General features: G+C 67.3%; 80 protein-coding genes. 10 read left to right on the top strand and 70 right to left on the bottom strand.

The genetic code is table 11. The features are described from left to right. Positions 1-32: 32 nt before the first annotated feature. The 53 genes from KF709_14795 to KF709_14535 form a co-directional block, all read right to left on the bottom strand. Positions 33-848, bottom strand: coding sequence for a diaminopimelate epimerase (locus KF709_14795; protein ID MBX3175673.1), 816 nt, complete (start codon positions 846-848; stop codon positions 33-35). A 42-nt stretch (positions 849-890) separates the two neighbouring features. Beyond that, on the bottom strand, positions 891-1,634 hold the full coding sequence (locus KF709_14790) for a polyprenol monophosphomannose synthase (GenBank protein MBX3175672.1): 744 nt from the start codon (positions 1,632-1,634) through the stop codon (positions 891-893). A gap of 13 nt (positions 1,635-1,647) precedes the next feature. After that, positions 1,648-4,095 carry a hypothetical protein gene (locus tag KF709_14785; GenBank protein MBX3175671.1) on the bottom strand — a complete coding sequence of 816 codons (2,448 nt, stop codon included), beginning with the start codon at positions 4,093-4,095 and terminating at the stop codon, positions 1,648-1,650. Then, the gene (locus KF709_14780) at positions 4,092-5,042 is read right to left on the bottom strand and encodes a flippase-like domain-containing protein (protein MBX3175670.1); all 951 of its coding nucleotides are present in this window, start codon (positions 5,040-5,042) and stop codon (positions 4,092-4,094) included. Before KF709_14780 ends, KF709_14785 begins: the two co-directional genes overlap by 4 nt. Next, positions 5,043-6,209 carry a glycosyltransferase gene (locus tag KF709_14775; protein MBX3175669.1) on the bottom strand — a complete coding sequence of 389 codons (1,167 nt, stop codon included), beginning with the start codon at positions 6,207-6,209 and terminating at the stop codon, positions 5,043-5,045. Beyond that, positions 6,206-7,183 (bottom strand): glycosyltransferase, encoded by a 978-nt coding sequence (locus KF709_14770; protein ID MBX3175668.1) that lies wholly within the window; start codon positions 7,181-7,183, stop codon positions 6,206-6,208. The genes KF709_14775 and KF709_14770 overlap by 4 nt, the downstream gene beginning before the upstream one ends. Before the next feature lie 17 nt (positions 7,184-7,200). Continuing rightward, positions 7,201-8,679, bottom strand: coding sequence for an RNA polymerase factor sigma-54 (gene rpoN / locus KF709_14765; protein ID MBX3175667.1), 1,479 nt, complete (start codon positions 8,677-8,679; stop codon positions 7,201-7,203). An 8-nt stretch (positions 8,680-8,687) separates the two neighbouring features. After that, on the bottom strand, positions 8,688-9,506 hold the full coding sequence (gene lptB, locus KF709_14760; GenBank protein ID MBX3175666.1) for an LPS export ABC transporter ATP-binding protein: 819 nt from the start codon (positions 9,504-9,506) through the stop codon (positions 8,688-8,690). A 362-nt stretch (positions 9,507-9,868) separates the two neighbouring features. Then, positions 9,869-11,281 (bottom strand): hypothetical protein, encoded by a 1,413-nt coding sequence (locus KF709_14755; GenBank protein MBX3175665.1) that lies wholly within the window; start codon positions 11,279-11,281, stop codon positions 9,869-9,871. Further along, positions 11,281-11,853: an LPS export ABC transporter periplasmic protein LptC gene (lptC, locus tag KF709_14750; protein ID MBX3175664.1), complete on the bottom strand. Its 573-nt coding sequence runs from the start codon at positions 11,851-11,853 to the stop codon at positions 11,281-11,283. Before lptC ends, KF709_14755 begins: the two co-directional genes overlap by 1 nt. Next, positions 11,850-12,866, bottom strand: coding sequence for a KpsF/GutQ family sugar-phosphate isomerase (locus tag KF709_14745; GenBank protein ID MBX3175663.1), 1,017 nt, complete (start codon positions 12,864-12,866; stop codon positions 11,850-11,852). Before KF709_14745 ends, lptC begins: the two co-directional genes overlap by 4 nt. Continuing rightward, complete coding sequence (locus KF709_14740) at positions 12,815-13,399, bottom strand: HAD hydrolase family protein (GenBank protein ID MBX3175662.1); 585 nt, start codon at positions 13,397-13,399, stop codon at positions 12,815-12,817. Before KF709_14740 ends, KF709_14745 begins: the two co-directional genes overlap by 52 nt. Further along, positions 13,396-14,229 carry a 3-deoxy-8-phosphooctulonate synthase gene (kdsA, locus tag KF709_14735; GenBank protein ID MBX3175661.1) on the bottom strand — a complete coding sequence of 278 codons (834 nt, stop codon included), beginning with the start codon at positions 14,227-14,229 and terminating at the stop codon, positions 13,396-13,398. The genes KF709_14740 and kdsA overlap by 4 nt, the downstream gene beginning before the upstream one ends. Beyond that, the gene (locus tag KF709_14730; protein ID MBX3175660.1) at positions 14,229-15,899 is read right to left on the bottom strand and encodes a CTP synthase; all 1,671 of its coding nucleotides are present in this window, start codon (positions 15,897-15,899) and stop codon (positions 14,229-14,231) included. Before KF709_14730 ends, kdsA begins: the two co-directional genes overlap by 1 nt. Beyond that, positions 15,899-16,660 (bottom strand): 3-deoxy-manno-octulosonate cytidylyltransferase, encoded by a 762-nt coding sequence (gene kdsB, locus KF709_14725; protein ID MBX3175659.1) that lies wholly within the window; start codon positions 16,658-16,660, stop codon positions 15,899-15,901. The genes KF709_14730 and kdsB overlap by 1 nt, the downstream gene beginning before the upstream one ends. A gap of 156 nt (positions 16,661-16,816) precedes the next feature. Continuing rightward, positions 16,817-17,488: a hypothetical protein gene (locus KF709_14720; GenBank protein MBX3175658.1), complete on the bottom strand. Its 672-nt coding sequence runs from the start codon at positions 17,486-17,488 to the stop codon at positions 16,817-16,819. Positions 17,489-17,534: 46 nt separating this feature from the next. Then, positions 17,535-18,839, bottom strand: coding sequence for a hypothetical protein (locus KF709_14715; GenBank protein MBX3175657.1), 1,305 nt, complete (start codon positions 18,837-18,839; stop codon positions 17,535-17,537). Then, positions 18,829-19,554: a hypothetical protein gene (locus KF709_14710; protein ID MBX3175656.1), complete on the bottom strand. Its 726-nt coding sequence runs from the start codon at positions 19,552-19,554 to the stop codon at positions 18,829-18,831. Before KF709_14710 ends, KF709_14715 begins: the two co-directional genes overlap by 11 nt. A 55-nt stretch (positions 19,555-19,609) precedes the next feature. Continuing rightward, positions 19,610-20,197, bottom strand: a complete 588-nt coding sequence (locus KF709_14705; protein MBX3175655.1) for an aminodeoxychorismate/anthranilate synthase component II — start codon at positions 20,195-20,197, stop codon at positions 19,610-19,612. A gap of 75 nt (positions 20,198-20,272) precedes the next feature. After that, positions 20,273-21,202: a site-specific tyrosine recombinase XerD gene (gene xerD, locus KF709_14700; protein MBX3175654.1), complete on the bottom strand. Its 930-nt coding sequence runs from the start codon at positions 21,200-21,202 to the stop codon at positions 20,273-20,275. A gap of 1 nt (position 21,203) precedes the next feature. Continuing rightward, a complete protein-coding gene (locus KF709_14695; GenBank protein ID MBX3175653.1) occupies positions 21,204-21,923 on the bottom strand; it encodes a VTT domain-containing protein in 720 nt (239 codons plus the stop codon). Beyond that, a complete protein-coding gene (gene ispF, locus KF709_14690; protein MBX3175652.1) occupies positions 21,916-22,389 on the bottom strand; it encodes a 2-C-methyl-D-erythritol 2,4-cyclodiphosphate synthase in 474 nt (157 codons plus the stop codon). Before ispF ends, KF709_14695 begins: the two co-directional genes overlap by 8 nt. A gap of 60 nt (positions 22,390-22,449) precedes the next feature. Then, positions 22,450-23,496: a dehypoxanthine futalosine cyclase gene (mqnC, locus tag KF709_14685; GenBank protein MBX3175651.1), complete on the bottom strand. Its 1,047-nt coding sequence runs from the start codon at positions 23,494-23,496 to the stop codon at positions 22,450-22,452. Between the two features lie 64 nt (positions 23,497-23,560). Then, positions 23,561-24,424: a menaquinone biosynthesis protein gene (locus tag KF709_14680; GenBank protein MBX3175650.1), complete on the bottom strand. Its 864-nt coding sequence runs from the start codon at positions 24,422-24,424 to the stop codon at positions 23,561-23,563. Further along, positions 24,424-25,659 carry an aminofutalosine synthase MqnE gene (mqnE, locus tag KF709_14675; protein MBX3175649.1) on the bottom strand — a complete coding sequence of 412 codons (1,236 nt, stop codon included), beginning with the start codon at positions 25,657-25,659 and terminating at the stop codon, positions 24,424-24,426. Before mqnE ends, KF709_14680 begins: the two co-directional genes overlap by 1 nt. Before the next feature lie 4 nt (positions 25,660-25,663). Further along, entirely contained in the window at positions 25,664-26,905 is a 1,242-nt protein-coding gene (gene fabF, locus KF709_14670; protein MBX3175648.1) for a beta-ketoacyl-ACP synthase II, read from the bottom strand. A gap of 12 nt (positions 26,906-26,917) precedes the next feature. Then, a complete protein-coding gene (locus KF709_14665) occupies positions 26,918-27,154 on the bottom strand; it encodes an acyl carrier protein (protein MBX3175647.1) in 237 nt (78 codons plus the stop codon). Between the two features lie 87 nt (positions 27,155-27,241). Next, positions 27,242-27,982 carry a 3-oxoacyl-[acyl-carrier-protein] reductase gene (gene fabG, locus KF709_14660; protein MBX3175646.1) on the bottom strand — a complete coding sequence of 247 codons (741 nt, stop codon included), beginning with the start codon at positions 27,980-27,982 and terminating at the stop codon, positions 27,242-27,244. Positions 27,983-28,069: 87 nt separating this feature from the next. Next, positions 28,070-28,993 (bottom strand): ACP S-malonyltransferase, encoded by a 924-nt coding sequence (fabD, locus tag KF709_14655; protein MBX3175645.1) that lies wholly within the window; start codon positions 28,991-28,993, stop codon positions 28,070-28,072. Beyond that, positions 28,993-29,982, bottom strand: coding sequence for a ketoacyl-ACP synthase III (locus tag KF709_14650; protein ID MBX3175644.1), 990 nt, complete (start codon positions 29,980-29,982; stop codon positions 28,993-28,995). Before KF709_14650 ends, fabD begins: the two co-directional genes overlap by 1 nt. Next, entirely contained in the window at positions 29,979-30,986 is a 1,008-nt protein-coding gene (gene plsX, locus KF709_14645; protein MBX3175643.1) for a phosphate acyltransferase PlsX, read from the bottom strand. The genes KF709_14650 and plsX overlap by 4 nt, the downstream gene beginning before the upstream one ends. Next, a complete protein-coding gene (gene rpmF / locus KF709_14640; GenBank protein ID MBX3175642.1) occupies positions 30,986-31,168 on the bottom strand; it encodes a 50S ribosomal protein L32 in 183 nt (60 codons plus the stop codon). Before rpmF ends, plsX begins: the two co-directional genes overlap by 1 nt. Positions 31,169-31,210: 42 nt before the next feature. After that, entirely contained in the window at positions 31,211-31,690 is a 480-nt protein-coding gene (locus tag KF709_14635) for a DUF177 domain-containing protein (GenBank protein MBX3175641.1), read from the bottom strand. A gap of 65 nt (positions 31,691-31,755) precedes the next feature. After that, a complete protein-coding gene (ndk, locus tag KF709_14630) occupies positions 31,756-32,175 on the bottom strand; it encodes a nucleoside-diphosphate kinase (protein MBX3175640.1) in 420 nt (139 codons plus the stop codon). A gap of 315 nt (positions 32,176-32,490) precedes the next feature. Continuing rightward, complete coding sequence (sucD, locus tag KF709_14625; protein ID MBX3175639.1) at positions 32,491-33,363, bottom strand: succinate--CoA ligase subunit alpha; 873 nt, start codon at positions 33,361-33,363, stop codon at positions 32,491-32,493. Then, complete coding sequence (gene sucC, locus KF709_14620) at positions 33,360-34,505, bottom strand: ADP-forming succinate--CoA ligase subunit beta (GenBank protein MBX3175638.1); 1,146 nt, start codon at positions 34,503-34,505, stop codon at positions 33,360-33,362. Before sucC ends, sucD begins: the two co-directional genes overlap by 4 nt. Before the next feature lie 84 nt (positions 34,506-34,589). Further along, positions 34,590-36,242 carry an amidase gene (locus KF709_14615; GenBank protein MBX3175637.1) on the bottom strand — a complete coding sequence of 551 codons (1,653 nt, stop codon included), beginning with the start codon at positions 36,240-36,242 and terminating at the stop codon, positions 34,590-34,592. A gap of 94 nt (positions 36,243-36,336) precedes the next feature. Continuing rightward, positions 36,337-38,787, bottom strand: coding sequence for a UPF0182 family protein (locus tag KF709_14610; GenBank protein ID MBX3175636.1), 2,451 nt, complete (start codon positions 38,785-38,787; stop codon positions 36,337-36,339). A 1-nt stretch (position 38,788) separates the two neighbouring features. Further along, positions 38,789-40,171 (bottom strand): phosphomannomutase/phosphoglucomutase, encoded by a 1,383-nt coding sequence (locus KF709_14605; protein MBX3175635.1) that lies wholly within the window; start codon positions 40,169-40,171, stop codon positions 38,789-38,791. A gap of 15 nt (positions 40,172-40,186) precedes the next feature. Next, the gene (locus KF709_14600) at positions 40,187-41,719 is read right to left on the bottom strand and encodes an NADH-quinone oxidoreductase subunit N (GenBank protein MBX3175634.1); all 1,533 of its coding nucleotides are present in this window, start codon (positions 41,717-41,719) and stop codon (positions 40,187-40,189) included. Between the two features lies 1 nt (position 41,720). Beyond that, positions 41,721-43,307, bottom strand: a complete 1,587-nt coding sequence (locus tag KF709_14595) for an NADH-quinone oxidoreductase subunit M (GenBank protein ID MBX3175633.1) — start codon at positions 43,305-43,307, stop codon at positions 41,721-41,723. A gap of 7 nt (positions 43,308-43,314) precedes the next feature. Then, on the bottom strand, positions 43,315-45,525 hold the full coding sequence (gene nuoL / locus KF709_14590; GenBank protein ID MBX3175632.1) for an NADH-quinone oxidoreductase subunit L: 2,211 nt from the start codon (positions 45,523-45,525) through the stop codon (positions 43,315-43,317). Next, the gene (nuoK, locus tag KF709_14585; protein ID MBX3175631.1) at positions 45,525-45,818 is read right to left on the bottom strand and encodes an NADH-quinone oxidoreductase subunit NuoK; all 294 of its coding nucleotides are present in this window, start codon (positions 45,816-45,818) and stop codon (positions 45,525-45,527) included. Before nuoK ends, nuoL begins: the two co-directional genes overlap by 1 nt. Positions 45,819-45,826: 8 nt before the next feature. Continuing rightward, positions 45,827-46,372, bottom strand: coding sequence for an NADH-quinone oxidoreductase subunit J (locus KF709_14580; GenBank protein ID MBX3175630.1), 546 nt, complete (start codon positions 46,370-46,372; stop codon positions 45,827-45,829). A gap of 2 nt (positions 46,373-46,374) precedes the next feature. Continuing rightward, positions 46,375-46,851: an NADH-quinone oxidoreductase subunit I gene (locus KF709_14575; protein MBX3175629.1), complete on the bottom strand. Its 477-nt coding sequence runs from the start codon at positions 46,849-46,851 to the stop codon at positions 46,375-46,377. 21 nt (positions 46,852-46,872) lie between these two features. Further along, positions 46,873-48,126: an NADH-quinone oxidoreductase subunit NuoH gene (gene nuoH / locus KF709_14570; GenBank protein MBX3175628.1), complete on the bottom strand. Its 1,254-nt coding sequence runs from the start codon at positions 48,124-48,126 to the stop codon at positions 46,873-46,875. After that, entirely contained in the window at positions 48,126-49,682 is a 1,557-nt protein-coding gene (locus KF709_14565) for a (2Fe-2S)-binding protein (protein ID MBX3175627.1), read from the bottom strand. Before KF709_14565 ends, nuoH begins: the two co-directional genes overlap by 1 nt. Next, positions 49,679-50,989: an NADH-quinone oxidoreductase subunit NuoF gene (gene nuoF / locus KF709_14560; protein ID MBX3175626.1), complete on the bottom strand. Its 1,311-nt coding sequence runs from the start codon at positions 50,987-50,989 to the stop codon at positions 49,679-49,681. Before nuoF ends, KF709_14565 begins: the two co-directional genes overlap by 4 nt. Then, complete coding sequence (locus tag KF709_14555; protein ID MBX3175625.1) at positions 50,989-51,462, bottom strand: NAD(P)H-dependent oxidoreductase subunit E; 474 nt, start codon at positions 51,460-51,462, stop codon at positions 50,989-50,991. Before KF709_14555 ends, nuoF begins: the two co-directional genes overlap by 1 nt. A gap of 71 nt (positions 51,463-51,533) precedes the next feature. Next, positions 51,534-52,733, bottom strand: coding sequence for an NADH dehydrogenase (quinone) subunit D (gene nuoD, locus KF709_14550; protein MBX3175624.1), 1,200 nt, complete (start codon positions 52,731-52,733; stop codon positions 51,534-51,536). A 111-nt stretch (positions 52,734-52,844) separates the two neighbouring features. Continuing rightward, on the bottom strand, positions 52,845-53,564 hold the full coding sequence (locus tag KF709_14545) for an NADH-quinone oxidoreductase subunit C (GenBank protein MBX3175623.1): 720 nt from the start codon (positions 53,562-53,564) through the stop codon (positions 52,845-52,847). Then, positions 53,561-54,190: an NADH-quinone oxidoreductase subunit B gene (locus tag KF709_14540; protein MBX3175622.1), complete on the bottom strand. Its 630-nt coding sequence runs from the start codon at positions 54,188-54,190 to the stop codon at positions 53,561-53,563. The genes KF709_14545 and KF709_14540 overlap by 4 nt, the downstream gene beginning before the upstream one ends. Further along, on the bottom strand, positions 54,181-54,585 hold the full coding sequence (locus KF709_14535; protein ID MBX3175621.1) for an NADH-quinone oxidoreductase subunit A: 405 nt from the start codon (positions 54,583-54,585) through the stop codon (positions 54,181-54,183). Before KF709_14535 ends, KF709_14540 begins: the two co-directional genes overlap by 10 nt. A 283-nt stretch (positions 54,586-54,868) precedes the next feature. Between KF709_14535 and KF709_14530 the strand changes: the two genes are divergently transcribed. Continuing rightward, on the top strand, positions 54,869-55,540 hold the full coding sequence (locus KF709_14530) for a hypothetical protein (GenBank protein ID MBX3175620.1): 672 nt from the start codon (positions 54,869-54,871) through the stop codon (positions 55,538-55,540). Between the two features lie 23 nt (positions 55,541-55,563). On the opposite strand, the gene KF709_14525 is transcribed toward KF709_14530, so the two are convergent. Continuing rightward, positions 55,564-56,469, bottom strand: coding sequence for a hypothetical protein (locus KF709_14525; GenBank protein MBX3175619.1), 906 nt, complete (start codon positions 56,467-56,469; stop codon positions 55,564-55,566). A gap of 102 nt (positions 56,470-56,571) precedes the next feature. Here KF709_14525 and KF709_14520 point away from each other — a divergent pair, with 102 nt between their 5' ends. Both KF709_14520 and KF709_14515 read left to right on the top strand, forming a co-directional pair. Further along, positions 56,572-57,126, top strand: a complete 555-nt coding sequence (locus KF709_14520; protein ID MBX3175618.1) for a dCTP deaminase — start codon at positions 56,572-56,574, stop codon at positions 57,124-57,126. Positions 57,127-57,265: 139 nt separating this feature from the next. Then, positions 57,266-59,791 (top strand): zinc-dependent metalloprotease, encoded by a 2,526-nt coding sequence (locus KF709_14515; GenBank protein MBX3175617.1) that lies wholly within the window; start codon positions 57,266-57,268, stop codon positions 59,789-59,791. A 51-nt stretch (positions 59,792-59,842) separates the two neighbouring features. Here KF709_14515 and KF709_14510 read toward each other — a convergent pair whose 3' ends face one another. After that, complete coding sequence (locus KF709_14510) at positions 59,843-60,691, bottom strand: hypothetical protein (protein ID MBX3175616.1); 849 nt, start codon at positions 60,689-60,691, stop codon at positions 59,843-59,845. Positions 60,692-60,880: 189 nt separating this feature from the next. Between KF709_14510 and KF709_14505 the strand changes: the two genes are divergently transcribed. Genes KF709_14505 through KF709_14495 form a run of 3 tightly spaced genes read left to right on the top strand, consistent with a single transcriptional unit; the run spans position 60,881 to position 65,513 of the window. Then, a complete protein-coding gene (locus KF709_14505) occupies positions 60,881-62,665 on the top strand; it encodes an FAD-dependent oxidoreductase (protein ID MBX3175615.1) in 1,785 nt (594 codons plus the stop codon). Continuing rightward, positions 62,662-64,461, top strand: a complete 1,800-nt coding sequence (locus KF709_14500; GenBank protein MBX3175614.1) for a 2-oxoacid:acceptor oxidoreductase subunit alpha — start codon at positions 62,662-62,664, stop codon at positions 64,459-64,461. Before KF709_14505 ends, KF709_14500 begins: the two co-directional genes overlap by 4 nt. Continuing rightward, positions 64,458-65,513: a 2-oxoacid:ferredoxin oxidoreductase subunit beta gene (locus KF709_14495; GenBank protein ID MBX3175613.1), complete on the top strand. Its 1,056-nt coding sequence runs from the start codon at positions 64,458-64,460 to the stop codon at positions 65,511-65,513. The genes KF709_14500 and KF709_14495 overlap by 4 nt, the downstream gene beginning before the upstream one ends. Here KF709_14495 and KF709_14490 read toward each other — a convergent pair. After that, a complete protein-coding gene (locus KF709_14490; GenBank protein MBX3175612.1) occupies positions 65,510-66,616 on the bottom strand; it encodes a hypothetical protein in 1,107 nt (368 codons plus the stop codon). The two genes, KF709_14495 and KF709_14490, sit on opposite strands and share 4 nt — an antisense overlap. Positions 66,617-66,705: 89 nt before the next feature. Between KF709_14490 and KF709_14485 the strand changes: the two genes are divergently transcribed. Next, a complete protein-coding gene (locus KF709_14485) occupies positions 66,706-67,563 on the top strand; it encodes a helix-turn-helix domain-containing protein (protein ID MBX3175611.1) in 858 nt (285 codons plus the stop codon). Positions 67,564-67,623: 60 nt separating this feature from the next. Here the strand turns inward: KF709_14485 and KF709_14480 are convergent, their stop codons facing one another. Further along, positions 67,624-68,187, bottom strand: a complete 564-nt coding sequence (locus tag KF709_14480; protein ID MBX3175610.1) for a hypothetical protein — start codon at positions 68,185-68,187, stop codon at positions 67,624-67,626. Positions 68,188-68,212: 25 nt separating this feature from the next. Between KF709_14480 and KF709_14475 the strand changes: the two genes are divergently transcribed. Together KF709_14475 and KF709_14470 are read left to right on the top strand one after the other, a co-directional pair. Beyond that, complete coding sequence (locus KF709_14475) at positions 68,213-70,381, top strand: Ig-like domain-containing protein (protein MBX3175609.1); 2,169 nt, start codon at positions 68,213-68,215, stop codon at positions 70,379-70,381. A 73-nt stretch (positions 70,382-70,454) separates the two neighbouring features. Continuing rightward, entirely contained in the window at positions 70,455-73,568 is a 3,114-nt protein-coding gene (locus tag KF709_14470; GenBank protein MBX3175608.1) for a S9 family peptidase, read from the top strand. Between the two features lies 1 nt (position 73,569). Here the strand turns inward: KF709_14470 and KF709_14465 are convergent, their stop codons facing one another. From KF709_14465 to mdh, 6 genes are all read right to left on the bottom strand, one after another. Next, on the bottom strand, positions 73,570-73,953 hold the full coding sequence (locus KF709_14465; protein MBX3175607.1) for a PIN domain-containing protein: 384 nt from the start codon (positions 73,951-73,953) through the stop codon (positions 73,570-73,572). After that, positions 73,953-74,240 (bottom strand): type II toxin-antitoxin system Phd/YefM family antitoxin, encoded by a 288-nt coding sequence (locus KF709_14460; protein MBX3175606.1) that lies wholly within the window; start codon positions 74,238-74,240, stop codon positions 73,953-73,955. Before KF709_14460 ends, KF709_14465 begins: the two co-directional genes overlap by 1 nt. Positions 74,241-74,393: 153 nt before the next feature. Continuing rightward, complete coding sequence (locus tag KF709_14455) at positions 74,394-75,167, bottom strand: succinate dehydrogenase/fumarate reductase iron-sulfur subunit (protein MBX3175605.1); 774 nt, start codon at positions 75,165-75,167, stop codon at positions 74,394-74,396. A gap of 20 nt (positions 75,168-75,187) precedes the next feature. Further along, entirely contained in the window at positions 75,188-77,110 is a 1,923-nt protein-coding gene (locus tag KF709_14450; GenBank protein MBX3175604.1) for a fumarate reductase/succinate dehydrogenase flavoprotein subunit, read from the bottom strand. Between the two features lie 12 nt (positions 77,111-77,122). After that, on the bottom strand, positions 77,123-77,779 hold the full coding sequence (locus KF709_14445; protein ID MBX3175603.1) for a succinate dehydrogenase cytochrome b subunit: 657 nt from the start codon (positions 77,777-77,779) through the stop codon (positions 77,123-77,125). Between the two features lie 29 nt (positions 77,780-77,808). Continuing rightward, complete coding sequence (mdh, locus tag KF709_14440; protein MBX3175602.1) at positions 77,809-78,738, bottom strand: malate dehydrogenase; 930 nt, start codon at positions 78,736-78,738, stop codon at positions 77,809-77,811. 456 nt (positions 78,739-79,194) lie between these two features. Between mdh and KF709_14435 the strand changes: the two genes are divergently transcribed. Next, positions 79,195-80,397: a hypothetical protein gene (locus KF709_14435; protein MBX3175601.1), complete on the top strand. Its 1,203-nt coding sequence runs from the start codon at positions 79,195-79,197 to the stop codon at positions 80,395-80,397. A 32-nt stretch (positions 80,398-80,429) separates the two neighbouring features. Here the strand turns inward: KF709_14435 and moaA are convergent, their stop codons facing one another. The 7 genes from moaA to tpiA form a co-directional block, all read right to left on the bottom strand. Then, the gene (gene moaA, locus KF709_14430) at positions 80,430-81,428 is read right to left on the bottom strand and encodes a GTP 3',8-cyclase MoaA (GenBank protein ID MBX3175600.1); all 999 of its coding nucleotides are present in this window, start codon (positions 81,426-81,428) and stop codon (positions 80,430-80,432) included. Next, a complete protein-coding gene (locus KF709_14425; GenBank protein MBX3175599.1) occupies positions 81,425-81,907 on the bottom strand; it encodes a molybdenum cofactor biosynthesis protein MoaE in 483 nt (160 codons plus the stop codon). The genes moaA and KF709_14425 overlap by 4 nt, the downstream gene beginning before the upstream one ends. Positions 81,908-81,911: 4 nt before the next feature. Then, the gene (locus tag KF709_14420; GenBank protein ID MBX3175598.1) at positions 81,912-82,193 is read right to left on the bottom strand and encodes a MoaD/ThiS family protein; all 282 of its coding nucleotides are present in this window, start codon (positions 82,191-82,193) and stop codon (positions 81,912-81,914) included. 10 nt (positions 82,194-82,203) lie between these two features. Continuing rightward, positions 82,204-82,521 carry an integration host factor subunit beta gene (locus KF709_14415; protein MBX3175597.1) on the bottom strand — a complete coding sequence of 106 codons (318 nt, stop codon included), beginning with the start codon at positions 82,519-82,521 and terminating at the stop codon, positions 82,204-82,206. Positions 82,522-82,610: 89 nt separating this feature from the next. After that, positions 82,611-83,738 (bottom strand): glutamine-hydrolyzing carbamoyl-phosphate synthase small subunit, encoded by a 1,128-nt coding sequence (gene carA, locus KF709_14410; protein ID MBX3175596.1) that lies wholly within the window; start codon positions 83,736-83,738, stop codon positions 82,611-82,613. Further along, entirely contained in the window at positions 83,735-84,121 is a 387-nt protein-coding gene (gene secG / locus KF709_14405; GenBank protein MBX3175595.1) for a preprotein translocase subunit SecG, read from the bottom strand. Before secG ends, carA begins: the two co-directional genes overlap by 4 nt. Before the next feature lie 119 nt (positions 84,122-84,240). Beyond that, on the bottom strand, positions 84,241-84,990 hold the full coding sequence (tpiA, locus tag KF709_14400) for a triose-phosphate isomerase (protein ID MBX3175594.1): 750 nt from the start codon (positions 84,988-84,990) through the stop codon (positions 84,241-84,243). Positions 84,991-85,257: the final 267 nt, after the last annotated feature.

Here is an 85,257-nt window from a genome sequence, read left to right as displayed (position 1 = left end):
GCAATTGCGTCAGTCCGTCCCAGCAGCGGAGTTCAGAGCTCCCGCAACGAGCCCTCGAAGACAATCCGCCCCTCACCCGCCAGCGTCGGCAAGAGCTGGTCGCCGGAGCGTCGGAGCCGCACGCTGAGCATCCGGCCGGACTTGGTCACCAGGTCCGTCTCGTCGCCGGACTCCCCCCAGGCGGCCAGCACGGCCGCGCAGGCCACGGCGCCCGTACCACAGGCCAAGGTCTCGGCTTCGACCCCGCGCTCGTAGGTCCGCATCGCCCAGCGACCGTCGGCGCCTCGCGCCACCCAGTTCACGTTGGCCCCGGCCTTGAGGCTCGAGTGGAACCGCAGCTCGGGACCACGGTCGGCCAACGGAACGCTCTTGAGGTCCGGCGTGCGCACGACGAGGTGCGGAACCCCGGTGTCCGCGAAGCCCATCGCCGACTCCCCGCTCTGCCGGGAGATCCCGGCGTCGGCTCGCAGCCCTTGGACCGGCTGGAGGTCGATCTCGGGGCGGCCCTCTCGAAGGCGCCCGGAAATGACCCCGGCCAGGGTGCCGAACGTCAGCCCTCCGGGCTTGGCGTGGCCGAGCTCGACGGACAGGCGCGTCGCGCAGAGCGAGGCGTTTCCACAGAGCTCGCCGACGCTCCCATCGCGGTTGAAGTAGTCCAGCCTAAAGTCTTCCGTGTCAGAAGCTTGGAAGACCGCGACGCCGTCCGCTCCGACGCCCGTATGGGCGGCACAGACCTCCCGGACGAAACCTGGATCCGAGGCCCGCTTGGCCGCCAGTCGGTCCGCGATTCCGTCCACGAAGACGAAATCGTTTCCGGAGCCGGACATCTTCCAGAACTTGAGGCTCATACTCTCCGATGAATCCACCTAGATGAGCTAGGGTTCGGCGGCTCAGACCCGCCCCGTCAGCGCCCACCAACGCAGGCGCCAGACCATGAAGATGGCCTCGCGCACGATATGCCCGGACATCTTGCTCTCGCCTTCGGTTCGGTCCGCGAAGACGATGGGGATCTCGATCGGCTTGAACCCCTTCTTCGTGGCCCGGAAACTCATCTCGATCTGAAAGGCATAACCGTTCGAGCGCACGTCATCGAGGTTGATGCTTTCCAGCACGCGCCGGTGAAAGCACTTGAAGCCGCCGGTGGCGTCCCAGAGCCTGAGCCCCGTCACGATGCGGGCGTAGATGTTCGCGCCGTAGCTCAGCATGAGGCGGCTCATGGGCCAGTTCACCACCGTGACCTTGCCGTTGAGGTACCTCGAGCCCAGCACGAAGTCCGCCTGCTCCGCCGCCGCCAGGAACTCCGGCAGGTGGTCGGGATCGTGGCTGAAGTCGGCGTCCATCTCGAAGATCAGCTCGTAGTCGCGCGCCAGGGCCCAGCGGAATCCGTCGCGATAGGCGGTGCCGAGTCCCATCTTGCCCGGGCGCCGCAGCAGGTGGATGCGCGGGTTCTCCTTGGCGATGCCGTCGATCAGGTCGCCGGTGCCGTCGGGCGAGTTGTCGTCGACGAAGAGCATCTCGATCCGCGAGTCCTGCTCGAGGACGCGGTCGATCAGCGTGGGGACGTTGGCGCGTTCGTTGTATGTCGGCGTGATGACCAGCGCCTTGACGTTGGCGCTGGCGTGGGCCTTCGGCATTGGGGTGACGCGCCTAGGCATTGGCGGGCTCCGCCGCCGCCGCCGTTCCCTTCTTCCTGTCGACCACCGCGCCGGCGCCGAGCATTGCGAGCGCGAGCCCGAGCACGGCCAGCGTGATGCCCCGCCCCGTATGATACGGCGGCGAATCGAAGCGGAACTCCACCTTCCGCGCGCCCTCTGGCAGTGCCACCGCCATCAGCGAGAGATCCGCGCGCTCGGCCGTCGCCGGCTGGCCATCGACAACAGCGGTCCAGCCGGGATAGAAGTTTTCGCTGACAACGAGCGCGGATCCGGAGGGGGCCGGCGTTTCCAACTCGACCGTGAACGCGCCGGGCTTGTAGCCGGTGGTGCGCGTCTTGATGCCCGTGGGCTGCGGCAGCGAAGTCAGCGGAACGGCCGGCGTGCTGGACTCGTTGGGCAGCAACGCAACGCTTTGGTAGGGGAAGGTCGGCACACGCAGAGCTTCGAGGACCTGCTCATCCGTGAACTTCGCGATGACGGGGGCGACCCAAGCGAAGGGATGCTCGCCCGGCAATTCATGCAACCATACCTGAGTGCCGGCAGCCGTACGAATGGGCCCGACCGGTGTCTTCGCGCCCTCAAGTCCGAGGTCGGCGACGTTTGTATAGAGATACTTGATGTTCATGAGGCCCCAGAACGTCGGGTTGCCCATCTGCCGGTAGCCTTGGTCACTCCCCTTCAACAACTGATATCGACCCAGTTCGTTGCCGTGATAGCCAGTCACGATTCGCACGCCGTGGACCATCAGGCCGTCCAGCGCGAGGTTGGGATCGTGGTAGACCGCACCGTTGTCGAACGGCAGTGTCGCCACCCGCACCGGCTCTGACTCGGCCTTGATGTGCTCGATCGCGGGATCCGACGCATAAATCACGTTTGCCGGCGGCATGAACTTCCAGTACAGCCGCTCGATGCTCCAGAGATCCGCGACCGTGACCGCCGCAAGCAGCCACCCGGCGAGCGTCGGCGTGAGCTTCCTCGTCCCGACGCCGTAAGCAATCGCTATCGTCGCCCCAAGAAACAGCAGCGAGCGCCAGGCGCCCATCACCACCGCGCTCGTATTCGCATCCACGCTGTCCACCTGCTGCGGCAAGGCAATCGTCATCGCCATTTGCTGGAACACGCCCACCGTCGCCAGCAGCGCGATGCCCGCGCCGATGCCGGCACCAACCCCGAGCCACAACCGTGGAATCTCCGCCTTGAGCAACCGCTCCGTGCCGAACGCGGCCAGCACCGCCGCGGCAAACGTCGTCAAGAAGAAGATCGTGCTCGGCGCGCGGAAATACTTGGAGCCCGGCACAAGCGCGTACACGATGCGATAGAACGGCGTGTTCCCACCCAGCGCCCAGAGCATCGACACCACCAGCAGGCCCGTGAAGAACCACAGCAGCTTCCGACGCGAAGCATCGCTGGTGCCACGCAGGAAACTCGCGGCGGCGAGAAACAGCACGCCAGCACCGATGTACTCGGAATGGAAGTGGATGCCGTTGCGGCCCCAATAGTTGTCGAGGATGCCCGTGAACTGCGGCAGGTACGTATTGAACAGCTCCTCGATCGGCATCGAGAACGAGGTCGCATACGAGTAGTCACGCCCACCCGCGCGCGGTGACCAGTCCACGTACTCCATCACCGGCAGGTACTGCACGGCGCCCATCAGCATCCCGAGCGCGACCGCAGCGAGAGCGAAGCCAAGTCGCTTGACGGCCTCGCCGCGCGGGAGCACGGACCCGTCGGAACCGCCGCGCCCGCCTGTGCCGCCAGCGGCCGTGGCACCCACGCCGCCGAACGCCAGCATCAGCGCCCAGGCGCCACTCGCGAGCAACAGGTACTGCAGCAGCTGCGGATGCGGCGAGAGCACCCCGAGTCCGACGATGATCGCCAGCAGCCCCCAGGCGAAGCGCCTGCCATCACGGATTCCCCAGGTCAACACGAGCATCGTCACGGGCAACAGCGCCGAGACGAACAGCTTGCCGTCGTGCCCAGGCGAGACCAGCGAGGCGACCTGCCCGCTCATCATGTACGCAATGCCGCCGACCAAGGCTGCGGCAAAGGACACACCGATGGCGCGCAGGAAGGCGTAGCCCGCCACGCCAGCAAGCATCAGGTGTAGGATCATCCCCCAAGTCATCGCGACGTCGGTGGGGAGGATCATCCGGAGCAGGAACGTCGGATAGAAGATGTCGCCGTGCATCGCGGCGATGTACGGCATGCCGCCCATCAGGTAGGGATTCCACTGCGGGATCCCCTCCCCTGCCCGCAGCGAGGCCGCCGCAAACTCGCGGAACGGATAGCCGGCGATGTACTGGTCGCTGACTGGATTCACCAGGAAGGCGCCACCCAGCGCGGGGTGCGCCAAGGTGAGCGCGGCCAGCACGCAGGCGAGCGTCGCCCAGGCAAAGGCGTATGGCGGGGCGGTATCGGAAGGCGTCGAGGCGGTCGTCACGTCGTGGGCGGAACGGATTCGCGAAGCGTGGCGCGCGACCGAGGCCACGCGAGGAACATCAGGCCGGGCAGGATCTCCAACAGGGTCAACCACAGCCGCGAGGCCAGCACCAACACCGTCGCCTCGGCGGCCGTGCTCAGGCCCGTCCCGACAAGCAGGGCTCCCAGCGACACCTCCCGTACCCCGATGCCGCCAGGGGCAAAGAGGGCCAGGAAGCCCGCCAAGTAGGACAGGGTGAAAACTGCCACGTATGGGCCGGCTTCTCCAGCGCCGGCGCCTGGGATCAGACCGATCGACAGCTCCTGAAAGGCGACGCCGTAGAGGGCCCAGGCCAGTGCGCATCCAAGAAACGCGACAGCGATGGCGGAGACGGGCAGTCTTGGCTCGACGATCTGCCGCTTCGTGAGCCGGCCGAGCAGTCGCAGCGCCGGCGCCAGCGTCCACGGCAGGGAAAGCGTGCCGACAACAAGGAGCACGATGGGCCCCCAGAGCGCCGGGCCCGCAATCCCCAGTAAGCGGTACGTCTCCGCGCCCGTCAGCGCGGCGACGGAGAATCCCGCGAGGATGTTCACCACCGCAATCACCAACGAACTTCCCACGGCCGCCTCAGGCGCGACACCCACACGCTGTGCCATCACACCCATCGCGGCGATCTGCCAGACCTTGCCCGGGAGGTAGCGCCCGAGGTTGGACACGAACCAGATCCGCGCGCCGTCGAGGGCCCCGATTGGCGAGCCCCAAGCCCGCAGCATCGCCTGCCAGGTGGCGATGAGCACCGCGTAGCTCACGAGGACAATGCCGCAGGACCACGCGATGGCTCCCCAAGCCGGGGTCAGTGACGCGGACAATGCGCGCAGCTCGGCCCAGTGGCGAGCGACAAGCCGTGCCGCGAAGCCAAGCACCGCGAGCACGAACAGGGCCTGCGCGACACGCCAGGTCGCGCGCACTCAGTTCCGCTCGCTCAGGACGGCCTCGTAGAGTCCGCGATAGTTCGCGGCAACTGCCGACGGCGAGAAACGATCGACCATCGCGGCGCGTGCCGTCGTGCCATCGGCATCGGAGCGCTCCGGCCGCTCGGCGAATCGCGTCATCGCGTCGGCCATCGCCCGCGTGTCGCCAGTCGGGACCAACACACCGGCCCACTCGTGACTCACGATGTCGGTGAGTCCGCCGCTCTTGTAGGCGATCACCGGCGTCGCGCAGAGCTGCGCCTCGACGGCCACCAGGCCGAGCCCTTCCTCTCGCGAGGGCATCACAACGGCGAGTGAGCGGCGGAAGAGATCCGGAAGCGCTTGGCGTTCAGCCGCCGGATGCCAATGCACACGGTCGGCGACCCCCAGCGCATCTGCCCTCCGGCGCAGCGCGTCGCGCAGCTCGCCCTCACCGACGATGTCCACCGTGCACTGCGGCGCCCAGGACAGCGCCTCGAGCAGGTCGGCCGCACCCTTCTGATCGTTGAGGCGGCCGACAAACAGGAAGCGCCCCGGCAAGCGCGGCGTCTTCTTCGCCGTGAACAGGCCGGTGTCGGCCGGCATCGGCGCCACTTCGATGTTCGCCTTTGGCGCCATCGCACGCGCCTCACCGGCCAACCAGCCCGAGACCGCCGTGACCGCTGCCGAGCGCCGCATCACGCGGCGGAACAGCGGATGCACATACTTCACCTTGCGCGCGAGGCGTACGTCGCTGCCGTGCATCGTCGTGATGACCGGCACCTCGCGGTCGGCGCCGAGCGCCAGCAGGCCCGACGGGAACCACCAGTGTGCGTGCACGAGGTCTGGCGCGACTTCCTCGATGGCCCGCCGCACCGCCATCGTCCCCACGGTCAGCAGTCCAGCCAGTGCCGCCTTTCCGCGCAGGGTGCCCAGCACCTGTTCTGCCATCGTACCCGTGTACGCGAGCGATTCCATTCCACTCGGCGCATAGCGGAAGCGCCTGATCGAGACGCCGTCGAGCGTCTCCTCGCGTGGCAGGCCCGGCGCCGAGGGCGTCAACACGTGGATCTCGCAGCCACCCGCGCGCAATGCCAGCGCGAGGCGATGCAGGAACGATCCCGCGGCGTCCGTGGAGTGGCGGGGATAGTTGTGCGTGACGAACAGGACGCGGGGGCCGCTCATCGGCCGGCGCGATCCCTCGCCGTCGCTTCCTCCAACAACCGCCGCAACTCCCGCTGCTCCGCCCGCGTCACGGCGATCTGCTCGCCAAGCAGTCCCGTGGCGAAGAACACCGAGCCGAGGATGAGGCAGGTCTGGATCAACGTCCATACCCAGCGCAACCCGATACCCTGCGTCAGCAGCACGACCAAAGCCGCCAGCCCGGCGAGCACGCCGAGCGCGAACAACGCGGCGCCGAGCATCCCGAACGCCAGCAACGGCTTCTGCCCGAAGCGCAGCTCGAACCACACCGCCAGCATGTCGAGCACGCCGATGGGAATGCGGCTCAGCCCGAACTTCGACTTCCCCGCGTGCCGCGGATACAACGGCACCGGCACCTCGGCGACCGTGTACCCCTGCGCGTGCGCGAGCACGATCATGTAGCGGTGCCAGTCCGGACGCACCGGCTGGTCAGCCATGATCTCGCGGCGATACGCCTTCACGTTGTTGAGGTCGCGCACAGGAATGTCAAACAGGCTGCGCGAGAGTCCGTTGTAGATGCCCGACACGAAGGCCTTCTCGTACTTGCCCTGCTTGTAGCCCGTGACCATGTCCGACTGCCCATCGAGGATGGGCTGCACGAGCCGTGGGATGTCCTCGGGCCTGAATTGCAGGTCGGCGGGATAGAACACCAGGATGTCGCCGCGCGCCTTGAGGTAGCCCGTGCGCAGGGCGTCGGCGATGCCACGCTGGGCGCGATGCGTGGCGACCTGCAGCCAGGGATACTTCCGCTGCTGCTCGACCAAGACCTGCGCGGTCGCGTCGTCCGAGCCGTCATCCACGACGACGACCTCATAGGGCACGGTCGCCGCGCGCACGATCTCCTCGCACTGGCGCAGGAACTCGGGCAGGTTCTCGGCCTCGTCCTTGGCGGGGACAAGCACGGAGACGCGGGGCGCGGCAGTGGGCTGGGGCGCGGTGAGGGAGGACGCAGTCATCAGGGGGTTCGCAGCGGTCAGAGCCGTTTGCGCATTTGCGCCTTGAGGATGCCGAGGTCCTCGCGATACTTGGCCACGGTGCGGCGCGCGATCTTCACGCCTTCGCGGGCGAGGATCTCGGCCAGCGCCTGGTCGGTCAGCGGATCCTTGGGGTCCTCACCGGCCACCAGTTTGGCGATGGTGTCCTTGATGCCGCGTGCCGACACGTCCTCGCCGTCGGTGCTTTTCAAACCGGACGAGAAGAAGTACTTGAGCGGCAGCACACCGCGCGGCGTCTGCGCGAACTTCTCATTCGTCACGCGCGAGACCGTGGACTCGTGCATGCCGATGGCGTCGGCGACCTCGCGCAGCGTCAGCGGACGCAGGCCCTGCACGCCCTTCTCGAAGAAGTCGCGCTGTCGGTCCACGATGAAGTGCATCACCTTGAGCATGGTCTGGCGGCGCTGCTCGATGGCTTGGATCAGCCACTGCGCCGCACTCAGCCGGCTGGTGATGAACTCCTTGTGCTCGGCGTCGAATTTCTTCTTGTCGCGCGCGATCTCCTGGTACGACTTGCTCAACCGCAGCCGCGGAAGGTTGTGGTCGTTGGTGAAGACCATGTACTCGCCGTCGATCTTCTCGACGATGAGGTCGGGCACCACATAGTTGCCGTCGTTGCCGCTGAAGGCACGGCCAGGCTTGGGGTTCAGCCGCGCGAGCAGGTCAGCCGCGGTCTGCGCCTCTCCGGGCGTGCAGCCGGCCTTCTTGGCGATCTCTGCCCACTTGTGGGCAATGAGTTCGGAGAAGTGGTCGTGCACCATCCGCGCGGCCAGCGTGCCAGTCAGCCCTGCCGCGTCGATCTGCAGCGTGAGGCACTCCTGCAGGTCGCGCGCGGCGATGCCCGACGGATCCAGGCCCTGCATCACGCGCAGCATCCGCTCGGCGTCGGCCATCTTGAACAGCGGTACCTCGCGGGCCTCGCCCGTCGCTTCCGCGGCCTTCGTGATCACCGCATTGATGCCCGCGAGGATGTCCTCCAACGAGGCGGCGAGATAGCCTTCCTCGTTGATGTTGCCGATGAACTCCTCGGCGAGCAGGCGGTCGCGCTCGGAGAGGTCCAGCAGGGCGATCTGGTCGCGCAGGTGGTCGTCGAGGTGGCGGGCGTCCACGGTGACGCGCTCGTAGGGCTCGCGATCGTCTGCCGGCTCGTTCGTGCCGCCGTTGTCGAGGCCGCCGAGCAGGACTTCCTCCCAGCGGGAGTCGTCCTCCCGCTCCTCCTTGGGCAGCGATTCTTCCTGCTCAGGCTCCTGGTCAACCTGCGCCTCGGAGAGCTCGGCGCTGGGGCTCTCGACGATCTCCTCGTCATCCTCCTCGAGCATCTCGAGGAAGGGGTTCTGCAGCAGTTCCTGCTTGAGGTGCTGTTGGAGGTCCAGCAGGGGCATGTACAGCATGTCCATCGCCTGGTACAGGCGTGGGTTGGCCTTGAGCTCCTGACCAAGCCGGACGGACTGCTGCATGCCACCCTTCACGCGGCCTCCGAGAACCTGGCGCGCAAGCGCGCCGTGAGGGTCGGGCCGAAGTAGACCTCGGACACGGTGTCGTCGAAGACGAGGTCCCGCACCGGGCCGGACACCTTTACCGCCCCCTCGAACATAATGTAGGCGCGGTCCACGATGTCCAGCGTCTGCTCCACATTGTGGTCGGAGATGAGCACGCCGATGCCACGGTCCTTGAGCGAGGCCACGATGCCCTGGATGTCGGAGACGGCGATCGGGTCGACGCCCGCGAAGGGCTCGTCGAGCATGATGAACTTGGGCTGCGTGACCAGCGCCCGCGTGATCTCCAGCCGTCGCCGTTCGCCGCCCGAGAGCGCAAAGGCCTTGCTGCGGCGGAGATGCTTGATGCTGAGCTCGTCCAGCAGGCTCTCCAGTCGCTCCTCCCGCTCCTGCCTGGAGATGGGCAGCGTCTCGAGGATGGCGAGGATGTTCTCCTCAACCGACAGCTTGCGAAAGATCGACGGCTCCTGCGAGAGGTAGCCGATGCCGCGCCGCGCGCGTTGGTACATCGGCATGCGCGTGATGGTCTCCCCGTCGAGCAGAATGCTGCCGGCATCGGGTGGGATGAGCCCGGCGATCATATAGAACGTGGTGGTCTTGCCGGCGCCGTTGGGGCCGAGCAGGCCGACGATCTCGCCCTGTCGCAGCTCGAGGGCCACGTTGTTCACTACGTTGCGCTTCTTATAGGTCTTGATGAGGCCGGCGGCGCCGAGCACGCTGCCGCCCTCGATGGGGCCCTTCCGCGCGGGAATCGCCGGATGCTCCGCCGTACCGCGCAGCGCGCTCATCCAACCCGCTCGGTCGGCGGCGATGGCTTCACGCGCCTCGGCGACCGGCCGCAGCAGGCTGCCGTCCTCGAGCGGCTCGGGCAGGCCTTCGATGGCGCCGTTGGCCAGTAGGCGCGGCAGCAGCGTGCGCTCGAGATACTTCCGCACCTCGTCAGAGGAAAGACGACCTGCCTCGGTCTGGATGTCGCGACCTTCCTGCTTGAGCGTCTCGAGATAGTCAGTGCGATAGGCGAGCGCGACCTGGGCGAAGCTCGCGTCGCCGTCGGCGTTGGCCACCTCGGCCATCGCACGCAGGCAAATGGCCGCGGAACGGTCGCCGCCGGTCAGCCGCAGGACCAGCGCGCGGAGTTCAGGGGACTCGCTCACGGGCGCTTCTCCCGTGGTGAGGCGGTGGTGTCCGGTCGGGCCGCCGGCCGGCGCGCCCCGCGCGTGCTGTCCTGCGGCGTCGGCGCCAGCGGTTCAAGAAAGAGCCCCGACGCGTCCGCAGACACCTGCACGCGCGCCATCTCGCCGTCGGTGAAGTCCACGCTGATCTGGCGACCGCGATTGTAGCTCAGGTTGGGTTTGCCACGCACGCCGCCGCTGGGCGCCATCTGATAGAACGCGCGGGCCGAGCCCAAAGCCACCACCTGTCGCATCAAGGTGCGGGCTGCTGCAGTGAGCGAGTCCGTCACCGATTCGAAGTGCGCAATCAAGGTGTCGCCAGTGATCCAGTCACGTTCATCCGTGATGATGTTGGTCGTATCCACGTCGGAGAGGGCGAGGGCGCGGCCCACGGCGTGTAGACGCTCGAGCCGTTGCCCGGGCATCAGGATATCCATCGAGTCCGCCTCGATGTCCTGGTCGGCGCCATCGGCGAGGGCGCGACCGCCCCAGGCATAGACCCGCTCCATCTGCTGCTCCTTGAGGCGCATGTCCAGCGTGTCGGCCGTCAGCACCAGCGAGTCGCTAGTGACCTTCGCCTCGCCACCCGAAAGGACGCGCTCGATCTTGCGGTCGCGCGAGTACATATCAATCTCGACGCCGACGAGCGTGAACGAGCGCTCGCCCTTCCCCACGACCACCGGCTCTCGCAACAGCCGCGCGAACTCCCGCCCGTTGTCGAGATACGCCGAGTCCGAGGTGGCCCGGAGATCACTGCGTTCGATCACCACGCGCCCCGATGCATAGACGACGGAGTCGTTGTACGAGTAGACACGGTTGGCCGTGAGGTCTACCGAATCGGCACTGGTGCCCGGCGCGGCGCCGGTCTCCTCAGGGCTCATGCGCACGAAGGGACGGCCCGTCGCAGTCCAATATGGGTGGACCCGCATACCAGGCTTCGCGCGATAGTAGTCCATCATCGGCCCTTCAAAGCGCGTGCCGGTAGCGGTGCGTCCCTTGACGTTCCCCTCGGCGACGATGCGTTCCTCGCGCGTGTAGTAGAACATCTTGTCCGAGGTGATGGTCACGCGCGGCTCGGTGTAGCGCACGTTGTGGTACAGGATGAGTAAGCCACGCTGCGCGAAATGCTCGGCGCTGTCCGCCAGCAAGCGGTTCCCCTGCCCCTCACAGGTGGCGTCGACGATGCCGCCGACGTAGGTATCGCGACCGCCGGAGGGTGTCGTGACGGAATAGAGCCGCGTGGTGTCGGCGCCGCGGACCACACCCGTGATGACGATCTCGCAGGGCCGGTTGTCCTGTGCCTGCAGTGCGCCCGGCACCGCGCCAGCCGCCATCGCCAACGCCGCGACGCAGGCGCCCCGGGCGAGACGGAAGGCGGACGTTCGCGTCATCAGCGGTCCGAAAGGTTCACGGCGCCACCGCGCCCGCGGTCCAACCGCAGCACACGGATGACATTGAGGTTCGGGTCCGCGCGGAATCCGACGCCACGCATCTCCTTGCCATCGGGCTCGGTCAGCACGAACGCCGAGTCCGAGAGGATCTGGTTGTCGCGCGAGTTGAACACCAACATCGGCGACTTGAGGATGCGGCCGTCCACGGACGTGACGATGACATCGCCCCAGGCCTGCAGGTTCTGCGTGCGCGAGTCGTAGTTGGCGCGTTCCGCCGTGAGCGTCGCGTCCTTGGCGCCCTGGGCGTTGAAGAAGTCGCCCTTCACGACGCGCATCGACAGCCGCGCATTCTGGTCCAGGAACAACGTGGTGTCCGCAAAGACCTCGGCGCGCAGCAGGCCGGCGTCGGTGACCAGGGTGCGCGACCCGAAGGCCACCTGGTCGGCCGAGTCGAGGATGCCGCCAGAGGTGCGGTCGAGCTCGGTCTTGTTGACATCGGAACAGGCGGTGGCAGCGAGAGCCACTGCAAACACCGCCGGCGCGATCGTGGCCACGAGACGTTGCCGACTCACGCGGCCCCCGCGCGCAGCAGGTCGTGCAGGTGCACCACGCCAACCACCTTGTCGGACTCATCGAGCACTGGCAGCGCAATCACGCCCTTGGTTTCCATTAGGTGCACCGCGGCGGACCCCAGCTCATCGGCGCGCGCCGTCTTGGGTGTCTTGGTCATCACATCGACGACCTTCACGGCCATGACGTCGCCGTCACCGGACATCAGCCGGGTCAGGTCGCCGGTGGTGACGACGCCGGCGAGCTTCCCCGCCCCGTCCGTGACCATCGCCAGGCCACGCTGCTGGGCGAGCACGACAATCGCCTCGCGCATTGTGGCGGAGTCCTTGAGCAGCGGCAGGGGGTCGGCAAGCATCACGTCGCGTACCCGCAAAAGCAGCTTTCGGCCGAGGGATCCGCCAGGGTGGAACTTGGCGAAGTCCTCGCGCCGGAATCCCTTCTCCTCGAGCAGGGCCACGGCCAGTGCGTCGCCGAGGGCGAGGGCCAGCGTCGTGCTTGTCGTCGGCGCGAGGTCGTGCGGGCAGGCCTCCTCGCGTACCCAACCGTCGAGTGAGACGGTACAGGTCTTGGCGAGCGTGCTCTCCTTGTTCCCCGTGATGGCGATGCACGGCACGCCGATGCGCGTGAGCTGCTCGAGCAGCGGCAGCAGTTCCTGCGTCTCGCCGCTCTTGGACAGCAGGATGGCCACGTCGCGGTCGCTGACGATGCCCAGGTCGCCGTGCACGCTCTCCGTCGGATGGAGGAAAAACGCAGGCGTGCCCGTGCTGGTCATCGTCGCGGCGATCTTGCGCGCGATCAGCCCCGACTTGCCGATGCCAGCCACGATGACCCGACCGGTGGAGCCTTTGATCAGCCCGACGGCCTTGGCGAACTCGTCGCCGAGCCGAGCGGCGGCGAAGCCGATGGCATCGCGCTCAAGCTCCAGCACGCGCTTGCCGCGCCCGACGATGCGGGTGGAATCACTCACGCGTCCTCCGAACGGCTGGCCACATAGGCCTCGACGCGGGCGTCCCATTCCCCACGGGCGCGCAGCAGGATCTCGCAGAACTCACGCACCGCGCCGGCACCGCCATTACGGCTGAGTTGCAGCGACGCCGCCTTCCGCGCCTCTGGCGAGGCGTTGCCCACGCACACGGGCAGCCCCACCAAGCGCATCACGCCGAGGTCCGGGAGGTCGTCACCCACAAAGGCGACGTCGGACCAATCGACGCCGCGGCGCTCCAGCATCTTGCGCAGTGCAGGAACCTTCCGCGCCTGCTTGTCCTGCACGAGCTCATCGACCGCGAGCTCCCTGGCCCGCAGCGCGACCGACTCCGACTCGCGGCCCGTGATGATGGCCGTCAGGATGCCCGCCATCTGCAGCATCTTGATGCCGAGTCCGTCCTGGATGTCGTACTTCTTGAGCTCCACGCGGGCGCCGGCGTTGTCGCCGAGGATGATGCCGCCGTCGGTGAGCACGCCGTCCACGTCGAAGCAGACGAGCTTGATGCGCTGCGCCGTGGCCGCATCGAGCCCGCCGGTGGCCTGGGGTGAGGCGCCAAGGATCACGGGCGGCCCAGCTCCCAGATGGCCACGGCCTTGTGCACCAGCGCGTCGAGCTGGTCGAGCGGGATCATGTTGGGGCCGTCGCTCGGCGCACGGTCAGGTTCCGGGTGCGTCTCGAGGAACAGTCCGTCGGCACCCGCGGCCACCGCGGCCTTCACCAGCGCCGGGATGTGCTCGCGCAGTCCGCCCGAGGATCCCGCCTCGCCCTTCCCCGGCTGCTGCACGGAGTGCGTGCCATCGAAGATCACCGGACACTCACAGGCCGCACGCATGCGCGAGAAGCTGCGCATATCGACCACGAGATCACCGTAGCCAAAGAAGGTGCCGCGCTCGGTGACCGCCACGTCGCAGCTGCCCTCTCGGAACACCTGCTCGCGTGGGTACGACACGCGGATCTTGCGCACCGCGCCCGCCATGCCTTCGGGATGCATCCACTGACCGCGCTTCACGTTCACCGGCTTGCCCGTAGCACCGGCGGCCTCCAACAGGTCGGTCTGGCGGCACAGGAACGCGGGGATCTGCAGCACGTCCACGGCCTGCGCCGCGGCGGCGCACTGCTCCGGGAGATGTACATCGGTCAGCACCGGCAATCCCGTGCGCTCGCGCACGCGCTCCAGCGCGCGCAGGCCCTCTTCCATTCCCGGCCCGCGAAACGCACCGGCGTTGGAGCGATTCGCCTTGTCAAAGCTGGCCTTGAAGATGATTCCACCCGGGAGCTGTCGCGCCAGCTCGGCGAGATGATCGCCGATCCGGAACAACAGCTCGTCGGACTCGATCACGCAGGGCCCGGCAATCATGAACAGCCGGTCCGTCGGGAACGTCGCGTGCTGCATCAATTGGCCTCGGCCAACTCGGCTCGGGCGCGCTTCCGCTCCGGCGAGTGTGCCGCGTGCTGCGCGCTGGCGGCGACGAAGCCCGAGAAGAGCGGGTGCGGCCGCGTCGGCCGCGACTTCAACTCAGGGTGGAACTGACAGGCCACGAAGTGCGGGTGGTCCACCAATTCGATCATCTCGACGAGCGAACCGTCAGGCGAGAGTCCGGAGAGGCGCATTCCCGCCTGCTGGAACTGCTCGCGGTACTGGTTGCTCACCTCGTAGCGGTGGCGGTGCCGCTCGCTGATCTCCGGCTGGCCGTAGATCTCCGCCGCGCGCGAGCCAGGCTTGAGGCGGCAGGCGTAGGCACCGAGGCGCATCGTGCCGCCCATGTCCTTCACGTTCTGCTGGCTCTCGAGCAGCGAGATGACGGGGTTCGAGCACTCGGGCGCGAACTCGCTGGAGTTGGAGTCGTCGAGGTTGCACACGTTGCGCGCGAACTCGATGATGGCCACCTGCATGCCGAGGCAGATGCCGAAGAACGGCGTGTGGGACTCACGCGCCGCCTTGATGGCCTCGACCATTCCCTCCACGCCGCGCACGCCGAAGCCGCCAGGCACGAGCAGGCCGTCGAAGCCCTTCACCAGTTCCTTCGCGCGGGCAGCGTCCGTGAACAGGTCGCTGGAGGTCCAGGCAATCTCCACGCCCACGTCGTTGGCGATCCCGCCGTGGATCAGCGCCTCCTGCACGCTCTTGTACGAGTCGGCATAGTCGGTGTACTTGCCCACCACGCCGATGCGCACCTTGCGCTGCGGGGCAATCACGCGCTGCACCATCGCCGTCCACTTCGTCATGTCCGGCGCCGGCGTCTCCAGCCCGAGCTTGCGGCAGACAAGGTCATCCAGCGCCTGCTCGCGGAAGCTGAGCGGGATCTGGTAGATGGTCTTCACGTCGCGGCTCTCGACCACCGCGCCGAACTCGACGTTGCAGAACAGCGCGATCTTGCGCTTCACGTCCTCGGCCAGCGGGCGCTCCGTGCGGCAGATCAGCACGTCGGGCTGGATACCGATCTCCATCAGGTCACGGACCGAGTGTTGCGTCGGCTTCGTCTTCACCTCGCCCGCGGCGGCGATGAAGGGCACCAGCGTCAGGTGCACGAAGAGCGTGTTCTCGCGGCCCACGTCGTGGCGGAACTGGCGGATGGCCTCCAGGAACGGCAGCGACTCGATGTCACCAACCGTACCGCCGATCTCCACGAGGACCACGTCGTTCTCCGGCGCCACGCGGCGCACGGCGCTCTTGATCTCGTCCGTGATGTGCGGGATGACCTGCACCGTGGAGCCGAGGTACTCGCCGCGGCGTTCCTTGGTGATGACGTTCGAGTAGATGCGGCCGGTGGTGATGTTGTTGGCCTGCGTCAGCGAGCGGTCGAGGAAGCGCTCATAGTGCCCAAGATCCAGGTCCGTCTCGGCGCCGTCGTCGGTGACGAACACCTCGCCGTGCTGGAAGGGCGACATCGTGCCCGGGTCCACGTTGAGGTACGGGTCCAGCTTCATCATCGTGACGCGCAGCCCGCGCTCGACGAGCAGTCGGCCGAGCGAGGCGGCCGCGATGCCCTTGCCGAGCGACGAGACGACGCCGCCGGTGACGAAGATGTACTTGGTGGTGCCGTGGGGCGTGGACGGGGTCATCAGGCAATACCGGCAGTGAGGGACGCCCAATGGGCGTTGGCTCGGATGAGATCTTCTTCGGTGTTCACTTCGCCCCAGGACGGGGCGTCGACGATCGCCACGCCCATCGCCAGGCCGGCGGCGAGGGCGCGGAGTTGCTCGAGCTTCTCGACGAGTTCCAGCGGGTGCGGCGGCAACGAGACCCAGCGCTCGAGTGCCGCGCGGCGGGCGGCGTAGATGCCCATGTGCTGGAAGACCAGCGAATCGCGCAGCGGCTCGTCGGCGGCGTCGCGCAGGAACGGGATCGGCGCGCGTGAGAAGTACATCGCGCGGCCGTCATCGCTGCGCACGACCTTCACGCAGTTGGGGTCGGCCATGATCTGGGCGCCGCGCTTCCCTGCCGCGGTGCCGAGGTCGAAGCCGTGCTCGCGCACCATGGCGATGGCGCCAGCCATGGCATCGCCACGCATGAAGGGCTCGTCGCCCTGCACGTTTACGATGACGTCGTGCTTCGCGAAGTCCGGGTGGCGGGCGACCTCAGCTACGCGGTCCGTGCCAGATGGGTGGGCGTCTGAGGTGATCAGGGCCTCGCCGCCCGCCTTGAAGACGATGTCGGCGACTTCCTCCGCCTCGGTCGCCACCACCACACGGTCGGCGAGATTTAGGGACTTCACGCGCTCGAGCACACGGACCACCAGGGGAGCGCCGCCGAGGTCGCGGAGAGGCTTTCGGGGGAGCCTTGTGGCCCCGAGTCGCGCGGGGATAACGGCCAGGGTGCTCACGTCAGCACCGTCCGGCGGGCGGGCGCGGATGCAAAATCCACGCCAGCGAAATCTATGGTGGGGCGGAAACGGAACAAGAGGGCATCACAAATGTTTGTGACACCCTCTTGAGTTCACGGCCTCGGGGGCGGCTGACGCGGCCTCCGCGACCCGTTCCTACCGGAAGATCCTGAAGAAACTGAAGCCCGAGAGGGCGACGGCCGGGACCACGACGATGTTTCCTCTCCTGAGTGCCAACACGGACTCGTCGTAGAACACCCCCAGCTCAGGGGAGATCGAGACGTCGCCCAGGATGAACTTCATCCCCAGGAAGCCGCCGACCGTCGGCTTGTCCGTCACGGCGCCCCGGCTGATCGGCATTGTGTGGAACGCGCGAAGCCCCCCGTACGGGATCCCGGCACTGTTCCGGCGGCCGGAGACGATGGCCGTGGCTTCGACCAGCGCGTGGCCGCCCCAGTTCACGATGCCTCCGCCCCACATGGTAGAGAACCCGGCCGAGTCAGGGTGTGCGTATCCAGCGTGTCGGCGCTTGTAGTTCATCACCAGTCCACTGGCCGAGGTGATGCGGATGCCGAGGTCGGAGCGCTCGGAGAGACCGAATCGAACCTCGCTGTCGGACATCGGGATGTTGGCGATGTCGCTGCTAGTGCTGGCGCTGTCGTCAAACTGCCCGCCGCCGTTGATCACGAGTCCGGCGGTGCCGAAGCTGTGGCGCTCACCAATCGGGACCGTTTGGCCGGTTGACCCGGTCGTATACGGCAGACAGGCGGTGGCGACGACCAGCGGACACAGCAGGAGCAAGCGGGCCGAGCGTCGGAGCGGAGCCACGAGGACCTCGTGCGGGAGGGGTGAACGTCGAACGTGCGCCTGAATGCTACCGCGGCAGGGCCGGCTCGATCCTCAGCCGAACGGCGTAGGGGACGTCCAGGGAATCGCGCATCGAGGCCCAGACGTGGTTGCCCGAGAAGCTGAGAAGCGATGTGCCGGGCGGAGGCCGCACGCGGCCGAGCAGCCTGCCGTCTGGGGCGAACACGTCCCAGAGGTCCGGCTCGCGGGTGGTGCGGCGCGGCCGTGGGTTCGCCCCTGCAGGGATGACGGGCAACTCGGCCTCAGGGATCGGCTCTTCGGGAGTGTAGAGCCGGACCCAGATTCGCCCGTCCTCACCGGCGGCAAGGTCGCGAACCGCCGGCTTCACGTCCGGGATAGCCGGGCCGGTCCAGTTCCAGGACGGATTCAGCCGCCGCATCGTGTGCTCGATCTGCGCCCGCCGTTCGGCGCGCTCGGTGGCACCGACGGGCACGGGCTCGTAGTCGACGTCCACGCGCAGCGGCTTCGCGGCCGCGATCAGCCGATACCAGACGTAGTCGGGAGCACCGGGCGCCGAGATGAGCCCGCCCGCGGGATCAAACGTCACCTGAGAGCTCGGGAACCATGGCACCTGCGAGGCGGACGCCGAGCCGCCGTCCGCCGACCGGGCCGACAGCACCGCCTCGGGAATCCCCCATTTCGGCATCTCGAGCGTATCGGACGCCGCGCCGTCTGCGTCCACTCGCACGTAGCCGGCGCGCAGGATGCGGAACTCAGTGGCCGAGGTCTCAAGGACGGACCAGGCGTAGAGGTCGCCGGCCCGGCCCGCCCGGAGGCCATCCTGCAGGAACCAGCCGCTCAACTGCAGGCTCATGTTCCGCTCAAAGCTGCCGTCGGGCCCGTAGAAGTTCACCCGAGCGCCTTGGGCGTCCCACAGGGCCCAGCGCCCGCCCGGCAGTCGGGCGATGCCGTTGACGTGTCCATGCTCCCCCGGTCCACCGCCCTTGCCTCCAACCCGCCGAACGAAGGCGCCGGTGGAATCGAACATCCGCAACGCCTGCGCCTGCCCGTCATAGACCAGCAGCCCTCCGTCGCCGAGGCCGAACACCGCCTCGATCTGCCCGAAGGTCTCCTCCTCTCCGCCGTCGAGACTCCCGACGCGCAGTTCCGGCACCAGCGAGTGCACGTAGCTCGGGGGCACGGTACCCGCGATGTGTACGCGAATCGTGTCGCCGGTGGAGTCCACCGTGACGGTCCACGGCTGTTCGCTGTCGCTCGCCTCGCGGCCGCCGCAGGCAGCGGAGAACACGGCAAGGGCGGCGCAGGCCAGCAGTGCGGCGCGCAAGGCGGATGAGGTGGAATCAGGTCGCATGTCGGGAGGAAAGGGTAAGACCGGCCATCAGCTTACGAATCCGCACGCGCCAGAGCCAGTAGAGGAGAAACGGAATCGGCGCAAAGGCCAGCACCAGCATCAGCGGGAGGATACGCACCGGTTCCGGCACGAACTTCATCTGGCCGAGGAAGAACGATCCCGTGGCCACGAACAGCCCGAAGCACATCCGCCAAAGATGTCGCGCCACCCGTGGCGCGCCGCGCAGACCGTTGGCGCGCAGCGCCCGCCAGTCCCCGAGCGATGCGAGCAACAGGATGCTGCCGCCAACCAACGGCGGCACGACGCGCGGGCGCCCAACCACGGGCACGGACGGGTCCGCCCACTCGGCGTAGCCACCGTAGACCATCGTGGCCGCGGACACGAACGCGAGCACCATCAGACCCACGGACAGCGCGCGGTCCCCGATCGGCAGTGGCCGCAGCGCCGTGAAGCCCGTCGTGACGAGATAGGCCGCAAACAGTCCCGCGAAGACCTGGCCGGCGTTGCCTTCGTAGGCACCGATGCCTGCGGCGGAGAGTCCTAGGCCGAGCATGGACCAGGTGAAGACCGCGCCGCTGCGGCGATGCAAGGCGCCGCCCTTCTGCGCCGCCAGCGCAATCGTTCCGCCGACGATGGCCGCCAGCCCTGCCGCGAAGTGCAGCGCGAGCACGAGCCAAACGAGTCCACTCGATGTCGCGAACGTGACGCGATCCATATCGTGACTCCGGGGCGAGGCGCGGGGGCAATGCTGGACGGCGCGAGGCGCGCCGCTATTGCCTCACGAACGCGACCTCAAGGAAGTTTCGCAGCATCTGCTTGCCCGCCTTGGTGCCGATGGACTCCGGATGGAACTGCACGCCCACCGCCGGATGCTCGCGATGCCGTACGGCGTGGATCTCCGTGGGATCGTCCACCGCCGTGGCCGTCACCACGAGGGCGTCCGGCACACTGTCGTGGGCGATGACCAGCGAGTGGTAACGCATGACCTCAAGCGGTGACGGCAGCCCGGCGAAGAGTCCCGTGCCATCGTGCCGCACCAGCGAGGTCTTGCCGTGCATCACGCCACGTGGGGCGCGGATCACCTGGCCGCCGTAGGCCTCGCCAATCGCCTGGTGGCCGAGGCAGACGCCAAGCATCGGCGTCGTGGCGCCGAATCGCTGGATCACCGGGATGGTGACGCCGGCATCGGCGGGCGTGCCTGGGCCTGGGCCGAGCACGATGCCCGCCGGCGCCATCGCGGCAATCTCGTCCAGCGTGATCTGGTCGTTGCGCACGACCTGCAACTCGGCGCCCAATTCACCGAGGTACTGGACGAGGTTGTAGGTGAAGGAGTCGTAGTTGTCGAGGACGAGAAGCATTGAGTGGTTCGTCAACGAAGTGGGCCACACGATTGCGCGCGCTGAGCAATCGCCACACGCGACTGCAGCGGCGACCTACCCCCGCGGATGATACTGCTTGTGCACCTGCCGCAGATGCTCGCGGTCCACGTGCGTGTAGAGCTGCGTGGTCGAGATGTCCGAATGCCCAAGCATCTCCTGCACCGCCCGCAGGTCCGCGCCACCCTCCAACAGGTGCGTCGCAAAGCTATGCCGCAGCGTGTGCGGCGTCACGGGCTTGGTCAACCCAGAGCGCTCCACGTACTTCCGGAGCAGCGTCCACGCGGTCATGCGCCTGAGCGGCGCCCCACGTGAGTTGAGAAATAGCCGCCCTTCACCCTTCCCCTTCTCCAGCCGCGGCCGCAGCTCGCGCAGGTATACCGCCACCGCCCCGGCCGCCTTCCGCCCGATGGGCACGATGCGCTCCTTCCCGCCCTTGCCGAACACGCGCACGACCAGCTCGTCCAGCAGGACGTCCTTCACGCCGATCGAACACCACTCGCTCACACGCAGCCCGGCGCCGTAGGCCAGCTCAAGCAACGCGCGATCGCGGAACGCCATCTCGTCGTCCAGCGTGACGGTGTCGATCAACCGCTCCACCTCGGCCACCGTCAGCACGTCCGGCAACGCCCGCCAGCCACGCGGCGACTCGAGCTTCTCGCTGGGATCGGCCGTGACCACACCTTCCGCCAGCAGGAAGCGATACCACGTGCGCAGCGCCGAGATGCGTCGGCGGATAGTCGCCGCGCTGCGACCCTGGTCCTTGAGGCTGTAGACCCACTCGCGCAGGTGCGCCGCCGTGAGATCGGCCGCGGCCGCGGCGCGGTGCCGCTCGCTGGCCCAAGTCGCCAGCAATCCGAGATCGCGCAGATACGCCTCGCGCGTCCGCGCGCTGGAGCCGAGCTCGAGCTCCAGGTACTCGGCGAAACGCTCCAGCAGGAACGCGCGATTGAGGGTGTCGGCGGAGACGGGGCTCACGCCGTGCAATCTACGGGGCGGAGTCGCGCTGTTGCGCGGCGCCCGTGCCTTCCGCCGCGGTTGCCGAGGCAGCAGCAGCGGCCCGTTGCCGCCTGCGCCGCCAGATCCACCAGCCCACGAGCACCGCGGCCACGGCCACGCCGGTGGCTCCGATACCAACGTCGCGCCCCAGCGCCAGCAGCGCCGCCTTCACCGCCTCCCAGTCGCTGCCCACGCGGAACGCGAACCAGGTGACCACGCTGTACCAGATGGTCGACGCGGCGAAGAGAATGGCCGCCGTCTCCCAGAGCGGCACCCCCACGGCGCCTGCCGCCGCCGGCGCCATCGCCCGCAAGCCGGGGACAAAGCGCGAGATGAACAGCGCCACCCAGCCGTACTCGCGGTAGGCCTCCTCAACCCGGTGCTCGGCGCGCTCGGTCTGCGCCTCACTCTTAATCAGCTTGAAGCGCGCCATCTGGTGCGCGAGCCAGTTGGCGCCGAACCGACGCCCCATCCACCAGACCACCGAATTGCCGGCCACGCTTCCGCAGACGACGGCGAGGGTGGTGGGGATCCAGTTTCCGCCCGCACGCGCGGACAGGAACGCGAGGAAGGCGGCCGCGAGATCACCGGGCACCGGCGGCAGCACACCTTCGGCAAAGCTCGCGCCAAAGATCAGCGCATAGAGCGTTTCGACTGGCTGCCCGGCGAGGCGGTCGACGAGTGGCTGGAGCGTGACGAGATCAGCCACGGACGAGCGTGGCCACCGCGATGCACGCGATGCCCTCGCCTCGGCCGATCCAGCCCATCCGCTCGTTCGTCTTCCCCTTCACCATCACGTCCTGGGCGGGGATGCCCAGCGCGGCACCGAGCTTCTCACGGATCTGCGCTCGATGCGGCCCCAGCTTGGGCGTCTCGGCAATCACCGTGATGTCGCACTGCGTCGGCGTCCAGCCGGCCTTCTGCACCCGTGCGAGGGCGAGCCTGAGCATCTCGATGCTGTCGCGCCCTGCGTTCTCGGCGCTGGTATCCGGAAACATCTCGCCGATGTCCCCGACACCTGCCCCGCCGAGGATGGCATCCGTGAGGGCGTGGCACACAGCGTCGGCATCGCTGTGGCCGGTGCAACGCACCGCGGCGGGGATCATCACGCCGCCGAGCAGCACACCGTGGCCTTCGACGAAACGATGCGAGTCGTAGCCAATACCAACGCGGATCTGTGGTCCTGATGCCTTGCTCACGGCGAGCCGCCTGCGGTGCGAAGAGAGGTGGTCAGGTTAGGCGGCCGCGTGTGCGGGCGATGGCTCGAGCAGCGTGTAGTCCTGCTTGCGCTTGCGAGGCTCGAAGCCCGCCTCGCGGATCAGCAGCTCCATCTCCTCGATGCTGGTGCGGTGCGTGGTGTTCGCGGCCGAGACGACGTTCTCCTCCAGCATCAGCGAGCCGAAGTCGTTGCAGCCATAGTGCAGCGCCGTCTGCCCGACCTTCATCCCCATCGTCACCCAGGAGGCCTGAATGTTCGGGATGTTGTCGAGCACCGTGCGCGCGAAGGCCGTGGTGCGGAGATACTCCACCGCGTCGGTCTTCGGCATGTGGCTCATGGTCGGCGTGTTCTCCGGCTGCAGCGGCCAGCAGATGAAGGCCGTGAAGCCGTTGGTGCGCTTCTGGACTTCCTTGAGGCGCAGCAGGTGCTCCACGCGCTCGGCCTTGGTCTCGCCAATGCCGTACATCATCGTGCAGGAGGTCTTGAGGCCCTCCTGATGGGCGATCTCCATCACCTCGAGCCATCGGTCGGCGCCAGCCTTCTTCTTGGCGACGTTGTCGCGCACGCGCTGGACAAGGATCTCACCACCGCCGCCGGGGATCGAATCCAGGCCGGCCTTGACCAGCTCCTGGATCACCGTGCGCGCGTCCATCCGGTACAGCGTGGACCAGAAGTCCACCTCGGAGGGCGAGAAGCCGTGCACGTGGATGGGGTGGTTGCGCTTGATGTACTTGAGCAGTTCGAGATACCACTCGAACGGGATGTACGGATTGTGCCCGCCCTGGATCAGGATCTGCACGCCGCCCAAGGCTTTCACTTCGTCGATCTTGGCCCCGATCTCCTCGTAGCTCAGCGTCCAGCCCTCGCCGTCCTTGGGGCGCCGATAGAAGGCGCAGAAGCCGCAGTCGGCCACACAGACGTTCGTGTAGTTGATGTTGCGGTCCACGATGTACGTGACGATCGGCTCCGGGTGGAGCTTGCGGCGCACGGCGTCGGCCGCGGCGCCCAAGTCGAGGAGGCTCGACTGTTCGTAGTACTCGAGGAGGTCGGTGGCTTCGGACATTACTGCTGATGGAGGATGAAGGATGGAGGATGAAAGATACCGGCCTTCATCCTTGCGCGCGCGGTCATCCCTTGCCCGCTGATGCGGGGAGGAAGGCGAGTTTCCCCTTCGGAACGCGTCCAGCGAGTTCCAACCGGCGAATGAACTCGGTGAGGCCCTCGAGATCCGGCAGGGTCAGGCGCCAGTCGAGGCCGTCGAAATAGTGCCGGCAGTCAGACTGGCTCACACCGGTGGCCCGCGCGGCCTGCGCGGCGAGTTCGTCCAAGTGCTTCAGCCCCCACTCGCGCGAGGCAATCAGGCTGGCGTGCACCTTGAGCGCCTCGGCCACGGGCGTCGTGCGCTGGGCTACCCAGACGGCGAACACGAACGGCAGGCCGGTCCAGGACTTCCACTCGGCGCCAAGGTCGTAGACGAACTCATAGGCCTCTCCGTGGGCCGCCGCGACCGGGTGGTCTGCGCTCTGCAGCATCAGGGCGGCGTCGCCAATGACCAGGCGCGCGGCGATGTCCGGGTCGCGCTCCGCGCGGGCAATGGCCTCGGCCTCGGCGTCACCGGGCACGAAGATCGGTCGCGCCTTCCACACGTGCTCGAATAGCAGTTCGAGCAGGTGCACGCTGGTCATCGAGCTGCGGCTCACCATCACGCGCTGGCCGTCGAGCTCGCGGGCCGGACGCGTGGAGAACAGCATTACGCTGCGCACGGGGCCATCGCAGGAAATCGCGAGGTCGGGGAGCAGCAGGTAGCGCTCCCAATCGCGGGCGTACTCCACGGCCGAGACGACGCTCACGTCGAGTGCGCCCTCGGCCATCATCTTGTTGAGCGCTGTGGGCACGCCGTCCACCAGCGTGGCGTCCAGCGGGACGATTCCCCGATCCACGCCCCCGTAGACCGGGAAGCAGTTGATGTAGGGAATGCGCCCGACGCGCATCAGGCGGCGCCGAGTGTGGGGAGCTCGCGTCCGGACTGGGCGGCGGCACGCGCGGCGGCCTCGGCAGCTGCCGCTTCTGCCTGCGCCTCCACCTCAGAGAAGTCCGTGCGCAGGATGTTGTAGAAGCTGTCGCGCTCGGCGGGCTGCTTCCCCGCCCCACGAATCAGCTTGAGGATCTCCGGCAGCGACATCGCCTGTGAGGTCCGCGCGCCCACGGCGTGGTAGATCTTCTCGCGGACCACCGTGCCCTCGAGGTCGTTCACGCCGTAGTGCAGCGCGATCTGGCTCAGGAAGGGCGTCACCATGATCCAGTGGCTCTTGATGTGCGCGAAGTTGTCGAGAAAGAGCCGCCCCACGGCGAGGTTCTTGAGGTCGTCCACGCCGCTGGACGCGATGCCGCGACGCCCGAGCTTCTCGCCCAGGACGTTGTCGTCCGGGTGATACGCCAACGGGATGTAGGCCAGGAAGCCGCCGGTCTCATCCTGCAGGTCGCGCAGCATCTGCAGGTGCTCCATGCGGTCCGCGTGGGTCTCCACGTGGCCATAGAGCATGGTGCAGTTGGTGCGGATGCCCAGCTCGTGCGCGGCGCGGTGCACGCCAACGTAGTCGGCCGCGCCGAGCTTCTTCTTGGCAATCTCCTCGCGCACGGCGGCCGAGAAGGTCTCGGCGCCGCCACCCGGCATCGTGTCGAGGCCGGCCTCTCGCAGCGCAGAGAGCACGTCCTTCCAGGACATCTTCTCGATGCGCGCGATATGCGCGATCTCGACCGCGGTGAGCGCCTTGATGTGCACATGCGGCAGCTCGGCCTTGAGCGCCCGGAACATCGCTTGGTAGTAGGCGAGCCCGGCCTGCATATCGAGCCCGCCCACGATGTGGAACTCTCGCGTGAGGCCGTTCTTGGCCTGCCGCGCCTCCGCCATCACCTGGTCCAGCGTGTAGCGGTAGGCCCCCTCCTCCTTCGGCAGCCGCGCGTACCCGCAGAACACGCAGGTGGTGCGCAGGGTGCAGACGTTGGTGGGGTTGATATGCTGGTTGGCCGCGAAGGTCACGACGTCACCGTGCTTGGCGCGGTTCACCGCGTCGGCGAGCAGGCCGATGCCCGTGAGGTCGGGCGAGTCGAACAGCGCGACGCCGTCTTCCTGCGTGAGGCGCGTGCCCGCGGCGACCTTCTCGGCGATGCCGCGCACCACCGGGTCCGTGATGCGCGCGAACGGGATGTTCAGCGCGTCCGGCATGCGCTTAGTCCGTGAGCTTCCGGAGGGCGATGCTCACGTTGTGGCCGCCGAATCCGGAGGAGTTGGAGAGCGCCGCGTGCACCTCGCGCTTGACGGCCGTGTTGGCCGTGCAGTCGAGGTCGCACTCGGGGTCCGGCGACGACAGGTTGATCGTCGGCGGAATGATGCCGTGCGTCATGGCCAGCGTCGTGAAGACGGCCTCGATGGCGCCGGCGGCGCCCAGCGTGTGGCCGGTGGCCGACTTGGTCGAGCTCACGTTCAGCGCCGTGGCGTGCGTCCCGAACACCTTCTTGATGGCCCGGATCTCGTTCGGGTCATTGAGCGGCGTCGAGGTGCCGTGGGCGTTGATGTACTGCACATCCTCGGGCCTGAGACCGCCGTCCTCGAGGGCGCGGCGCATGGCGCGCTGCAGGCCCTCGTGGTCCTCGGGCTGTCCGGTGAGGTGGTAGGCATCGCCCGTGGCGCCGTAGCCGACGATCTCGGCGTAGATGCGCGCACCGCGCTTCTTGGCGTGCTCCAGCTCCTCGAGGATGACCACGCCCGAGCCCTCGCCGAGCACGAAGCCGTCGCGCGTGGCGTCGAAGGGGCGCGAGGCCGTCTCCGGCGAATCGTTGCGCGTGGACAGCGCCTGCATGTTGCCGAAGCCACCGATGGCCATCGGGGCCACGGCGGCCTCCGAGCCGCCGGCGATGATTGCGTCGGCGTCGCCATAGCTGATGATGCGGAAGGCATCACCGATGGCGTGCGCACTGGTGGCGCAGGCCGACTGCGTGGCGTAGTTGGGTCCCTTGGCGCCGAAGCGCATGGAGACCACGCCGGCCGCGATGTCGCCGATGAACATCGGGACGAAGAACGGCGAGATGCGGTTCGGCCCCGAGGTGAAGTACGTGTGGCACTGCTCCTCGAAGGTCGCGATGCCGCCGATGCCCGAGCCGATGATGACGCCGAGGCGGTTGGGGTCGAAGCCGCCCGACTCCAGCTTGGCGTCGGCCATGGCCTGCACGGCGGCAGCCATCGCGTACTGCGTGTACAGGTCGGAGCGCTTGAGCTCCTTGCGGTCCATGTACAGCGCCGCGTCGAAGCCCTTCACCTCGCAGGCGAAGCGGACCTTGAAGGCCGCCGCGTCGAACTTGGTGATGGGCCCGCCGCCCGACTTGCCCGCGAGGACCCCGTCCCACGCGGATTGGAGGTCGTTCCCGACCGGGGTGACACACCCCAGGCCGGTGACCACGACCCGGCGCCGCAACGAACCCACGGCTTAACCGAGCTTGCCGTTGAGGTAGCCGATCGCGTCGCCAACCGTGCGAAGCTTCTCGGCATCCTCGTCGGGGATGTCGATGTTGAACTCCTTCTCGAACTCCATCACCAGCTCGACGATGTCGAGCGAGTCGGCACCGAGATCCTCGATGAAGCTCGCGCCGTCCGTGAGCTTCTCGCGCTCGACTCCGAGCTCCTTCTCGATGATGTCCTTGACCTTCGCGGAATGGTCGGCCATTGAATCTGGACTCCGTAGGGGTGGGATCACTGGAACAATCGGGAAATATACACGCTGGGTTCCCGTCTCACAGGAGGGAATCCGCGATTACGACATCACCATGCCGCCATCCACCGTGAGCACTTGGCCCGTGATGTACGACGCATAATCGGAGGCGAGGAATGCCACCGCGCCCGCGACGTCCTGCACACTGCCGAAGCGCTGCAGCGGAATCTGATCCTGCAGCGCCTTCACGGCCTCCGGCGTCATCGCGTCCGTCATGTCGGTCTTGATGAAGCCCGGTGCCACGACGTTGCAGAGGATGTTGCGGCTGGCCAGTTCCTTCGCCACCGACTTGCTGAGCCCGATGAGCCCCGCCTTGCTCGCCGCGTAGTTCGCCTGCCCCGGGTTGCCGATCAGTCCCACAACGCTGGCGATGTTGATGATGCGGCCGAAGCGGCGCTTCATCATCCCGCGCTGCGCGCTGCGGATGGCGATGAAGGCCGAGCGCAGGTTGGTCTCCAGCACCGCGTTCCAATCCTCGTCCTTCATGCGGAGGATGAGGTTGTCCTTGGTGATGCCGGCGTTGTTGACCAGGATGTCGAGCTGGCCGAAGTGCTTCTCCACGGCCTCGACGAGTGCGCTCACCTGCGCCGGGTCCCCGATGTCGCAGGCGAAGCCCTTGTGTTCGGGGCCGATCTCGGCGGCCACAGCGTCCGCCTTGGCCTGGTCGCGACCGACGATGGCCAGCTTCGCGCCGCACTGGGCCAACGACTCGGCGATCGCCCGGCCGATGCCGCGCGTGGAGCCGGTGACGAGGGCGACTTTGTCCTTGAGAGAGATTTGCATGGGGACAGGGACAGAGGACGGAGGACGGAGGACGGAAGCGGACGGCGATGCGGGACTCCTTCACGCCGCGGCCTTCGTCAGGCCGCCCTACATAGCCAGCAGGGCCTCGACCTCGGCCACGGTGCCGCAGGTCATTGTCTTGCAGTCCGGCGCCAGGCGCTTCACCAGACCGCTCAGCACGGCGCCGGGGCCCATCTCCACGAATGTGGTGCCAGGGTTACGGGCGGCCATGTTGCGCACGACCTCGACCCAGCGCACAGGCGAGGTCAGCTGCTGATGCAACAGTTGGCGCGCCGTCGCGCTATCGCCAATGGCTTCCGCCGTGACGTTGCTCCAGACGGGAACCGATGGGTCGCGCCACTTGGCGGCGTCCAGTGCTTCCTTGAGGCCGGCGGCGGCAGGCTGCATCAACGGGCTGTGGAAGGCGCCGCTCACGGGCAAGCGCACCGCACGCTTGGCACCAGCGGCCTTGGCGAGTTCCATCGCCTTCTCCACGGCCGCGACCTCACCCGAGATCACGATCTGCTCGAGCGCGTTGTAGTTCGCGGGCACCACCGCTCCCGCGTCAGACGCATCACGGCAGATCTCCTCGATCGTGCGCGAGGTCTCGCCAAGGATGGCGGCCATCGCGCCCGGCACGTCGCGCCCCGTCGCCAGCATCAGCTCACCGCGACGCCGCACGAGCTTGAGCGCATCCTCCAGCGAGAGCGCGCCCGCCGCGTGGTACGCCGAGAACTCGCCCAGCGAGTGGCCGGCGGCGCCCTGCGTCGTGGTCGCGACCTTGTCCTTCACCACCGCCCAGACCGCCGCGCCGTGCGCCAGCAGCGCCGGCTGTGCGTTGTGCGTGAGCGTCAGCTCGTCGGCCGGGCCCTCGAAGGCCAAGGTCGCGAGGTCCACGCCAAGCGCCGCGTTGGCGCGTTCGAAGACATCCTTGGCCGCGGGAAATGCGGCGGCCAGGTCCTTGGCCATCCCCGGCTTCTGCGATCCCTGCCCCGGAAAGAGGAGGATCATCAGAAGCGCACCACCATCGAACCCCAGGTGAATCCGGCGCCGAAGGCCACGAACATCACCGTCGTGCCCTCCTTCACCACCCCCTGCTTCATGGCCTCGCTGAGCGCGATGGGGATCGACGCCGCCGACGTATTGCCGTACTTGTCGACGTTCACGAACACCTTCTCCATCGGGATGCTGGCGTGCTTCGCCGTCGCCTCGATGATCCGGATGTTCGCCTGGTGCGGGATCATGATGTCGATGTCGTTCGCCGAGAGCTTGGCGCCATCCAGCGCGCGGTCCGCCGCGTCGGCCATCGAACGCACGGCGTTCTTGAACACCTCGCGTCCGGCCATCGTGATGAAGTGCGAGCCCTCGGCGAGGATCTCGGCCGTCATCGGGGCGTAGCCGGCACCCTTCGGGCGCTGCAGCAGGTCGGCCAGCGTGCCGTCAGAGCGCATATACGCCGAGAGGATGCCGCGACCCTTCGTGGCCTTCTTGACGATGGTCGCACCCGAGCCGTCGCCGAAGAGCACGCAGGTGTTGCGGTCCTTCCAGTTGATGATGCGGCTCAGCACCTCGCCACCGATGACCAGGATCGTCTCGTAGCCGCCCGTGGCGATCAAACCCTCGGCGACCTGCACGCCGTAGAGCCAACCAGAGCAGGCGGAGTCGATGTCGAAGGCGACCGCGCGGGTGGCGCCGAGTGCGGCCTGCACCTCGACTGCGGTGGCCGGCAGCAGGCGGTCGGGGCTCGCGGTGCCGAGGATGATCGCATCCAGCTCGGCGGCGGTGACGCCCGCGGCCTCCATGGCCTCGCGCGCCGCCGCGGTGGACAGCGAAGTGAGGCTCTCGCCCTCACCCGCCACGTAGCGCTGACGGATGCCCGTGCGTTCGCGGATCCACTCGTCGTTCGTCTCCACGCCGATCGACGCGAAGTCGTCGTTGTGGAACGCGCGCTTCGGCACCGCGTGCGCGGTGGCCGTCAGCATGGCGTATGGACGCTTCATTCGGCCCCCTGCACGCGCTCGCCGATATGCGAGCTCATCTTGGACTCGTGGGCCCGCAAGCCGGCGAGGATGCCGTTCTTGATGGCCTCGGGGCTGGACTTGCCGTGGCAAATGATGCTCACGCCCTTCACGCCGAGCAGCGGCGCACCGCCGTACTTGGCGTAGTCGAGCATCGACGCAGCGCCGGCGACCTGTTCCTTGGTCACGCCAGCCTTCATCAGCATGCCGAAGAGCATCGGGGCGACCGACTCGTAGAACTTGAGCAGCACGTTTCCGGTGAATCCATCGCAGACAACGACGTCGATGGGGCCGCGGTCGCAGGCACCCATCGGGATGTCGCGACCCTCGATGTTGCCGAGGAAGTTGAGGCCGCTCTTGAGCAGCAACTGGTGCGCCTCCTTGACGGCGGCGTTGCCCTTCTCCGCCTCCTCGCCAATCGACAGCAGTCCGATGGCGGGGTTCTCGCGCCGCAGGATGTCCTTGGCGTAGACGTGCCCAAGGTTGGCGAAGTTCACCAGTTCCTCGGGCGAGCAGTCGACGTTGGCGCCGGAGTCCAGCACGACCACGGGATTCTTGGCCGTGGGGAACACGGTGCCGATAGCCGGACGCTCGAGCCCCTCGTGCAGGCGCAGGATGAACACCGAGGCGGCCATCTGCGCGCCGGTGTTGCCGGCCGAGACAAAGGCGTCGCTCTTTCCTTCGGTCTGCAGGCGCAGGCCGAGGGCCATCGAGGACTTGGGCTTGCCGCGGATGGCGACGGACGGCTTGTCGGTCATGAGAATGACCTCGGGCGCGTCCACAAACTCGAAACGCGCCGCCGCCTCGACCATCAAGGGCGAGGCGCCGGCGAGTTGCTTGGCCAGTTCGTCGCGAACGACGGACTCCTGGCCGACGAGTTGGATTGTGTGCTGCGCGCCGAGTTCAGCGGCGGCGAGCAGTGCCGCCGCGATGGGTGCCTGGGGCGCGTGATCGCCCCCCATCGCGTCCAGCGCGATGCGAGCCATTACGCTTCGCGCGCCGCGACCCGCTGCTCACCAGCATAGAACCCGCACTCCTCACACACGTGGTGCGGGCGCTTGGAGGCGCCGCACTTCGGGCAGGCCTGGATGTTGATCTTGGGCGCCACCTTGTGGGTGTTGCGCGCGCGCTTCTTGCGCTTGGAGGTACGGCGCTTCGGGACGGCCATCGGAGTCTCGGGTCTGCTAGTGGAAAATGCGAAGAATCGGAATCAGGACTTCGTGCCCACGGCCGCCGGCTGGCAGGCGCAGGGTCCAGCATTGAGTTCGGCCCCACAGGTCGGACAGAGCCCCTTGCAGTCGGGGCGGCACAACGGAAGGCCGGACGCATCCAACAACCACTGCTCGCGGATCGCAGCGCGGAGATCGACTTCGGTCCCGTGCTCCCCAATCGGGTAGACATCGGGCTCGTCGGCGTTCTCATCGTCGGCGTCGGCGTAGATCAGGTGCGCCTCGTTCCGCACCTCGAACTCCACCGGCACCAGGCAGCGTCTGCACTCGCCGGCGGCCGTCCCGTGGAACGTGCCGCTGAAGTAGTACCGACCCTGCCCCGCACCGCTCAGACGCCCCGTGACGCGGACGCCCTTTACGGGGCGGACATCGCCCGCCATCCACACGGAATCGTCGGCAGGAAGGTCCGCATCAACGTGGACCGCCCCCTCGGCGAGGGTGCGAATGGAGAACGCGAGCATAACGTTGAAAGCTAACTGAAACGAGGCCCTAGGGTCAACTGGGCAACTCGCTGTGGTCAGCGCACTTAGAGGGCGTCGGCTTCGGCGAAGAAGAAGCGGGCCTCACGCACGGCGTTCTCGTCGGAGTCCGAGGCGTGGATGGCGTTCTTGCCCTTGGACTCGGCGTAGAGCTTCCGGACGGTCCCGGCAGCGGCCTCGGCCGGGTCGGTGGCGCCAATGGCCTCACGCAGGGCGTGGACGGCATTCTCGCGCTCGACGACGAACGGCATGCAGGGGGCGGAGCTCATGAACTCGACGAGCTCGGCGTAGAACGGCCGGCCGCGGTGCACGGCGTAGAACTCCTCGGCCTGCTTCTTGGAGAGCTGCATCACGCGCGCGGCCTTGAGCTTGAAGCCTTGGCCTTCGAGGTGGGCGATGATCTTGCCGGCCTTGCCCGTGTTGAAGGCGTCGGGCTTGATGATGCTGAAGGTGTAGTTCAGGGGCACTTGTCTCTTCTCGGTTTGGGTCTGACTTAGCCTGTAAAGATAGTTGGATAACTGACCTAAGGCAGGGTTCGGGGTGGCGAAGTTTTTTACCACGGAGACACGGAGACACGGAGGTTGTCGGGACGGGTCGGAGGCCTCAGTGCCTACTCCCAACAGCAACTTCTAAGGGGACGCGGCGGACAGATTTGTCCGCCGCGCCCCCTTAAGAAATCACTTGAAGAAGACACGGAGCACATCGCGCGCCCGCAGTTCTCCGTGGTCTCCGTGTCTCCGTGGTAAACAGCCGTTCCCAGCCCTTCCACGAAGCCTGAAGCCCTACTTCAGCCGCGCCTTGATCAGCTCCACGAAGTCCATCGGCCGCTTCGCCACACCCATGCCAGCGGCAGCGAACGCCTCGAGCTTCTCGGCAGCCGTGCCCGACGAACCGGAGATGATCGCACCCGCGTGGCCCATGCGACGGCCCGGGGGAGCGGTCTGGCCCGCGATGAAGCCCACGACCGGCTTCTTCATGTGCTTCTTGACGAACTCGGCAGCCTCCTGCTCGTCCGTGCCGCCGATCTCGCCCATCATCGCCACGGCCTTGGTGGCCGGGTCCTTCTCGAAGGCCTCGAGGCAATCGATGAAGTTCGTGCCGTTGATCGGGTCGCCGCCGATGCCGACGCAGGTCGTCTGGCCGATGCCCGCGCGGGTGAGCTGGTAGACCACTTCGTAGGTCAACGTGCCTGAGCGCGAGACCACGCCCACCGGGCCCGGGGTGCAGATGCGGCCGGGGATGATGCCGACCTTGCTGGCGCCCGGCGTGATGAGGCCAGGGCAGTTCGGACCGATGAGGCGGACGCCGCGCTCCTTCACGAAGGGATAGACCTTCGTCATGTCGAGCACCGGCACGCCTTCCGTGATGCAGACGACCAGGCTGACGCCGGAGGCGGCAGCTTCCATGATCGCGTCGGCGGCGAACGGCGGCGGCACGTAGATGACGCTGGTGTTCGCGCCCGTCTCCTTCACGGCGTCGGCGACCGTGTTGAAGATCGGCACCGTGCCCTCGAACTTCTGGCCGCCCTTGCCCGGCGTCACGCCGGCGACGACCTGGGTGCCGTACTCCATCATCTGCTTGGCGTGGAACGAGCCGTCGCGGCCCGTGATGCCCTGCACCACCAGCTTGGTGTTCTTGTCGATGAAGACGCTCACGCGGCCTTTCCTCCCTTCGCGAGCTTCACGGCCGCCTGCACCGCCTCGTCCATGTCGCTGGACGCGGAGAAGCCGTTGTCCTTCAGGATCTGCATCGCGATTTCCTCGTTGGTGCCCGTCAGGCGGATCACGATCGGCACCTTGAGCGGGTTCGCCTTGGTCGCCGTGACGATGCCGTTGGCCACGTCATCGGTGCGTGTGATGCCGCCGAAGATGTTGAACAGGATTGCCTTCACGTTCGGGTCGGCCGTGATGATGCGCAGCGCGTTCACGACCTTCTCCGGGTTCGACGACCCACCGATGTCGAGGAAGTTGGCCGGCTCGCCGCCGTAGTACTTCACCAGGTCCATCGTGGCCATGGCGAGGCCGGCGCCGTTCACCACGCAGCCGACGTCGCCGTCGAGCTTGATGAAGGTGAGGTTCGAGTTGCGCGCATCCACCTCGGAGGGCTCCTCGGAGCTCACGTCGCGCAGCTTCTCGATCTCCGGCCTGCGGTCGAGCTCGTTGTCGTCGATCACCATCTTGCCGTCCACGGCGATCAGCTCGCCCTGCGGCGTGACGACCAGCGGGTTGATCTCAGCCAGCGAGCAGCCAGCGGCCATGAAGGCGGCATAGAGCTGCTGCATGATCTTGGCCGCGGCGCGGGCCTGCTTCACGTCCTCGTAGAGGAAGAAGCCCATGCGCATGGCGTCATAGTTCGGCAGGCCATAGCGCACGTCCACGGGCACGTAGAGGATCTTCTCGGGCGTCTTGGCGGCGACTTCCTCGATGTCGATGCCGCCCGCAGCGGACACCATGAACACCGGCTTCTTGGTCGCGCGGTCGACGATGATGCCCACATACGCCTCGCTGCCGATGTCGGCGGCGACCGTCACCAGCACCTTCTCGACGGTGAGGCCCTTGATCTGCATCCCGAGGATGTCGGTGGCCTTGGCCTTCGCATCAGCCGGCGTCTTGCAGAACTTCACGCCGCCCGCCTTGCCGCGGCCGCCGGCGTGGACCTGCGCCTTGACCATCACGGCCGTGCCGTACTTGGTCGCGATTGCCTCGGCATCGGCCGGCGTGGTCGCCACTTCCCCGGGGGGAATCGGGACGCCGTAGCCGCGGAGGATCTCCTTCGCTTGGTATTCGTGAATGTTCACTACGTCTCCAAAAGAGGGGGGACAGCCGTGAAAGATACGTTCTTCCCCCCGCCCTCTGGTAGCCGCGCCCGGCGATTTCCCGCCCTAGCCCCGCAGCTGAATCGTCTCGAGGAACGTCGGCGCGCGGCGCGCCTGCGCCCGCTGCTCGAACGCAAAACCGAGGCGTAGCAATGTCGCCTCGCTGAACGCCGTCCCAATGAAGAGCAGGCCCACCGGCAGGCCCGAGACGTCGCCGCAGGGAACGGTCAGACTCGGGTACCCGGCCGCCGCCGGCGTCACGAAGCTACCAAGCATCGTATTGTCGCCGAGCAGGTTGTCCGTGAGCCAAGCCGGCGACTGCGTCGGCGCGACGATGGCGTCGAGCCGGTGCCGGCGCAGCGTGGCGTCGATTCCATCCGTGCGCGACATCTTCCGCACCAGCGCCAGCGCGTGCTGGTACTCGGGGTCCGTCAGCGGGCCCTTGGTCTGCGCGTACTCGAAGGTCTCCTGCGCGAACCACATCATCTCGCGGTCGCGGTTGCGCGTATTGAACGCGATCACATCCGCCAGTGAGCGGACCGGCGCACTCGGGTCCGCCGATTTGAGGTAGGCGTCCAGCGAGGCCTTGAGCTCGTATGACAGCACTTCGGCGTCGAAGGTCCAGATGCCGGGGGCCGTGGCGATCTCCACGGGGTCGACCAACGTCGCCCCGCCGGCCCGCAGGTGCGCCAACGCGAGGTTCGCGGCGCGGTCCGCGTGCGCACTGAGACCAAAGAGGTTGCGCGCGACGCCGATGCGCGCGCCACGCAATCCGTCGGGGTCGAGGACCGCGGTGTAGTCCTGCCGGCGCTCACCGGCCTCAACGGTCGAGGCATCCGCCGGATCCGGCCCCGCCATCACCGTCAGAAGCATCGCGGCATCCCGCACCGTGCGCGCCATCGGCCCGGCCGTGTCCTGCGTGAACGAGACGGGAATGATTCCGCTGCGACTCACCAGTCCAACCGTCGGCTTCATCCCCACGATACCGCACAGCGACGATGGGCTGACGATGGACCCCATCGTTTCCGTCCCGACCGCGGCCGCGGCGAAGCTCGCCGACACGGCGGCTGCCGTGCCGGAGCTGGATCCTCCCGGGCTCCGGTCCAGGGCGTAGGGGTTACAGGTCTGTCCGCCGCGCCCGCTCCAGCCGACGATGGCACTCGAGCCGCGCGCGCCCGCCCACTCGCTCATGTTCGCCTTGCCGATCAGCACGCAGCCGGCGTCGCGCAGCCGCTGCACGACGTGCGCATCCTCGGAGGGGTGATAGTCCGCGAGGGCCAGCGAGCCGGCGCTGGTGCGCATGCGGTCGGCCGTCCCGATGTTGTCCTTCAGCAGGATCGGGATACCGTGCAGCTTGCTGCGCGCCCCCCGTCCCTCGCGTTCCTCGTCCAGCCGCGTGGCTTCGGCCAGCGCGTCGGGGTTGAGCTCGATGACGGAATTGAGGCGCGGTCCGTCGCGATCAATTTCCCGAATGGCCTTGAGGTACAGCTCGGTGATGCTGCGCGACGTCTTCCGGCCCGTGGACATCGCCTCCGACAGCGTGCTCAGCGTGACTTCGTGCAGTTCGTTGTCGAGGCTTGCGGCGGCGGATACGCGCACGGGCGCAGGCGCGTCACCACCCTGGCCCAATGAGGGCGCGAGGGCAAAGGCCGCGGCGGAGGCCGTGGCCTGCTGCAGAAATGAACGGCGTGAAGTCGAGCCGGTGCTGCGGCGCGGCATGAACGGGGTCAGGGTTTGTATGCAAGCGTCCACCAATCACCTGGGAGACGACATGCATACGCTCCAAACCCAAAAGCGTTCGCTCAGTTCTGAGCTAGCGTCGCAGCAGCGAGCCTAGGGCAGCCCAGGCATCACCGTACGCGCGCCAGTCTCCGGCCCGCAAGGCGGACTGCATGGCGTCGTAGAGGCGTGCGACGCGCTCGCGGAACGCGTCCGGCGCCATTGGCCGACCGGTCACGCGCATCCCCAGTGTTTCGGCGAGCGTGCGACCCGCACGCACGCTATCGCCGACCAAAACCACGACACCTGCCAACCGCGGCTCATCGTCATCCGGCCACGCGTAGTACGACTGCACCAGCGCCAGGCTGCCGTCGACCGGGATCGCCTGCACACGCCCTCGGCGCATCGCCGGCAGCGTACGGCCGAACCCGGCCTCGTCCGCCGCACGCTGCAGGCGTTCGAGCATTGCCGTCCAGCTCGGACCTGGCGACGCGAGATACTCCGTGCGGCGCTCTGGCCCACCTCGCGAGATTAGCAGCCCCAAGGTGCGCCCGTCACGCGGGAGGTCCAGCGGCACGGCCCAGCCCAGCGTGCCAACACTGTCATACTGGAAGAAGCTGGGTGCGCCTTCGGCCAGGTCGACGTCGGCGTCATCGGGGCGCGCGAGGCGGCGCGTCGCGACGCTGTCGCGCTGGAAACCCACGCGCGCCAGGGCCGCGCCCTGGATCCGCGTGCGGTCCACCGAGGGTGGCCGCTGCGTTCGCATCCAACCCGGCGCTCCGGCGAGCGGCGTGAAGGCGTCCGGAAAGCGCTGCATCCACTGCCGGAGCACGGGGTCGGGCGCGTCGACCGGGACCGTGGTGATACCGCCGGTCTGCGCGTGCACGAAGGCCGTGGCCGCCAACTGGGCGTAGTGCACGGCGGCACCATCCGCCGTGACCGGCTGGCTGAGCGGGTAGCGCCTCGCTGCGACGAACAGATCCACGACCCAGTACAGCGAGTCGCCCCGCACCAGCGGCGTGATGGTCGGACCGGCGGCGAGGAACGGAAGCGCCCGTCGAAGGCGAGCACGGACATCGCGCGGCGTGACCAGCACTGGGCGCGGCGACGGAAGGTCCCGGAACAGTAGACGCGGATCCTGGAGGTCCCAGGCCAGCGCGAGTCGGTCGAGCGTGGACGCGAACGCGGGCGCGCGGATCACGCTGCTCGAGTCGGGCACGACGGCAAAGGCACCGGCACCCGGAGACACCACCACGTGGCGCAGTCGCGCGCCCACGATGCCGGGCGCGAGATACGGACGTCCGGCCTCGTCAGCCGCAGCGGCCGTCCAGGCATCGCCGCTCCAGTCCTGAGCCGCCACTCCCGCCGGGGATCCCGGCGTGAGCCGTAGGGCCTCTAGCCCCGCAGCGGCCGCACGCCAGGAGATGATGGCAGGAGCACCCGCGCGCTCGTCCAGCGCAGCCAACGCCGCGGGGTCCCACGCGCTGACCTGCGTGGCCAGATCGCGCAGCGCCAGGCTCGGCACCACGACGGTGTCGCCACCGGCAATCGCATCCACACCAAAGGCGCGCCGCGTGAACAGCGCGGAGGTGGTGACGTACGAACGCTCCAAGCGCTGCGAGGCCGGGCGTGCGAGCGTGCGCTTAGCCACCGCAGGCAGCAGCGCCGAGGCCATCGGGCCGCCCAGGATCAGCGCCGAGAGCAGCGCGAGGCCCAGGCGCAGGTAGCCGCGCCAGCCCGCCCAGACGAGCACCGCCGCCACCGGGATGCTCGCAAACGACGCCACCGCCAGATACGGCTGCGCGATACGGTGGTCGAAGAGCGTGAACAATCCCGCCGCCTCTGCCAACTGCGTGACGCCCGAACCATCCGCAAGACGCTCGTAGCGATCCAGGCGCCAGTCCCAGCCGACGAGCAGCACGAGCAGCCCCGCCAGCGCGGAAAGATGGCGCCGCACCCAGGTGGAGACGTAGAGGCCACTCGGTCCCCAGCGCACGCTCGGCGTCAGCGCATACAGCACGCAGGCCAGCATCCCCACGCCCACGCTCGCCAGCAGCACCCGCTCCTGCACGGCGCGCTCGAACGGCAGCCAAGCCACATAGAAGCCCAGGTCGCGCTCGAGATATGGCTCGCGCTCCCCGAACGACACGCCATCCCAGGCCAGCAGTGCGCGATGCCAGTCGTGCGGCAACAAGGCAAACAGCGCCGCGATGGCCACGGAGAGCACGATGGCGACGATCGTCAGGCGCGCGGTGGGGATGGCCTCGGCGAGTTCGAGGTCACCCACCTGTCGCGGGAGCACCAGCGACACGATGGATTGCCGAACCGCGTAGAGATTGGCGAAGGCGAACAGCCCCGCGACGAGGAACGTGCCGAAGCCGAGCACGGTGAGTGTGGTCACCTTGGCGTGCCAGATGCCGTGGAGACCCAGCGCATGAAAGAACGCGCGTTCGGCGTAGAGGCCGGCGGCCCAGCGGCCGGCAAGGAGCGCCAGGGCGCCCCCGAGCACAAATGCGAGCAGGCCGCGCCGGGAGCGGCCGCTCATCTCAGTGGCCCGACGAGGCTCCGACCGTGACGCCCTGCGTCGCCAGCCAGCCCTCGACCTCGGCGCGCAGCTCGGCAAGCCGGGCCTCGCTCGAGGCCTCGAAACGCATCACCAGGATCGGCTGCGTGTTGGAACTGCGGATCAGGCCCCAGCCGCCGTCGAACAGGATGCGGACGCCGTCGACGTCGCTCACGGGATACTTCTGCCGGAAGTGCTCCAGCGCCAACTGCGTCACGATCTCCTTGCGGTCGTCGGGGCAGTCCACGCGCATCTCCGGCGTGGAGACGAAACGGGGCACGTCGGCGAGGAGCTCGGCGACCGGCTTCTTGGCGTCCGCCACGATGCGCAGCAGCCGCGCAGCCGCGTAGAGCGCGTCGTCGTGGCCATAGAAGCCTTCCGTGAAGAACATGTGGCCCGACATCTCGCCGGCGATGGGAGCCTTGAGCTCCTTCATCTTCTCCTTGATGAGGGAGTGTCCCGTCTTCCACATCACGGGCTTGCCACCGGCCTTCTCGATGCCGTCGGGCAACGCCTGCGAGCACTTCACGTCGAAGATGATCGACTGGCCCTTGCCGGTGCGCGCGAGCACGTCGCGGGCGTAGAGCAGCAGCAGGTAATCGCCCCAGATGATCGTGCCTTCGCCATCCACGATGCCGATGCGGTCGGCGTCGCCGTCGAAGCCGATGCCGAGCTCGCTGCCCGTCTCGCGCACCGTGCGGATCAGGTCCTGCAGGTTCTCGACGACAGTGGGATCGGGATGGTGGTTCGGGAAGCTGCCATCGCTCTCCTCGAACAGCCAGGTGGGCGTGATGCCCAGCGCGGGAAACAGCGTGGGTGCCACCACGGCCCCGACACCATTCCCACAGTCGATCACGACCTTGAGATCCTTCGGCAGCGGGCCGATGCGGGCGACGATGTCGGCCACGTAGCGCTCAACGACCTGCTCACTGGAGACCTGGCCGCGGCCGCTGCGGAACTTGCCGCCTTCGATAATGGCCCTCAAGCGCTGGATGCCCTCCCCGTGCAGCGAGCCGTGGCCGATGCAGCACTTGAAGCCGTTGTACTCAGGCGGGTTGTGCGAGCCCGTGATCTGGATGCCCGCCACGACCGGGAGATGATGCAGCGACCAGTAGAGCAGCGGTGTCGGCACGACACCGACGTCAATGACATCGAGTCCGCTCTCGGTCATCCCCTTCACGAGGGCATCACGCAGCGCCACACCGCTCGGACGGTTGTCGCGGCCCACGGCGACGGCGCCCGAAATGCCCCGCTCCGCGAGGATCACCGCGTAGGCGCGGCCGATGGCCTCGGCTGCCTCGGTCGTTAGGTCCTTGCCGACGACGCCACGAATGTCGTACTGGCGAAAAATTCCGGCCGCGATCATTGACGAGTCCTGCGCCTAGCGCGAGGCGCCGCCGCCGTCCACCATGGCGGCCGCGCGCGCGGATTCAGCATACGTCGGGAAGGCCGCCGACTGGCTCCAGGTGGCGAGCGGCGTCGGATACAGCCCAAAGAACAGGATCACGGCCGCGGCGGCGACCAGCACCGCGCGCGTGAATGCTCCGGCCACCGGCACCTCCGGTGCGTCTTCCGCACGCGGCTGCATGAACATCACGCGCACGACCTGGAGATAGTAGCCCGCGGAAATCACCGAGGTGACCACGAGAATCACGGCCAATGCATTGAGGTCGAGCGTGGAACTGAGCGCGGCACGGACCAGATACCACTTCGCGAAGAAGCCAAGCCCACCGAAGACCGGGAAGCCAAGCAGCGCAAGCAGGAACACACCCATTCCCACGGCGAGCCAGGGACGCACGTGCCAGAGGCCGGCGACATCCGCCATCATCGGCGGACGATCACCACCACGCTGCACCGCGCTCAACACGCCAAAGGCCCCAAAGGTCGCGAGCGTGTACGCCAGCACGTAGAACACGAAAGCGGAGGAGCCGAGCGCCGAGTTGGCGAGCACGGCCACGATGAGATAGCCCGAGTGCACGATGCTCGAGTAGGCGAGCATCCGCTTGAGGTTCTGCTGCTGCAGGGCCACCACGTTGCCCACGACCATCGTCACGACGGCGATCCACCACAGCGCCGGCGCCCAGGCCTCGACCGGCATCTGGAAGCACTCGTACCAGATGCGCGCGAAGGCCGCGAAGGCCGCAGCCTTCACCGCCGCGGCCATGAACGCGGTGATCGGCGTCGGCGCGCCGTCGTAGACGTCCGGAGCCCACATATGGAACGGCACGGCCGCGACCTTGAAGCCCAGACCAACCGTCAGCAGGCCGATGCCAACCAGCAGCATCGGATGCCCGAGCAGGCCGTAGCCGGCGATCCGTGAGCCGATGGCCGCGAACTGCGTCGCGCCGGTCGCGCCATACACGAGGGCGATGCCGTAGAGCATGAAGCCCGTCGCAAAGGCGCCGAGCAGGAAGTACTTGAGCGCCGCCTCGGCCGAACGCGGGCTGCGGCGGTTGAGGCCGGCGAGCACGTACACCGCCACCGACATGATCTCGATGCCCAGGAAGAGCACCATCAGGTCACGGGCGGCGCCGAGTACCATCATGCCGGCGGCCGCAAAGAGCACGAGCACGTGGAACTCGCCGTGCGTGATGCCCTCCCGGTCGTTGTACTCAATGCCGAGGGCGATCGTGCCCAGCGCGGCGACCAGCACCACGAGGTCGACGGCCCAGCGGAAGCCATCGACGGCAATGACGCCAGCGCCGGCGCTATCGCCACGCAGGGCCATGTAGATCACGGCGACGATGGTCGCGACGACCAGGCCCATGGACGCGATGCCCACCGAGCGCTGATGCGCGGCGCTGTCGTGCCGCATGGCGGCGAAGAGCATCACGCCCATCGCGCCGACCATCAGCACCAGGTCAGGCAGCAGCGCGGCGAGCAGTTGGGCGGGCACGCTGAGATCGTAGCTCATCTCAGTTCCCTCCCTGGTTCGCAATGTCCGCGCCGCCCGGGCCCGTGCGCACCGACTCCACCATCCGCACGAGGCGGCCGGCGGCAGCCTCGGTCTTGTTCAGCATCGGCTTCGGATACACACCAATCCAGAGGATCGCGGCGACGAGCGGCACCAGCAGCCCAATCTCGCGCCAGTTGAGGTCCATGCCGCGCAGCTTCTCGTTCTCGGGCTTCACCAGCGGGTTGTAGATGATGCGCTGCACGGCCCAGAGCAGGTACGCCGCGGCGATGATCACGCTGGTGGCCGCGATGAACGCGTAGTACGGCTGCGTCGGGAAGGACCCGATGAGGACGAGGAACTCGCCCACGAATCCGTTGGTGCCCGGCACGCCGATGCTCGAGAGCGCGACGATGGTCAGGAACACGGCGAACACCGGCATCACCTTGGCGATGCCGCCGAAGTCATCCACCAGCCGCGTGTGCCGCCGCTCATAGATCATGCCGATGAGGAGGAACAGCGCGCCCGTGGACACGCCGTGCGAAATCGTCACCACCAGCGCGCCCTGCACGCTCTCGATGGTCATCGCGAAGAGCCCGAGCATCACGAAGCCCAGGTGGCTCACCGACGAGTAGGCCACGAGCTTCTTGAAGTCGGGTTGCACCAGCGCCACCAGCGCGCCGTAGACGATGCCGACGACGGCCAGCACCAGCATCACCGTGCGTACCGTCGGGTGCATCGCCGCCATCGGGAACAGCGGGAGCGCGAATCGGACGAAACCGAAGGTGCCCATCTTGAGCATGATCGCCGCCAGGATCACCGAGCCGGCGGTCGGCGCCTCCACGTGGGCGTCCGGCAGCCACGTGTGGAAGGGGAACATCGGCACCTTCACGGCGAAGGCCACGGCGAAGGCCCCGAACAGCCACAGCGAGCCGTTCCAGTTGCCGTTGCGCGAGAGCTCGAGCAAGGCGTCGTAACTGAAGTTCGGCACGCCCGCGCGCTGCGCGGCAAGGCCGAGCCAGATCACCGCGACGAGCATCAGCAGCGAGCCGACCATCGTGTAGAGGAAGAACTTGAGGCTGGCGTAGAGCCGCCGTGCCCCGCCCCACACACCGATGATCAGGTACATCGGCACCAGCATCACTTCCCACATCACGTAGAAGAGCACGAGGTCCAGCGCCATGAAGACGCCGAGCATGCCCGTGGTGAGGATCAGCAGGAGCGCGTAGTAGGCGCTGGTCTTCTCACGAATGGACGTCCAGCCGCCTAGCACTGCCAGCGGCATCAACAGCGTCGTCAGCAGGACCAGCATCATCGAGATGCCGTCGAGCCCCACGTGGAAGGTCACGCCCCACTGTGGGATCCAAGGCAGCTTCACCGCGGCCTGCCAGTCAGGGCTCGTCGCATCGACGGACCACCAGAGTCCCAGCGAGAGCACGGCCTCGGCGATGAACAGCCAGAGCGCCAGCGAACGGTCGGCGGCCATCCGCTCCTCGGGCGTTCCCTTCCCGCCGCGCGCGAACAGCAGCAGCGCGCCGGCGAGCGGAAGGCCGAGGAGGACCGGGAGGATCCAGCCGTTGTAGCCGATGGAATCAAGAAGCGCGGTCACGGTCGGATCAGAGGAAGGAGAAGGCGCTGAGGACCATCACCGCGCCGAGCACCAGCACCCAGGCGTAGGTGCCGACGCGGCCGGACTGCGCCTGCGCGCCGAACCAGCCGAGCGCACGGGCGAACAGCGCACTGCCATTCACGAGCAAGCCGTCGATGATGCCCGTGTCCACGCCCTTCCACAGCAGCGTGCGCGAGACGCCCACCGTCGGCTGGACAACGACCTTGTCGTAGGCCTCGTCCACGTACCACTTGTTGTTCAGCACCTTGCCGATGCCTTCCTCGGCGGGCGCCTGCTTGGCCGGCACCAGCGCGGCCGGCTTGAGGCGCAGCACCGCGAAGGCAATGCCGATCACGGCGATGGCCACCGCCGTACCGATCAGCGCGTACTCCGTGGAGTGCGAGAGATGCGGCGCCTCGCCCATCGTCACAATCATCGCGGCGCGGCCGATCACCGGCTCCAGCCAGTGGTGCAGCACCTCGACCGGGCCCAGCGCCCCGCCGGTGATGATTGGCAGGTTGAACCAGCCGCCCGCCAACGACAGCACGCCGAGCACGACCAGCGGGCCCGTCATCACCCAGGGCGCTTCCTTGAGGTGCGGCCGCTCGGCCTCACCCGTCCGGTTCGGGCCGTGGAAGGTGTAGAGCATCATCCGCGTCATGTAGATCGCGGTCATCAGCGCGGCCGCGAGGCCGAGCCCATAAATCACGTAGAGCAGCGTGCTGCCAGGAACGCCAAGCCAGCTGGCCTCGGCCAGCGTGGAGCCGTGCGTGCGGGCGAACACCGAGGCGAGGATCTCGTCCTTGGAGAAGAAGCCCGAGAACACCGGGATTCCCGCGATGGCCAACGTGGCGATCCACATCAAATAGAACGTGATGGGCATGTGATGCCGCAGCCCACCCATGTTGCGCATGTCCTGCGCGTCCTCGTGGTTGTGCGTCGCGTGGTACGCCTGGTGCATGGCGTAGATCACGGAGCCCGAGCCGAGGAACAGCAGCGCCTTAAAGAAGGCGTGCGTCATCAGGTGGAAGACGCCCGCGGTGTACGCGCCCACGCCCACGCCGACGAACATGTAGCCGAGCTGCGAGACGGTGGAGTACGCGAGGACCTTCTTGATGTCCCACTGCTTGAGGCCGATCGTCGCGGCGAACACGGCCGTCAGCGCACCGACGAAGGCCACCGTGAGCTGCGCGGTCGGCGCCATCGAGAACAGCGTGCCGCTGCGCGCCACGAGGTACACGCCCGCCGTCACCATCGTGGCGGCGTGGATCAGCGCCGAGACCGGCGTCGGGCCGGCCATGGCATCGGGCAGCCAGACGTAGAGCGGCATCTGGGCGCTCTTGCCGGCGGCGCCGAGGAAGAGGAAGAGGCAGATGGCCGTGGCCACCAGCGAGCCCATCTCCAGCTGGGCCGCCGCGCCCTCGACACCCACGAACGACAGTGTGCCGAAGTTGGCGAACATCAGGAACATCGCGACCAGCATGCCGAAGTCGCCGATGCGGTTCACGATGAAGGCCTTCTTGCCGGCGTCGGCGTTGGCCTTCTCGTGGAACCAGAACCCGATCAGCAGATACGAGCAGAGCCCCACGCCCTCCCAGCCGACGAACATCAGCGGGTAGGAGGCGCCGAGCACCAGCAGCAGCATGAAGAAGACGAACAGGTTCAGGTACGCGAAGTAGCGCGGGTACCCAGGATCGTCCTGCATGTAGCCGACGCTGAAGATGTGGATCAGCGAGCCGACGCCGGTGATGGTCATGACCATCACCATCGAGAGCTGGTCGAGCTGCAGCGCCACGTCGATGTTCAGCTTTCCCGTGGGCATCCACTGGAACAGCGTGAGCACGTAGGGCGACTCGGCGTGCGCACCGCTCATCGCCAGGAACGTCGCGACGGCGACGGCGAACGAGAGCAGCAGCACGCCGGGGCCGATCAGCGAGACGAGGCCAGCGGCCGGATGGCGCACCGCGTGGTGGCCGTCGTCGTGGCCGTGGGCATCGTGGCCGTGGTCACCGGCTGCGTCGTGCGCGTGCGCATCGTCGCCGTGGTGCTCGGAGGCCTTGGTGGGATCGGCCGGGCCGGGCTTGGCCGCGGCGCGCAGCGACAGGAAGCCGTTGGCGAGAAAGCCCAGCAGCGGCAACGCCAGCAGCAGCCAGGCGAAGCGCGCGACGGTGTCCGCGAGGGGGTGCCCCATCGAGGGGAGCTCGGACTGGGTGACCATCAGCCCTTCAGCAGGTTGATGTCTTCAAGATTCACCGACTGGCGGTGACGGAAGATGGCGATGATGATCGCGAGCCCGACGGCCGCCTCGGCGGCGGCGACGGTCATCGTAAAGATCACGAACACCTGGCCGGCGGCGCCGTAGAGCTGGCTCAGCGAGACGAAGGACAGGTTCACGGCGTTGAGCATCAGCTCGACGCACATGAAGATGATGATGGCGTTGCGGCGCGTGAGCACGCCGATGACACCGATCGTGAAGAGCGCGGCCGACAGCGCGAGGGATTCGGCAAGCATTGTCTGGATCAGCCTCGCTTGCGGCCGATCACGACCGCGCCGACGATGGCTGCCAGGAGCAGCATCGACGTGAGTTCGAAGGCGAGCAGGTACTCGCGGAACAGCGGCCCCGCGAGCGGCCCGATGATGCCGCCCGGTCCCTGCACCGCGACCTCGGCCGGCGGCACCGGCATCTCGAGGCGCAGCGGGAAGCGCGAGCGCGCCAACACCATCACCTCGGCCAGCAGCGCGAGGCCCACCGCGCCGGCGGTGAGGCGACCCGCCTTGCCGCGGATGTCGCTGAGCTCGTCGGGATGCCCGAGGTTGAGCAGCATCACCACGAACAGGAACACGACCATGATGGCGCCGGCGTAGACCAACACCTGGATGGCGCCGATGAACTGCGCGTCGAGCAGCACGTAGAGCGCGGCCAGGCAGAACATCACGTTCACCAGCCACAGCGCAGCAGCCACCGGGCTCTTGCGCGTGACGAAGAGGATTGCCGACGCCAGCGCCAGCAGGCCGAAAAGATAGAAGTGGAACCCGTAGAAGAGCGGGAAGAACTCGTTGCCCATCGTCACTCCCCCCGCGGGTCGGCGGGGTCCCACAACTCGCTCACGGGGTGCGTCTGCGCCGTGAGACGCTCGAGGTCATAGACGAAGCGCTCGCGGTTGAACTCGGCGTTCTCGTAGTGCCGCCCGAGATGGATGGCCTCCTCCGGGCAGACTTCCTGGCAGTAACCGCAGAAGATGCAGCGGAACTCGTCGATCTCGAACACCAGCGGGTAGCGGTTCCCCGCCTCGTCCTCGCCGGGCACGAGCTTGATGCAGTTCGCCGGGCAGACCGTCGGACACAGGCCGCAGGCCACGCACTTCGCCTTGCCGTCCTCGGTGGTCAGCATGCGATGCGTGCCACGCCAGCGCGGGCCGATGTCCCACTTCTGGTCGGGATACTGGATGGTGACCTTGTGCGGGTTCACCAGGTGCTTGAGCGTAAGCCCGAGGCCGCTGAGCGTCGCGCGCACATAGCTGACGTCGCGGATGGGCCGCTCCATCACCTTCACGTTGATGGCCATCTAGCGGATCTCCCCGGGTTGCAGGGTCGCACGGCTCGGGGCGCGCTGGCGCAGCCGCGCCATCTCCGCGCGCTCAAGGCGAGAGTACGCGGGGCTGACGAGCCGGCCGCGGTCGAGGACGAAGAAGAGAATCACCAGGAGCACCGCGTTGAGGCCGCCCATGATCCAGCCGAAGGTCCGGCCGCGCACCACGCCGGCCATGTCGAGGCCCAGCAGCGTGGACGCCACGATGACGATGTACGCCAGCGCCGTCGGCAGCATCACCTTCCAGCCCAGCGACATCAGCTGGTCATAGCGGAAACGCGGCAGCGTCCAGCGGATCCAGATATAGAAGAACACGAAGAAGCCGACCTTGGCGAAGAACATCGCGAAGGTCGCAATGGCCTTGGCGACCGTGTACGGCCCGAAGTTGTCCCAGTGCGTGAACGGGATGTCCCAGCCGCCGAGGAACAAGGTCACGAACATCGCGCTGGCCGTGACCATGTTGGCGTACTCGGAGATCGGGAACATCGAGAACTTCATCGCGCTGTATTCGCTGTGGTAGCCGGCGATGAGTTCCGACTCCGCCTCGGGCAGGTCGAAGGGCACGCGATTGGTTTCCGCGAAGGCCGCCACGAGGAACAGGAAGCAGGCCACCGCCAGCACCTTGGCGTTCCAGCCGAGGAACACCTGCTGCTCGATGACCTCAGGCAGCGAGACGTTGCCAGCGACGAGCAGCACGCAGACGGCGCTCATCCCCATCACGATCTCGTAGCTGACCATCTGAGCCGAGGAGCGCAGGCCGCCCAAGAGCGAGTACTTATTGTTGGAGGCCCAGCCGGCGAGCACGATGCCGTAGACGCCGAGCGAGGTGATGGCCAGCGTGAAGAGGAATCCAATCGGCAGGTCCGCGACCACGAGGTCCACGCGGCCCCAGGGTGTCGGCAGCGGCGCCCCGAAGGGGATCACCGCCCAGGCCATCAGCGCGGGCACGAAGGCCAGCGCGGGCGCGAGGACGAACAGCGGCTTGTTCACGCCGCCGGGCATCGTCTCTTCCTTCATGATGTTCTTCACGCCGTCGGCGAGCACCTGGAACAGGCCCCAGGGTCCGACGCGGTTCGGGCCGTGGCGGTCCTGGATCCAAGCCGAGACCTTGCGCTCGGCCAGCGTCGTGTAGGCGACGCCAACCATGTAGAGCGTGAAGATCGCCAGCATCTTGATGACCGTGGCGATGAGGAACGGCCAGAACGGGAGGGCGAGTTGCGACTGATCCATTAGGCCGCCCCCGCCTGTGCGCCAGCGACCGTGGCACCCATCAAGCCGAGGCTCTCATAGCTGAGGCCGTTGAAGGCAGATTCGGTGGCAGCCAGCGCGCCGAACACGGCGCCCGGCGTGAAGTGCTCGCCCTTGATGCCCAAGGCGTTGTTGAGGTCCGTCAACGCGAACCAGCTGGGGCGCGCGAGACCGGGCGCCGCCTTGGCCTGCAGGAAGCGCTGCACGCGTCCGCGCAGGTTGGTGAAGGTCCCCTCCTCCTCGGCCACGTTCGCGATCGGCAGCACGGCGTCAGGCGTTGGAATGCCCTCCGGCAGCGACGTCCCGACCACGATGATGGCGCCGGCCTTCTTCGCGGCGGCGGCGTTCACGCCGTGCAGTTCCTCGTCGGCCAGCACGAGCACGTCGCCATCGCGCAGCCCGCCGAGCACGTCGGCGTCGCGGCGGCCGAAGCCGAGCAGCTCGGCGCCGTGCACGTTCGGCGCGCGGTCGGCGCGCAGCGAGAGATCGCTCACGCCAGGCAGCGGCGCCTCGGGGCCCGTGGCGCAGCGGAACACGCCTTCGCCGTTCGTCTGCTTCACAATCTGCTTGAGCAGGTAGAGCGCCTCGTTGGAGAGCTTGGGCGAGGCCACCACGTAGGCGCGCTTGCCCTTCAGGAGCTTCGCCGCCTCGCCATAGGCAATGTCCCAGTCCACCGGCGAGAGCACGTCGTGCATCTTGACCTTCGGGACTTCCATGCGGTCGGCGCGGTTCATCCAGCGATAGTCGAGCCGGCCCTGGTCACACATATAGAAGTGGTTCACGGCCTCGTTGGACCGCGGCTTCTGCCGGACGACGACGTTGTCGCGCGTCTCGATGATCGTGTTGCAGCCCTGCGAGCAGCCGCTGCACACGGAAGCCGTGCGGTCGAGCTCCCAGGCGCGGGCCTTGTTCAGGAAGTCCTTGGAGACCAGCGCGCCGACCGGGCAGAGGTCGATGACGTTCGCCGCCCACGGCTGCGTGAGGTCCGCATCCGGTGCCTTGCCAATGCAGGCACGGTCACCACGCTCGGAGACGTTGAGCACCGGCGCCTCGTGCACGTCCTCCATGAAGCGCACGCAGCGCGTGCAGAGGATGCAGCGGTTGGTGACGTAGAGGACGTCGCCACCGAAGTCCTCGACCGGATTGAAGCGCTTGGGCTCGCGATAGCGCGAGTCGGCGCGCCCTTCCTGGAACGTGTAGTCCTGCAGCTCGCACTCACCGGCCTGGTCGCAGATCGGGCAGTCGAGCGGATGGTTGATGAGCAGCAGCTCGAGCACGCCCTTGCGGGCCTCGAGTGCCTTCTCGGAGTAGACGTGCACCACCTGCCCCTCGCCGACGGCCGTCGCGCAGGACGGGGCCAGCTTGGGCATCTTCTCGACTTCCACGAGGCACATGCGGCAGACGCCGGCCACGGGAAGCCCGGGGTGATAGCAGTAGTGCGGGATGAGCACACCGGCGGCCTTGGCCGCCTCGAGGATGCTCGTCCCCGCGGGCACCGTCACCTGGCGCCCTTCGATGGTCAGCGTGACGCCGCTCATGCGCCCACCGCCACGGTGGACGACCGCTTGCCCTTGATCAGCGCCTCGAACTCCCCACGGAAGCGGTTGATGCCGCTGGTCACTGGCGCGCCGCAGGAATCGCTGAGCACGCAGATCGTCTTGCCCGTCATGTTCTCGGAGAGCTCAAAGATCGTATCGAGGTCCTCGAACGTGCCGTGGCCGTCCACGATGCGCTCGAGGATCTTCGTCATCCAGGCCGTGCCCTCGCGGCACTGCGTGCACTGCGCGCAGCTCTCGTGCGCGTAGAAGCGCGCGAGGCGCGCCAACTGCCGCGGCATCGACTGCGCGTCGTCGAAAATGATGACGCCGCCCGAACCGAGCATCGTGCCCACTTCGAGGAATCCTTCGTAGTCCATCTTCACGGACTCGGCCTCCTCGATGGTGATCACCGGCACCGACGAGCCGCCGGGGATGATCGCCTTGAACTTCCGGCCCGGCGGCGGGCCGCCGCAGAGGTCGTACAGGAACTCCTTGAACGGGAATCCCATCACGACTTCATAGTTGCCCGGCTTGGCCACGTTGCCGCAGACCGAGAACAACTTGGAACCGGTGCTCTTCGGCGAGGACAGGCACATCGCCTTGTACCACTCAGCGCCGTTGTTCAGGATGTGCGGCACGGCGGCCAGCGTCTCGACGTTGTTGATCGTCGTCGGCATCCCGAAGAGGCCGCTCACCGCCGGGAACGGCGGCTTGATGCGCGGATTGCCTCGCTTGCCCTCGAGCGAGTTCATCAGCGCGGTCTCCTCGCCGCAGATGTACGCGCCCGCGCCGCGGTGCACCCACACATCGATCTTCTTGCCCGAACCCATCGCGTTGGGGCCGATGATGCCCGCCTTGCGGGCCTCGACCAGCGCGTCCTCGAGCCGCTTGATGGGCTCGGTGAACTCGCCACGCACGTAGATGTAGGCCGTCTCGGCGCCAATCGCGTAGGCACCGATCGCGCAGCCCTCGATGAGGGCGTGCGGCGTCCAGCGCATGATCTCGCGGTCCTTGAACGTGCCCGGCTCGGATTCGTCGGCGTTGCAGCAGAGGTAGTGCGGCTTGCCGTCGCCGAGCTTCATGAAGGACCACTTGAGGCCGGTCGGGAATCCGGCGCCGCCGCGGCCGCGAAGGCCGGACTCCTTCACCACGTTCTGGATGGCGACGGGATCCATCGACAGCGCCTGCTGCAGCGCCTTGTAGCCGCCGCGTGACTTCCAGCCCTCGAGCGTGCGTGCCTCGGGGTCACCGAAGTGCTTGCTGAGGACCGGCGTCTCGCGGGGATGGCTCTTGTGCGGATAGCCCATTACGCGAGCCCTCGCAGAATCTCCGGCACCTTCTCCGGCGTCACGTTCTCCACGTAGTCCTCATTGATCTGCACCGGCGTCGCGAAGCCGCAGGCGCCGAGGCATTCGACTTCGATCACGGTGTACTTGCCGTCCGGCGAGGTAAGGCCGAGTTCCTTGCAGCCCGTGTGCTCGAGGAAGGCCTCGACGACCTTGTCGGCACCGGCGCAGAGGCAGGGCGAGGTCGTGCACACCTGGATGAAATGCTTTCCGACCGGATGCTGGTGGTACATCGTGTAGAACGTCACCACACCCTTCACATAAGCGGCGGTGCAACCGAGTTGGTCGCCGACCTCGCGCATGGCGTCGTCGCTGATCCAACCGCGTTCCTGCTGCACCATCCACAGCGCAGGCAGCAACGTGGCGCGCTTGTCGGGATAGCGCGTGATGAGATCCTGCAACTCCTTCAGGCGCGCCGAGCCCGGCGTGAACACCGGCTCATAAGGCGCGTGGTCGTGATTCTTTTGACCACTCGGGGCCGCCGAGGGGGCGGAGGGGCCGTGGCTCACCGGTCGATCTCTCCCATCACGATGTCGATGGAGGCGTTGATCGCGATGACGTCGGAGAGCAGGTGGCCCTCGACCATCTTCGGGATCGCCGAAAGGTTGACGTAGCTGGGCGGCCGGATGCGCCAGCGCACCGGCTTGGCCGTGCCGTCGGAGACGAAGTAGTAGCCCTTCTCGCCCTTCGGGCTCTCGATCGGCACGTAGGTCTCGCCGATCGGGGGCCGCGGGCCTTCCATCACGACCTTGAAGTGATGGATCATGGATTCCATCTCGCTGGTCGCCTTGGACTTCGGAGGCAGGATGAGCCGCGGGTCATCCACGTTCACCGGACCGTCGGGCAAACGCTTCAGCGCCTGCTCGAGGATACGCACCGACTGGCGCAGCTCTTCCTGACGGACCAGGAAGCGATCATAAACGTCGCCGTTGGTACCGACCGGCACGTCGAAGTCGTAGGTCTCGTAGTCGAGGTACGGGAAGTCCTTGCGGACGTCGTAGGCCACACCCGAGGCGCGGAGCATCGGGCCGCTCAATCCATAGTTGAGCGCCTCGTCCGGCGTCATCACGCCGAGTCCAACCGTGCGGCCGACCCAGATGGCGTTCTTGTTGAGCATCCCCTCGACCTGGTCCAGCGTCTTGGGGAAGGTCTCGATGAAGTGCTTGAGCTGGTCGGTCCAGCCCTCCGGCACGTCGGCGATCATGCCACCGATGCGCGTTCCGCTGGTCGTGAGCCGCGCGCCGGTCCAGCGCTCCAGCAGGTTGTAGACGTTCTCACGCTCCTGGAAGCTCCACAGGAACGGCGTGAACGCGCCGATGTCGATGCAGGTCGTGCCCAGCCAGACCAGGTGCGAAATGATACGCGAGAGCTCCATCGCGATCACACGCAGCACGGTGCAACGCGGCGTGATCTCCACGCCGAACAGCCGCTCCGCCCCGAGCACGAAGGCAACGTTGTTGCCCATCGAGTTCAGGTAGTCCTCGCGGTCGGTCCAGGGGATGATCTGGTTGTACTGGCGGTATTCGCCGATCTTCTCGAAGCCGCAGTGCAGGTAACCCACGTGCGGGATGCAGCGCACGACGGTCTCGCCGTCGAGCTCGAGCACCAGACGCAGCACGCCGTGCGTGGCGGGGTGCTGCGGCCCGATGTTGATGAGCATGTGCTCGCCTTCGAGCTCCGGCTCGATCGCGTCATGCGGCGTCATCAGGCCCTCGGCGCCCAGCGGGATGCGCTGCGGCTTGCCGTCGGCTCCGAGACCGGTCGTGGAAAGCGCGACCTCGATGGTGCGCTTGTCGGTGGCGGTAGGCATTGCGGTTTACTCTCCCGTCTGCTCGCCGCCCTTCAGGCGGGCACGCATGTCCGAGGGCAGGTCCTCGAAGGCATCGGAGATGGAAAGCTCTTCCATCGAGTACCGGGCCTCGGGATTGGCAGCCAACGCCTGCTTCAGCTGCTCCGAGCGCGAGAAGCGGCCGCGCATCGGGAAGTCCTTCCGCAGGGGATAGCCTTCCTTGTACTGCTCCCACATCAGGATGCGGCGCAGGTCGGGGTGACCCTCGAAGCGGATGCCGAACATGTCGTAGCACTCGCGCTCCAACCAATCGGCGCCCTTCCACACGCTCCAGACGCTGGGCACGACGAGCGGCGTCTTGCCGTCCTTCGGGAGTTCGGTCTTGAGGCGGATGAAGCGGCGGTTCCGTACGGAGCGGATGTGCCACACGACTTCAATCGGCCGACCGTGGTCGCGGTACTCGACCGCGGTCACATCCGACAGGTACTCGTAGCGCTGCGCCGGGTCCGACTGCAGCCAGGCGCAGATCTCGGCGACCTTGGCGCGCTCGACGAACACCGTCGTCTCGCCCCAGACCACCTCGGCGCGCTGGACGGCCGCGCCGAACTTGGCGCGCATCGCCTCGACCGTCGGGTTCATCGCGCCGCCGCGATGCGGGATGTTTCGTGGCGTCGCCGGGGTGTCCGCCGAGGCCGGGTAAACGATCTCGAAGGCGGGCGCGCCGTACTTCTCCATGGACTTGCTCACGGCGCCGACCGGGTCTGGTGCACCGAGTTGCCGAACGGCTCCGACAGCTCGTCGATGCGCGAAGGCGGGATGTAGAGCTGCGATTCGGGGTCAGGCATCAACTCGTCGCGCAGCGCAGTGTTGGACATCCGCTCCTGCATGACCTTCTTCTGCAGCATCATGATGCCGTAGATGAGGCCTTCGGGACGCGGCGGGCAGCCGGGCACATAGACGTCCACGGGAATGATCGTGTCGATGCCCTGCACCACGGCATACGAGTCGAACATGCCACCCGACGAGGCGCAGGCGCCCATCGAGATGACCCACTTCGGCTGGTGCATCTGTTGGTAGATGCGGCGGATGACCGGCGCGAGCTTGAACGGCACGCGGCCCGCACAGATCAGCACGTCGCTCTGGCGCGGCGAGAAGCTCATCCGCTCCATGCCGAAGCGTGCGAGGTCGAACTTCGAGGCGGCCGTGGCCATGAACTCGATGGCGCAGCAGGCGGTGCCAAAGGGCATCGGCCACAGCGAGTTCGCGCGGCCCCAGTTGACGAGGAAGTCGAGGCGGGTGGTGATCCAGCCTTCCTGCGTCTGCGGATTATAGGAGACGGCGGAAGCCGGATCCGGCCGCGTGGTCAATCCCATTGCAGCGCTCCCTTCTTCCAGACGTAGATGAAGCCCGCCAGCAGGATGGCAACGAAGACCAGCATCTCACCGAGCCCGAAGAAGGTGAGCTGGCCACCCGGACAGATGCCGCTCACCAGCGGCGCCATGCACGAGAGCTGCTGGTAGTAGGCGGCCCAGGGGATCATGAACACCGTCTCGATGTCGAAGACGATGAACAGCATCGCCACCATATAGAACTTGACGGAGAAGCGTTCGCGCGCGTCGCCGAGGACGGGCATGCCCGACTCGTAGGCCTCTTGCTTCACCGGCGTCGGCCGGGCGCGCGTCAGGAAATGCGACAGCCCAAGGATGAGCACCGCATTGACGGCGACAAATCCAAGGAGCAGAAGGACTGGGAGGTACGTCCGTTCCATTTGGGGGGAAGGCTCGGGCGTGGCGATTCGTGAAAAAATTCACGAACGATTTTTGTCTCGGCGGAAAGTAGCCGTGCGCCAATAGCGAAGCAACCGGAACGCGATGCGCGACAACGTGTTGTGCGCCGCAATCCCGAATCACATCGTCGGGGATTCAACCGCGCTCGCGTTTCGGTGCGAGGCCGCGCAGACTGCGATGGAACCTGAAGAACCGACGGCGCAGGCTTGGGTAGCACGCGCTGTTCCTGCACCGCTGCGATTCACTCGACCTCGAGGTCATTCCATGCTCACGTCTCGATCCCTGCGCCATTGCGTCACCGCTCTCGCGGCCGCAGTGCTGCTCCCCGCGGCGCTGGCCGCGCAGGCCTGCCTCGGCAACCCGTCGTTCGCCCAAGGTCACCTACAGCTGTCGGGTGACGTGATGACGGGGAACGACGCCACCAGTTTCGGCGCCGGCTGGGGCGGCGGCTCGGAGTCCGTCTTCGGTGGTGTGTTTGCGGGAGGCACCACCTTCAAGGGTGTCACGGGCACCCAACTGTTGGCGGGCGCCAACATCGGCTACCAAGTGCCTGCGACCGCGGGTACGGCGCAGATCTGCCCGCTGCTCAGTGCCCAGTTCGGATTCGGGCCGAAAGACATCGACGGGTTCGGCACTGACCTGACCTCGCGCGCCGTGGGCTTCGGCCTGGCCCTCGGCGGCGAGTTGGTGCGCGGCTCACGATTGGCCATCGTGCCCTCCGTCCAACTCGGCTTCGCGTACTCGGCGAACATCTTCGACGGTGTCGGCGGCTCGGTGGAGGAGGCGGACACCTACGGCACGGCCGGCCTGGCGCTCGGCCTCGTGCTGAACGACCAGCTCTCGGTGCGCCCGAACGTGCTCTTTCCGATCGGACTCGAAGGTGCCGATCCGGTGTTCGGCATCGGCTTCAGCTTGAACTACGGCGGGCGGCGGTAAGACGCGGAGCCGCGCACCCGCGGCTAGGGTGCACGCCGGTAGAGCAACAACCGCTGGGCGACGCCTCCGCCCGCCGCTTCCGAGAGCGTGGCGTAGGCGTCGCCGTCCAGCGTGAAAGCGATGGCTTCGCCCTGTGGTTCGGGGCGGTAGGGCAGCCGTCGGGGTGGGCGCAGAAGCGAGGCGGCGAGTGACTCCCCCGCCCCACGCTTCCAATAGAAGACCTCGGTGTAGGTCTTCACGAGGACCTCGGTCCCGTCGGCGGACACATCGCCCGCGACGGCGAGACGGAACGGCAAGACTCCCTCGACACGCGCAAGGACGAGAGCCGGAGTCGCGCCCGGCACATCACCTGACCCTGCAGCCATCGGTGCGCCCGTCTCGGCGCGAGACGCGGCAGCAAGCGTGTAGAGCCGCGACCGCTCCCCGCGCTTGGTGACGATGAACCAGTCGCCGCTCAGCGGGTCCACGATGAAGGTCTCGGCGTCCCGGGCACCGTCCGGATAGTGCAGCTCGTACTGCGCGACCAGCGCGAGTGACCCGTCTGCGAGTGCGGCCGGTTCCAGCACCGCATAGACACGAACGGACGGATGCACCGCCGCATTGTCCCCGACGTCGGCGATGAACAAGGTGTCGCCGCGGCGCGCGATGTCTTCCCAGTCGCGGTTGCGCGCGCCTGCGATCCGCAGCGTCGCGCGGATCGCACCGCTGGCGTCGATGGCGAAGATGCGCGGTTCATCACCGGAATCATTGTGCGTCCAGAACACGCCTGGGTGCCGCGCGGAACTCACGAGCCCGGACGCCTCGCGGACCACATCGCTGCGGAGGGCGGCGGACTCGATCGCCGCGGCAAACGGTGCGTCTGCGCGGGGCGGTGGGTCTGGCGCGGCGCAGGCCATCGCGAATAACAGGCAGGCCGCAGGCGATCGCATCCGCGCAATGTAGCGGCATCGCCTGCGCGGTTCCCCAGCGCCACGGCAGGGACTAGGATTCGGGCTGGCGCAGGCCCGCCCCTGACCCCGACCCCGCACGCCGTGTCCATCAAGAACGACCGCTGGATCATCGAGATGTCCGAGAAGCACGGGATGATCGAGCCCTTTGAGAGCTCCCAGATGCGCGAGGGCGTCGTCTCGTACGGCGTCTCGGCCTACGGCTACGACATGCGCGTGGCCCCCGAGTACCGGATCTTCACGAACGTGCTCAACTCGGTCGTCGACCCCAAGCACTTCGACCCGAAGAGCTTCGTGGAGTACGAGGGCGATGTGTGCATCGTGCCGCCGAACAGCTTCGCGCTGGCGCGGTCGGTGGAGTACTTCCGCATCCCGCGCAACGTCATGACGATCACGGTGGGCAAGTCCACCTACGCGCGCTGCGGCATCATCACCAACGTCACGCCCTTCGAGCCGGAGTGGGAGGGCTATGTGACGCTGGAGATCTCGAACACCACGCCGCTGCCGGCGAAGATCTATTCCAACGAAGGCATCGCCCAGGTGTTGTTCTTCGAGGGCGACGAGGGGCCGCTGGTCTCGTACAAGGACAAGAAGGGCAAGTACCAGGGCCAGGTCGGCGTGACGTTGCCGAAGATCTGAGTCCACTTCGAGAGATCGTGGCGAGCCGGCCAACCAGCCGTCATCACTCGCGCGCCGTGGCGCGTAGACAGGTTCGACCCTTGCGCGCGCCCGCGACCTCGTGGGCGCGCCGCGTTTTCCTCATCACCCGATGAATCCGATGCGACCACTCGCACGTCTCACGCAGTTGGCTGGCGCCTTGGCGCTGGTCTCCTGCACCACTGCCACCGCGACAACGCGGCCCGCTCCCACGACGACGCCCGCCGCCGGCGCACAGCAGACGCCGCCGCAGGGCGCGCAGGCCGCCCCGCAGGGCGGCGCGGCACAGGGCCGGCAGGGCGGCAACCAGGGCGGCCCCCGTCCTTACCGCAGCGTGATCACCGAGGCCGCCACGACGCAGAGCGGCCTGTTCAAGGTGCACCGCATCAACGAGCAGCTGTTCTTCGAGATCCCGCGCGCCGCGCTGATGAAGGAGATGCTGCTCATCTCGCGTCCCGTGGAGTCGACGCTGCAGAACCCCGCCGGCTTCTTCGGCGGCGGCGTGCGCGTGATCGTGCAGTGGGAGCGCGACGGCAACCGCGTGGTCCTGCGCGAGAAGGAGTTCGACCTGATGGCCGACAGCACGTCGGCGATCTGGCGCCAGGTCTCCGGCTTCCGTAAGGGTCCCGTGCTCGCCAGCTATTCCGTGGCCGCCTACGGCCCGGACAGTGCCGCGGTGATCGACGTGAGCGATCTCTTCCTGTCGAACATCGCCGAACTGGGGCCGATCGAGGGCCTGCAGCGCAACAAGAGCTGGGTCGAGCAGACCTGGGCCTTCGAGCGCAACGTGGACATCGAGGTGACGCAGACGGGCCTGGCCCGTCCCGCCGCCGGTGGCCCGGGCGGCTTCGGTGGCACGCCGCGCCCGCAGTCGCAGACGGTGCGCGTGCACTTCTCGATGCTTGCCCTGCCCGACACCCCGATGATGCCCCGCTGGCACGACGAGCGCGTCGGCTTCAACTCCAGCCGCTGGTACGACATGTCGCGGCCGGTGCATCGCTCGGAGCAGATGCGCTTCATCCATCGCTTCAAGCTGGTCAAGAAGAATCCGAACGCCGCCGTGTCCGACCCGGTGGAGCCGATCATCTATTGGATCGACCCCGCCACGCCGGATTGGCTCAAGCCCTGGATCGTCATCGGCGTGAACAAGTGGCAGTCGGCCTTCGAGGCGGCGGGCTTCTCGAACGCCATCTTCGGCCGCATCGCGCCGACGCCGGAAGAGGATCCGAACTTCTCGCTCTTTGACGCGCGCCACTCGGTGATCTACTGGCGCCCGTCCACCGTGGCCAACGCCACCGGCGGCCAGACCGTCGACCCGCGCTCGGGAGAGATCCTGAAGGGCGAGGTCAACATGTACCACAACATCATGGAGCTGCAGAAGAACTGGTACTTCATCCAGGCTTCGCCGCTCGACGCCCGCGCGCAGACGCTGCCGATGCCGGACTCGCTGATGGGTCGCCTCGTCGAGTACGTCGTCACGCACGAGGTCGGCCACTCGATCGGCTTCCCGCACAATATGAAGTCCTCGGCACAGTACCCGGTGGACTCCATCCGCAGCCGCAGCTTCCTCGAGCGGATGAACGGCCACGTGGCGACGCTGATGGACTACTCGCGCTTCAACTATGTGGCGCAGCCCGAGGACAACATCCCGCCGCACCTGCTGATCCCGCAGGTCGGTCCGTACGACGTGTTCGCCGTGAAGTGGGGCTACAGCCCCATCCCCAGTGCGCGCACGCCGGACGAGGAGAAGGCGACGCTTGACCAGTGGGCGCGCGAGCAGGACCGCTTCCCCTGGCTGCGCTTCACCACGCCCGACGCCACCGGTGACCCGGAGAACCAAACCGAGGCCGTGGGTGACGCCGACGCGGTGCGCGCCACGACGCTGGGCATGCGGAACCTCGAGCGCGTGGTGGCCAACATCCGCAATGCGGCAGAGAAGCCGGGCGAGAGCTACGACGAGGTGGAGACGCTGTACGAGCAGGCCGTGGGCCAGTGGGGTCGCTATATGGGCCACGTCTCGAGCATCGTCGGCGGCGCGTACACGCAGGAGAAGTACGGCACCGGCGAGCGCTTCACGCCGCTCGAACGTGCGCGCCAGCGCGAGGCCGTGCAGTACCTGAACCGCGTGGCCTTCCAGGTCCCGGCGATGTTCCTCGACCCCGCCCTGCTGCGGCGCATCGAGAACGACGGCGCGGTGGAGCGCTTCCGCGCGCGTCAGGCGTCGGTCATCAACTCGCTGCTCAACCAGAACCGCCTCGAGCGTCTGGTCGAGTTCGAGGCGTTGGCGCCGGCGGGCACGGCGACCTACACGTTGGCCGACCTGATGACCGACCTGCGGGCCGGCATCTGGGGCGAGCTCAATGCGGGCAGCGTGCGCATCAATGCGTATCGCCGCAACCTGCAGCGTTCGTTCCTCGCGGCGGCCGACAGCCGGCTCAATCCGTCCCCGGAGGCGCTGTCGCGCGCGAACAACCCCGCGCCGAACCCGGCCCACTCTGACGTGCGGGCCGTGCTGCGCGGCGAACTGCAGGACCTCGACCGTTTGATTGCGTCGGCGCAGGCCAAGGCCGGCGACAGCATGACGCGTCTGCACCTGCGCGACCTGCGCACGGAGATTGCGCGGATCCTGGAGGGCGGCAACCGGTAGGATTCGGCGGCAGGCAATACGGAGTCTCGCAGCGACCTGGCGCCCGTGGCGTCAGGTCGCTGCGTCCGTACCGGCGCTGCCAAGGTCCATCCCGAAATACTGCGCCTCGCACTTCGGGCAGATGCCGTGCGTCAGCGACGCGTCGGTATGCTCGCTCACAAAGCGCTCAAGGCTCTCCCAGCCGCCGTCGCGGTCGCGGTCGCGCACCGACTTGCAGTACGCACAGATCGGGACATAACCCTTGAGCGCCTTGGCCAACGCGGCCTCCATCCGCTGCAGCGCGGCGTCGCGCTCGTTTGTCGCCCGACGGTGAAACACGAGCATGGCACCGATTCCCACCAATGACTGGGCCGCATCGGCGACGAGGAAGTAGGCCGTGGCGACTGACTGGTCCGCCATCCGCGAAACCCAGGGAAAGCTCGCGTTCACCAGTCCTATACACACGAGCGCATACACCACGAGGTAGGACTCGCGGCCCAACTCCCGCCGTCGTGCGAGCAGCATCCCTGCACTCGCGACGGTCGCGAGCCCGAACAGCAGATAGTGGGTGGCCCCGGCCTGACCGAAGGTGGCGACGGGTGCCGCGACCGCCTCCCACGCCAAGACCAGCCCGTCGGCGATGAAGAGCGCCTGGACAGCGGTCGGCATCGGGCGCTGCGCCAGCGCGAAGGCACCTGCGAGCAGGAAGTACCCCCGCGCGATCGCCAAGGCCGGCAGGACGACGTAGTACTCGCCGAACGACTCCGCGTCGGCCAGCAGCCCGTACGCATAGCGGACGAGAAAGAGCGCAAAGGCGACGGCCCAGTAGCCAAGCCAGTGCTCCCTGTACTTCCACCACATCAGGGCGAACACACCCATCAGGACGGTAGAACTGAGTAGGGGAGAAACGAGAACGTCCATGGAGCGACTCCCTGTTGCCGTTGCGCGTCGTCGGTCACACACAGTCTAGGCCACCCGACAGGCAAGGCCTGACAGGCAAATCCGCACAATCGTGTCAGTCGGATTCACTAAGTCTTGCCTCGGAACCCCGCTTGCCGAGCGGGCTTCCCTGCGCCACACTCCAGCGCAGACTCCCCGGAGGATTCCCTGATGGCGGCGACGAATGTCTCCGACCCGCGCTACTACCATAAGGTTGTGGACTGCCAGTGGGCCTGCCCGGCTCACACGAACGTCCCCGGCTACCTGCGGCTGATCGCCCTGGGCCGCTACGATGACTCGTATATGCTCAACCGCGAGTCGAACGTCTTTCCTGGAATCCTCGGTCGCACCTGCGACCGCCCCTGCGAACCGGCCTGTCGGCGCGGACGCGTGGAGGAGAAGCCGGTCGCCATCTGCCGCCTGAAGCGCGTGGCCGCCGACCGCCGCGGCGACATCACCGCGCGGCTGCCCAAGGCACCGGACAAGAAGAACGGGAAGAAGGTCGTCTGCGTGGGCGCGGGACCCGCCTCGCTCACCGTAGCGAACGACCTGCTGCCGCTGGGCTACGAGGTCACGATCCTCGAGCAACACGCCAAGCCCGGCGGCTTGATGCGCATCAACATCCCCGCCTTCCGACTGCCGGCGCAGGTCCTCGACGAGGAATGCGGCTACGTGATCGACATGGGCGCCGAGATGAAGTACGGCACGCGCGTCGACTCGCTCAAGGCGCTGCTCGCCGAGGGCTACGACGCCGTCTTCGTCGGCAGCGGCGCGCCCAAGGGCAAGGAGCTCGACATCCCCGGCCGCTGGGACGTGAAGGAGAACATCCACATCGGCATCGAGTGGCTCGCCAACGTGCACTTCGGGCACGTGGAGAAGATCGGCAAGCGCGTGCTGATCATCGGCGTGGGCAACACAGCGATGGACTGCTGCCGCACCGCCAAGCGCGTGGGCGCCACGGACGTCACGGTGGTCGCACGCCGCGGTCGCAAGCACTTCAAGGCCTCGCCTTGGGAGCTGGAGGACGCCGAGGAAGAGCAAGTCGACATCATCGAGAACCACGCGCCCAAGCGTTTTGTGATCGAAAACGGCAAGCTCGTGGGGATGGAGTTCGAGCAGCTCGAGTGGAGCGTGGACGCCAAGGGCAAGCAGGTGAGCACGGTGACCGGTACCGTGATCCTGCCCTGCGATGACGTGATCCTCGCGATTGGCCAGGACAACGCCTTCCCCTGGATCGAGCGCGACATCGGCCTCGAGTTCGATCCGAAATGGGACATGCCGGTGGTGGACAAGACCACGCACCAGAGCACGCTGCCCGGCGTCTTCTTCGGCGGCGACGCGGCCTGGGGCCCGGAGAACATCATCTGGGCGGTGGCGCACGGACACGCGGCGGCCATCTCCATCCATCAGCATTGCCAGGGCCAGCCGATCAGCGAGCGACCGCCACAAGGCATGACGCTCGTCAGCGCCAAGATGGGCATGCACAGCTGGGCGTACGACAACGACTACGACCCAGTGAAGCGCGCCAAGATGAAGCACGAGGAGCTGCAGAAGCGCGTCTCCGACATCGGCATCGAGGTGGAGTTGGGCTTCACGCCCGAGCAGGCCGTCGCCGAGGTGGGGCGCTGTCTCAACTGCGACATCCAGACGCACTTCACGGAAGATCTGTGCATCGAGTGCGATGCCTGCGTCGACGTCTGCCCCACGCGCTGCCTCACCATCACGACCAACGGCACGAGCGAGGATGACCTGCGCACGCGGCTCTCGGCGCCGGCCATCAATCCCCAGCAGGACATCTATGTGTCGGACGTGCTTCCACAGACCAAGCGCGTGATGGTGAAGGACGAGGACGTCTGCCTGCACTGCGGCCTCTGCGCCGAACGCTGTCCCACGGCGGCCTGGGACATGCGCACCTTCGACCTGCGCCTGCCCTACGCGACGAGGATGGCCGTATGAGCGGCGTGAACGACTTCGCCTTCAAGATGGGCACGGTGAACGGCACCGGCTCGGCGTCCGCCAACGGCCTGCTGATGCAGGCCATCTTCCGGATGGGCATCCCGGTCACGGGCAAGAATCTCTTCCCGTCGAACATCCAGGGCCTGCCGACCTGGTACGAGATCCGTGTGAGCAAGGATGGCCACACGGCGCGACCCTCCGAGGTGGACCTCGTGGTCGCGCTGAACCCGTCCACGTACGCGCGGGACGTCGCCTCGGTGCGCCCGGGCGGCTACCTGCTCTACGACTCCAGCTGGCCGCTCGACCCCGATCTAGTGCGCGAGGGCATCACGATCCTCGGTGTGCCTTTCGGGCAGATGTGCGTGGAGAACTTCGAGCGCGACCGTGACCGTACGCTGCTGCGCAACATCGTGTACGCGGGCTCGCTGGCGGCGCTGCTCAACATCGACATGGACATCATCGCGTCGATGCTGAATGAGAAGTTCGGCAAGAAGAAGCGGCTGCTCGACTTCAACCAGCTGGCCATCCGGCTCGGCTACGACTACGCCAAGGCGCACTTCACTTGCCCGCTGCCCTTCCATCTCGAGAAGATGGACGCGACACGCGACTCGATCCTGATGGACGGCAACACGGCCTGCGCGTTGGGCGCCGTGTACGCCGGTGCCACGGTCGGCGCCTGGTATCCGATTACGCCGGCAACGGCTCTGATGGAGGCCTTCAAGGCCTTCTGCGATGAACTTCGCGTGGATCCAGAGACCGGCAAGCATCGCTTCGCCATCCTGCAGGCCGAGGACGAGCTCGCCGCTGCCGGCATCGTCATTGGCGCGGGCTGGGCCGGCGCACGGGCGTTCACCAACACGTCCGGGCCTGGCATCTCGCTGATGCAGGAGTTCATTGGGCTGGCGTACTACACGGACATCCCGGCGGTCTTCGTGGACGTGCAGCGCTGCGGGCCCAGCACCGGCATGCCCACGCGCACGCAGCAGGCCGACCTGCTCTCGCTGGCCTTCGCCTCGCACGGTGACACAAAGCATCCGATCATCTTCCCAGCGAACCCGAAGGAATGCTTTGAGATGACGGTGCAGGCCTTCGACCTGGCCGAGCACTTCCAGACGCCGGTGTTCGTGGCATCGGACCTCGACATCGGCATGAATGACTGGATGGTGCCGCGGCTGAAGTGGGACGATTCATATCGTCCTGATCGCGGCAAGGTGCTGAGCGCCGAGGACTTGGAGAAGGTCCAGCGGTTCTCGCGGTACAAGGACGTGGACGGCGACGGAGTGGCGGCTCGCACGTTGCCGGGCATCGGCGGCAAGGGCGCGTACTTCGTGCGCGGCTCGGGCCACGACGAGCACGCGGCCTACACCGAAGACTCGGACGCGTACCAGGTCGTCGTGGATCGACTCAAGCGCAAGATCGAGGGCATGGCGGACCACCTCCCCGCCCCGATCATCGAACATCAGGGCGCGGCGACGATTGCGCTGGTGACCATCGGCGGCTGCGATGCTGCGGTGAGCGAGGCTGCAGAGCGCCTGCGGACCGACGGGATGCACGTGGACGTGATGCGCATCCGCGGATTCCCGTTCCATTCGGAAGTGCGTGCCTTCTTCGGCAAGCACGAGCACACTTTCGTGATCGAGCAGAACCGCGACGGCCAGCTGCGCACGCTGCTGACGATGGAGATCGGCGTGCCGCCGAACGAACTGATCCCGGTCTTGGACTACGGCGGCCTGCCGCTCTCGGCCGACACCGTGGTCAAGGCCGTGACCTCACACCTTGCCGGAGTCCCCGCGTGACCTCGATTGCCAAGCCTCCTGTTCGGCATCCCACGGCGCGCAAGAACGGCCTCGGGCTCACGCTGCGCGACTACGAGGGCGTGATGTCCACGCTCTGCGCCGGATGCGGCCACGACTCCGTGACCGCGGCCCTGGTGCAGGCCGCCTGGGAGCTCGAATTGCCGCCGCACCGCGCGGCCAAGATGAGCGGCATCGGCTGTTCGTCCAAGACCACCGCGTACTTCATGGAGCAGTCGCACGGCTTCAACTCCGTGCACGGGCGAATGCCCTCGGTGACCAGCGGCGCCAACGCGGCCAACCGCGCGCTCACGTACATCGGCATCTCCGGCGACGGCGATTCGCTGTCCATCGGGCTTGGACAGTTGGCGCACGCGATCCGTCGCGACGTGAACATGCTGTATGTGATCGAGAACAACGGCGTGTACGGCCTCACCAAGGGTCAGTTCTCGGCCAGCGCCGACGTTGGCTCCAAGAGCAAGAAGGGCGAGGCGAATGTGTCGGCGCCGATCGACCCGGTGCTGCTCGCGCTCACGCTCGGCGCGACCTATGTGGCGCGGTCGTTCTCGGGCGACAAGCAGCAGTTGGTGCCCATCCTCAAGGGCGCCATCGCGCACAAGGGCTTCGCATTGGTGGACGTGATTTCGCCCTGCGTGACCTTCAACGACCACGAGGGCAGCACCAAGAGCTACGCCTACACGCGGCAGCACGAGGTGGAGGCCGTGTCGGCGGACTTCGTGCCGCTGCAGCGGGAGATCACGCTGGAGCCCAGCGACGAGCTGGTGCGCACCGTGACCCTGCACGATGGAGGCCGCGTGCGGCTACGCGCGACCACCAAGGACTACGATCCCACCGACCGCGACTCCGCGCACGCGCACGTGCGGGCCTGCCAGAAGCGCGGGGAAATCGCGACTGGGCTGCTGTTTGTCTCCGAGACCTCGCAGGACATGCACGACGTGCTCAAGACCGTGGACACGCCGCTGGTGGACCTGCCGTACGAGCAGCTGTGTCCGGGCAGTGCGAAGCTGGAGCAGTTGATGGAGCGGTACCGCTAGGGCGCGGGCAGCAACCGCGCCCCATCCGCCGGCTCCAGCCGGCCCATCAGCGCCCAACCGCCGAAGCTGTCCACCACGGCGAGCAGGATCTCGTTCTCGCCAGGACGCAGTGGCAGCCAGACGGTGGCCTGGCTACGCGCGATCAGCCCTTCCTGCCGCGGCTCGTCAAAGCTGTAGTGCGCATCGCCGGCGAACACGGGACGTCCGTTGACGAAGACGGTCACGTAGTCGGAGTAGCCGAGGTAGAGGCGCTGCAGCTGCTCGCGATCGGCGCGGAGGACAAGTCGGGCGATGGCGGCGCCGACCGGGCGCGGGCGTGCCTGGTGCCGTCCGATGGCCAGCACGCCGCTGCGCTCGACGTTGTACGACGGCCAGTTCGCGCGGCCTTCGAGCGCCGCCGCCGGCAGTTCGGTCATCGCCGCGCGTTCACCGGCGAAACCCGGCGAGACCTGCCATCGCGTGATGTCGCCGGGTTCGCGTGCCGGGGCAGCGGGCGGCGCAGGCAACGCTTGGGCGAGCGCCCCGCGGCGCGCCTGGAAGTTGGCGAACGACGCCGTGCGCCGGCCCCGCAGTAGGCTGGTGTCGGGCGTTGACGCGCGCACGGCCACGTAGCCACTGCGCGGCGCGCGGGCGAGCGGGATCACCATCGCGGGCGTCGCACTGCGGTCCAGGTACAGCGCCGCCACCGCGCCCTGCAGATCCAGCCGCACGTGTGTCCATTTGTTGAGTTCGAAGCGTGGCCCTGCCGTGCCGCCCGGCCCGTGCCAGAGTTGCCAGTACGAGTCCCCGCGCCACACGGGGTTGTATTGCACCGCGTCCGGCAGCTCCGACTTGTGCGGCCGCAGGTAGATCTCCTCGAACTCCGTGTCCGATTCCATCCGGAACTGCAGGTACACAAACGAGCGGACGTCGGTCATCTCGACATCGAACTCGATGCTCCCGTCCATCAGTTGCAGGTCGCGGCGCGTTGCGCGTCCGTTGTCCACGCGGATGGCTGCGACGTCGCGATGGCGTTCGATGCCGATCGTGGGTCCGTCGAGCGTCCAGCCCGCGTCGACGGGGATGGCCTGGGCCTGCACGAGCAGGAGCAGTGTGGCGAGCATGGAATGGTCCCTGTGAGGTTGCCGGAGAATACCCGGGTGTTTCGTGGCCGCCCTCGTGCAAGACGCACCAGAACTGGTACTTTTCGCACATGGCCGAGTCCCCGACCCGCATCGACTTCCATCGCACCAAGTACGGCCCGGAGATCCTCATCGACATCGCGTGGATCCACGAGATGCCGACGTTTATCCACGAGGAGCCGCACTGGCTGTCGTTCTACGATGTCACGGTGATCACGAAGGGGCGAGGCTGGTTCTGGCTCGACGGCCACCGCTACCGCGTGGCGGCGGGACAACTGTTGTTCACCTCGCCGGGTCAGGTGCGGCGCTGGGAGGTGCGGGAGCTCGATGGGCTCTGCCTGTTCTTTCCCGCCACGTTCCTTGAGCAGTTCTTCAGCGACGCGGCGTTCCTGGAGCGTCTGCCCTACTTCCACGATGCGGGGCGTGCCGCGGCGGAGATCCCCGCCGCCCAGCGGCGGCGTCTTGAGCAGTCGTGGGGCGCAATGCGCCGTGAACTGCACGCGTGGCGCGATGACAGCGCCCACCTGCTCCGTGCCGGTCTCTACGAGCAGTTGGTGCATCTCGGGCGGCTCTACGGGCGCGCACACGGCACGGAGGCGACGCGCACCCCACATCGCCAAGTGTCAGCCTTTCGTCGCCTCGTCGACGAGCGCGCCACCGCCGCACACGGGCTGCGCGCCTACACGCGCACGCTGGGCATCAGCGCTGCGCACCTCACGCGGCTGTGCCGGCAGCACTTGGGCGCGACGGCCAAGCAGGTGATCGACGCGCGACTGGAGGTGCTCGCGAGGCGCGAGCTGCTTTATGGGGATCGGTCTGCCGCGCAGGTGGCGGCAGCGCTCGGGTTCCGCGATCCGAGCTACTTCGCGCGGTTCTTCAAGCGGCGCGTGGGCGTCTCGCCGGCTCGCTTTCGAGAGAGCACCGGCTAAGCGGTCGCGCGCGCCGCGACCTGTGCAATCGCGGCGCGCGCCACCAATGACTCGCGGGGCCTACGGCTTCGCCGTCAGGTATTCCGCCGGAATCGGGTTCGCCGGCGTCTCCGCCTCCCAGTAGATCGTCACCACCCACCAGCGCTTGCCGTCGTACCAGAGCTGGAAGGAGTTGATGCCGCGGGCGAACGGCGCCGCATCCTCCAGCGTGCGCTTGGAGTCGTAGGCGCTCATCAGGTGCACGATGTTGCCGTAGCGCTCGACCTTGCGGCCCAGCTCGCGCTCGAAGAAGCCACGCTCGAGTCCCGGCCCGTTGCGTGTGATGTACTCGTCCACGTTCCACACGAGCATTCCGCCTTCGCCGTTCGGCCGCTTGCCGGTGTAGATCAGCCGGGCCCCGGGCACGAAGAGCGCGCGAAAGCGGTCCCAATCGCGCTTCTGTCCCGCTGGTCCCGAAATCACGTCGTAGACGGCCGCCATGATCGCATCGATGCTCTCCACGTCAGCGGGCCGCGCGGACGGCGGTGGTGTCTGCGCGGCGGGCGAAGTGGCCTGTGCGCGGGCCGTGTCGGAGGGCGCCGCGATGAGTAGCGCAGCAGTGGCGAGCAAGAGGATTCGGCGCATTGGATCCAGTGTAGGAGTGGAAGAAATGTTCGCGCTGTCGGGCGAGGTCGCCCGCACCCAGTTGAGTACGGTACCGGCGCCGAAGGGTTTCCGCTGGCGGGCGTCAATTCCGCGCAGCAACTTGGTGGCCGTGCGCCACCTCCGCCATCTGGCCCGCGCCTGCACCGCGCCTCACCGCATCGCGGTCAGTAGTGTCGTGGCCGCGTGGCTGATTGGCGCCTGCACTCCGAACACAGACGCGCATCGCGTCGCTGCCGTGACCACCGATGTCTCGCTGCTCACCCTGTACATTGGTCCCGGCGGCGGCCAGACCCGCCAGCTGATCGCCACGCCCCGCGACGGGAACGGCGCGGCCCTCGAGGGACGAACCGTCACCTGGGCGTCGCTGAGCCCAAGCATCGTGAGCGTCTCGCCCACCGGGCTCGTGACGGCGCTCTCACTGGGCAGCGCCAGCATCACGGCCAGCAGCGGTGGCGCCCAAGGCGCCGTCTCGGTCACCGTCGTCCCAGTTCCCGTCGGGACCGTCAGCATCGCCGCGGATTCTATCGCCTTGCAGCGTTCCCCGCTGGCCGCGGGAAGCCTTGCGCTCGGTGTACAGCTCCGCGATTCCGCTGGGGTGGCTCTGGCGCCGAGGCCCGTGTTCTGGGCAAGCTCGGCACCGGACATCGCCGCAGTCTCCGCTGCCGGCGTCGTCTCCGCCGTGGGGAACGGCGAAGCGATCGTGCGGGTCAGCGTGGAGAGCGCCACCGACAGCGTGGTGGTGACCGTGACGGCCACGGACGACCTGCCCGACGGCTTCGACATCGCCATCGCCAGCGTGCGTTGGACGCAGGGCTCGCAGAACGAGTTGGGCAACATCCCGATGCTCCTCGGCGGCCGCGATGCGGCCGTGCTCGTGACCCTGAGTTCCCCGTCCGAGCTCAGCGTGGACGACGAGATCGAACTGCGCATCCTCGATGGACTCGGCGCTGTGCTCTGGGCCGACACCTTGAGTGCGCGGGTCGAGGCGGGCACCGCGTCGATGCTCGCGCCCAACGTCGAGTTCCTAGTGCCGAGCGCCGTGCTCCGGCTGGACCGCTCGTGGCAAGTCCGGCGCGACCCACGGGGGCTCTTGGCTGATGCAGACGCCGACACCGATGTGTATCCGGCGGATCCGCAGCCGCTCGACGCCATCGATCCGCCACCGCTGCGGATCCGCTTCGTACCCATCTCGCTGACTTCGCACGGTGGCGCAACCGGCGACGTGGATACCGGAAACGTCGAGGAGTATCTGCGCCTCGTGCGACAGATTGCGCCTGTCGGCCCGATCGAGGTGGAGGTTGGCCCCACCTTCGTCACGTCAACGTCGTTCGGTACGCCGCCGAGTGGCGGTGAGGGGAGCTTCTGGATTCCGGTGCTGAGCCAGCTTGACCAGGCGCGCGTGGCCAGTCCCACGCATTCCGATTGGTACTGGATGGGTGTGGTGCGTCCACCCTCGGGCTTCAACTTCACGGCCTTCGGGGGCTACGGGTACATCCCCGCGCTCGGCAGTAGCTACGGCGCCGGCACGCGCACGGCACTTGTCGTGCAGGTGGGTTGGTTCAATTACGAGCCCGGCACGCGTGAGCTGGTGATCCACGAACTCGGGCACAACCTCGGGCGATTCCACGCGCCTTGTGGTAGCGCGGCCGGCCCGGATCCCAGCTTTCCCATCGCGGATGGCCGCATCGGGGACGGCGGCAACGACACCTGGTCGTTCCAGCAGGCACTCACGGCGCGCGCCTATCCCGTGGCACCCAACACCGGCGATGTGATGGGCTATTGCTCGCCAAAGTGGTATGGTGCGTACAACTACGAGGGGATTGTCACGTTCCGCGGCAGCGCGACGGTCACACTGATGGCGGGCGGCACGCGCCGCGACCTGCTGTACGTGACGGGCGAGACTGACGGTCGCAGCATCAGCCTCCTGCCTCCGCGCTCAATGATGGGCGTCCCGTCCACACCTGATCCCAGCGGCGGCTGGACGGCGATTGGGCTGGATGCAGCTGGCGCTGAGCTCTTCCGCTTCCCGTTCGCGTTGGCGCGCTGGGACCACGAGCTGGAGCGGCGGCCTATCGCCGTCGGTGTACCGCTGGACGAGACACTACGCGAACGCCTTCGCGAGTTGCGCGTGGTCGGCCCGGGCGGGCTCGGCGCATCGCTCACCTTGCCCTAGGCGCCAGACACCGCATCGCGTAGCGATTCCGCGTGCGAGCGCGTAGCATCTAGCACCCTTTTCCCAGAACGCCATGCTTTCTCGCGTCCGTGTCCCCGCCCTCGTGGCCGCCGCGCTGCTCATCGGTGGCAACTCCGCCCACGCCCAGCGCGCCGACAACAACTCGCGCCCCGAGCGCCAGGAGCCGACTGGAAATCCGCAGCTCGGCCTGCCCTACGGCGCCGCGAACACGTCGCCGGTGTCCCGATGGACGCCGCCGGCATCGGTCGGGCGTCAACTGACCCTCGAGGACCTGCTCGGCTGGAAGAACATCCGGACGAATCTGCTCTCGAACGACGGCCGCTGGTTCGCGTACGAGATCGCGCCGAACGAGGGCGACGCCGAGGTGGTGATTCGCGGCACCGCAGCCAATGGGGCCGAGCAAAGGTTCCCCGTCGGGTCGCCGCCGAGTGGCGGCGGTGGGTTTGGCGGCAGTTCGCAGCTGCAGCTGAGCGGGAACAGCCGGTGGGCCGCGTTCCTCGTGCGTCCGGGTGAGGACGCCTCGCGCAACCGTGGCCGCGCGGGCACTGCCGGCGGCAGCGGCGGTGCCGCGGCGAGCGAAGGCGGCAGTAGCGCGGCCTCGACGGCGAAGCTCAAGGTGGTGAACCTGGCGGACGGCAGCGCGCGGGAGTTCGAGAACGTGCGTGCGTTCCGGTTCGCCGGTGACACGTCAAGTTGGATTGCGATTCATCACACGCCGCCCTCCAGCGGCGGTGGATCCGGTGGTGGTGGCGGGTCGGGCGGCAGCAGCGGTTCGGTCCTCGAGCTCGTGAACCTGAATGCGCCAAACGCGCCACCCACGCCGATTGCCAACGTGACGGAGTTCGCGTTCGACGATGCGGCCCTGTGGATGGCGTATGCCATCGCCTTGCCAGATGAGATCGGCAACTCGCTGCAGCTGCGCCGCCTGGCCACGGGCGAGACGCGCGCGCTGGATACCTACAAGGCCAACTATCGCCGGCTCACCTGGGGCGATTCACTCAGTGCGCTCGCCGCCCTGCGTGTCGATGCCGATTCCACGCGCACGCAGGACGAGATTGTCGCGGCGCTGGTGTGGCCGCGCGTCACCTCCGCCGACGTCGCGATCGTGGTCGACGCCAGCACGACAGGCGTACCCGCTGGTCGCGTGCTCAGCGACGACTACGCCATCGCGTTCAATCGCAGTGGCTCCGCCCTCTACCTCGGCCTGCGTGAACAGCGTCCGCCGCGCCCGACGGGCGGTGCCCGCGGCGCAGGCGGCAGCTCGAGCCCAGCCCCCGGCGCCGGCAGCGGTGGCCGCCAGGCCGCGGCGCCGCAGACCAGCGTCGACGTGCCGTCGCTGGTGCTGTGGCACTGGAAGGACACGCGCACGCAGTCCTCGCAGCAGGTACAGGAGAACAACGACCGCAACTTCGTGCACGTGGCGTCGTTCCAGATTGCGGGACGCAAGGTCGTGCCGCTCACCGACGACTCCCTGCGTGGCCTGCAGCGCGGCCCGCGCGACAGCTGGGGCGTCGCCAGCGACAACCGCCAGTACGAGCGCGAGGCCAATATCCGTGGCTTCTCGTACCGCGACCTCTACGCCGTGAACCTCGCCACCGGCGAGCGCAAGCTGATCCAGGCCAAGGTGCCCGGCGGCGGCTTCGGCTTCGGGGGCGGCAACGCGTTCTCGCCCGACAACTCCAAGTTCGCCTACTACGACACCGGCGACTGGAAGGTCTATGACTTCGCCAGCGGCCAGACGCGCACCGTCACGGCCGGCGTCGCGAACAACTTCTACGACGACGAGGACGACCACAATCAGGTGAAGCCGTCGGTGGGCGGCGCGCTGATTGGCTGGACGCGCGACAACGCCAGCCTCCTCGTGCGCGACAACTGGGACATCTGGCGTCTCTCGGCGACCGGTGGCCAGGCTCGGAATCTCACGGCCAACGGACGCACGCAGCACATCCGCTACTCGCAGCCCATCACCTGGGACAATCGCGACCGCCGTGGCATCGACCCTGCGGCCCCGATGTACGTGGAGACCTACGGCGAGTACACCAAGCGCGAAGGCCTCGTGCAACTGGACGTGGTCCGCGGCGGTGTGCGCGTGATCAGCGACGAGGACGCCAAGGTGGACTATCGGCGGGCGCGCGACGCCGAGGTGTGGACCGTGCGTCGTCAGTCGGCCGTGCTGTTCCCTGACTACCACGCCACCGACCGCGGCCTCACGAACGAGCGGCGGCTCACCGACGCCAACCCGCAGCAGGCCGAGGTGGCCTGGACGCCGGGCGTGCGGTTGATCGAGTACACCTGTGACAACAGCACGGCGCGTCGGCAGGCGGCGTTGTTCCTGCCGGCCGGCTACGAGCAGGGCAAGACCTACCCGATGCTCACGTACATCTACGAGCTGCTGTCGCAGAACGCGAACGTGTACCCGCAGCCCAACGCAACGCGCTACGCCAACGCCGGCGTGTACACCTCACGCGGCTACGCGTACCTGATGCCGGACATCACGTATCACCTGGACGATCCGGGCCGCAGCGCCGTGTGGTGCGTGGTGCCGGCCGTGAAAGCCGCCATCGCCACCGGGATGATCGACGCCGAGCGCGTGGGCCTGCAGGGGCACAGCTGGGGCGGCTACCAGACGACGTTCATCACCACGCAGACGGATGTCTTCAAGACTGCCGTGGCCGGCGCGCCGCTGACGGACATGGTCTCGATGTTCGGCTCCGTGTACTGGAACACCGGCAGCACGGACGGCTCGATCTTCATCGCCAGCCAGGGGCGTTTCACGGGCGGGCCGAACGAGGTGCCCGAGGCCTACATGCGCAACTCGCCGCAGGTGTTTGCGCAGAATCTGAAGATTCCGTTCATGATCCTGCACAACGACCGGGACGGCGCGGTGGACTTCAATCAGGGGATCACGTACTACAACCACCTGGTGCAGCTGAACAAGGAAGTGATCCTGCTGGAGTACGTGGGGGAGAACCACGGGTTGTCGCGGCCGGCGAACCAGAAGGACTATGCGCTCAGGATGACGGAGTGGTTTGATACGTTCCTGCGGGACCAGGAGCCGCCGGCTTGGCTGACGGATGGGATTCCACGTTTGAAGATGGAGTCGCATCTGAAGGATCGGCGGCCGATGACGGATAAGAAGGCGGAGGTGCCGCGGGTGGTGCCGTAGGCTACGGCTCGAGGCCAAGCGCGTCGGCCAGCCTTCGTTGGCGCTCGTCCAGCGTCACGAAGGCGAGGTCGATGCGGTGCGAGTCTCGAAACCACAGCGCGTTTGCGAGATGCCAGCAGTCGGCACCCTTCGCATAGCCGATGCGCAGCACCCGTCGGATCTCCCGCCGCAGTGGTCGAGGGGGCATCAGGAGATAGACGCCAGCAAGCCAAGCGTCAGCCTCGGGACTCCTTTCCGAGCGCGCGAGCGCCGAAGCCAGTTCTGCTTCAGTCAGGGCCGAGGTCACCACTCGGGCGGCGGACTTCAACCGCTTCCGCGCCGCATCGCGTTGCGGCTCCCGCAACGCCGACGCCACGAAGACAGACGTGTCGGCGTAGACGACCATCAGCGCCGTTCGTCCAGGAACCGCTGCAGCCCGCCTGGTGCCGCGCGGCCAACCCTTAGAGCGCCCGTCCAGGGCCTGCCGCCGACCAAGTGCGCCTCGCCGCGAGCCTCAAGGTCCGCGAAGACTTCCTCGACTGAGCGCGTGTCGGTTGCCTCCGACACCGGCCGAATCTCTACCGCCGGCTTCCCGTGCACGGTAATCGTGACCGGCTCCCCTCCCTCGCGCACGCGCCGCACGAGCTCGGAGAACTTCGCCTTCGCCTCGTAGAGGGAGTATTCCTTGGACATAGCCCCAAGTTAGCGCATTCTGACCAGACTGGTCAAACAATCGAACGCGGGCGGAATCCGGGGATTCCGCCCGCGCATCGTGTCGCAGGGTTCGACAGGTCAGGCCTGACGCGTCGACATGGCCAGGAATGCACCACGTCGCCTGGAGCGGCCTCAAGCCGCCCCCGACCACTCCTTCCCTTCACTCTTCGTCGCCAGCGCCAACGCATAATCCCGATTCATCATCTGGATAGCATCAATCGAAATCCCCTTCGGACAAGCCGCCATACACTCGCCAAACAGCGAGCAGCCGCCGAACCCTTCGAGATCCATCCGCGCCACCATCGCCAGCGCCCGCTTCTGCCGCTCCGGCTGACCCTGCGGCAACACGCCGAGATGCTGGATCTTGGCCGCCGTAAACAACGACGCCGAGGCATTCGGACAGGCCGCCACACAGGCCCCGCAGCCAATACAGGCCGCATTGTCCATCGCGAGGTCCGCGTCCGGCTTCCCGATCGGCAACGCGTTCGCATCCTGCGGCGTGCCCGTGGGTGCCGAGATGAACCCGCCGGCCTGGATGATGCGATCAAACGCGGTGCGGTCCACCACGAGATCCTTCATCACCGGGAAGGCCTTCGCGCGCCAAGGCTCGATGTAAATCGTGTCCCCGTCCTTGAAGCTGCGCATGTGCAGCTGGCAGGCGGTGGTCAGCGCCATCGGACCGTGCGCGGAACCGTTGATCATCATGCCGCAGCTGCCGCAGATGCCCTCACGACAGTCGTGGTCGAAGGCAATCGGTTCCTGCCCCTGCTCGATCAGCCGCTCGTTCACCACGTCGAGCATCTCGAGGAAGCTCATGTCGGGGCTGATGTCCTTGGCCGGGTAGGTCACCATCGACCCACCCGTCTCGGGCCCCGCCTGGCGCCACACGTGCAGCGTGACGTTCATCGTACCGGTCGCCGCGCCGCTCACTTGTAGCTCCGCGTGCTGAGGTGGACGTTTTCGAAGGTCAGCGGCTCCTTGTTCAGGATTGGCGCCTTCCCTTCCCCCGCGTATTCCCAGGCCGCCACGTAGGCGAACTGTTCGTCGTTGCGCTTGGCCTCGCCGTCTTCCGTCTGGTGCTCGCTGCGGAAGTGCCCGCCGCAGCTCTCCTCACGGTGCAGCGCGTCGATGCACATCAACTCGCCGAACTCTAGGAAGTCGGCCACGCGGCCGGCCTTCTCCAGCGACTGGTTGAGCTCCGTGCCGCTACCTGGCACGGTGACGTTCTGCCAGAACTCCTCGCGCAGCTTGGGGATCTCGGCGATGGCCTGCTTGAGCCCCGCCGCGTCGCGCGCCATCCCGCACTTCTCCCACATGATCTTGCCGAGCTCGCGGTGGAAGCTGTCCACCGTGCGCTTGCCCTTGATGTTGAGCAGGCGCTTGGTGCGCTCCTCGACGGCCGTCTTCGCGGCCTTGAACTCGGGATGCTCCGTCGTGACCTTCTCGAGCTTCGTGGTCGCGAGGTAATCACCAATCGTGTACGGGATCACGAAGTAACCGTCAGCGAGGCCCTGCATCAGCGCGCTGGCGCCGAGGCGGTTGGCGCCGTGGTCCGAGAAGTTGGCCTCGCCCAGCACGTGCAGGCCGGGGATGGTGCTCATCAGGTTGTAGTCCACCCAAAGGCCGCCCATCGTGTAGTGCACGGCCGGGTAGATGCGCATCGGCCGCTTGTAGGGGTCCTCGTCGGTGATGCGCTGGTACATCTCGAACAGATTGCCGTAGCGCTCCTCGATGGCCGGCTGGCCGAGTCGCTTGATGCTGTCGGCGAAATCGAGGTACACGCCACGCCCGCCGGGGCCCACGCCGCGGCCGTCATCGCAGGCTTCCTTCGCAGCACGCGAGGCGATGTCGCGCGGCGAGAGGTTGCCGAAGCTCGGATACTTCCGCTCGAGGTAGTAGTCGCGGTCCGCCTCAGGGATATCTCCCGGCTCCTTCCCCGCGTCCTCGGCGCGCTTGGGCACCCAGACGCGGCCGTCATTGCGCAGCGACTCCGACATCAGCGTCAGCTTGGACTGATGCTCGCCCGCCACGGGGATGCAGGTCGGGTGGATCTGCGTGTAGCAGGGATTCCCGAAGGCCGCACCCTTCTTGTAGGCCCGGTAAGCGGCCGTGACGTTGCAGCCCTTGGCGTTGGTCGAGAGGTAGAAGACGTTGCCGTAGCCGCCGGTGGCGAGGATCACCACATCGGCCGCGTGCGACTCAATCTCACCCGTGACCATGTCGCGCACGATGATGCCGCGAGCCTTGCCGTCCACGAGGACCAGCTCGAGCATCTCGTGGCGCGAGTACATCGTCACGCCGCCGCGGGCAATCTCCTTCTCCAGCGCCTGGTAGGCGCCAAGCAGTAGCTGCTGGCCCGTCTGGCCACGCGCGTAGAAGGTGCGCGAGACCTGCGCGCCACCGAACGAGCGGTTGGCCAGCAGGCCGCCGTACTCGCGCGCGAAGGGCACGCCCTGCGCCACACACTGGTCGATGATGTTCACCGACACCTGCGCAAGGCGGTACACGTTGGCTTCACGAGCACGGAAGTCCCCGCCCTTCACCGTGTCGTAAAAGAGCCGGAAGATCGAGTCGCCGTCGTTGCGATAGTTCTTGGCGGCGTTGATGCCACCCTGCGCAGCGATCGAGTGCGCGCGGCGCGGCGAGTCCTGGAAGCAGAAGCAGCTCACGTTGTAGCCGAGCTCGCTGAGCGTGGCGGCCGCCGAGGCGCCGGCGAGACCGGAGCCGACGACGATGACGCTGAACTTCCGCTTGTTGGCCGGGTTCACCAGCTTCATCTCGAAGCGGTGCTTGTCCCACTTCTCGGCGATGGGGCCGGACGGGATCTTGGCGTCGAGCTTGAGGGTCATTGTCGATCGCTCTTAGTTGACGATGCCGAGCATCACGCCGATCGGCACGATGATGAAGCCGGCCCACACCACGATGGCGACGCCGAGCGCAAGCTTGCGCTCCAGCGGCATCGGGTTCGGCTTGGCCACGCCCAGCGTACGGAATCCCGCCCAGACGCCGTGGTAGAGATGCAGGCCGAAGAACGACATCGCGACGATGTAGAACAGGCCCACCCACCACACGCGGAAGCCCAGCACCACGTTGCCGTATGCGCCGCCCTTGCTGAAGGCGGGGTGCAGCTGGCCCGTGGTGAAGTGCAGGATGTGGTAGATGAGGAAGAGCGCGAGGATCACGCCGCCCACGCGCATCGTGCGCGAAGCCAGCGTGGAGACCTGCGGGGTCTGCATCGCGTAGCCCTGCGGCCGCGCCTGGCGGGCCCGCATGGTCAACTGGTACGCGGAGATGATGTGCAGCACGGCCATGGTGAACAGGCCGGCCCGGGCGATCCACAGGAGCGGGCCCAACGACTGCAGCTTGTGCGCATAGTCGTTGAAGACGTCGGCACCGAGGAACACCTGCAGGTTCCCGGCCATGTGCGCGATGGCGAAGAGCACCAGTCCGATGCCCGTCACCGCCATCACCCACTTCTTGCCGATCGTCGAGTCCCAGAACTGCAGCAACAGGCGCATCAGCGTCCTCTGCGGGGGGAGTGCAGTTGTTAGAGCTTCACCACGGACATCGGCTCGCGGACGGCCTGCGCGCTCTTCTCCAGCGCCGCCTTCTCGTCGGCCGTCAGCTCCACCTCGATGACCTTCTCGAGACCCTTGCGACCGAGCTTGACCGGCACGCCGAGGAACAGCCCCTTCATGCCGTATTCGCCTTCCAGCCACGCCGAGCACGGCAGGATGCGCTTCTGGTCGTTCACGATCGCCTCGACCATCTGCACCGCGCCCGACGACGGCGCGTAGTACGCCGAGCCCGTCTTGAGGTGCTTCACGATCTCGGCGCCGCCGTTGCGCGTGCGGTCCACGATGGCATCCAGCGTGGCCTTGTCCATCAGCTGCGTGATGGGGATGCCGCTGACGCTCGTGTAGGAGATGAGCGGGACCATCGTGTCGCCGTGGCCGCCGAGCACCATGGCCTGGATGTCCTTGACGGAGCAGTCGAGCGCCGTGGCAAGGAAGGCGCGGTAGCGACCGGTGTCGAGCACGCCGGCCATGCCGATCACGCGCTCGCGCGGGAAGCCCGAGGCCTCCTTGGCCACCCAGCACATCACGTCGAGCGGGTTGGAGACGACGATGATGATGGCGTTGGGCGAGGTCTTGGCGACCTGCTCGCTCACCGACTTCACGATGCCGGCGTTGGTGTTCAGCAGGTCGTCGCGCGACATCCCCGGCTTGCGGGCGATGCCGGCGGTAATCACGACGATGTCCGAGCCGGCCGTCTCGTCGTAGCCGTTGGTGCCGATGACGCGGGAATCGAAGCCCTCAATCGGGGCCGACTGCCACTGGTCCAGGCCCTTGCCCTGCGGGATGCCCTCGGCCACGTCCACCATCACGACCGTGCGGGCCAGTTCCTTCTCGGCGATGCGCTGTGCAGCAGTGGCGCCGACGTTGCCGGCGCCGACGACGGTGATCTTTGGAACCATAAACTGTTATCAGACCTGAGGTTAAGGGAAGTCTCGTCGCGTGCTGCTCGGTGCGGAACCTACAACTGAATCGACGGCAGACCTCCTCCGCGGAGACTACGACGCCACAACCTCCATCGGAAACGCGCACCGCGAAGCTTGACAGCACGGGAGCCGATCTGCACTGTGAGCTTACCACGAAGGAAACTTAACTCAGGAGGCAAGAGTGAAGAAGCGCTTGCTCGTCGTTTTCTTGGGAGCCGTCCTCACATTCGCTCCAGCACCTGGGTCAGCGCGAGAGGCCGCCGGCGGCGTCTGCGTTGATTGCGTCAACTCCGACTGCTCTGACGGACCGGCCGGCGCCTGCCAGTGCACGGAGTCGATCATGATCACCTGCACGTATCGTGGTCAGTTCGTCTACCCAAACAAGACGTGCACGGCCAAAGCGCAAGAGTAGACCGTACTGAGGCCAGTTCTGTGATCGCCCGCCAGCGTTGCAAGAAGAAACGACTTCTGGCGGGAGCTGGGTTGCTGTGCCTGCTTGGCAGTCCCTGCGAGGCGCAGCGGTCTCAGGCCTCCGCCGGAACGCCGTCGGCCAATGCAGCGGCTGCGAGCACGTTGCCAGTGATATCGCTTGCGGCGAAGCCCGCCGTGGTCTTGGGCGCATCGGCGGACTCGACTTCCACCCACCTTCACCGCGTCGTCGGCGCACTTCTGCTTCGTAGCGGCGAGATCGTGGTTGCAGATGCGGGCAACCATCGGCTCGTGAGATTTCGCCAGGACGGCACCGTCGCGCAGGTCGTAGGTCGGCGCGGCAGCGGACCGGGCGAGTTTCGTCAGATCCGTGCGTTCGGTGAATGCGCAAACGGGGACTGGTTCGTGCAGGATGGAGGGAACGCAAGACTTTCGACGTTTTCTCCATTGGGCGATCTTCGCGCGGACCGAGTGCTTCCCGCTGGGGCGCTGTTCGATCCCATGATGTGGTGTTCAGGCAGCGGACGTGAACTCGTTCTCCTGAATCAGCTGAGGGACCCGGTTCAGCCAGGCCAGTACATCGCTTCGGACGCGGTCGTTGTCGCCACGAGCGGATCACAAATGGACACTCTCGTGACGGTGGGACGGCACGAGTATTACGTGGCGAGCAAAGTGTCCGCTCTCGCCGAGGTTCCCCTAGGCAGCAAGTCAATGGGCGCGGGATCTCGGGTGGGCAGTTTCGCGTGCATTTCCACGACGGGCCGATGCATCGGCTTCGATCAAAACGGAAAGCTGCACTCGGAGTTCATTGTCGCGGTTCCGCGCCAGCCGGTGTCTGACGCGGACTGGCGACTCGCTCTCGAGCTACATCTTGGGACCGAGCCCAGCGCGGAGTATCGTCGAGTTGCGCCGGCGGTTCTGGCCGAAATCCAGATGCGAATGCTGTTGCCGCGCTTCGACCGGATACTGACCGACGATCTTGGACGCCTTTGGGTTCGCACCACACAAGAGTATCGGGACCCCGTTGCGCAATGGCTTGTGCTGTCGCCGGATGGCCAATCTACGCACGCCATAGTGCGCGTGCCGCGGCGGATAGAGCTGCTTCGCGCCGGCTCGGACTACGCTATTGGCCTGCTACGCGACGACGACGACGTTGAGTCGGTTGGACTTTGGAGAATCGCTTCGATCGAACCTCCCTCCCAGTAGGCGTCTCGGCGCAACTACGAAAGCTGCAGGCTCTACCCTCCAATCTGAGATAGGGCCCGCAGCCCCCCAACCCTGAGCTGCAGCAGATTGTGCTCCTTGGGCTTTTCCTCCAGCGCCTTCACGAACAGCGGACGGAGTTCGGAACCGCCGCGCAGCGGGTCGCGGAGGTTCACCTCGTGGTCGCCGTAGAGGCAGGTGCGGAGGCGACCATCGGCGGTGAGACGCACGCGGTTGCAGCTGCCGCAGTAGGTGTGCGTCATCGGGGTGATCACGCCGACCGTGCCCGGGGCGCCGTCGAGCCGATAGTAGGTCGCGGGGCCGTTCCCGCGGGCCGGGCCCTCGCTGGGGGCCAGCGCGCCGAGGCGCCTGATGCGACCCAGCACCTCGTCGCTCGGCACGATGTGGCCGTCGGTGAGGTGCGCCATCTCTCCGACCGGCATCAGCTCGATGAAGCGCACGTGCACCGGGTGGCGCTGGGTGAGCGCGGCGAAGGCCTCGACCTCGTCGTCGTTCACGCCGCGCATCACGACCATGTTGAGCTTCACGGGCTCGAGGCCTGCGTCCACGGCGGCGGCGATGGCCGACTCCGGCTCGAAGCCGAGGTTGCGGCGGGCGATCTGCGCGATACGCTCGGGCTGCAGGGAGTCAGCCGAGACGTTCACGCGGTCGAGGCCGGCGGACTTCAACTCGCGGGCCATGGCCGGGAGCTTCACGCCGTTCGTCGAGAGCGCGATGTCCTCGATGCCCGGCACGTCGCGCAGCATCCCGATGAGCCGCACGAGGTCGGGGCGAATGGTCGGCTCGCCGCCCGTAATGCGCAGCCGGCGCAGGCCCAGGGGCGCGAGCTGCTCGACAATCCCCGTGATCTCCTCGTAGGTGAGGATGTCCTGCTTCGGCAGCCACGGCAGTCCCTGCTCCGGCATGCAATAGACGCAGCGGAAGTTGCAGCGGTCGGTGATCGAGATGCGGAGGTACTCGATCGCGCGGCCGAACTGGTCGCGGAGTGCCGGGGACTGGGCCGCGCCCGTCACTTCACGCCCTCCCCAGCGGCCGCTGCCGTGGTGCCAGCGGGCGCAGCGTCAGCCGGCACGGCCCCGCCCTGATTGTCCACCCACACGCGCTCCCCGTCGGCGTAGTGCTCGCGCTTCCACACGGGCACGCGCTTCTTGAGCTCCTCGATCAGATAGCGCTGGGCATCCATCGCACTGGCACGCCGCTCGTGCGACACCGCGATCACGATGCTGGCCTCGCCCAGCGCCAGCGTGCCGACGCGGTGCTCAACCACGATGTGCTCGCTGCCAAACCGCGCCATAGCTTCCTCGCACATCGTGCGCATCTCGCGCTCCGCCATCGGCCCGTACGCCGAGTAGTCGATGCCCGTGACCTCGCGGCCCTGGTTCGTTCGGCGAACGGTGCCGACGAAGAGCGTGCTCGCCCCGGAGCCCAGCGACGCGACCTCGGCGAGCAGTGCCGTCGGGTCGAGCGGATGGTCGACGATCGCCACGCGCACGGACTTAGCCTCCCGCCACGGGCGGGATGATGGCCAGCTCGTCGCCGGCCTTCAGCACGACATCCGGCTTGGCATAGCGCTGGTTCACGGCGACCAATGGCTTCGGGAGGGGCCGCGCGGCGCCGGAAGGGCCCGTCGCGCCAACGGATGAGTCGGGAGCGGAAGCAGTCCGGGCCAGAAGCGCGTCGAGGAGGTCCGCGACGCGGGCCCCCTCGGGCAACTCAACGCTCACCTGTGGGCCAAGCGCGTCCGACCAGGACGCGAAGAGCAGGACCGTATGGGTCATGGAGAGGGCCTCAGCCCTCGTCCGGGACCATCTCCAGGTCGGCGACCAGGGCCCGCAACTCCTTGCTGGGCTTGAACACCGGCACCGGACGGGCCGAGACCTCGACCGGCTCGCCCGTGCGCGGATTGCGCGCCATGCGGGTCTTCCGGTTGCGGATCTTGAACGTGCCAAAGCCGCGGACCTCGATGTTCCGCTGCTCCTTGAGCGCGTCCTTGATGGCATCGAGGAAGGAATCCACCACGCGGGCGCAGTCCTTCTTGGAAATCATCGGCCCAGAGGTCTGGGCGATGGCCTCCGTCACGCGCTCCACGAGATCCGCTTTTGTCATCGACATACCGAGGATGGGTTGGCGGCCGAAATGCCGTAAGTGCCCAAAGGTTATGACGTTACCTGTTGAGTGTCAAGCGGTTGCACGACTCAACGGGCTGCGGCCAAGGCCCCCAGAAACTCGTCAAAATGGGGAACGGCGTCGTGCGGACCGGGTGCGGCCTCGGGGTGATACTGAACCCCGAACACGGGCTTGGACCTGTGGCGCAGACCCTCGACGGTGCCGTCGTTCAGGTTCAGGTGTGTCACCTCAAGGTCCGGCGCGCCCGGGATGCCATCGGCAGAGCCCTCGACGGCGAAGCCATGGTTCTGGCTGGTGATCAGCACGTCGCCCGTCGCCAAGTCCTTGACGGGGTGGTTCCCGCCCCTGTGGCCATACGGCAGCTTCGTGGTGCGGCCGCCAAACGTGATGCCCAGGAGTTGATGCCCGAGGCAGATGCCAAACACAGGCACGCCCGAATCCACAATCTCCTTGATGGCCTTGGGCGCATACTCCACGGCCTCCGGATCACCCGGGCCATTCGAGAGGAACACGCCGTCGGGCTTCTCCGCCAGCACGTCCTTGGCCGGCGTGGTCGAGGGCACCACGGTGATGCGGCAGCCGCGGTTCTCGAACATCCGCAGGATGTTGCGCTTGATGCCGTAGTCGTAGGCGACGATGTGGTGCGGCGCCTTGGGATCTCCCCAGAGGTAGCGCTCCTTGGTCGTCACCCGGGAGGCCAGATCCTGGCCCGCCATGGACGGACAGGCCGCCAACTCCGCGCGGTCAGCGTCCGTTGGCTCAACGCCCATGCCAATCAGGCCGCGCATGACACCAACCGTCCTCAAGTGACGCGTGAGGCGACGCGTGTCAACTTCCGACAGCACAGGCACATCGGACTCGGCGAGCCAAGGGCCGAGACCCTGCTCCGCCCGCCAGTTCGAGTATGGCTGCGAGATCTCGCGAACCACCACGCCAGCCACCTGCGGCTGCGCGGACTCGGGGTCCTCGGAGTTCACGCCGTAGTTGCCGATCATCGGCGCCGTCATCACCACGATCTGGCCGCGATAGGACGGGTCGGTAAAGGTCTCTTGGTAGCCGCTCATCGAGGTCGTGAACACCACCTCGGCCACGGCGGGGGTCTTCAGGGGCGCGTGGAGACGGCCAAGAAAAAGGGTTCCGTCCTCGAGGAGGAGGAACCCAGGTTCGTCGAACTGGTTCGAGTACGTCGCGGTCACGGCTGCGGCGGAGGGGTCGTCGGGGTCGTGGGCGCCGCCTCAAGCGGCACGGCGGACTGCACACCAGGCTGGGCGCCAGGCTGCGCGACCGGCGCGGTCTGCGCCGAGGGCGTCAGCGCCTGGTCGAGGATCGAGGTCGGCACGCGCGAGCGCGTGGACATGATCTGCAGGATGAACGCGAGGCCGATGAAGATGCCGCCGGCCCACCAGCTGGTCTTGGTCAGGAGGTTGCCCGCCTGACGGGTGCCGAGGAAGGAATCGGACGAGGAGGACGAGCCACCAAAGCTCGCGGCCAGTCCGCCGCCCTTGCCGGCCTGCAGCAGCACGGCCGCGGCGAGCACCAGCGCATCGATGATCAGAACGACGAGAAGAAACGAATACACAGACGGTCCCGAGGGATGGTCAGACGAGGTAAGCCTTGAAGAATACCGGAGTTAGCTCGCTCGGTCAACTGCGCGCCGTGGCGGCCACAAAACGGCCAGTCGACGGCGTTCCGCGGGCCTCAGCTTCTCACGATCGTCAGCCATTGCTCCGCGTCGAGGCTGGCGCCGCCTACGAGCACGCCGTCCACGTCGTCCACGGCCACGAGGGCCTCGACGTTGGAGCGATTCACGGAGCCGCCATACAGAATCGGGATCGCCCCGCCCCGCTCTCCGACGAGCGATACGAGCTCGGCGCGGATCTTTGTGTGCACCTCGGCGGCGTCGTCCGGGGTCGCCGTCTTGCCGGTGCCGATGGCCCACACGGGCTCGTAGGCAACCATTGACGTGGCGATGGCGCCCGGTTCGATCTCGGCGAAGCCGGCGCGCAGTTGACGCAGCACGACGTCGATAGTCTGCCCGGCCTCGCGCTCCTCGAGCTTCTCACCGACGCAGAGTACGGGAGTGAGGCCAGCGCGCACGGCGGCCGCGACCTTCTTGCCGGTCTCGGCGTCGGTCTCGCCAAAGACGTGGCGCCGCTCGGAGTGCCCCACGAGCGCATAGCGCGCGCCGGCGGCTCGCGCGAGCGGCCCCGAGGTCTCACCCGTGAACGCGCCCTTGTCCTCCCAATACAGGTTCTGCACGCCGGCGGAGAGATCCGAGCGCTGCTTCACCGCGGCGACGACAACGTGCAGCGCCACAGGCGACGGAAAGAAGATGACGCGCCGGTCCTGCTGCCGCGCGTACTGCGCGGTGAACGTGCGCATAAACGCCTCGGCGTCGGCCGGGGCCTGGTTCATCTTCCAATTGGCGGCGAATACGAGGGACTTCATGTGTGGCTTGCTGGCTTCGGGACTTGGATGGGAACTGCTTTGCCACAGAGGCACAGAGGCACAGAGAACTGCAACCGCGAATGCAACTGCAACTGCCTTGCCAAAGGGAGTGCGGGGATGGCGCGGCTCGGTATCGCAAGCAGCGGCGCGCGCTGACGTTCACCAAGAAAAGTATGTCGAATCGAGCCGCAGGTTACGAGCAGTCCGAGAGGTCCAAGCATCCCGCCCCCTCTGTGTCTTGTATGTCTCCCAAGGTACGTGGTACAT

Source organism: Gemmatimonadaceae bacterium (genome assembly GCA_019637445.1).
GTDB lineage: Bacteria > Gemmatimonadota > Gemmatimonadetes > Gemmatimonadales > Gemmatimonadaceae > Pseudogemmatithrix.
Note: the sequence above shows the minus strand (reverse complement) of the source record. Positions and strands in the feature narration are given on the sequence as shown.

Bases quoted from the DNA above. Each gene is read 5' to 3' on its own strand.
- kdsA (MBX3175661.1), bottom strand. From the start codon at position 14,229: ATGCAGCACGCGACGTTCCCGACGGACCGGCTGTTCATGATTGCCGGG.
- KF709_14650 (MBX3175644.1), bottom strand. From the start codon at position 29,982: ATGAAGCGTCCATACGCCATGCTGACGGCCACCGCGCACGCGGTGCCG.
- KF709_14575 (MBX3175629.1), bottom strand. From the start codon at position 46,851: ATGGAGCGGCCCATCCGCGACGTCAGCTATGTGCGCGCGACGCTCAGC.
- KF709_14615 (MBX3175637.1), bottom strand. From the start codon at position 36,242: ATGCCGCGCCGCAGCACCGGCTCGACTTCACGCCGTTCATTTCTGCAG.
- plsX (MBX3175643.1), bottom strand. From the start codon at position 30,986: ATGGCTCGCATCGCGCTGGACGCGATGGGGGGCGATCACGCGCCCCAG.
- tpiA (MBX3175594.1), bottom strand. From the start codon at position 84,990: ATGAAGTCCCTCGTATTCGCCGCCAATTGGAAGATGAACCAGGCCCCG.
- nuoL (MBX3175632.1), bottom strand. From the start codon at position 45,525: ATGGTCACCCAGTCCGAGCTCCCCTCGATGGGGCACCCCCTCGCGGAC.
- nuoF (MBX3175626.1), bottom strand. From the start codon at position 50,989: ATGGGCTATCCGCACAAGAGCCATCCCCGCGAGACGCCGGTCCTCAGC.
- KF709_14730 (MBX3175660.1), bottom strand. From the start codon at position 15,899: ATGACCCCGTCCACGCCCCACGGCACCACCAAGTACATCTTCGTCACC.
- KF709_14525 (MBX3175619.1), bottom strand. From the start codon at position 56,469: ATGCGATCGCCTGCGGCCTGCCTGTTATTCGCGATGGCCTGCGCCGCG.
- KF709_14565 (MBX3175627.1), bottom strand. From the start codon at position 49,682: ATGAGCGGCGTCACGCTGACCATCGAAGGGCGCCAGGTGACGGTGCCC.
- KF709_14470 (MBX3175608.1), top strand. From the start codon at position 70,455: ATGCTTTCTCGCGTCCGTGTCCCCGCCCTCGTGGCCGCCGCGCTGCTC.
- KF709_14705 (MBX3175655.1), bottom strand. From the start codon at position 20,197: ATGCTTCTCGTCCTCGACAACTACGACTCCTTCACCTACAACCTCGTC.
- KF709_14755 (MBX3175665.1), bottom strand. From the start codon at position 11,281: ATGACGCGAACGTCCGCCTTCCGTCTCGCCCGGGGCGCCTGCGTCGCG.
- KF709_14745 (MBX3175663.1), bottom strand. From the start codon at position 12,866: ATGGGACGCCCGCGTCGAGGCCTATGTGGCCAGCCGTTCGGAGGACGC.
- lptB (MBX3175666.1), bottom strand. From the start codon at position 9,506: ATGAGCGCGCTGCGCGGTACGGCGGAGCATCCGGCGATTCCCGCGCGG.
- KF709_14515 (MBX3175617.1), top strand. From the start codon at position 57,266: ATGCGACCACTCGCACGTCTCACGCAGTTGGCTGGCGCCTTGGCGCTG.
- KF709_14460 (MBX3175606.1), bottom strand. From the start codon at position 74,240: ATGTCCAAGGAATACTCCCTCTACGAGGCGAAGGCGAAGTTCTCCGAG.
- KF709_14600 (MBX3175634.1), bottom strand. From the start codon at position 41,719: ATGAGCTACGATCTCAGCGTGCCCGCCCAACTGCTCGCCGCGCTGCTG.
- KF709_14790 (MBX3175672.1), bottom strand. From the start codon at position 1,634: ATGCCGAAGGCCCACGCCAGCGCCAACGTCAAGGCGCTGGTCATCACG.
- KF709_14500 (MBX3175614.1), top strand. From the start codon at position 62,662: ATGAGCGGCGTGAACGACTTCGCCTTCAAGATGGGCACGGTGAACGGC.
- KF709_14770 (MBX3175668.1), bottom strand. From the start codon at position 7,183: ATGACTGCGTCCTCCCTCACCGCGCCCCAGCCCACTGCCGCGCCCCGC.
- KF709_14680 (MBX3175650.1), bottom strand. From the start codon at position 24,424: ATGCGCGTCGGGCGCATTCCCTACATCAACTGCTTCCCGGTCTACGGG.
- KF709_14665 (MBX3175647.1), bottom strand. From the start codon at position 27,154: ATGGCCGACCATTCCGCGAAGGTCAAGGACATCATCGAGAAGGAGCTC.
- nuoH (MBX3175628.1), bottom strand. From the start codon at position 48,126: ATGGATCAGTCGCAACTCGCCCTCCCGTTCTGGCCGTTCCTCATCGCC.
- rpoN (MBX3175667.1), bottom strand. From the start codon at position 8,679: ATGCAGCAGTCCGTCCGGCTTGGTCAGGAGCTCAAGGCCAACCCACGC.
- KF709_14505 (MBX3175615.1), top strand. From the start codon at position 60,881: ATGGCGGCGACGAATGTCTCCGACCCGCGCTACTACCATAAGGTTGTG.
- KF709_14715 (MBX3175657.1), bottom strand. From the start codon at position 18,839: ATGCGACCTGATTCCACCTCATCCGCCTTGCGCGCCGCACTGCTGGCC.
- KF709_14795 (MBX3175673.1), bottom strand. From the start codon at position 848: ATGAGCCTCAAGTTCTGGAAGATGTCCGGCTCCGGAAACGATTTCGTC.
- mqnE (MBX3175649.1), bottom strand. From the start codon at position 25,659: ATGCCGGACGCGCTGAACATCCCGTTCGCGCGCATCACGGACCCGGTG.
- KF709_14475 (MBX3175609.1), top strand. From the start codon at position 68,213: ATGTTCGCGCTGTCGGGCGAGGTCGCCCGCACCCAGTTGAGTACGGTA.
- rpmF (MBX3175642.1), bottom strand. From the start codon at position 31,168: ATGGCCGTCCCGAAGCGCCGTACCTCCAAGCGCAAGAAGCGCGCGCGC.
- KF709_14450 (MBX3175604.1), bottom strand. From the start codon at position 77,110: ATGACCCTCAAGCTCGACGCCAAGATCCCGTCCGGCCCCATCGCCGAG.
- KF709_14420 (MBX3175598.1), bottom strand. From the start codon at position 82,193: ATGACCCATACGGTCCTGCTCTTCGCGTCCTGGTCGGACGCGCTTGGC.
- KF709_14605 (MBX3175635.1), bottom strand. From the start codon at position 40,171: ATGATCGCGGCCGGAATTTTTCGCCAGTACGACATTCGTGGCGTCGTC.
- nuoK (MBX3175631.1), bottom strand. From the start codon at position 45,818: ATGCTTGCCGAATCCCTCGCGCTGTCGGCCGCGCTCTTCACGATCGGT.
- KF709_14635 (MBX3175641.1), bottom strand. From the start codon at position 31,690: ATGCTCGCGTTCTCCATTCGCACCCTCGCCGAGGGGGCGGTCCACGTT.
- KF709_14580 (MBX3175630.1), bottom strand. From the start codon at position 46,372: ATGGGCAACGAGTTCTTCCCGCTCTTCTACGGGTTCCACTTCTATCTT.
- KF709_14485 (MBX3175611.1), top strand. From the start codon at position 66,706: ATGGCCGAGTCCCCGACCCGCATCGACTTCCATCGCACCAAGTACGGC.
- KF709_14610 (MBX3175636.1), bottom strand. From the start codon at position 38,787: ATGAGCGGCCGCTCCCGGCGCGGCCTGCTCGCATTTGTGCTCGGGGGC.
- KF709_14455 (MBX3175605.1), bottom strand. From the start codon at position 75,167: ATGAACGTCACGCTGCACGTGTGGCGCCAGGCGGGGCCCGAGACGGGT.
- KF709_14415 (MBX3175597.1), bottom strand. From the start codon at position 82,521: ATGACAAAAGCGGATCTCGTGGAGCGCGTGACGGAGGCCATCGCCCAG.
- KF709_14445 (MBX3175603.1), bottom strand. From the start codon at position 77,779: ATGCGCCTGTTGCTGCAGTTCTGGGACTCGACGATCGGCAAGAAGTGG.
- KF709_14480 (MBX3175610.1), bottom strand. From the start codon at position 68,187: ATGCGCCGAATCCTCTTGCTCGCCACTGCTGCGCTACTCATCGCGGCG.
- KF709_14535 (MBX3175621.1), bottom strand. From the start codon at position 54,585: ATGGAACGGACGTACCTCCCAGTCCTTCTGCTCCTTGGATTTGTCGCC.
- KF709_14540 (MBX3175622.1), bottom strand. From the start codon at position 54,190: ATGGGATTGACCACGCGGCCGGATCCGGCTTCCGCCGTCTCCTATAAT.
- KF709_14465 (MBX3175607.1), bottom strand. From the start codon at position 73,953: ATGGTCGTCTACGCCGACACGTCTGTCTTCGTGGCGTCGGCGTTGCGG.
- KF709_14510 (MBX3175616.1), bottom strand. From the start codon at position 60,691: ATGGACGTTCTCGTTTCTCCCCTACTCAGTTCTACCGTCCTGATGGGT.
- fabG (MBX3175646.1), bottom strand. From the start codon at position 27,982: ATGCAAATCTCTCTCAAGGACAAAGTCGCCCTCGTCACCGGCTCCACG.
- KF709_14530 (MBX3175620.1), top strand. From the start codon at position 54,869: ATGCTCACGTCTCGATCCCTGCGCCATTGCGTCACCGCTCTCGCGGCC.
- nuoD (MBX3175624.1), bottom strand. From the start codon at position 52,733: ATGACGCCGCATGACGCGATCGAGCCGGAGCTCGAAGGCGAGCACATG.
- KF709_14710 (MBX3175656.1), bottom strand. From the start codon at position 19,554: ATGGATCGCGTCACGTTCGCGACATCGAGTGGACTCGTTTGGCTCGTG.
- KF709_14490 (MBX3175612.1), bottom strand. From the start codon at position 66,616: ATGCTCGCCACACTGCTCCTGCTCGTGCAGGCCCAGGCCATCCCCGTC.
- mqnC (MBX3175651.1), bottom strand. From the start codon at position 23,496: ATGTCCGAAGCCACCGACCTCCTCGAGTACTACGAACAGTCGAGCCTC.
- fabD (MBX3175645.1), bottom strand. From the start codon at position 28,993: ATGATCCTCCTCTTTCCGGGGCAGGGATCGCAGAAGCCGGGGATGGCC.
- KF709_14775 (MBX3175669.1), bottom strand. From the start codon at position 6,209: ATGAGCGGCCCCCGCGTCCTGTTCGTCACGCACAACTATCCCCGCCAC.
- mdh (MBX3175602.1), bottom strand. From the start codon at position 78,738: ATGGTTCCAAAGATCACCGTCGTCGGCGCCGGCAACGTCGGCGCCACT.